This window comes from Burkholderia ambifaria AMMD, assembly GCF_000203915.1.
Lineage (GTDB): Bacteria > Pseudomonadota > Gammaproteobacteria > Burkholderiales > Burkholderiaceae > Burkholderia > Burkholderia ambifaria.
This window is the reverse complement of the sequence record NC_008390.1, coordinates 630,036-745,378: the sequence shown is the minus strand read 5'-3', so window position 1 is coordinate 745,378 and position 115,343 is coordinate 630,036. Positions and strand designations below refer to the sequence as shown.

99 protein-coding genes, 1 other RNA gene and 1 pseudogene (2 of these 101 cut by a window edge) are annotated in these 115,343 nt (G+C 67.9%); 57 read left to right on the top strand and 44 right to left on the bottom strand.

All coding sequences use genetic code 11. The features are described from left to right. Positions 1-127: pseudogene (locus BAMB_RS03355) on the bottom strand (N-acetyltransferase) (its annotated part extends 254 nt beyond the left edge of the window); the annotation flags it as partial. A 122-nt stretch (positions 128-249) separates the two neighbouring features. Here BAMB_RS03355 and BAMB_RS03350 point away from each other — a divergent pair. Further along, positions 250-1,062, top strand: coding sequence for a mechanosensitive ion channel family protein (locus tag BAMB_RS03350; protein WP_011656053.1), 813 nt, complete (start codon positions 250-252; stop codon positions 1,060-1,062). A 69-nt stretch (positions 1,063-1,131) separates the two neighbouring features. On the opposite strand, the gene BAMB_RS03345 is transcribed toward BAMB_RS03350, so the two are convergent. After that, the gene (locus BAMB_RS03345) at positions 1,132-1,815 is read right to left on the bottom strand and encodes a DedA family protein (protein ID WP_041491321.1); all 684 of its coding nucleotides are present in this window, start codon (positions 1,813-1,815) and stop codon (positions 1,132-1,134) included. Between the two features lie 173 nt (positions 1,816-1,988). On the opposite strand from BAMB_RS03345, the gene mutL reads away from it, so the two are divergent. Both mutL and miaA read left to right on the top strand, forming a co-directional pair. Beyond that, positions 1,989-3,974, top strand: a complete 1,986-nt coding sequence (gene mutL / locus BAMB_RS03340) for a DNA mismatch repair endonuclease MutL (protein ID WP_011656051.1) — start codon at positions 1,989-1,991, stop codon at positions 3,972-3,974. After that, on the top strand, positions 3,971-4,945 hold the full coding sequence (gene miaA, locus BAMB_RS03335; protein WP_011656050.1) for a tRNA (adenosine(37)-N6)-dimethylallyltransferase MiaA: 975 nt from the start codon (positions 3,971-3,973) through the stop codon (positions 4,943-4,945). Before mutL ends, miaA begins: the two co-directional genes overlap by 4 nt. A gap of 18 nt (positions 4,946-4,963) precedes the next feature. Here the strand turns inward: miaA and tetR are convergent, their stop codons facing one another. Then, entirely contained in the window at positions 4,964-5,599 is a 636-nt protein-coding gene (gene tetR / locus BAMB_RS03330; protein WP_011656049.1) for a tetracycline resistance transcriptional repressor TetR, read from the bottom strand. Between the two features lie 63 nt (positions 5,600-5,662). On the opposite strand from tetR, the gene tet reads away from it, so the two are divergent. After that, positions 5,663-6,856 (top strand): Tet(A)/Tet(B)/Tet(C) family tetracycline efflux MFS transporter, encoded by a 1,194-nt coding sequence (gene tet / locus BAMB_RS03325; RefSeq protein WP_011656048.1) that lies wholly within the window; start codon positions 5,663-5,665, stop codon positions 6,854-6,856. Positions 6,857-6,895: 39 nt separating this feature from the next. On the opposite strand, the gene BAMB_RS03320 is transcribed toward tet, so the two are convergent. Beyond that, positions 6,896-7,291, bottom strand: coding sequence for a YybH family protein (locus BAMB_RS03320; RefSeq protein WP_011656047.1), 396 nt, complete (start codon positions 7,289-7,291; stop codon positions 6,896-6,898). A 107-nt stretch (positions 7,292-7,398) separates the two neighbouring features. Then, a complete protein-coding gene (purM, locus tag BAMB_RS03315) occupies positions 7,399-8,454 on the bottom strand; it encodes a phosphoribosylformylglycinamidine cyclo-ligase (RefSeq protein WP_006750666.1) in 1,056 nt (351 codons plus the stop codon). A 247-nt stretch (positions 8,455-8,701) separates the two neighbouring features. On the opposite strand from purM, the gene hda reads away from it, so the two are divergent. From hda to panB, 6 genes are read left to right on the top strand one after another with little or no spacing between them, the layout of a single operon-like run. Beyond that, positions 8,702-9,436 carry a DnaA regulatory inactivator Hda gene (gene hda, locus BAMB_RS03310; RefSeq protein ID WP_006760485.1) on the top strand — a complete coding sequence of 245 codons (735 nt, stop codon included), beginning with the start codon at positions 8,702-8,704 and terminating at the stop codon, positions 9,434-9,436. Positions 9,437-9,447: 11 nt separating this feature from the next. Next, positions 9,448-10,125 (top strand): histidinol-phosphatase, encoded by a 678-nt coding sequence (locus tag BAMB_RS03305; RefSeq protein ID WP_011656045.1) that lies wholly within the window; start codon positions 9,448-9,450, stop codon positions 10,123-10,125. A 5-nt stretch (positions 10,126-10,130) separates the two neighbouring features. Then, positions 10,131-11,678, top strand: coding sequence for a polynucleotide adenylyltransferase PcnB (pcnB, locus tag BAMB_RS03300; RefSeq protein ID WP_041491091.1), 1,548 nt, complete (start codon positions 10,131-10,133; stop codon positions 11,676-11,678). A gap of 35 nt (positions 11,679-11,713) precedes the next feature. After that, on the top strand, positions 11,714-12,256 hold the full coding sequence (folK, locus tag BAMB_RS03295) for a 2-amino-4-hydroxy-6-hydroxymethyldihydropteridine diphosphokinase (protein ID WP_011656043.1): 543 nt from the start codon (positions 11,714-11,716) through the stop codon (positions 12,254-12,256). Then, entirely contained in the window at positions 12,253-12,939 is a 687-nt protein-coding gene (locus BAMB_RS03290) for a deoxynucleoside kinase (protein ID WP_011656042.1), read from the top strand. The genes folK and BAMB_RS03290 overlap by 4 nt, the downstream gene beginning before the upstream one ends. A gap of 42 nt (positions 12,940-12,981) precedes the next feature. Next, a complete protein-coding gene (gene panB, locus BAMB_RS03285; RefSeq protein WP_011656041.1) occupies positions 12,982-13,797 on the top strand; it encodes a 3-methyl-2-oxobutanoate hydroxymethyltransferase in 816 nt (271 codons plus the stop codon). A gap of 151 nt (positions 13,798-13,948) precedes the next feature. On the opposite strand, the gene BAMB_RS03280 is transcribed toward panB, so the two are convergent. The 5 genes from BAMB_RS03280 to grpE all read right to left on the bottom strand — a co-directional run bounded on the left by BAMB_RS03280 (position 13,949) and on the right by grpE (position 20,358). Then, positions 13,949-15,868, bottom strand: a complete 1,920-nt coding sequence (locus tag BAMB_RS03280) for an aminodeoxychorismate synthase component I (protein WP_011656040.1) — start codon at positions 15,866-15,868, stop codon at positions 13,949-13,951. Between the two features lie 4 nt (positions 15,869-15,872). Next, on the bottom strand, positions 15,873-17,009 hold the full coding sequence (gene dnaJ / locus BAMB_RS03275; protein WP_011656039.1) for a molecular chaperone DnaJ: 1,137 nt from the start codon (positions 17,007-17,009) through the stop codon (positions 15,873-15,875). Positions 17,010-17,262: 253 nt separating this feature from the next. Further along, complete coding sequence (gene dnaK, locus BAMB_RS03270) at positions 17,263-19,215, bottom strand: molecular chaperone DnaK (RefSeq protein WP_011656038.1); 1,953 nt, start codon at positions 19,213-19,215, stop codon at positions 17,263-17,265. 146 nt (positions 19,216-19,361) lie between these two features. Then, on the bottom strand, positions 19,362-19,802 hold the full coding sequence (locus BAMB_RS03265; protein WP_011656037.1) for a thioredoxin family protein: 441 nt from the start codon (positions 19,800-19,802) through the stop codon (positions 19,362-19,364). Between the two features lie 10 nt (positions 19,803-19,812). Beyond that, positions 19,813-20,358 (bottom strand): nucleotide exchange factor GrpE, encoded by a 546-nt coding sequence (gene grpE, locus BAMB_RS03260; RefSeq protein WP_006752736.1) that lies wholly within the window; start codon positions 20,356-20,358, stop codon positions 19,813-19,815. Positions 20,359-20,711: 353 nt separating this feature from the next. Here grpE and BAMB_RS35140 point away from each other — a divergent pair, with 353 nt between their 5' ends. Next, positions 20,712-20,873 carry a hypothetical protein gene (locus BAMB_RS35140; RefSeq protein WP_006752735.1) on the top strand — a complete coding sequence of 54 codons (162 nt, stop codon included), beginning with the start codon at positions 20,712-20,714 and terminating at the stop codon, positions 20,871-20,873. Here BAMB_RS35140 and BAMB_RS03255 read toward each other — a convergent pair. The 3 genes from BAMB_RS03255 to hrcA form a co-directional block, all read right to left on the bottom strand. Then, a complete protein-coding gene (locus tag BAMB_RS03255) occupies positions 20,845-21,252 on the bottom strand; it encodes an RNA-binding S4 domain-containing protein (RefSeq protein WP_006761205.1) in 408 nt (135 codons plus the stop codon). The two genes, BAMB_RS35140 and BAMB_RS03255, sit on opposite strands and share 29 nt — an antisense overlap. A 95-nt stretch (positions 21,253-21,347) precedes the next feature. Next, complete coding sequence (gene hemH / locus BAMB_RS03250; protein WP_011656034.1) at positions 21,348-22,412, bottom strand: ferrochelatase; 1,065 nt, start codon at positions 22,410-22,412, stop codon at positions 21,348-21,350. 137 nt (positions 22,413-22,549) lie between these two features. Continuing rightward, positions 22,550-23,572, bottom strand: coding sequence for a heat-inducible transcriptional repressor HrcA (hrcA, locus tag BAMB_RS03245; RefSeq protein ID WP_011656033.1), 1,023 nt, complete (start codon positions 23,570-23,572; stop codon positions 22,550-22,552). A 130-nt stretch (positions 23,573-23,702) separates the two neighbouring features. Between hrcA and BAMB_RS03240 the strand changes: the two genes are divergently transcribed. Together BAMB_RS03240 and recN are read left to right on the top strand one after the other, a co-directional pair. Continuing rightward, the gene (locus BAMB_RS03240; RefSeq protein ID WP_006752731.1) at positions 23,703-24,605 is read left to right on the top strand and encodes an NAD kinase; all 903 of its coding nucleotides are present in this window, start codon (positions 23,703-23,705) and stop codon (positions 24,603-24,605) included. Positions 24,606-24,624: 19 nt separating this feature from the next. Next, positions 24,625-26,274 (top strand): DNA repair protein RecN, encoded by a 1,650-nt coding sequence (recN, locus tag BAMB_RS03235; protein WP_011656032.1) that lies wholly within the window; start codon positions 24,625-24,627, stop codon positions 26,272-26,274. 110 nt (positions 26,275-26,384) lie between these two features. Here recN and BAMB_RS03230 read toward each other — a convergent pair whose 3' ends face one another. Both BAMB_RS03230 and glnE read right to left on the bottom strand, forming a co-directional pair. Then, positions 26,385-28,628, bottom strand: a complete 2,244-nt coding sequence (locus BAMB_RS03230; RefSeq protein WP_227739459.1) for a PKD domain-containing protein — start codon at positions 28,626-28,628, stop codon at positions 26,385-26,387. Between the two features lie 154 nt (positions 28,629-28,782). Then, positions 28,783-31,572, bottom strand: coding sequence for a bifunctional [glutamate--ammonia ligase]-adenylyl-L-tyrosine phosphorylase/[glutamate--ammonia-ligase] adenylyltransferase (gene glnE / locus BAMB_RS03225; RefSeq protein WP_041491090.1), 2,790 nt, complete (start codon positions 31,570-31,572; stop codon positions 28,783-28,785). Between the two features lie 228 nt (positions 31,573-31,800). On the opposite strand from glnE, the gene BAMB_RS03220 reads away from it, so the two are divergent. The 6 genes from BAMB_RS03220 (at position 31,801) to BAMB_RS03195 (ending at position 40,734) form a co-directional block, all read left to right on the top strand. Beyond that, positions 31,801-35,997, top strand: coding sequence for a YhdP family phospholipid transporter (locus BAMB_RS03220; protein ID WP_011656029.1), 4,197 nt, complete (start codon positions 31,801-31,803; stop codon positions 35,995-35,997). A gap of 51 nt (positions 35,998-36,048) precedes the next feature. Continuing rightward, positions 36,049-36,876: a carbon-nitrogen hydrolase family protein gene (locus tag BAMB_RS03215; protein WP_011656028.1), complete on the top strand. Its 828-nt coding sequence runs from the start codon at positions 36,049-36,051 to the stop codon at positions 36,874-36,876. 93 nt (positions 36,877-36,969) lie between these two features. Beyond that, positions 36,970-38,436: a metalloprotease TldD gene (tldD, locus tag BAMB_RS03210; RefSeq protein WP_012363145.1), complete on the top strand. Its 1,467-nt coding sequence runs from the start codon at positions 36,970-36,972 to the stop codon at positions 38,434-38,436. 445 nt (positions 38,437-38,881) lie between these two features. Continuing rightward, on the top strand, positions 38,882-39,955 hold the full coding sequence (aroG, locus tag BAMB_RS03205) for a 3-deoxy-7-phosphoheptulonate synthase AroG (protein WP_006752725.1): 1,074 nt from the start codon (positions 38,882-38,884) through the stop codon (positions 39,953-39,955). Positions 39,956-40,078: 123 nt separating this feature from the next. Beyond that, positions 40,079-40,348, top strand: coding sequence for a type II toxin-antitoxin system Phd/YefM family antitoxin (locus BAMB_RS03200; RefSeq protein ID WP_011656025.1), 270 nt, complete (start codon positions 40,079-40,081; stop codon positions 40,346-40,348). Next, positions 40,345-40,734 carry a type II toxin-antitoxin system VapC family toxin gene (locus tag BAMB_RS03195; RefSeq protein WP_011656024.1) on the top strand — a complete coding sequence of 130 codons (390 nt, stop codon included), beginning with the start codon at positions 40,345-40,347 and terminating at the stop codon, positions 40,732-40,734. Before BAMB_RS03200 ends, BAMB_RS03195 begins: the two co-directional genes overlap by 4 nt. Before the next feature lie 78 nt (positions 40,735-40,812). Here BAMB_RS03195 and hmpA read toward each other — a convergent pair whose 3' ends face one another. Next, positions 40,813-42,021, bottom strand: coding sequence for an NO-inducible flavohemoprotein (hmpA, locus tag BAMB_RS03190; protein WP_011656023.1), 1,209 nt, complete (start codon positions 42,019-42,021; stop codon positions 40,813-40,815). Positions 42,022-42,115: 94 nt separating this feature from the next. Beyond that, positions 42,116-42,667, bottom strand: coding sequence for a cob(I)yrinic acid a,c-diamide adenosyltransferase (locus BAMB_RS03185; protein ID WP_011656022.1), 552 nt, complete (start codon positions 42,665-42,667; stop codon positions 42,116-42,118). A 140-nt stretch (positions 42,668-42,807) separates the two neighbouring features. On the opposite strand from BAMB_RS03185, the gene BAMB_RS03180 reads away from it, so the two are divergent. From BAMB_RS03180 to proC, 6 genes are all read left to right on the top strand, one after another. Further along, positions 42,808-44,217 (top strand): FAD-binding oxidoreductase, encoded by a 1,410-nt coding sequence (locus tag BAMB_RS03180; protein ID WP_011656021.1) that lies wholly within the window; start codon positions 42,808-42,810, stop codon positions 44,215-44,217. Positions 44,218-44,254: 37 nt separating this feature from the next. After that, the gene (locus BAMB_RS03175) at positions 44,255-45,748 is read left to right on the top strand and encodes an FAD-linked oxidase C-terminal domain-containing protein (protein WP_011656020.1); all 1,494 of its coding nucleotides are present in this window, start codon (positions 44,255-44,257) and stop codon (positions 45,746-45,748) included. Positions 45,749-45,932: 184 nt separating this feature from the next. Next, positions 45,933-47,021 carry a glycolate oxidase subunit GlcE gene (gene glcE, locus BAMB_RS03170; protein ID WP_011656019.1) on the top strand — a complete coding sequence of 363 codons (1,089 nt, stop codon included), beginning with the start codon at positions 45,933-45,935 and terminating at the stop codon, positions 47,019-47,021. 234 nt (positions 47,022-47,255) lie between these two features. Further along, positions 47,256-48,482, top strand: a complete 1,227-nt coding sequence (gene glcF / locus BAMB_RS03165) for a glycolate oxidase subunit GlcF (protein ID WP_011656018.1) — start codon at positions 47,256-47,258, stop codon at positions 48,480-48,482. 134 nt (positions 48,483-48,616) lie between these two features. Beyond that, the gene (locus BAMB_RS03160) at positions 48,617-49,315 is read left to right on the top strand and encodes a YggS family pyridoxal phosphate-dependent enzyme (protein WP_006754454.1); all 699 of its coding nucleotides are present in this window, start codon (positions 48,617-48,619) and stop codon (positions 49,313-49,315) included. Between the two features lie 50 nt (positions 49,316-49,365). Next, on the top strand, positions 49,366-50,178 hold the full coding sequence (proC, locus tag BAMB_RS03155) for a pyrroline-5-carboxylate reductase (RefSeq protein ID WP_011656016.1): 813 nt from the start codon (positions 49,366-49,368) through the stop codon (positions 50,176-50,178). A gap of 91 nt (positions 50,179-50,269) precedes the next feature. On the opposite strand, the gene ubiA is transcribed toward proC, so the two are convergent. The 6 genes from ubiA to recG all read right to left on the bottom strand — a co-directional run bounded on the left by ubiA (position 50,270) and on the right by recG (position 58,380). Further along, the gene (gene ubiA, locus BAMB_RS03150; RefSeq protein WP_011656015.1) at positions 50,270-51,142 is read right to left on the bottom strand and encodes a 4-hydroxybenzoate octaprenyltransferase; all 873 of its coding nucleotides are present in this window, start codon (positions 51,140-51,142) and stop codon (positions 50,270-50,272) included. Between the two features lie 280 nt (positions 51,143-51,422). Then, entirely contained in the window at positions 51,423-51,911 is a 489-nt protein-coding gene (dpsA, locus tag BAMB_RS03145; protein ID WP_011656014.1) for a non-specific DNA-binding protein DpsA, read from the bottom strand. Positions 51,912-52,028: 117 nt separating this feature from the next. Then, positions 52,029-52,202: a hypothetical protein gene (locus BAMB_RS35135; protein WP_011656013.1), complete on the bottom strand. Its 174-nt coding sequence runs from the start codon at positions 52,200-52,202 to the stop codon at positions 52,029-52,031. A gap of 104 nt (positions 52,203-52,306) precedes the next feature. Then, positions 52,307-54,493 carry a catalase/peroxidase HPI gene (katG, locus tag BAMB_RS03140; protein ID WP_011656012.1) on the bottom strand — a complete coding sequence of 729 codons (2,187 nt, stop codon included), beginning with the start codon at positions 54,491-54,493 and terminating at the stop codon, positions 52,307-52,309. A gap of 433 nt (positions 54,494-54,926) precedes the next feature. Continuing rightward, positions 54,927-55,886 carry a hydrogen peroxide-inducible genes activator gene (locus BAMB_RS03135; RefSeq protein WP_011656011.1) on the bottom strand — a complete coding sequence of 320 codons (960 nt, stop codon included), beginning with the start codon at positions 55,884-55,886 and terminating at the stop codon, positions 54,927-54,929. Between the two features lie 136 nt (positions 55,887-56,022). After that, positions 56,023-58,380: an ATP-dependent DNA helicase RecG gene (recG, locus tag BAMB_RS03130; protein WP_011656010.1), complete on the bottom strand. Its 2,358-nt coding sequence runs from the start codon at positions 58,378-58,380 to the stop codon at positions 56,023-56,025. Between the two features lie 167 nt (positions 58,381-58,547). Between recG and queA the strand changes: the two genes are divergently transcribed. The 5 genes from queA to secF all read left to right on the top strand — a co-directional run bounded on the left by queA (position 58,548) and on the right by secF (position 64,641). Next, the gene (gene queA, locus BAMB_RS03125) at positions 58,548-59,615 is read left to right on the top strand and encodes a tRNA preQ1(34) S-adenosylmethionine ribosyltransferase-isomerase QueA (RefSeq protein ID WP_011656009.1); all 1,068 of its coding nucleotides are present in this window, start codon (positions 58,548-58,550) and stop codon (positions 59,613-59,615) included. A 159-nt stretch (positions 59,616-59,774) separates the two neighbouring features. Beyond that, complete coding sequence (tgt, locus tag BAMB_RS03120) at positions 59,775-60,962, top strand: tRNA guanosine(34) transglycosylase Tgt (protein ID WP_011656008.1); 1,188 nt, start codon at positions 59,775-59,777, stop codon at positions 60,960-60,962. 246 nt (positions 60,963-61,208) lie between these two features. Then, entirely contained in the window at positions 61,209-61,532 is a 324-nt protein-coding gene (gene yajC / locus BAMB_RS03115; RefSeq protein WP_006476868.1) for a preprotein translocase subunit YajC, read from the top strand. Positions 61,533-61,650: 118 nt separating this feature from the next. Then, positions 61,651-63,672 carry a protein translocase subunit SecD gene (gene secD, locus BAMB_RS03110; protein ID WP_011656007.1) on the top strand — a complete coding sequence of 674 codons (2,022 nt, stop codon included), beginning with the start codon at positions 61,651-61,653 and terminating at the stop codon, positions 63,670-63,672. An 18-nt stretch (positions 63,673-63,690) separates the two neighbouring features. Then, entirely contained in the window at positions 63,691-64,641 is a 951-nt protein-coding gene (gene secF, locus BAMB_RS03105; protein ID WP_011656006.1) for a protein translocase subunit SecF, read from the top strand. 98 nt (positions 64,642-64,739) lie between these two features. Here secF and BAMB_RS03100 read toward each other — a convergent pair whose 3' ends face one another. The 4 genes from BAMB_RS03100 to BAMB_RS03085 form a co-directional block, all read right to left on the bottom strand. Continuing rightward, on the bottom strand, positions 64,740-66,017 hold the full coding sequence (locus tag BAMB_RS03100; protein ID WP_011656005.1) for an MFS transporter: 1,278 nt from the start codon (positions 66,015-66,017) through the stop codon (positions 64,740-64,742). Positions 66,018-66,173: 156 nt separating this feature from the next. Next, positions 66,174-66,755, bottom strand: a complete 582-nt coding sequence (locus BAMB_RS03095) for a YceI family protein (RefSeq protein WP_041491319.1) — start codon at positions 66,753-66,755, stop codon at positions 66,174-66,176. Positions 66,756-66,820: 65 nt separating this feature from the next. Then, on the bottom strand, positions 66,821-67,381 hold the full coding sequence (locus tag BAMB_RS03090) for a YceI family protein (RefSeq protein WP_011656003.1): 561 nt from the start codon (positions 67,379-67,381) through the stop codon (positions 66,821-66,823). 8 nt (positions 67,382-67,389) lie between these two features. After that, positions 67,390-67,950: a cytochrome b gene (locus BAMB_RS03085; RefSeq protein WP_011656002.1), complete on the bottom strand. Its 561-nt coding sequence runs from the start codon at positions 67,948-67,950 to the stop codon at positions 67,390-67,392. Between the two features lie 258 nt (positions 67,951-68,208). Between BAMB_RS03085 and BAMB_RS03080 the strand changes: the two genes are divergently transcribed. From BAMB_RS03080 to BAMB_RS03045, 8 genes are all read left to right on the top strand, one after another. Continuing rightward, positions 68,209-68,871 carry a paraquat-inducible protein A gene (locus BAMB_RS03080; RefSeq protein WP_011656001.1) on the top strand — a complete coding sequence of 221 codons (663 nt, stop codon included), beginning with the start codon at positions 68,209-68,211 and terminating at the stop codon, positions 68,869-68,871. Next, on the top strand, positions 68,868-69,497 hold the full coding sequence (locus BAMB_RS03075; protein ID WP_011656000.1) for a paraquat-inducible protein A: 630 nt from the start codon (positions 68,868-68,870) through the stop codon (positions 69,495-69,497). Before BAMB_RS03080 ends, BAMB_RS03075 begins: the two co-directional genes overlap by 4 nt. Continuing rightward, entirely contained in the window at positions 69,490-71,109 is a 1,620-nt protein-coding gene (locus BAMB_RS03070) for a PqiB family protein (protein ID WP_011655999.1), read from the top strand. The genes BAMB_RS03075 and BAMB_RS03070 overlap by 8 nt, the downstream gene beginning before the upstream one ends. Beyond that, positions 71,106-71,834 (top strand): PqiC family protein, encoded by a 729-nt coding sequence (locus tag BAMB_RS03065; RefSeq protein ID WP_011655998.1) that lies wholly within the window; start codon positions 71,106-71,108, stop codon positions 71,832-71,834. The genes BAMB_RS03070 and BAMB_RS03065 overlap by 4 nt, the downstream gene beginning before the upstream one ends. A 501-nt stretch (positions 71,835-72,335) precedes the next feature. Continuing rightward, complete coding sequence (locus BAMB_RS03060; protein ID WP_011655996.1) at positions 72,336-74,459, top strand: site-specific recombinase; 2,124 nt, start codon at positions 72,336-72,338, stop codon at positions 74,457-74,459. A gap of 166 nt (positions 74,460-74,625) precedes the next feature. Beyond that, a complete protein-coding gene (locus BAMB_RS03055) occupies positions 74,626-75,924 on the top strand; it encodes a THUMP domain-containing class I SAM-dependent RNA methyltransferase (protein ID WP_011655995.1) in 1,299 nt (432 codons plus the stop codon). A 295-nt stretch (positions 75,925-76,219) separates the two neighbouring features. After that, positions 76,220-76,630, top strand: coding sequence for a VOC family protein (locus BAMB_RS03050; RefSeq protein ID WP_011655994.1), 411 nt, complete (start codon positions 76,220-76,222; stop codon positions 76,628-76,630). A 73-nt stretch (positions 76,631-76,703) separates the two neighbouring features. Then, the gene (locus tag BAMB_RS03045; RefSeq protein ID WP_006751907.1) at positions 76,704-77,390 is read left to right on the top strand and encodes a helix-turn-helix transcriptional regulator; all 687 of its coding nucleotides are present in this window, start codon (positions 76,704-76,706) and stop codon (positions 77,388-77,390) included. A gap of 82 nt (positions 77,391-77,472) precedes the next feature. Here BAMB_RS03045 and BAMB_RS03040 read toward each other — a convergent pair whose 3' ends face one another. Beyond that, entirely contained in the window at positions 77,473-78,396 is a 924-nt protein-coding gene (locus BAMB_RS03040; protein ID WP_011655993.1) for a carbon-nitrogen hydrolase family protein, read from the bottom strand. A gap of 81 nt (positions 78,397-78,477) precedes the next feature. Here BAMB_RS03040 and BAMB_RS03035 point away from each other — a divergent pair, with 81 nt between their 5' ends. From BAMB_RS03035 to BAMB_RS03015, 4 genes are all read left to right on the top strand, one after another. Next, positions 78,478-79,398, top strand: a complete 921-nt coding sequence (locus BAMB_RS03035) for a LysR family transcriptional regulator (protein WP_011655992.1) — start codon at positions 78,478-78,480, stop codon at positions 79,396-79,398. Positions 79,399-79,831: 433 nt separating this feature from the next. Next, positions 79,832-80,341, top strand: a complete 510-nt coding sequence (locus BAMB_RS03025; protein ID WP_006751904.1) for an NUDIX hydrolase — start codon at positions 79,832-79,834, stop codon at positions 80,339-80,341. Next, a complete protein-coding gene (mnmA, locus tag BAMB_RS03020) occupies positions 80,338-81,492 on the top strand; it encodes a tRNA 2-thiouridine(34) synthase MnmA (protein ID WP_011655990.1) in 1,155 nt (384 codons plus the stop codon). The genes BAMB_RS03025 and mnmA overlap by 4 nt, the downstream gene beginning before the upstream one ends. Before the next feature lie 112 nt (positions 81,493-81,604). Next, positions 81,605-83,224: an FMN-binding glutamate synthase family protein gene (locus BAMB_RS03015; protein WP_011655989.1), complete on the top strand. Its 1,620-nt coding sequence runs from the start codon at positions 81,605-81,607 to the stop codon at positions 83,222-83,224. Between the two features lie 105 nt (positions 83,225-83,329). Here BAMB_RS03015 and BAMB_RS03010 read toward each other — a convergent pair whose 3' ends face one another. Beyond that, positions 83,330-83,944 (bottom strand): glutathione S-transferase family protein, encoded by a 615-nt coding sequence (locus BAMB_RS03010; RefSeq protein WP_011655988.1) that lies wholly within the window; start codon positions 83,942-83,944, stop codon positions 83,330-83,332. A 185-nt stretch (positions 83,945-84,129) separates the two neighbouring features. Between BAMB_RS03010 and BAMB_RS03005 the strand changes: the two genes are divergently transcribed. The 9 genes from BAMB_RS03005 to BAMB_RS02965 all read left to right on the top strand — a co-directional run bounded on the left by BAMB_RS03005 (position 84,130) and on the right by BAMB_RS02965 (position 93,433). Further along, a complete protein-coding gene (locus BAMB_RS03005; RefSeq protein WP_011655987.1) occupies positions 84,130-85,524 on the top strand; it encodes an aminopeptidase P N-terminal domain-containing protein in 1,395 nt (464 codons plus the stop codon). 67 nt (positions 85,525-85,591) lie between these two features. Further along, on the top strand, positions 85,592-86,770 hold the full coding sequence (locus BAMB_RS03000; RefSeq protein WP_011655986.1) for a UbiH/UbiF/VisC/COQ6 family ubiquinone biosynthesis hydroxylase: 1,179 nt from the start codon (positions 85,592-85,594) through the stop codon (positions 86,768-86,770). Between the two features lie 159 nt (positions 86,771-86,929). After that, a complete protein-coding gene (gene dusB / locus BAMB_RS02995; protein ID WP_006751898.1) occupies positions 86,930-87,997 on the top strand; it encodes a tRNA dihydrouridine synthase DusB in 1,068 nt (355 codons plus the stop codon). Next, positions 87,994-88,227, top strand: coding sequence for a Fis family transcriptional regulator (locus BAMB_RS02990; RefSeq protein WP_006476892.1), 234 nt, complete (start codon positions 87,994-87,996; stop codon positions 88,225-88,227). The genes dusB and BAMB_RS02990 overlap by 4 nt, the downstream gene beginning before the upstream one ends. A 45-nt stretch (positions 88,228-88,272) precedes the next feature. Beyond that, a complete protein-coding gene (gene purH, locus BAMB_RS02985; RefSeq protein ID WP_011655985.1) occupies positions 88,273-89,838 on the top strand; it encodes a bifunctional phosphoribosylaminoimidazolecarboxamide formyltransferase/IMP cyclohydrolase in 1,566 nt (521 codons plus the stop codon). 151 nt (positions 89,839-89,989) lie between these two features. Further along, complete coding sequence (gene ruvC, locus BAMB_RS02980; protein ID WP_006751896.1) at positions 89,990-90,541, top strand: crossover junction endodeoxyribonuclease RuvC; 552 nt, start codon at positions 89,990-89,992, stop codon at positions 90,539-90,541. Positions 90,542-90,694: 153 nt separating this feature from the next. Further along, a complete protein-coding gene (gene ruvA / locus BAMB_RS02975; RefSeq protein WP_011655984.1) occupies positions 90,695-91,276 on the top strand; it encodes a Holliday junction branch migration protein RuvA in 582 nt (193 codons plus the stop codon). A gap of 120 nt (positions 91,277-91,396) precedes the next feature. Further along, a complete protein-coding gene (ruvB, locus tag BAMB_RS02970) occupies positions 91,397-92,464 on the top strand; it encodes a Holliday junction branch migration DNA helicase RuvB (RefSeq protein WP_011655983.1) in 1,068 nt (355 codons plus the stop codon). 24 nt (positions 92,465-92,488) lie between these two features. Beyond that, on the top strand, positions 92,489-93,433 hold the full coding sequence (locus BAMB_RS02965; protein ID WP_011655982.1) for an oxygenase MpaB family protein: 945 nt from the start codon (positions 92,489-92,491) through the stop codon (positions 93,431-93,433). Between the two features lie 128 nt (positions 93,434-93,561). On the opposite strand, the gene BAMB_RS02960 is transcribed toward BAMB_RS02965, so the two are convergent. From BAMB_RS02960 to tyrS, 3 genes are read right to left on the bottom strand one after another with little or no spacing between them, the layout of a single operon-like run. Then, on the bottom strand, positions 93,562-94,224 hold the full coding sequence (locus BAMB_RS02960; protein ID WP_011655981.1) for a histidine phosphatase family protein: 663 nt from the start codon (positions 94,222-94,224) through the stop codon (positions 93,562-93,564). Positions 94,225-94,247: 23 nt separating this feature from the next. After that, on the bottom strand, positions 94,248-94,706 hold the full coding sequence (gene dtd, locus BAMB_RS02955) for a D-aminoacyl-tRNA deacylase (RefSeq protein ID WP_011655980.1): 459 nt from the start codon (positions 94,704-94,706) through the stop codon (positions 94,248-94,250). Further along, positions 94,703-95,944: a tyrosine--tRNA ligase gene (gene tyrS / locus BAMB_RS02950; RefSeq protein WP_006751890.1), complete on the bottom strand. Its 1,242-nt coding sequence runs from the start codon at positions 95,942-95,944 to the stop codon at positions 94,703-94,705. Before tyrS ends, dtd begins: the two co-directional genes overlap by 4 nt. A 142-nt stretch (positions 95,945-96,086) precedes the next feature. Here tyrS and BAMB_RS02945 point away from each other — a divergent pair, with 142 nt between their 5' ends. Beyond that, a complete protein-coding gene (locus BAMB_RS02945) occupies positions 96,087-97,235 on the top strand; it encodes an anhydro-N-acetylmuramic acid kinase (protein WP_011655979.1) in 1,149 nt (382 codons plus the stop codon). A gap of 108 nt (positions 97,236-97,343) precedes the next feature. Here the strand turns inward: BAMB_RS02945 and erpA are convergent, their stop codons facing one another. The 3 genes from erpA to rplM form a co-directional block, all read right to left on the bottom strand. Further along, entirely contained in the window at positions 97,344-97,715 is a 372-nt protein-coding gene (gene erpA, locus BAMB_RS02940; protein WP_006751888.1) for an iron-sulfur cluster insertion protein ErpA, read from the bottom strand. A 204-nt stretch (positions 97,716-97,919) separates the two neighbouring features. Next, positions 97,920-98,312, bottom strand: a complete 393-nt coding sequence (gene rpsI, locus BAMB_RS02935; protein WP_006751887.1) for a 30S ribosomal protein S9 — start codon at positions 98,310-98,312, stop codon at positions 97,920-97,922. An 11-nt stretch (positions 98,313-98,323) separates the two neighbouring features. After that, entirely contained in the window at positions 98,324-98,752 is a 429-nt protein-coding gene (gene rplM / locus BAMB_RS02930; RefSeq protein WP_009687896.1) for a 50S ribosomal protein L13, read from the bottom strand. Positions 98,753-99,065: 313 nt separating this feature from the next. Here rplM and BAMB_RS02925 point away from each other — a divergent pair, with 313 nt between their 5' ends. Beyond that, a complete protein-coding gene (locus tag BAMB_RS02925; RefSeq protein WP_011655978.1) occupies positions 99,066-99,371 on the top strand; it encodes a hypothetical protein in 306 nt (101 codons plus the stop codon). Positions 99,372-99,806: 435 nt separating this feature from the next. Then, positions 99,807-100,271 (top strand): OsmC family protein, encoded by a 465-nt coding sequence (locus BAMB_RS02920; RefSeq protein ID WP_072465471.1) that lies wholly within the window; start codon positions 99,807-99,809, stop codon positions 100,269-100,271. A gap of 70 nt (positions 100,272-100,341) precedes the next feature. On the opposite strand, the gene rnpB is transcribed toward BAMB_RS02920, so the two are convergent. Next, an RNA gene (rnpB, locus tag BAMB_RS33060) (RNase P RNA component class A) lies at positions 100,342-100,753 on the bottom strand. Between the two features lie 74 nt (positions 100,754-100,827). Beyond that, complete coding sequence (gene pyrC / locus BAMB_RS02915; protein WP_011655977.1) at positions 100,828-101,892, bottom strand: dihydroorotase; 1,065 nt, start codon at positions 101,890-101,892, stop codon at positions 100,828-100,830. A 202-nt stretch (positions 101,893-102,094) separates the two neighbouring features. Here pyrC and BAMB_RS02910 point away from each other — a divergent pair, with 202 nt between their 5' ends. Further along, positions 102,095-103,012: a class II glutamine amidotransferase gene (locus BAMB_RS02910; protein WP_011655976.1), complete on the top strand. Its 918-nt coding sequence runs from the start codon at positions 102,095-102,097 to the stop codon at positions 103,010-103,012. 217 nt (positions 103,013-103,229) lie between these two features. On the opposite strand, the gene BAMB_RS35130 is transcribed toward BAMB_RS02910, so the two are convergent. After that, entirely contained in the window at positions 103,230-103,613 is a 384-nt protein-coding gene (locus tag BAMB_RS35130) for a hypothetical protein (protein ID WP_127456370.1), read from the bottom strand. A 45-nt stretch (positions 103,614-103,658) separates the two neighbouring features. On the opposite strand from BAMB_RS35130, the gene BAMB_RS02905 reads away from it, so the two are divergent. Then, the gene (locus BAMB_RS02905) at positions 103,659-108,914 is read left to right on the top strand and encodes an autotransporter outer membrane beta-barrel domain-containing protein (RefSeq protein WP_041491088.1); all 5,256 of its coding nucleotides are present in this window, start codon (positions 103,659-103,661) and stop codon (positions 108,912-108,914) included. Between the two features lie 111 nt (positions 108,915-109,025). On the opposite strand, the gene BAMB_RS02900 is transcribed toward BAMB_RS02905, so the two are convergent. The 6 genes from BAMB_RS02900 to BAMB_RS02875 all read right to left on the bottom strand — a co-directional run bounded on the left by BAMB_RS02900 (position 109,026) and on the right by BAMB_RS02875 (position 114,913). Continuing rightward, on the bottom strand, positions 109,026-109,751 hold the full coding sequence (locus BAMB_RS02900) for an amino acid ABC transporter ATP-binding protein (RefSeq protein WP_011655974.1): 726 nt from the start codon (positions 109,749-109,751) through the stop codon (positions 109,026-109,028). Next, positions 109,748-110,425 (bottom strand): glutamate/aspartate ABC transporter permease GltK, encoded by a 678-nt coding sequence (gene gltK, locus BAMB_RS02895; protein WP_011655973.1) that lies wholly within the window; start codon positions 110,423-110,425, stop codon positions 109,748-109,750. The genes BAMB_RS02900 and gltK overlap by 4 nt, the downstream gene beginning before the upstream one ends. Then, the gene (locus BAMB_RS02890; protein WP_011655972.1) at positions 110,425-111,165 is read right to left on the bottom strand and encodes an amino acid ABC transporter permease; all 741 of its coding nucleotides are present in this window, start codon (positions 111,163-111,165) and stop codon (positions 110,425-110,427) included. The genes gltK and BAMB_RS02890 overlap by 1 nt, the downstream gene beginning before the upstream one ends. An 84-nt stretch (positions 111,166-111,249) precedes the next feature. Beyond that, a complete protein-coding gene (locus BAMB_RS02885) occupies positions 111,250-112,143 on the bottom strand; it encodes a glutamate/aspartate ABC transporter substrate-binding protein (RefSeq protein WP_011655971.1) in 894 nt (297 codons plus the stop codon). A 264-nt stretch (positions 112,144-112,407) separates the two neighbouring features. Continuing rightward, the gene (locus BAMB_RS02880; protein WP_011655970.1) at positions 112,408-113,694 is read right to left on the bottom strand and encodes a Glu/Leu/Phe/Val family dehydrogenase; all 1,287 of its coding nucleotides are present in this window, start codon (positions 113,692-113,694) and stop codon (positions 112,408-112,410) included. A gap of 265 nt (positions 113,695-113,959) precedes the next feature. Beyond that, positions 113,960-114,913, bottom strand: a complete 954-nt coding sequence (locus tag BAMB_RS02875; protein ID WP_011655969.1) for a LysR substrate-binding domain-containing protein — start codon at positions 114,911-114,913, stop codon at positions 113,960-113,962. Between the two features lie 313 nt (positions 114,914-115,226). On the opposite strand from BAMB_RS02875, the gene purB reads away from it, so the two are divergent. Beyond that, positions 115,227-115,343 carry the start of an adenylosuccinate lyase gene (gene purB, locus BAMB_RS02870; RefSeq protein WP_011655968.1) on the top strand. The gene runs 1,272 nt beyond the window's last position, so 117 of the gene's 1,389 nt are visible here — the first part of the coding sequence; its start codon is at positions 115,227-115,229; the stop codon falls past the right edge of the window.

The following is a 115,343-nucleotide window of genomic DNA, read 5'->3' as shown; positions in this document are numbered from 1 at the left end:
CGAGGATCTGCGAACGCTTCGTCGCCGGAATTTCCGTCTCGAGCGCCAGTCCGCGCAGCAACTGGCCGATCGTGCGGCGCACGCCGAAGAAGCGTGCAAGGGCCGACACGACGTGAACGTCGTCGAACACGTCGACGAAGCGCTGCAGGTCCGGATGTTCAGCGAAGTTGCCAGAGCAAACCAGCTCGGCTATAAAAGTGCGACCTTTTCCGCGACGAGTATCCCGTCACCTCTCACCCCGGAGCCCCCATGCCGAACCTGGAAACCGCCCAGCAATTCCTGATGACCCGCGGCCTCGACCTCGGCCTGAACCTCCTCGCCGCAGTCGTCTTATGGTTCATCGGCCGTTGGGCGATCCGCCTCGGCACCCGCCTGCTCGGCAAGGTCGTGCGCCGCAGCGGCAAGGTCGACCCGACGCTCACCGACTACCTGACCTCGGTGGTCGGCGTGCTGCTGACGATCCTGCTGATCCTCGCGATCCTGCAGATCTTCGGCGTTCAGACCACGTCGTTCGCCGCACTGCTCGCCGGCCTCGGCCTCGCGATCGGCACCGCCTGGGGCGGCCTGCTCGCCCACTTCGCCGCCGGCGTGTTCATGCAGGTGCTGCGTCCGTTCAAGATCGGCGACGTGATCAGCGCGGGCGGCGTCACGGGCACGGTGAAGGAGCTCGGCCTGTTCGGCACGACGATCATCACCGCCGACAACATCGTGACGATCGTCGGCAACAACAAGATCTTCTCGGACAACATCGCGAATTACAGCGCATCGCCGCATCGCCGCGTCGACCTGACCGCGAAGATCGCCAACAGCGTCGATGCCGTCGACGCGATCAACCGCCTGAAGACGCAGATCCAGGTGATCCCGAACGTGCTGAAGGTGCCGGCGCCGGACGTCGGCGTGCTGCAGTTCACGCCGGAAGGCCCGCTGCTGTTCGTGCGCCCGTCGACGCAGCCGGAGAACTACTGGCAGGTGTACTGCGATACCAACCGCGTGATCCTCGAGACGTTCCGCGACGCGCAATACCCGACGCCCGAAACGCCGCTCGCGCATCGCACCACCTGAACCGCACGGACGAAAAAAAAGCGTGGCAACCGCCACGCTTGTTACTGCGCCGAAGCGAAACGTGCCGGCTCAGCGCCCGCCCGTCTTGCGCGCATCGCCGGAGTGCCGCCCGCGCACCAGCTTCCACAGCGCGCCGAACGCGATCGGCACGATTGCCGCGCCAATCCCCACCAGGACGATCACGTTCAGATACTGGCGGATGAACGGGATATTGCCGAAGAAGTAACCGAGCAGCACCAGCAGCAGCACCCAGACCAGCGCGCCGATCACGTTGAACAGCTGGAAGCGTGCGAAGCTCATCGACGACGCCCCGGCGACGAACGGCGCGAACGTGCGCACGACCGGAATGAAGCGCGCGAGCACGATCGTCTTGCCGCCGTGCTTGTCGTAGAACGAGTGGGTCTTCTCCAGCGCCGCGCGGTCGAGGAAGCGTTCGAGCACCGGGATATGGGTATTGAACACCTTCGGCCCGACCCAGCGGCCGATCACGTAGTTCAAGGTATTGCCGGCAATCGCCGCGACCAGCAGCAGCACGATCAGCACGACGACGTTCATGTCGCCCGTCGCCCCGAACGCACCGCCGATGAACAGCAGCGAATCGCCGGGCAGGAACGGCAGCACGACGAGCCCCGTCTCGCAAAACACGATCAGGAACAACACCAGATACACCCATGCGCCGTACTGCCGGATGAAGTCGCCGAGGAACGCGTCGATATGCAGGACCAGGTTGACGAAATGAAGCAGCGTATCCAAATGCGATTCCTCGAAGGCGAAAAGGCCGTGACGGCCGGAAAAAGCGGAAGCGCCCGCCAGCCAAGGCGGCGCGCGGAACGGAGCCATCATACCGAAACTACCTTAAGGCTCCGTGAAAAAACGTAACCACCGGCGGCGCCGGCAGGCATCCGCCGCCTCGCTATAATTCCGCCATGTCCGAAATCACCGAAACGGCCGCGGGCGCCGCGCCCGCCCCCGCCGCGCGCCCGCTGCGCGCGATCCAGCCCCTGCCCGACCAGCTGATCAGCCAGATCGCCGCCGGCGAGGTCGTCGAACGCCCGGCGTCGGTCGTCAAGGAGCTGCTCGAGAACGCAATGGACGCCGGCGCGACGACGCTGCGCATCGTGCTCGAGGAAGGCGGCGTCAAGCGCATCTCGATTACCGACGACGGCTGCGGGATTCCGCCCGACGAACTGCCGCTCGCGCTGATGCGCCACGCGACCAGCAAGATCCGCTCGCTCGAGGAGCTCGAGGCGGTCGCGACGCTGGGTTTTCGCGGCGAAGCGCTCGCGTCGATCGCGTCGGTCGCCGAGATGTCGATCACGAGCCGCACGGCGGAGGTCGCCCATGCGACGAAGATCGACGCGACCACGGGCGCGCTGTCGCCGGCCGCCGGTGCGGTCGGCACGACGATCGAGGTGCGCGAGCTGTACTTCAACACGCCCGCGCGCCGCAAGTTCCTGAAAAGCGAGCAGACCGAGTTCGGCCACTGCCTCGAAATGATCCGCCGCGCGGCGCTCGCGCGGCCGGACGTCGCGATCTCGGTGCTGCACAACGGCAAGGCCGTCGAGCACTGGAACGCGACCGAACCCGCGCAGCGCGTCGCGAAGATCCTCGGCGACGGCTTCGCCACCGCGCACCTGCCGCTCGACGAGCAGGCGGGGCCGCTGGCCGTCTACGGCTGCGCGGGCCTGCCGACCGCGAGCCGCGGCCGCGCCGACCAGCAATACTTCTTCGTCAACGGCCGCTTCGTGCGCGACAAGTTGCTCACGCACGCGGTGCGCGCGGCGTACGAGGACGTCCTCCACGGCGACCGCTACCCGTCGTACGTGCTGTTCCTCGACCTGCCGCCCGAAGCCGTCGACGTGAACGTGCACCCGTCGAAGATCGAAGTGCGGTTCCGCGATTCGCGCTCGATCCACCAGTACGTGTTCCACGCGGTCCAGCGCGCCCTCGCCCGCCATGCGGGCGCGTCGCCGGAAACCACCGCGGGCGGCCACGCCGCGCAACTGTCGCCGGCGCCGGGCGGCCCCGCGTCGTTCCTGAATACGCCGCTCGGCCTGGGCGCCGCCAGCGGCACGGGCGGCAGCGGCTTCTCGTCGCCGTCGTCATCCTCATCGTCGGCCGGCAACACGTGGATGCGCCAGGCGCGCATGACGCAGGGCACGCTGCCGGTCGCGCAGCCGCTCGCGCTCTACGACGCGCTGTTCGGCCGCAAGGACACGGGCGCCGGCACGCCGGACGGCACGACCGTCATCGCGCACGATTCGGCGAGCGCGCCGACCATGCCGCCGGGCTTCGTCGCGTCGCCGCTCGCGGCCACCGCGCACGACGAGCAGCCGCTCGGCTTCGCGCTCGGCCAGATCCACGGCATCTACGTGCTCGCGCAAAACGCGCACGGCCTCGTGATCGTCGACATGCATGCGGCGCACGAGCGGATCCTGTACGAACAGTTCAAGAACGCGCTCGCCGACCGCACGATCGCCGTGCAGTCGCTGCTGCTGCCGATCTCGATGACGGCGACGCCGGTCGAGATCGGCACGGTCGAGGAAGAGCGCGACACGCTCGAATCGCTCGGCTTCGACCTCGCGGTGCTGTCGCCGACGACGCTCGCGATCCGCGCGGTGCCCGCGCTGCTGAAGGATGCGGACCTGCAGTCGCTCGCGCGCGCGGTGCTCGCCGACCTGCACGCATTCGGCGGCTCGCGCGTGCTCACCGAGCGCCAGCACGAACTGCTCGGCACGCTCGCCTGCCACCACGCGGTGCGCGCGAACCGGCGCCTGACGCTCGACGAGATGAACGCGCTGCTGCGCCAGATGGAAGCGACCGAACGCGCGGACCAGTGCAATCACGGCCGGCCGACCTGGTATCAGCTCACGCTGAACGATCTCGACCGCCTCTTCATGCGCGGCCAATGAGCGCTTCACCGCAGTCCCGTCCGACGACGATCACCTGCCTGCTCGGCCCCACCGCGTCGGGCAAGACGGCCGCCGCGCTGGCGCTGGCCGCGCGCCGGCCGATCGAGATCGTCAGCGTCGATTCGGCGCTCGTCTACCGCGACATGGATATCGGCACCGCGAAGCCGACGCGCGACGAACGCGCGCGCGTGCCGCACCATCTGATCGACATCATCGACCCGGCCGATGCGTATTCGGCGGCCGAATTCCGCGCGGACGCGCTGCGCCTGATCGGCGAGATCGCCGCGCGCGGCCGCACGCCGCTGCTCGCGGGCGGCACGATGCTGTACTACAAGGCGCTGACGCAGGGCCTCAACGACCTGCCGACCGCCGATCCGGCCGTGCGCGCCGAGCTCGACGCCGACGCCGCGCGCGACGGCTGGCCCGCGCTGCATGCGCGGCTCGCGCAGGTCGACCCGGCGACGGCCGCGCGGCTCGCGCCGAACGATTCGCAGCGGATCCAGCGCGCGCTCGAAGTGTTCCTGCTGAGCGGGCAGCCGATGTCGGTGCTGCTCGCCGCGCCGCGGCGCGCGGACGATGAGGCCGCCGCGTACCGTTTCGTGCCGGTCGCGCTCGAACCGTCGGACCGCGCGGTGCTGCACGCGCGCATCGCGCAACGCTTCGACGCGATGCTCGACGCGGGTTTCATCGACGAGGTCGAACGGCTGCGCCGCCGCGAGGATCTGCATCTCGGCCTGCCGTCGATGCGCTGCGTCGGCTACCGGCAGGCATGGGAATTCCTCGACGGCGACACCGACTACCGGACCATGCGCGACAAGGGCATCTTCGCGACGCGCCAGCTGTGCAAACGGCAGATCACCTGGCTGCGCGCGATGCCCGAGCGGATCGTCGTCGACTGTGTCGCGCCGGATGCGACGGCGCTCGCACTCGACACGCTCGAACGCGTGCTGGACGACAGACTGCCGACCTGAGCCGAGCGCGGGCGCGGATCAACCGCCGCGCTGGCGCGCCGCCAGACGCGCACGCGCACCATCAACGATCAACGCAACGCCACGCTCGAACGCTTCGTCGCCGCCACGCTCGCGCAGCGCAGTCCAGCCCTGCGCGAGGAGCGGATGCTCGGCCGTGTCAGGCAGCGTCGTGTCGGTTTCGCGCTCCGCTTCCGCCTGCTCTTCCAGCACCCAACCGACCACGAAGCGGCCGAGCGCATACATCACGTCGACCGCTTCGTCCGGCGCAAAGCCCGCGTCGGCCAGCAACGCCACCTTTCGTTCAATCGAATCGAAATGCAGCGTGCGCGGCCGCGTACCGGCATGCAGGCGCGCGCCGTCGCGATAGGCGAGCAGCGCGCGACGGAAACCGCGCGCATTCTCGAGAAGCCACGCATCCCATGTGTCGCCCGGCCGCGGCAGCGACGCGCCGTGGCGCTCGAGCATGATCGCCTCGGCCATCGCGTCGAGCAGTTCGGCCTTGTTCCGGAAGTGCCAGTACAGCGTCGGCGACTGCACGCCGAGCCGCTCCGCGAGCCGGCGCGTCGACAGCCCGTCGATACCGACCTCGTTCAGCAGATCGAGCGCCGCGCGCATCACCGTGTCGCGCGTCAGCCGCGTACTCGTGTCCTTCATCTCTATCACCGATAGGGAAAACTATGGAATAATCGTCACTCTATCACCGATAGAGTGGTCGCCTTGAATCCATCCCTGATTGCCATCCTCGCCACGGTATTGCTCGACGCGATCGGCGTCGGGATCGTGATGCCGATCCTCCCCGGGCTGCTCCGCGCACTCGCGGGGGCCGGCAGCACCGACACCCACTACGGGATCCTCCTCGCGCTCTACGCGTTCGCCCAGTTCCTGTGCGCGCCGCTGCTCGGCACGCTGAGCGACCGCTTCGGCCGGCGGCCCGTGCTGCTCGCGTCGCTTGCGGGCGCCGCGCTCGACTACTTGCTGATGGCGCTCGCACCGACGCTGGCGTGGCTTTACGTCGGGCGGCTGATCGCCGGCATCACCGGCGCGAACGTCGCGGTCGCAACCGCATACGTGACCGACGTCACGGCCGAACCCGACCGCGCACGGCGCTTCGGCCAGCTCGGCGCGATGATGGGCGTCGGCTTCATAGCGGGCCCGCTGATCGGCGGGTTGTTCGGCGCGCTGCACCTGCGCGCGCCGTTCGTCGCGGCAGCGCTCCTCAATGCGCTGAACCTCGCGCTCGTGTGGCGCGCGCTGCCAGAATCGCGTCCGCGCGCAGCCCGGGAAAGTCGCGGGCTCGCCACGCTCAACCCGTTCGCCGGCATGCGCCGGCTGAGCGGCGCGCCCGCGCTCGGCCCGCTGATCGGCATCTACGTGATCGTCGCGCTGGTGTCGCAGGCGCCCGCGACGCTGTGGATTCTGTACGGCCAGGAGCATTTCGGCTGGTCCACGCCGGTCGCCGGGCTGTCGCTCGCCGGCTACGGCGCGTGCCACGCGCTCGCGCAGGCCTTCGCGATCGGGCCGCTGATCGCACGGCTCGGCGAGCGCCGCGCACTCGCGCTGGGTCTCGCGGGCGACGCGCTCGGGCTGGTGGTGATCGCGTTCGCGACGGCCGCATGGGTGCCGTTCGCGCTGCTGCCGCTGTTCGCCGCGGGCGGCATGACGCTGCCGGCGTTGCAGGCGATGCTCGCGCGTCAGGTCGACGATGCCCGACAGGGCGAACTGCAGGGCACGCTCGCGAGCGTGGCGAGCCTGATCGGCGTCGCCGGGCCGCTTGTTGTCACGACAACCTACGCGGCCACCCGCGGCACGTGGCCGGGGCTCGTATGGGCCGCGGCGGCGCTGCTCTATCTGCTGGTGCCGCCGTTGCTGGCGGGCGCGCGCCCGACGAGCGCCCCGCGGCCGTCCACGTGACCGGCGGCCGGCCGCCCGGAAGCGCTCACGCCACCTCGCTCACTGCGCAGGCGTCACGAGATTCGCGTCGCGCGTGAGCTGCCAGCGGCCATCCGACTTGCGGAAGATCGTCAGCGTATGGCCCGAGCGGCGCACGGTGTCGCCGCCCGGCGGCGTCACGTCGATCTCGATGAAATTGCGCAGGTACGCCCAGTCGCCCATCACGCGCAGTTCGTCGATCCGGTAGCGGCCATCGACCTTCGGCCCGTTGCCGGCCGCCGCGTTCGCGTCGCGCGACGCGGCCGCGAATGCCGCCTTGTCGAACGGCGGCTTGCCGGCCACCATGAAAATCGCGTCGTCGGCGATCAGGTCGAGCACGGTCGCCAGATCGCCGCGCCGGCTCGACACGAACCAGGTTTCCACCAGCTCGCGAATCGCGCGTTCGTCTTCGGTCATCGTCGTTCCTCCTTCGGGGGCGCGCCGACATGCCTGCCCGCGCCAGAAAAAAAGCCGCCCGGATCGACTCCGGGCGGCTTTCGTTGCTGCATCCTGCGTGCGGTGCGTCAGACCACGACCGTCTGCGCCTCGCCTTCGCGGCTCGCACGCACGGTGCCGATCTTCCACACCTGTTCGCCGGCGGCCGTCAGGTCGGCGATCGCCGCGTCGGCATCCGCCGCCGACACGATCACCGCCATGCCGATCCCGCAGTTGAACACGCGATGCATTTCCGCGTCGGCGACGCCGCCGTGCTCCTGCAGCCACTTGAACAGCGGCGGCAGCGGCCATGCGTTCTGGTCGAGCTCGGCGGTGAGGCCTTCGCGCAGCACGCGCGGAATGTTCTCGACGAGGCCGCCACCGGTGATGTGGGCCATGCCCTTCACCGGCAGCTTCTGCATCAGCGCGAGCAGCGGCTTCACGTAGATGCGCGTCGGCGCCATCAGCGTGTCGGCCAGCGAGCGGCCGTGGAAATCGGCCGACAGGTCGGGGTTCGCGCGCTCGATGATCTTGCGCACGAGCGAGAAGCCGTTCGAGTGGATGCCGCTCGATGCGAGGCCGAGCACCACGTCGCCTTCGGCGATCGTGCTGCCGTCGATGATCTTGCTCTTCTCGACCGCGCCGACCGCGAAACCGGCCAGGTCGTATTCGCCGTCCGGGTACATGCCCGGCATTTCGGCCGTCTCGCCGCCGATCAGCGCGCAGCCCGACAGTTCGCAGCCGTGCGCGATGCCCTTGACGACCGTGGCGGCCGTGTCGACGTCGAGCTTGCCGCACGCGAAGTAGTCGAGGAAGAACAGCGGCTCGGCGCCCTGCACGAGGATGTCGTTCACGCTCATCGCGACGAGATCCTGGCCGACGGTGTCGTGTTTGTTCAGATGAAACGCCAGCTTGAGCTTGGTGCCCACGCCGTCGGTGCCCGACACGAGCACGGGCTCCTTGTACTTCTTCGGCACTTCGAACAGCGCGCCGAACCCGCCGATGCCGCCGAGCACGCCGTCGCGCAGGGTTTTCTTCGCAAAAGGCTTGATCTTGTCGATGAGCGCGTCGCCAGCGTCGATGTCGACGCCTGCGTCGCGGTAGGACAGACCCTGAGCGTCGGGAGCGGATTTCGGAGGATTCATGGGGGAATGCGAGAAGGTCGGTAAAATGCGATTTTACCCGAAGCCGGCCCGTTGGCCGGAATTCCCAGCACCGAATCGTCAGGGATTGCATCTTGGTCGACACGTCCCCGTTTTCATCGCTCCGCGAGCCGCGCCGAAACCCGCGTGCCGCCGTGCGTGCGGCCGCGTGTGCAGGCACCGGAGCAGCCCCTCGCGCGTGCCCGGCGTACGGCGCGCGTTTCATCAACCGACCCGCATTGTGACTGTTGTGTCCCGTCAACTGACGCTCGATCTCGGCACGCCGCCGCCCGCCACGTTCGACAACTTCATCATGAATGAAGAGAACGACGAGCTCATCTCGCGGCTTCAGAAGCTCGACCTCGCGCTCGCGGCGGGGCCCGTGCCGGACCGGTCGTTCTACATCTGGGGCGAGCCCGGCAGCGGCCGCACCCACTTGCTGCAGGCGCTCGTGAGCGACGCGTCGTACGGCTACGCGCGCTACCTGACGCCGCAGAGCCCGCTCGGCGCGTTCACGTTCGACCCGCGCATCGGCATCTACGCGATCGACGACTGCGACCGGATGAGCGACACGCAGCAGGTCGCGCTGTTCAACCTATTCAACGAGGTCCGCGCGCACCCGTCGAGCGCGTTCGTCGCGGCCGGTCCCGCGGCGCCGCTCGCGCTCGACGTGCGCGAGGATCTGCGCACGCGCCTCGGCTGGGGGCTCGTGTTCCATCTGTCGCCGCCGTCCGACGCCGGCAAGATCGCCGTGCTGAAGCTCGCGGCCAAGGAGCGCGGGATCGCGCTCACCGACGACATCGCCGCGTACCTGCTGACCCATTTCCGCCGCGACATGCCGAGCCTGATGGCGCTGCTCGACGCGCTCGACCGCTTCTCGCTCGAGCAGAAACGCGCCGTCACGCTGCCCTTGCTGCGCCGGATGCTGGCGCGCCCCGGCGACGACATCGCACCGCCCGGCACAGGCCCCAACCGCTTCGAGTAAAATGCGCATCCATGACTAATCTGGCACTCTTTGACCTCGATCACACGCTGATCCCGACCGATAGCGACCACGAATGGGGTCGCTTCATGGTGAAGCTCGGCATCGTCGACGCGGAAAGCTTCTCGCGTCAGAACGATCAGTTCTTCGCCGACTACAAGGCCGGCAAGCTCGACATCCATGCGTATCTGTGCGCGATGCTCACGCCGCTCGCGAAGTACTCGCGCGCGCAGCTCGCCGAATGGCACGAGCAGTACATGCACGAGGTGATCCGCCCCGCGATGACGCCCGCCGCGCTCGAACTCGTGCGCAAGCACGTCGATGCCGGCGATCTGTGCTGCGTCGTGACGGCGACCAACGAATTCATCACGCGTCCGATCGCGACCGCGTTCGGCGTCGACACGCTGATCGCGTGCGAGGTCGAAACGACCGACGGGCACCCCGACTCGCCGTACACGGGCCGGCCGACCGGCACGCCGAGCTATCGCGAAGGCAAGATCGTGCGCACCGAAGCATGGCTCGCGTCGCTCGGCAAGCACTGGGACGACTTCGAACACAGCTACTTCTACAGCGACTCGCACAACGACATTCCGTTGCTCGAGAAAGTCACCGACCCGATCGCGACCAACCCCGACGACACGCTGCGTGCGCATGCAAGCAACCGCGGCTGGCGCATCCTGGATCTCTTCTGAACGTCGTGATCAAAAAATTCATTCGCAAGCTGCTCGGCCAGGACGATGCCGAACAAACGTCACCCGTCGAGGCGCCCGCCGTCGAAACGGCCCCCGCTCCGCGCCCCGCGAAGGGTAGCCGCGGCAGCGCTGCAAAAAAAACGCGCAGCAATCACGAACCGACCGTCGTGCCGGCCAGCGTGCATCAGATCGATCCATCGCTGATCTCGCGGAACGCGGTGCGCGTGACCGACACGCTGCAGCAGGCGGGTTTTCGCGCGTTCATCGTCGGCGGCGCGGTGCGCGACCTGCTGCTCGGCATCGCGCCGAAGGACTTCGACGTCGCGACCGACGCGACGCCGACCGAGGTGCAGCGCCTGTTCCGCCGTGCGCGCCTGATCGGCCGCCGCTTCCAGATCGTCCATGTGCAGTTCGGCCAGGAATTGATCGAGGTGTCGACGTTCCGCGCCATGGTCGACGCGCCGCCCGAAGCCGCCGCGGCCGAGCCGCCGAAGCGGCTGAAGCGCGACGAACTCGATCGCCGCACGCATGCGGTGGATGCAAGCGGCCGCGTGCTGCGCGACAACGTCTGGGGCGAGCAGCACGAAGACGCCGCGCGCCGCGACTTCACGATCAACGCGATGTACTACGACCCGTCGACGCAGACGGTGCTCGACTACCACGACGGGATGGCCGACATCCGCGCCCGCCTGCTGCGGATGATCGGCGATCCGGCCACGCGCTATCGCGAGGATCCGGTGCGGATGCTGCGCGTGGTGCGCTTCGCGGCGAAGCTCGGCTTCGAGATCGAGACGCACACGCGCGAGCCGATCAACGCGTTGGCCGACCTGATCAACAACGTGCCGGCCGCGCGCCTGTTCGACGAAATGCTGAAGCTGCTGCTGTCGGGCCAGGCGCTCGCATGCCTGCAGCGTCTACGCAAGGAAGGCCTGCACCACGGGCTGCTGCCGCTCCTCGACGTCGTGCTCGAACAGCCGCAGGGCGAGAAGTTCATCACGCTCGCGCTGAACAACACCGACGCGCGCGTGCGCGCCGGCAAGACGGTGTCGCCGGGCTTCCTGTTCGCGACGCTGCTGTGGCACGACATGCGCCAGCGCTTCGAACAATACACGGCCGAAGGCGAAATCCCGGTGCCGGCGCTCCATCGCGCGATGGACGACGTGATCGACATGCAGACCGAGAAGCTCGCGATCCACAAGCGCTACTCGGCCGACATGCGCGAAATCTGGGGGCTGCAGTTGCGCCTCGAAAAACGCTCGGGCCGCAGCGCGATGCGGCTGCTGGAACACCAAAGGTTTAGAGCGGGGTATGATTTCCTCCTGTTACGCTGCGAATCCGGCGAGCTGGAAGCAGCTGTCGGCCAGTGGTGGACGGATTTCATCGAAGGCGACGCAGCCGCTCGTGAGGCACTCCTCACGCAGGGCGGCTCGAAGGAAAAATCGCCCCGCAAGCGGCGCCGCCGCGGTGGTGTGCGAAACCGCAAGCCGGACGAAGGCGCAGCCGAGCAGGCGCCGGACACCGCGGGCGGTACCGCGAGCGGTTCCGACGACTGACGCGCTCGCCGGCGAACGACGTAGGAAGTGATGCCATGACGGTTGCATATATCGGACTGGGGGCGAATCTCGGCGATGCACGCCAGACCCTGAAGGACGCGGTGGTGTGTCTTGCGCAGCAGCGCACCATCTCGATCCTCGGCAAGTCGAGCCTGTATCGCACGGCGCCCTTCGAGGCGGGCGGCGACGATTACTACAACTGCGTCGTCAAGCTCGACACGACGCTGTCGGCCCGGGAGCTGCTCGCGCTCTGCCAGAAGATCGAACATCACTTCGGGCGCGAGCGCCCGTATCGCAACGCGCCGCGCACGCTCGACCTCGACATCCTGCTGTTCGGCACCGACTCGATCGACGAACCCGACCTGATCGTCCCGCATCCGCGCCTCACCGATCGCGCCTTCGCGCTCGTGCCGCTCGTCGAAATCGAGCCGGCGCTCGACATCCCGGCGCGCGGCCGCGCCGATGCGTTCCTCGCCGCCGTCGCCGACCAGCGCGTCGAGAAGGTGCAGACCTGTCAATGCCTGATGCAGAAAGTCCTGGCCGCCGGCGCAGACGCCGACAAGAACCGCTGCCCATGAACCCCACTCCGCTGACCGTCACCGCACCCGACCTGCGCGCCCCCCATCGCTATCTCGTGATCGAAGGCCCGATCGGCGTCGGCAAGACGACGCTCGCGCGTTTGCTCGGCGAGCGCTGGTCGATGCAGGCGCTGCTCGAACGCCCGCAGGACAACCCGTTCCTCGAACGCTTCTACCGCGACACCGCGCGCTACGCGCTGCCCGCGCAGCTGTCGTTCGCGCTGGAGCGCGCGCAGCAGGCGCGCGAACTGATCGGCGCGCTCGACACGGGCCGGCCCGTCGTCGCCGACTACATGCCGCAGAAGAACGACATCTTCGCGCGGCTGAACCTGCCGGAAGACGAATGGCAGCTGTATCGGTCGATCGCGACGCACCTCGATGTGCCGCAGGCGCCCGCGCCCGATCTCGTCGTCTACCTGCAGGCGAGCCCCGAGGTGCTGTTCTCGCGCATCCAGAAGCGCGGGCTGCCGATGGAACTGCAGATCAGCGACGCGTACCTGCGCTCGCTCGTCGACGCATACAACGAATTCTTCTATCACTACGACCGCACGCCGGTACTGACGGTCGCAGCCGAACACCTGAACCCGCAGGATTCCCCCGAAGACCTCGCGCTGCTGATCGAGCGCATCGAGACGATGCGCGGCCGCAAGGAATCTTTCGTCAAGGGCGAGACGACGCGCTGACGCGTCCTCGCCTGTCGTTTTCACCATCGAACCGGATTTCCCATGACCTATCTCCAGGAATCGAGCCGGCCTGCCGTCACGGTGCCGAAGCTGCAGGCAATGCGCGATGCCGGCGAGAAGATCGCGATGCTCACCTGCTACGACGCGAGCTTTGCCGCGCTGCTCGACCGCTCGGGCGTCGACGTGCTGCTGATCGGCGATTCGCTCGGCAACGTACTGCAGGGCCACACGACCACGCTACCCGTGTCGCTCGACGACATCGCGTACCACACCGCCTGTGTCGCGCGTGCGCAGCCGCGCGCACTGATCATCGCCGACCTGCCGTTCGGCACCTACGGCACGCCGGCCGAGGCATTCGCGAGCGCCGTGAAGCTGATGCGCGCCGGTGCGCAGATGATCAAGCTCGAAGGCGGCGAGTGGCTCGCCGAAACGATCCGCTTCCTCGTCGAGCGTGCGGTGCCCGTGTGTGCGCACGTCGGCCTCACGCCGCAGTCGGTGCACGCGTTCGGCGGCTTCAAGGTACAGGGCAAGACCGAGGCCGGCGCCGCGCAACTGCTGCGCGACGCGCGCGCGGTCGAGGATGCCGGTGCGCAACTCGTCGTGCTCGAAGCGGTGCCGACGCTCGTCGCATCCGAAGTCACGCACATGCTCAAGATTCCGACGATCGGCATCGGCGCAGGCACCGATTGCTCGGGCCAGGTGCTCGTGCTGCACGACATGCTCGGCATTTTCCCCGGCAAGCGTCCGCGCTTCGTGAAGGACTTCATGCAGGGCCAGCCAACCATCCAGGCGGCCGTCGAAGCCTATGTGCGCGCGGTGAAGGACAGTTCGTTCCCCGGCCCGGAACATTCGTTCTGACGCGCGGCCGGCGACTCGTTCGCCGGCGTCGTCTCGATGCAAAAAAAGCGCGGCACCCTTTGTGGGGTGCCGCGCTTTTTTGTCTGGACGCCCGGTTGCCGAAGGTGTGCGGCACCGGTCCTTCGGGCACGCTGCCCGAACCCTCAGTGCGTCATGTCAATACCGCGTCGAGCGCGCCACGCAGCGCGTTGGTCAGCAGCAGCGCTTGCGCGCGCGCAAGGTCGTCACGCGTGACGATACGCTCCACCGCGCCGAACGCGCGGTCGTCGAGCAGCACGCCGCGCATCACGCCCGGCAACACGCCACTCGCCAGCGGCGGCGTCACCCACTGGCCGTCGAGCTTCACGAACAGGTTCGAGCGCCCGCCTTCCGTCACCTCGCCGCGCTCGTTGACGAACAGCATGTCGAAGCCGCCGAGCGCTTCCGCCGCCTGCCATGCACGGTCGTATTCCGCACGGCGCGTGGTCTTGTGCAGCAGCAGCGCATCGTCGGTGCGGGTCGGCGCAAAGCCGTGCTCGGACGCCAGCATCACGCCGACCGGCCCCGCAGGCAGCGGCTTCAGCGGCGCGGCCGTGATCTCGACCGCGGCGTCCTTCGCGAGCGCGAGCTTCATCCGGTACGGGCCATCGCCGTCGAGCGCCGCGCAGCGCGCGTCGACCTCGCGACGCAACGCGTCGGCGTCGAGGCGGAAGCCGAACGCATCCGCGCTGCCCTGCAGCCGGGCGAGATGGCGCTCGAGATGCCGGACGCCGTCCGCACGGGTGGCCGCCATGGTTTCGAACAACTGGAAGCCGGGATCGGCGTCGGTCAGGAATCGTGCTTTCAATTCACACTCCGCATATTCGTCGGCGGCCACGCTGTCGAGCACGATGCCCGCGCCGACCCCCATCGTGCCGCGCCGCCGGCCGGCCCGGCGAGCCGCCGCGTCGCGCGCGCCGACCGTTGCGATAGCATCGATACCGACCGCATCGAGCGTGAGCGTCCGGATCGCGACCGACAGGCAGAAATCGCCGCAGCCGGCCATGCCGCCCGGGCCCGCATCGCCTGTCGACTGATCTTCCTTCCGCGCATCGAGCCAGCCGATCGCGCCCGTATAGAGGCCGCGCGGCGTCGACTCTATCGCGTCGATCAGTTCCATCGTCTTGTGCTTCGGCGCACCGGTGATCGATCCGCACGGAAACAGCGCGCGCAGCATCTGCGCGAACGTCGTCCCGTCGCGCCAGCCGGCCTCGACCGTCGACGTCATCTGCCATACCGACGCATACGGCTCGACCGAGAACAGCGCCGGCACCTTGACAGTGCCCGTGCGCGCGATCCGCGACACGTCGTTGCGCAGCAAGTCGACGATCATCACGTTTTCCGCGCGGTTCTTCGGATCGTTCGCGAGGAACGCGGCCGCCGCCGCATCGTCACGCGGATCGGCCGAGCGCGGCGCGGTGCCCTTCATCGGCCGCGCGCGCAGCACGTCGCCGTGCTTCTCGACGAACAGCTCCGGCGAGCACGACACGACCCACGCGCCGCAAGGCAGCGCGATCAGCGCGCCGTAACGCACGGGCTGCCGCGCGCGCAGCCGCCGGTACAGCGCGGTCGGCGTGCCGAACATGTCGAAATTCAGCCGGTACGTATAGTTGATCTGGTACGAGTCGCCCGCGCGCAGTGCTTCGTGCACGGCGGCGATCGCCGCGTCGAACACATCGCGCGACACGCTCTTCGCGACGTGGGCGACGCCCGCGATCGACGGCGCGCCGCCGCCATCCTGCTGCGCGAGCCACGCGTCGACTTCGTCGCGCGACAGGCGCTCGCAGCGCGCATACAGCAAAAAGCGCAGCGGGGCATGGCCCGGCTGCGCTCTTTCCAGATTGCGTCCGAATTCGTAATCGCCGACGACCACCGCATGCAGCCCGTCGCGCAAGTCCTGCGCCACCGCCGCATCGACTTCGTCGAGCCGCGCCGGATCCGTGCAGACGCGTTCGCGCACGAAACCGGAATACAAACGACTCGACCGCGCAACCGCGGTCGAGTCGCAATCGTCCAAGAGCGCGAATGACGCGCTCTCGTTGCCTTCAGTCATGCCGTTACTCGAAGAAGCTCTTCACCCGGTCGAACCAGCTCTTGCTCTGCGGGCTGTGACGCGCACCGCCCTCGGCCAGCGACTTCTCGAACTGCTTGAGCAGGTCGCGCTGCTGGTCGGTCAGCTTCACGGGCGTCTCGACCTGCACGTGTACGTACAGATCGCCCGCGATGCTCGAACGCAAACCCTTGATGCCCTTGCCGCGCAGGCGGAACGTCTTGCCCGACTGCGTGCCTTCCGGCACCGGGAACGACGCGCGGCCGGCCAGCGTCGGCACCTCGATCTCGCCGCCGAGTGCGGCGGTCGTGAACGGGATCGGCATCTGGCAGTGCAGATCGTCGCCGTCGCGCTCGAACACCGAATGCGGCTTGATGTGGATCTCGACGTACAGATCGCCCGGCGGCCCGCCGTTGATGCCGGGCTCGCCGTTGCCGGCCGAGCGGATCCGCATTCCGTCGTCGATGCCGGCCGGAATCTTCACTTCCAGCGTCTTGGTTTCCTTCACCTTGCCCGACCCGTGGCAGTGCACGCACGGTTCCGGGATGTAGGTGCCGGTGCCGTGGCACTTCGGACAGGTCTGCTGGATGCTGAAGAAGCCCTGCGACATGCGCACCGTGCCCTGGCCGTGACAGGTCGGGCAGGTTTCCGGCTTCGTGCCGGGCTTCGCGCCCGAGCCGTGACAGACTTCGCACGACACCCAGCTCGGCACGCGAATCTGCGTGTCGTAGCCGTGCGCGGCCTGCTCGAGCGTGATTTCCATGCTGTAGCGCAGGTCGGCGCCGCGATACACCTGCGGGCCGCCGCGGCCGCCGCGCGCGGCACCGCCCGCGGCCTGGCCGAAGATGTCGCCGAAGATATCGCCGAACGCATCCGCGAAACCGCCGAAACCCTGGCCGCCCGCACCGCCCATGTTCGGATCGACGCCCGCGTGGCCGTACTGGTCGTACGCCGCCCGCTTCTGGCCGTCCGACAGCATTTCATAGGCTTCCTTCGCCTCCTTGAAATGCTCTTCCGCATCCTTGCTGTCCGGATTGCGGTCAGGGTGATACTTCATCGCAAGCTTGCGATATGCCTTCTTGATTTCGTCGTCGCTCGCGTTCTTCGCGACGCCCAGAACCTCGTAGTAATCCCGTTTCGCCATATCGATTCATGTGCCTTCGCGCGTCGCACGCGCGGCGGCTCCTTTCGCCCGCAGTAAAGTCTCTCGACTCGTCTGGCGCTGCGCCGTCCGCGGACGGCTCGCGCAGCACCCGCCAAAAAACAAATGTGCCCGGAGGGCCGCGAAGCCCGCCAGGCGTGGAGTCGATCCGGCCATCCGGAAGGGAAAGACAGACCGCTGTTCAACCGCGCCGCGCGCATATCGCGCGCGGCGTGCGGTGCCATGGCAACCTGGCTTAGTCCTTCTTCACTTCCTTGAACTCGGCGTCGACGACGTCGTCGGCGGCCTGCTGCGCACCACCCGCGTGGGCCGCGCCTTCCGCTGCACCCGCCGCGCCGGCCGCACCGGCCTGCTGCGCCTGCATGTCGGCGTACATCTTTTCACCGAGCTTCTGCGAAACCTGACCGAGTTCCTCGACCTTCGCGTCGATCGCCGCCTTGTCGGCCGACGTATCCTTCAGCGCGTCCTCGAGCGACTTCAGCGCCGCTTCGATCTTTTCCTTCTCGCCCGCGTCCAGCTTGTCGCCGTACTCGGTGAGCGCCTTCTTCGTGCTGTGGACCAGCGCGTCGCCCTGGTTGCGCGAATCAGCCAGCTCGCGCAGCTTGTGGTCTTCCGCTGCGTTCGCTTCCGCGTCCTTGATCATTTGATCGATTTCGGCGTCGGTCAGGCCCGAGTTCGCCTTGATCGTGATCTTGTTTTCCTTGCCGGTCGCCTTGTCCTTCGCGCCGACGTGCAGGATGCCGTTCGCGTCGATGTCGAAGGTCACTTCGATCTGCGGCACGCCGCGCGGCGACGGCGGGATGCCTTCGAGGTTGAACTCGCCGAGCAGCTTGTTGCCTGCCGCCATCTCGCGTTCGCCCTGGAACACCTTGATCGTCACGGCCGACTGGTTGTCGTCCGCCGTCGAATACACCTGTGCGTGCTTCGTCGGGATCGTCGTGTTCTTGCTGATCATCTTCGTCATCACGCCGCCGAGCGTCTCGATACCGAGCGACAGCGGGGTCACGTCGAGCAGCAGCACGTCCTTGCGGTCGCCCGACAGCACCTGGCCCTGGATCGCCGCGCCCACCGCGACGGCTTCGTCCGGGTTCACGTCACGGCGCGGATCCTTGCCGAAGAACTCCTTCACCTTCTCCTGCACCTTCGGCATGCGGGTCTGGCCGCCGACCAGGATCACGTCGTCGATGTCCGACACCTTGACGCCGGCGTCCTTGATCGCGATGCGGCACGGTTCGATCGTGCGCTCGACGAGGTCCTCGACCAGCGCTTCCAGCTTCGCGCGGGTGATCTTCAGGTTCAAGTGCTTCGGACCCGATGCGTCGGCCGTGATGTACGGCAGGTTGATTTCGGTCTGCTGGCTCGACGACAGCTCGATCTTCGCCTTTTCGGCCGCTTCCTTCAGGCGCTGCAGTGCGAGCACGTCCTTCGACAGGTCGACGCCCTGCTCCTTCTTGAACTCGCCGATGATGTAATCGATGATGCGCTGGTCGAAGTCCTCGCCGCCGAGGAACGTGTCGCCGTTGGTCGACAGCACTTCGAACTGCATTTCGCCGTCGACGTCCGCGATCTCGATGATCGACACGTCGAACGTGCCGCCGCCAAGGTCATACACGGCGATCTTGCGGTCGCCCTTCTCGGCCTTGTCGAGGCCGAATGCGAGCGCGGCCGCGGTCGGCTCGTTGATGATCCGCTTGACTTCGAGGCCCGCGATGCGGCCGGCGTCCTTGGTCGCCTGGCGCTGGCTGTCGTTGAAGTACGCCGGCACCGTGATCACGGCTTCCGTGACCGGCTCGCCGAGGTAGTCTTCGGCCGTCTTCTTCATCTTGCGCAGCACTTCCGCCGAAACCTGCGGCGGCGCGAGCTTCTCGCCGTGCGCTTCGACCCATGCGTCGCCGTTGTCGGCCTTGATGATCGCGTACGGCATCAGGCCGATGTCCTTCTGGACTTCCTTCTCCTCGAAGCGGCGGCCGATCAGGCGCTTCACGGCGAACAGCGTGTTCCGCGGGTTGGTCACGGACTGACGCTTGGCCGGCGCGCCGACGAGCACTTCGTTATCGTCCATGTAGGCGATGATCGACGGCGTCGTGCGCGTGCCTTCCGAGTTCTCGATGACCTTGACCTGGTTGCCTTCCATGATGGCGACGCACGAGTTCGTGGTGCCGAGGTCAATACCGATGATCTTTCCCATTTTCCTAATCTCCAGAAATGCTTGTTTGCTGCGCGAAACCCCGCGTTTTTGGGCGGTTTCGCGCGCCTGAATTCAACTCTGTTCCCGAAATGCGTCCGGCCGGCCCGTTTTCAAGACCCGCCCAGCGATGCGGATATTAAATTTTTTCAATCGCCGCCGGTAGCTGGATCGTGCAGGCCGCCGTCGGGCTCCGCGGGCTGCGCGCCGGCCGCGGCGAACTTCGCGCGCGCCGCCGACACCGCCGCCTGGAACTGTGCGAGGCCATGCCAGCCGGTCGCGCGGCCGAGCCGCTTGCCGCGGTGGAAGAAGAACCACGTCGGCACGCCGTGCAGGCCGAAGCGGCGCCCAAGCTCTGGGTATTCGTACACGTTGCAGTGGAACCACTTCAGGCCCAGCGCACGGATCGGGTCCGGCTGGGCGAGCATCGCCTTCTTCGCGATCTCGCAATTGAAGCAGTCGACGCCCCAGAAGAACACCACGGCGAGCGCGTCGCCGGCGCCGGCGACACCGGCGTCGAACGTGTCGGGCGCCAGCGCCTGCATGTCGAACGCGTTGAACGCGGCCGGATCGACGCCGGCGGGAATCATCGCGGCAGCCTTACTTCGGCTGGGCGACCGTGACGAGCGCCGGGCGCAGCACGCGGTCGGCGATCATGTAGCCCTTTTGCAGAACCGTCACGACGGTGTTCGGCTCCTGCTCGGCCGGCACCATCGAAATCGCCTGGTGCTGGTGCGGATCGAACTTCTCGCCAACCGGGTTGATCGCGACGACGCGGCCCTTCTCGAGCGCGCTCGTCAACTGGCGCAGCGTCAGTTCGACGCCTTCGCGCACCTTCGTGATGTCGCCGGACGTGTCGCCGACGGCCGCTTCGAGGCTGTCCAGCACCGGCAGCAGGTGCTCGGCGAAGCTCTCGATCGCAAACTTGTGCGCCTTCGAGACGTCGTCCTGCGCGCGGCGGCGGACGTTCTCCGTCTCGGCCTTCGCCCGGAGATAGCTCTCCTGCAGCTCGGCGACCTTGGCTTGAGCCTCCGCGAGCGCCGCGTCGGCTGCTTCGGCGGCGGGAGCAGCGCCTTGCGCCGCCTGCTTCTCGCTGCCGATGTCATCGGCCGATGGGGTAGCCGGGTTCTCTTGCGTGTTTTCCATGTCGCTGAAAGTCGATTAGAGGTTGAAGCCAAATCGGCAACCGCCGGACCGTATACCCGGCGGCACCGCACATTCATGGTGCAAATAAGGGCGAAAACTGCGACTTCAAGAGGGTTATTCGCCGGCATTCGCCAATGCCGCGAAACAACCGCGCTGCGCGCCGCCCCATTGCGCGCATTTGCCGCCAAACCGGACGAAACGACCGGTAACAACGCTTACCTGACTAGTACTAGCTCGGCTCGAGGGGCTGCACTACACTCCAACTCAAGCGTCGGAAAGCGTGTTTACCCCTAGCTGACCGCCGCCTGACATTCACCTGGCGCCGCATTCAACCGTCCCACGAGGCGAGTACCGTGAAACTGACCTTTGCCATATCGGTGGTCGCGCTGGTACTGATTGCCGGCACCACCACCATCTGCCTGTCCGGAGCCGTCACCGACCGCACGACCGAATACGGAAGCGCGCGGGCGACGTTCGACCAGATGTTCAGCTTCCACCCGAAAATCTGTCGATGATGCGCCGGTCACGCTTGGTCGGCCGGCCGTGCAGTTCCGCCGCCGGCTCCCGATACGTGCGGCGCCGTTCCAGTTCTGCGAGCCGCGCGACGCGCCCGGCTTCCGTTTCCGCGTAGAGCGTCTGCGCGATGCTCGCCGGCCCGCGCACGTCGCAAATTCCCAGCACGGCAATGTGCCAGACGACACCGTCGATCGCAATCTCGACCTCGTCGCCGACGCGCACGTCCTTCGCCGGCTTCACCGCCGCGCCGCCGATCTTCACGTGCCCCTTGTCGACCGCGTCGGACGCGAGCGAGCGCGTCTTGAAGAAGCGGGCCGCCCACAGCCATTTGTCGATGCGCAGCCGCGCGCCGGGTTCCGTCGAAATCTTGTAATTCATGCCAGCCTCCGCCGTGCCGCCCCATCGCGACCGACCGCCCGCTCGAACGGCGAACGCAGTGCGCATAGGGGCTGGGCCGTCATTTCAGTTCACCTTCAGTTCACCATGTCGGGCTGCGCGGCCTTCACCGGCCAGCCCTGCAGATTCTCGGCGACGATCTCGCCGAGCGCGCCGATCCATGCGTGCGCGCCATTCAGGCATGGAATCCGGTGGAACGCCTGGCCGCCGCCCGCGATGAATTCGTCGCGCACCTCCATCCCGATTTCCTCGATCGTCTCCAGGCAATCGGCCGTAAAACCGGGACAGAACACATCTGCTCGTCGCACGCCGGCCGCGCCGAGCTCACGCAGCGTCGGCGCCGTGTACGGCTGCAGCCATTCGGCCTTGCCGAAGCGTGACTGGAACGTCACGCGGCATTCGAGCGTCGACAGCCCGAGCGCGGCCATCAGCAGCGCGCCCGTCTGCTGGCACTGGTCGTGATAGGGGTCGCCCAGGTCGAGCGTGCGTTTCGGCACGCCGTGAAAGCTCAGCACGAGCTTGTCGCCGGCCGCGAAATCGGGCCGGCCGTGCTGCGCCCAGTATTGGCGCACCTGCTCGGCAAGCGCGTGGATATAGGCCGGATGGTCGGCGTACTGCCGCACCGTGCGCACTTCCGGCTGGTTGCGCATCCGCGCGAGCGCGGCGAACGCGGCATCGAATGCCGTCGCGGTGGTGGACGCCGAGTATTGCGGATACATCGGCATCAGCAGCACGCGCTCGACGCCCGCCCGCTTGAACTGCGCGAGCGCCTGCGCAATGTTCGGGCTGCCGTAGCGCATCGCGTAATCGACCGTCACCTGATAGGCGTTCGATGCGAGCAGATGGCGCACGCCCTCGGTCTGCCGCTCGGTGTAGACGCGCAGCGGCGAACCCTCCGGCATCCAGACGGCCGCGTATTTCTTCGCGGACGCGCGGCCGCGCAGCGGCAGGATCAGCGTGCGCAGCAGTACCTGCCAGACGACCTGCGGGATTTCGACGACGCGAGGATCCGACAGGAATTCGGCCAGATAGCGCCGCACCGCGCGCGGCGTCGGGGCGTCGGGCGTGCCGAGATTGATCAGCAGCACGCCGGTACGATGGGCGGCCGCGACGCTCGAAGGCGGCTCAAGATCGAAACGCATGGGCAGGAACGTGCTCGGGGCACGCAGTCGGACGGCTCTCAATTATAGCGGGCCGCCCCGCTCGGGTCGGCTGGCCGTTCGGCCGAATGGCGGCGCGCGCGCCGCCGCGGCACGATGGCGGGACGGTGCCGGTCAGGTTATTGCTGGCTCAGCGTAAGCGACAGCAGGCGCGCGGTGATGTCGACGATCGGGATCACGCGGTTGTAAGCCATGCGGGTCGGGCCGATCACGCCGAGCGTGCCGACGATCTGGCCGTTCACCTCGTAGGGTGCGGTGACGACGCTCATCTCCTCGATCGGCACGAGCGTCGATTCGCCGCCGATGAAGATCTGCACGCCCTGGGCGTGGCTCGACACGTCGAGCAGTTGCAGGAGGCCCGTCTTTTGGTCGAACACGTCGAACAACTTGCGCAGCCGTGCCATGTCGGACGACAGATCCGCCACTTCGAGCAGGTTGCGCTCGCCGGAAATGAGCACGGTGTCCTCGGTATCGGGCACCTCGGTGCTGGCCGTCACGGCCGCATGCATCAGCGTGGTCATGTCGCCGCGCAACTGGTCGATCTCGTCGCGCAGGCGGCGGCGCACCTCGTCGAACGACAGCCCGGCGAAATGCGCGTTGATGTAGTTGGATGCCTCGGTCAGCTGCGACGGCGAATAGTCGCGCGGCGTCGCGAGCATCCGGTTCTGCACGTCGCCCTCGGGCGTGACGATGATCAGCAGGATCCGCTTGTCCGACAGGCGCATGAACTCGATCTGCTTGAACACGTGGCTGCGGCGCGGCGTCAGCACGACGCCCGCGAACTGCGACAGGTTCGACAGCACGCTCGCGGCGGCCGCCACCACCCGCTGCTGCGGTTCGCCGGCCTGGAGCGTGTGCTGCACTTGCCGCGCGACGGCCTCGGCGTCGATCGGCGTCTCGACCGTCAGCATCGTGTCGACGAACAGGCGATAGCCGCGCGGCGTCGGCACGCGGCCGGCCGATGTGTGGGGGCTCGACACAAGGCCGAGCTCCTCCAGGTCGGACATCACGTTGCGGATCGTTGCCGGGCTCAACTCGAGCCCGGAGTAACGGGACAACGTGCGCGATCCGACCGGCTGACCGTCGGCGATATACCGTTCGATCAGGGTTTTCAGGAGGGTTCGTGCGCGAGGATCTAGCATGGTGGAAAATTTTAGCGCAACCGCGCCAGCACGGCGAGTGGCAGCGGCCCCAGTCGCGCGGGCCGGCCGATCCGGCCCCGTCTGCGCACAACCGGTTCTTTTCGTCAACGAGCTATGGTGTAATGCCGGCATGAAAACCGGTAATCAGTTCAACACTGTCGCGCTCGTCGGCCGGAGCAACACGCCCGGCATCGCCGAGCCGCTCACCACGCTGGCCGGCTGCATCGCGAAGCTGGGCTTCGAGGTCGTGTTCGAAGTCGACACCGCTCGCGAGATCGGCATCTCCGGCTATCCGGCGCTCACCCCGGCCGAAATCGGGGCGCGCGCGGACGTGGCGGTCGTGCTCGGCGGCGACGGCACGATGCTCGGCATCGGCCGCCAGCTCGCGCCGTACAAGACCCCGCTGATCGGGATCAACCACGGGCGGCTCGGCTTCATCACCGACATCGCGGCCGCCGACATGCAGGCGCGCGTGCCGGTGATCCTGTCGGGCAAGTTCGAGCGCGAGGAGCGCTCGCTGCTCGAGGCGCGGATCGTGCGCGACGGCGAACCGATCTACCACGCGCTCGCGTTCAACGACGTCGTCGTGAACCGCAGCGGCTTTTCCGGGATGGTCGAGCTGCGCGCGTCGGTCGACGGCCGGTTCATGTACAACCAGCGTTCGGACGGCCTGATCGTCGCCACGCCGACCGGCTCGACCGCGTACGCGCTGTCGTCGGCCGGCCCGATCCTGCACCCGCAACTCCAGGGCATCGTGCTCGTGCCGATCGCGCCGCACGCGCTGTCGAATCGGCCGATCGTGCTGCCCGACGATTCGAAGATCGCGATCCAGATCGTCGGCGGCCGCGACGTCAACGTGAACTTCGACATGCAGTCGTTCACCGCGCTCGAACTGAACGACACGATCGAGGTGCGCCGCTCGAAGCACACGGTGCCGTTCCTGCATCCGGTCGGCTATAGCTACTACGCGACGCTGCGCAAGAAGCTGCACTGGAACGAACACGCATCGAACGAAGACGACACGGCGTCCTGACGCACCACTGCCCGACACCATGCTCCGCCACCTCTCGATTCGCGACTTCGTCATCGTCGCCGCGCTCGATCTCGAATTCGACAGCGGCTTTACCGTCTTTTCCGGCGAAACCGGCGCCGGCAAATCGATCCTGATCGACGCCCTCGCCCTCGCGCTCGGCGAACGCGCCGACGCGAGCGTCGTGCGCGCCGGCTGCGGCCGTGCCGACATCACCGCCGAATTCACGCCGCACGACCGCGTCGCGCGCTGGCTCGACGAGCACGCGTTCGACGCCGAGGACACCGTGATGCTGCGCCGCGTGATCGACGCGAACGGCCGCTCGCGCGCGTTCATCAACGGCACCAGCGCGACGCTCGCGCAGCTGCGCGAGCTCGGCGAGATGCTCGTCGACATCCACGGCCAGCACGCGCACCAGTTGCTGATGCGCCCCGACGCGCAGCGCGAGCTGTTCGACACGCACGCGGGGCTCGTCGCCGATGCCGCGAACGTCGCCCGCGCGTGGCGCGTATGGCGCGACGCGACGCAGGCGATCGACGCCGCGAAGGCGCACGAGCGCGAACTCCAGCTCGAGCGCGAAAAGCTCGCGTGGCAGCTCGCCGAGCTCGACAAGCTCGCGCCGCAACCGGGCGAATGGGACGAAGTCGGCAGCGAGCACAAGCGGCTGTCGCATTCGGCGAACCTGATCGCCGGCGTGCAGGGCGCGCTCAACGCGCTGTCCGAGGCCGACGACGCGATGCTCCCGCAGCTCGGCGCGATCGTGTCGAAGCTGCGTAACCTGGCCGACTACGACACGGCGCTCGGCGATGCGCTCGCGTCGCTCGAACCGGCCGAGATCCAGTTGCAGGAAGCCGTCTATTCGCTGTCGCACTACGCGCAGCGCCTCGATCTCGACCCGGCCCGGCTCGCGCAGGTCGAAGCGCGCCTCGACGCGCTGCACACGACCGCCCGCAAGTTCCGGCTGCCGCCCGGCACGCTGCACGAGGAACATGCGGCACGCCGCGCGCAGCTCGCCGCGCTCGACGCGGCCGCCGATCTCGGCGCGCTCGAAGCCGCGCAGGCGAAGGCATGGGAAACCTATCTCGCCGACGCGAAACACCTGTCGAAGGCACGCACGCAGGCGGCGAAGGCGCTCGGCACGGCCGTCACGGCCGGCATGCAGGAACTGTCGATGGCGGGCGGCAGCTTCGAAGTCGCGCTCGTGCCGCTCGCCGACGGTGGCCCGCATGGGCTCGAGCAGGTCGAATTCCGGGTCGCCGGGCACCCCGGCGTGCCGCTGCGCCCGCTCGCGAAAGTTGCGTCGGGCGGCGAACTCGCACGGATCAGCCTCGCGCTCGCGGTGATCGCGAGCGCGGCAAGCCCGACGCCGACGCTGATTTTCGACGAAGTCGACACGGGGATCGGCGGCGGCGTCGCGGAGGTGGTCGGCCGCCTGCTGCACCAGCTCGGGCGCGACCGCCAGGTGCTGTGCGTGACGCACCTGCCGCAGGTGGCCGCGCGCGGCGACCATCACTATCAGGTCGCGAAAGGCGCCGACGACCGCGGCGGCACCGTGTCGTCGGTCATCCCGCTCGACAAGGCGAGCCGGGTCGAGGAAGTCGCACGGATGCTCGGCGGCCTCGAGATCACCGCGACGACGCGCAAGCACGCGAAGGAAATGCTGGCCGCGTAAGCGCGTACAAGGCCCGCAGCGGGCCGGAACCGGAACGCGGCAACATATCGCTCCGCAGCGCCGCAACTCGCGCCAGCGCGGTCACCCGCGCTGGCGCATCGCGGCTGCGCTTACGTGCTCTTGCACATCGCGTGCATGTTCGCGACGCCCTTCTCGCGCCATGCGCCCCACTCGCCGCCCGTGCCCGGCACATCGCCAAGCACCCACCAGCCGTTGAGCCAGGTCTTGCCGGCATGGCTGACCTCGTGGCACGGTGTCGCGTAGGTCTTCTTCGGATCCCACGCAGCCGCGCCCTCGCCCGCGGACGCACGCACGGTCACGTCGTGGGTCGCGTCGGCCTTGCGGCCCAGTGCGTCGGTCACCACCAGCTTGAACGCATAGCGGCGCTCGTCGGTCGCCTTCGGCGCGGTGAACGTCGCGGTCGCGCCGTTCTGCGTGATCGACACACCGGCCGGCCCGGTCCACGCGTACTTCAACCCCTTGCCCGTCGACGACGCGCCGGACAGCGTGACGGCTGCGCCGCCGTCGACCGACGCCGGCCCGCTGATCGTGGCGCGCGGCGGCGCGACGATCTCCTGCGCCTTCACCGTGACGACGTGGGTCGCCTGCGACGTATAGCCCTTGTCGTTCGCCACGGTCAGCTCGAACGCGTAGTCGCGATCCTGTTCGAGCGTCGGCGCGACAAAACGCAATTCCGCGCCGTTCGGCTGCGCGTCGACGCCGACCGGCACCACCCAGCTGTAGCGCAATGCGTCGCCGGCCGACGACGCGCCCGAGAGCACGACCGCAGTGCCCGCGGCCGCCTGCTGCGGGCCGGTGACCACCGCGTCGGGCATCAGCAGGCCGTCATTCTTCACCTCGACCACGGCGCCGTCCGGCCCGACCGACTTGACGGTGACGATCTTGCCCGACAACGTGTCGTGCAGCGCATGGCCCGGCATCAGCGGCGCGTCCTTCATGCCGTTCGCGCTGCCGGGCGTCGCGTCGACCAGCGTGTTCGTCAGCACGTTGCCGCCATGCGCGACGGTGCGCACGATCACGCCGTTGACGAACGAATCGTCCGCCTTCCAGTCGTCGAAGCCGCGTAGCGGCTGGCGAAACTCGAGCCACAGCGTCGAACCGTCGGCGCGCGCGATACGGTACGCCTTCGCGCCCGGCGCATCGCCCCACAGCGGCGCGAGCCGATAGGTGCCGCTGCCGTTGATCTCGGGCACGTCGGCCTCGCCCAGCCAGCCGGCGAACAGTTGATAGCTCGCCGGATACAAACGCCGACCGCCGCCGCCCATCGTGTCCGACGGATCATCGACCTTGCCAACGCGGCACGCGCCGCCGACCTCGACCGTGCCGCCCGGCGTCGGGCAATCGACGAGCGAACCCGGATGCTTCGCGCCCAGGTTGTGACCGAACTCATGCGACCACATCCAGTAGCCGTGGCCGCTCGCGTTCGACAGAATCCAGTTGCCCGGCGTCGCGGCAAGAGCACTCCAGTTGCAACTGCTCATTTTCGGCAGATCGACGAACAGGTAGTTGAACTTGTCCGGGTTCACGCCGCGCGCGAGCGCCGCGTTGCGCGCGGCCGTGCGGATCGCGCCCGAATCGCACGTGGCGGGCCGGTCGCCGAGATTGACGCCGCCCAGCGTCTGCCCGTGCAGCGTCAGCTTGCCGCGCGACGCGACCTCGAGATAGCGCCGCAGCGACGAATGGTCATCGCCGTCGCCGAACACCGCCTTGCGCACGACCTCGCTGTCGGCAGGCTTCGAGTCGTTGAAGTGCGTCACCATCAGCAGCACGGACTTGTCGCCGAGCAGCGGGCGCTGCGACGGCGCAATCGACACGGCCGACCTCCAGACCGACGACGGCTGGCCGCGCACGTTCTGCATCGCGACGCCGGCGCCGCCGTCGCGCGGGGCCAGCACCTCGGCCGTCCGGCCGGTGTTGATCCGGTACCGGTTGCCGAACACCACCTGGCCGTCGAGGCCGCGATCCGCCCGCCAGTCGCGCATCGTCTGGTCGCCTTCGCCGCACACGCCGACCGCCACACGCCCCATGCCGGTATCGCCCGCGGCCGAATGCAGGCACATCCTGGTGCCGCGCGCGGCGCTCGCGCCGGTGTTGACGATGCGCTGAAAGCCGCCGCGCGGCTCGAAGGTCCAGTCCTGCGCGGCGCCGCCGTCGCACGCGGCGAACACCGCTGCGTTGTCGGCCGGTTGCCAGGCCAGGCACTGATCGTCGCCGCGCGACAGGTTCTTGAGTGATGTGGATGCCGGCTCGGCGGCGCCGGCGGAAGCGGAGAACAGTCCGACGACGGCAGCGGACAGCGCCGTCGTGGCAAAGACAACACGAATCGGTTTCAAGATGGGACGAGCTCGTTGAGGGCGCACGGCGCCGGTTGAACGGAAAGTCCGCATTCTTTCGATGCAGACATTTCCGCTCAAACAATCTCAAACGAATCTCAACGCGGCGAAACCGGCCCCCTCCAGGGCAACCCACGCCACGGCCGAAGGCCCGTCAAACGCCGCCGAACACCCGCGTCCACAGCGCCGTCACGGCCGCCCGCTCGTCGGCCACCAGGGCCGGATCGACCCGCGCCTTCTCCATCCCGTCGAGCCGCAGCTTGTGCTGCAGCTTCCGGTACTTGCGGTACGCCGCGCCGACACGCTCGGCCTCGTCCTCGCTCATCAGCCCGAAGCGCGCGACCTCGCGCAGCAGCGCGATGTTGCCGGTGTTGCGGATCAGCTCGGCATCGCTCGACGCATGCAGCAGCACCCAGTACTGGACGATGAATTCGATGTCGACCATCCCGCCGCGATCGTGCTTCAGGTCGAACAGCCCGGTCTGGTTCGGATGGCCCGCGAACACCTTGCCGCGCATGTCGACGATTTCCTTCGCGAGCACGTCGCCGTCGCGCGGCGTCGTCAGCACCTGCTGGCGGATCGCCTCGAAGTCCATGCCGATCTGCGTGTCGCCCGCGCTGTAGCGCGCGCGCGTGAGCGCCTGGTGCTCCCACACCCACGCGGTGTTCGCCGCATCGCCCTCGCGCAGCTGGTAGCGGCGGAACGCGTCGAGATCGGTCACGAGCAGCCCGGCCTCGCCGTTCGGCCGCAGCCGCAGGTCGATGTCGAACAGCGCGCCCGCGCCGGTCGCGGTCGTGAGCCAGGTAATCAGCCGTCGCGTAAATGTCGTGTAGACATCTGCCGAGCGCTCGTCGGGATCGTCGTACAGGAAGATCAGGTCGAGATCCGATGCGTAGCCGAGCTCCTTGCCGCCGAGCTTGCCGTACGCGATCACCGCGAACTTCGGCACGTCGCGATGGCGCTTCGCGAGCTGCGACCAGACCACTTCGATCGTCACGTCGAGCACCGCGTCGGCGAGCTCGGACAGGCGATCGCTCACGTGCTCGACCGACAGCTGGCCCGCCAGGTCGATCAGCAGGATGCGGAACACCTCCGCGTGCTGCGCATGCCGCAACAGGTCCATCTGCTGCTCGGGGCCGTCGGCCGCCGCGAGACGCGCCCGCAGCGCATCCTTGAACGCGGGCCAGTCGAACGGGCTCGCGATCGCTTCGTCGTCGAGCAGTTCGTCGAGCAGCTGCGGATGGCGGATCAGGTAGCCGCCGCCCCAGCGCGTCGCGCCGAGCACGGACAGCACACGGTCGAGCGCGGCCGGGTACTCGGTCAGGAGCGCGAGATAGACGCCGCGCCGGCTGACCGTCTCGAGCAGGTCGAACAGCCGCACGATGGTTTCGTCGCGGCGCGCGGCGTCGATCCGCGGCGCGGCCTCGAGCGCGCGCTGCGCGACGCTGTCGAAGCGCTGCCGGCTCTTTTCCGGCAGGCCCGCGTAGCGCGACGACTGCCAGATCGCGCGCAGCCGCGCGAGCACGGCCGCCGGATCGGCGAAACCCAGCCCGTCGAGGCGCGCGAGCAGCGCGTCGTCCTCGCCGTCGTCGGCCAGCGCCCCGCTCCAGATCCACGCGGCCGCCGTGTCCTCACCGGCCGCGCAGTGGCCGCCGCTCACCTTGTCCGCGAAAATCTGGTCGAACTGCGCCTCGACGAACGTGCGGTGGCCATCGAGCACCGTCATCAGCGCCGCGTAGTCCGCAAAGCCGAGCGAGGCGGCCAGCGCCGCGCGCTCGTCCGGATCGACCGGCATCGCATGCGTCTGCGCGTCGTCGCGATACTGCAGCCGGTGCTCGAGCGTGCGCAGGAAGTTGTACGCGTCGGTCAGCCGCTCGCGCACGTCCTCGCCGATCAGCCCGCGCGCCTGCGCATGGCGCAGCACCGCGAGCGTCGGCCGCACGCGGAACCCCGCATCCTGGCCGCCGCGGATCAGCTGGAACACCTGCGCGCTGAACTCGATCTCGCGGATCCCGCCGCGCCCGAGCTTGATGTCGTCGGCCTTGTCGGGCCGCATCGACGCGCGGCGCGCGGCTTCGTGCCGAATCTGCTGGTGCAGCGAACGGATCGCGCCGATCACGCCGAAGTCGAGATAGCGGCGGTAGACGAACGGCTTGACGATCGATTCGAGCTGCGACTCGAGCCGCCGCGCCGCGTCGCTGTCGCCTTCCGACACGAGCCGCCCCTTGATCCACGCGTAGCGCTCCCATTCGCGCCCCTGCACGTAGAAATATTCCTCGAGCATCCCGAGGCTGCAGACGAGCGGCCCCGAATCGCCGTTCGGGCGCAGCCGCATGTCGACGCGAAACACGTAGCCGTCGGCCGTGACCTCGGACAGCACGCCGATCAGGCGCCGGCCGAGCCGCGTGAAGTATTCCTGGGTGGACAGCGACGAGCGCGTGCCGCCGGCCGTCTCGCCGTCGTCCTCGTAGACGAAGATCAGGTCGATGTCCGACGACACGTTCAGCTCGCGGCCGCCCAGCTTGCCCATCCCGACGACGCCGAGCACGACGCGCTGGCCGTCGGCGCCGCGCGGCTCGCCGTACATCGCCTCGAGCTCGGCGGACAGCAGCGCGAGCGAGCGCTGCACGGCCGCTTCGGCCAGATGGGTCATCGCGCCCGTCACCTCGGCGACGCTCGCGAGGCCGCGCAGGTCGCGCTCCGCGACCGCGCCGAACACTTCGACACGCAACTGCCGCAGCGCGCGCTTGAGCTGCTCGTCGCTCGGCGCGGCCGTGCCGGCCGGCGCCGCGAGCAGCTCGCTCAGGCGCGCGTCGAGCTGCGCGCGGGACAGCGGCGCGGCGGCCCACGCGGCGATCCGCTCGGACAGCGCGGGACGCGCGGCGGCCGCGCGGGCGATATAGCGGGAGTAGGATGGGCTGATCAGGGCGGAAGCGTCGGTCATCGAAAAGCGGGCCTGGCGGTAAGGCCCGCCGCCGCGGGGCGACGCATGCGCGCCCCGCTGCCGACAGGCTCCTTGGACTCGGCGCGGCATCGCGGCGCGGGTGCGCCGCCGCGAAAACCGCGCGCCGGAAAGCCCGTGCCATGCTGCCCCAACGGCCGCCGGCACGAACCCCTGTGATACATTTCAACGTCAGTCTGCAAAACTACCATATCGCCGCCCTTCCGCCGCATGTCCGACCGTCAGGAATCCGCCGTACCTGCGCCCGAAGCGGGACCTCCGAAGCACGATCATCCTGTCCTGCGTCGCGTGTTCAGGGTGACGCTGGCAGTCGGTATCGGCACCTACTTCGTCGCGTCCGCCTCGTTCCTCGGGCTGCGCTACGTGCTGCTGCCGCGCATCGACGAATTCCGCCCGCGCATCGAGCGCGCGGTGTCCGACAAGCTCCACGCGCAGCTGTCGATCGGCAGACTGTCTCCCCACTGGTCCGGCATGCAGCCGGGCGTCGAAGTCACCAACCTGACGATTCGCGGCCGTGACGGCCGGATCGCGCTGTCGGTCCCGCACGCGACGGCCGCGCTGTCGTGGATGTCGCTGCTGCGGCTGTCGCCCGCGCTGTCGAGCCTGATCGTCGACCACCCCGACCTCGTCGTCGCGCGCGCGGCCGACGGCTCGCTGAGCGTCGCGGGCGTCGGCGTCGCGACCACCCATGGCGGCAACGACACGTTCAGCACGTGGCTGCTGAAGCAGGAAGCGATCGTGCTGCGCAACGGCACGCTGCGCTGGCGCGACGCGCAGCACGACGCACCGGAACTCGCGCTGTCGGGCATTCGCCTCGCGGTGCTCAACCACGGCCGCGTGCACAAGGCCGCGCTGCAGGCGCCCGCGAACGGCACGCTGCTGCTCGGCCCGCTCGATTTCCGCGCGCGCTTCCGGCACAAGCCGCTCCAGCCGATCGGCAAGCCGACGAACTGGACCGGCGACGCGTACCTGTCGACCGGCCCGGTCGACCTGCAGACCCTCGGCCGCTATCTCGACATTCCGCTGACGATCCATGCGGGCCGGATCGACAATGCGATCTGGGCGACCTTCGAGGACGGCCACCTGCGCTCCGCGGGCGGCGACCTGCAAGGCGCCGACGTCGTGCTGCGCGTGCGGCCGACCCAGCCGCGCCTCGACGTGCCGACGGTCGGGTTCGGCTGGGACATGGCGCTGAACGCCGGCCGCGACTACACGCTGCACCTGACGCGCTTCAACGCGGAGCTCGGCCAGCCGCCGCTGCCGGACGGCACGCCGCTCGCGCGCTCGCTCGCGCTGTCGACGCTGACCGCCCGCTACCGCGTACCGGCCGCCGACCAGGGGCAACTGCTGAGCGTCGTCGGCGACCGCGTCGATCTCGGCATCCTCAGCGAGTTCATCCGCGGGCTGCCGCTGCCGGCACGCCTGCGCAACGAGCTGATCAAGCTCGACCCGCGCGGGATGGTGTCGAACTACCACATCGAGGTCGAGCGCGCGAAGCCGGCGCGGCCCGAGCTCGCCGACGAAGAGCGGCGCATGGGCGCCGCGCCGATCGTGCGCTACCGCTTCCTCGGTGATCTGCAGGGCATCAGCGTCGCCGCGCAGGAGCCGCCGCCGGGCTTGTCGCCGCGCGGTCACCCGCGCGCCGGCTGGCCGGGCGTCGAGAATTTGTGGGGTCGCGTCGATGCGAACGAGACCGGCGGCAGCGCGCACTTCGACACGGTCAACGCCGCGGTCACGGTGCCCGGCGAATTCGACCGGCCGCGCCTGACCTTCGACCGGCTGCGCGGCAACGCGAAATGGGTGATCACGCCGGCGCCGGGCGACAAGCACGCGCGCGTCGACGTGACGTTGCCCGACCTGTTCGTCTCGAACCCGGATGCCGAAATCGCGGTGTCGGGCTCGTACACGAACCCCGGCCACGGCCGCGGCTCGCTCGACCTGCGCGCGGATTTCGCGCGCGCGTCGGTGGCGCGCATTCCGCGCTACCTGCCGACCGGGATGTCCGAACGCCTGCGCGCGTATCTCGGCCATGCACTGCAGGACGGCCAGGTGACCAAGGGCGCGTCGATCGTCGCGCGCGGCCCGCTCGAGAAATTCCCGTTCTCACACGAGCCGGATGCCGGCGTGTTCCATATCGTCGCGCCGTTCACCGGCGGGCGCTTCGAGCCGACGCCGTACCCGCCGCGCAAGCTCGCGAACGGCACGCCGAGCGTCTGGCCGGCACTCGACGCGATCGACGGCGTGTTCGAGCTCGCGCAGAACAAGCTGCACTTCGACATCGCCCGCGCGCGCTACAAGCGCGTCGCGCTGACCAAGGTGGCCGGCCGGATCGACGATCTCGGCAACCCGTCGAAGTCTCCGCTCATCATCGACGGCCATGCGCAAGGCCCGCTCGCGGACCTGATTGACTACGCGGACAACAGCTCGCTCGGCACGATGAGCGGGCACATCGGCCAGCGGATCGATGCGCAGGGGCCCGCGTCGCTCGCGCTCAAGATCACGATTCCGCAGCGCGTGCCGCATCCGCATACGCACGTCGAAGGCGCCCTCGCGTTCGGCGGCAACACGCTGTCGACCGACGGCGTGCCGCCGCTGTCCGCGCTGCGCGGCAGCGTGCGATTCAGCGAGGCCGGCGCGTCGCTGCACGACCTGTCGGGGCGCTTCCTCGGCGGCCCGGTGCGCGCGAACGGCAACTTCCAGTCGCATGGCCCGTACGCGGTGAACGTCGACGGCAAGCTCGCGCTCGACGCCACGCGCGGCCTGAACCTGCACGGCACGGCCGCGGCGCTGCTCGAGCACGTGGTCGGCGACGCGCCGTACCACGTCGCCGTGCGCGGCGCGCCGGGCCGCCTGCCGGAGGTCACCGCGCATTCCGACCTGACGGGCGTCGCGCTGAACTTCCCCGCGCCGTTCGCGAAACCGGCCGGCACGCCGATGCCGTTCCGCTTCACGCTGCAGCCGGCCGCCGAGGCCGACGGCAAGCGCCTCGAACATGCCGACCTGACGCTCGGCCCCGTGTCCGCGACCTACCTGCTCGACGCGACGCGCGGCCAGCCGCTGCGCGCGGTGCGCGGCGCGATGGGCATCCACCGGATGCCCGACCTGCCGCAGGACGGCGTGAGCGCCGCCGTCGACGTCGACGAACTGGACGCCGACGCATGGCTCGCGCTGGCCCGCACGCTGCAGCACGACACCCCGCGCGCACCGGAGCCGGCCGCGCCGCGCGTCGACGTCGCGAGCTTCACGCCGAAGCGCTTCGCGCTGCATTTCGGCACGCTGAAGCTGCTCAAGCGCAACTGGGAAAACGTGATCATCGGCGCGTCGCACGTCGACGAGCTGTGGCAGGCGAACATCGCGTCGAATCAGGTCTCGGGCTACCTGTCGTGGGCGCAGGGCGGCGGCCACAACGGCGCGGGCGTGCTGAACGCGCGGCTCGCGAAGCTCGTGATTCCGCAAAGCGCGCAGCACGACCTCGTCGGCCGCGCGATGAACCTGCCGACGCCGACCGACCGGCCGATGCCGTCGGTCGACCTGATCGTCGACCAGGTCGTCGCGCGCGATCACGACATCGGCCGGCTCGTCGTCAATGCGCGCAACATCGACGAGGACGGCGCGCCGGTGTGGCAGCTCGACAAGCTCGAGCTGGCGAACCCGGCCGCGAAGCTGACGGCGACCGGCAACTGGCGCACCTCGCGCCGTGCGCTGGCCCGCGGCGTCGACGAAAACGATGCGCCACGCCGCAGCGTGTTCGACTTCAAGCTCGACATCGGCAACGCGGGCGCGCTGCTCGATCTCGTCGGCCTGCCGCGCACGGTCGCGAACGGCCACGGCACGGTGACCGGCAAGGTCGGCTGGCGCGGCGGCCCGACCGCGGTCGATCTGCCGTCGCTCGGCGGCCAGGTCGCGGTCGATCTCGAGCACGGCCAGATCCTGAAGGTCGATCCGGGTGCCGCGAAACTGCTCGGCGTGCTGAGCCTGCAGAGTCTCGCGCGCTTCCTGACGCTGAATTTCCGCGACGTGGTCGGCAAGGGGCTGCCGTTCGACAAGATCACGGGCACCAGCCGGATCTCGAACGGGATCGCGCGCACCGACGACTTCTCGATGACGACGGCGCCGGCGAACGTGACGGTGCGCGGCGCGGTCGATCTCGGCGCCGAGACGCAGGACCTGCACGCGCACGTCGCGCCGAAGATCGGCGCCGGCACGGCGGCGATCGCGGCCGCGATCATCAACCCGCTGCTCGGCGTCGGCGTGCTGGCCGCGAACTACGCGCTGTCGGAGACGCTGTCACACGCGTTCGCGATCGACTACGCGATCACCGGCTCGTGGGCGCATCCGCACATCGAGCGGGTGCGGGGCGATCAGGGTAAGATGAATCACGGTCCGGCCGATGCGGCGAGCCATTGACGCGCGCAGGGTGCCGGGCCGCACCCTATTTATGACGCAATCGATCCAGCGATGACCGATCACACCCGTTCCGCCACGCCCTTTCGGGTCGCCGCGCTGCAGATGGTGAGCACGCCGGACGTCGCGCGCAATCTCGCCGAAGCCGGCCGCCTGATCGCGGAAGCGGCCGGCGACGGCGCCCAGCTCGTGCTGCTGCCCGAGTATTTCTGCTTCATGGGCCACCGCGACACCGACAAGCTCGCGCTCGCCGAAACCTACCGCGACGGTCCGATCCAGCAGTTTCTCGCGCGGGCCGCGCAGCGTCACGGCGTCTGGCTGATCGGCGGCACGCTGCCGCTGCAGGCGCCCGAACCCGATCGCGTGCTGAACACGACGCTCGTGTTCGATCCGAGCGGCCACGAGGCCGCCCGCTACGACAAGATCCACCTGTTCAACTTCGAGAAAGGCGACGAATCGTTCGACGAGGCGCGCACGATCCGCGCGGGCGAGACGGTCGTCACGTTCGATGCGCCGTTCGGGCGGGTCGGCCTGTCGGTCTGTTACGATCTGCGCTTTCCGGAGCTGTACCGCAGGATGGGCGACTGCGCGCTGATCGTCGTGCCGTCGGCGTTTACGTATACGACGGGTCGCGCGCACTGGGAAATGCTGCTGCGCGCGCGGGCCGTCGAGAACCAGTGCTACGTGCTCGCGGCCGCGCAGGGCGGCAAGCACGAGAACGGCCGGCGCACCTGGGGCCACAGCATGCTGATCGACCCGTGGGGCGAGATCGTCGCGGTCCGCGACGAAGGCGCGAGCGTCGTGACCGGCGCGCTCGATCCGCAGCGGATCGCCGACGTGCGCCAGAGCCTGCCCGCGTGGCGACATCGCGTGCTGGCCTGACCCGCTGAACCGCCCCGGCGCTTGAAACGCCGCCCGGCCAACCCATCTGCCCAGAACGCACCCGACAACTTTTTGAGAACCCTCGATACCCGCATGAACATCATCGAACCCGGCATCCGCAATCTTGCGCTGGCGAAGGACATCCTCCTCACGCCGTACGGCCTCGACGAGAGCCTGCTCACGCGCACGATCGCCGACATCTTCACGCATCGCGTCGACTACGCGGACCTGTACTTCCAGGCGACCCGCAGCGAAGCGTGGAGCCTCGAGGAAGGCATCGTGAAGTCGGGCAGCTTCAGCATCGACCAGGGCGTCGGCGTGCGCGCGGTCGCGGGCGACCGCACCGCGTTCGCTTACTCGGACGACCTGTCGCCGGAAGCCATCGCGCAGGCGGCCGCGGCCACCAAGGCGATCGCGGCGGCCGGCGGCGGCCGCCAGAAGATCCGGGCCGCGACGTCGCTCACGGGCATCTCGGGCCGCGACCTGTACCTGCCGTCCGATCCGCTCGCATCGCTCGACGCCACCGCCAAGGTCAAGCTGCTCGAGCGCATCGAGCAGATGGCGCGCGGGCGCGACCCGCGCGTCACGCAGGTGATGGCGGGCCTCGCCGGCGAATACGATGTCGTGCTGGTCGCGCGCAGCGACGGCGCGCTCGCGGCCGACATCCGCCCGCTCGTGCGCGTGTCGGTCACGGTGATCGCCGAGCAGAACGGCCGCCGCGAGATCGGCTCCGGCGGCGGCGGCGGCCGCTTCGACTACGCGTACTTCACCGACGACGTGCTGTCGCGCTACGTCGACGACGCCGTGCATGCAGCACTCGTGAACCTCGATGCCCGCCCCGCGCCGGCCGGCGCGATGACGGTCGTGCTCGGGCCGGGCTGGCCGGGCGTGCTGCTGCACGAGGCGATCGGCCACGGTCTCGAGGGCGACTTCAACCGCAAGGGCTCGTCGGCGTTCGCCGGCCGCATCGGCGAGCAGGTCGCCGCGAAGGGCGTGACGGTGGTCGACGACGGCACGCTGCCGAACCGCCGCGGCTCGCTGAACATCGACGACGAAGGCAACCCGACGCAGTGCACGACGCTGATCGAGGACGGCATCCTGAAGGGCTACATCCAGGACACGCTGAACGCGCGCCTGATGAAGATGCCCGTCACCGGCAACGCGCGGCGCGAATCGTACGCGGCGCTGCCGATGCCGCGCATGACCAACACGTACATGCTCAACGGCGACAAGGATCCGCAGGAAATCATCGCGTCGGTGAAGAACGGCCTGTACGCGGTGAACTTCGGCGGCGGCCAGGTCGACATCACGAACGGCAAGTTCGTGTTCTCGGCGTCCGAGGCGTACATGATCGAAAACGGCAAGGTCACCTACCCGGTGAAGGGCGCGACGCTGATCGGCAGCGGCCCGGAATCGCTGAAGTACGTGAGCATGATCGGCAACGACATGTCGCTCGACTCGGGCGTCGGCGTGTGCGGCAAGGAAGGCCAGAGCGTGCCGGTCGGCGTCGGCCAGCCGACCCTGCGGATCGACAAGATGACGGTTGGCGGTACGGCATAACCGCATCGCGACGCAGACAATCCGTGCATTTTGACAAAAACGCGCGGATTGTCCGCATTTTTTGACGCCCCGGCTTGCCAGCCGCACGGCGACACGGTATAAATTCCGAATCAACTTTTTTGACGAACCGAATCTCCGTCATGTCCGCCAAGTTTTATTTTTACTTTTTTTGGCATCTCAGACCGCTGGCGGATCGAGAGGGTTGATGGCGCGTGAAGCGCAACCGAAATTCCCGAAAAACCGCCGGCGAACCCGGCGGTTTTTTTTCGCCCTTCGCCAGCCGGTCGCCGCCGCAGCGGTCCCGCGGCCCCGATCGACACCACTGAATTGCCTGAATCGATGAATTTGCCGCACGCGTAGTCATTAGGCGGCGCCCTCAACAGCTTTGCATGGGGCCGGAGCAAGTGCCGAAGCACTCGAGCCGGTCGACACAGGAGAAAACAGCATGCCCCCGCACAACACCGACGACGTCCGCATTCGCGAACTCAAGGAACTGACGCCGCCCGCCCATCTGATCCGCGAATTCGCGTGCTCCGAGGCCGCGTCCGAGCTGATCTACCACTCGCGCCAGTCGATGCACCGCATCCTGCACGGGATGGACGACCGGCTGATCGTCGTGATCGGGCCGTGCTCGATCCACGATACGAAGGCGGCGATCGAGTACGCGGGGCGGCTCGTGAAGGAGCGCGAGCGCTTCAAGGGCGAGCTGGAAATCGTGATGCGCGTGTACTTCGAGAAGCCGCGCACGACGGTCGGCTGGAAGGGGCTCATCAACGATCCGCACCTGGACAACAGCTTCAAGATCAACGAAGGACTGCGCACCGCGCGTGAACTGCTGCTGCAGATCAACGAGATGGGGCTGCCGGCCGCGACCGAATACCTCGACATGATCAGCCCGCAGTACATCGCCGACCTGATCTCGTGGGGCGCGATCGGCGCGCGCACGACCGAGTCGCAGGTGCACCGCGAGCTGGCGTCGGGGCTGTCGTGCCCGGTCGGCTTCAAGAACGGCACCGACGGCAACGTGAAGATCGCGGTCGATGCGATCAAGGCCGCGTCGCAGCCGCATCATTTCCTGTCGGTGACCAAGGGCGGCCACTCGGCGATCGTGTCGACGGCCGGCAACGAGGACTGCCACGTGATCCTGCGCGGCGGCAAGACGCCGAACTACGACGCGGACAGCGTGAACGCCGCATGCGCGGACATCGGCAAGGCCGGCCTCGCCGCGCGCCTGATGATCGACGCGAGCCACGCGAACAGCTCGAAGAAGCACGAGAACCAGATTCCCGTGTGCGCGGACATCGGCCGCCAGGTCGCGGCCGGCGACGAGCGCATCGTTGGCGTGATGATCGAGTCGCACCTCGTCGAAGGGCGTCAGGACCTGAAGGAAGGCTGCCCGCTGACCTACGGCCAGAGCATCACCGATGCGTGCATCGCGTGGGACGACAGCGTGAAGGTGCTCGAAGGCCTCGCGGAATCGGTGAAGGCACGCCGCGTCGCGCGCGGCAGCGGGAACTGACGGACGTGAACTGGTTGAACCGCCATGGCCCGCCTGCCGGCGGCTTGGCCATGCGGTCAGCCTGCGGCCGTCAATTCACCCTGTTAAACTAGCTAATATCATCTAGCTAACCAGGGGGCGGCCATGCCGACCGTCAACATGCACGATGCCAAGTCGCGGCTCTCAAGCCTCGTCGAAGCGATTGAATTGGGGCGCGAGTCCGAAGTCGTGATCGCCCGCAATGGCCATCCCGTTGCCCGAATCGTTCCTTACGCGGCGCCGAAGCGGATCGGCGCCGCCCGTCAGTTGCTTGCCGGGCTGAACATCCCGACAACCGTCGAGGCATTCAATGCCGGCGATGAATCGATCGCTGCCGACTTCGATGCCAGCTCGGATCAAGGGCTTGCACCGTGAAGCTGCTGCTCGATACGCACATCGCGCTCTGGGCGGCTGAAGGCGCGCCGCAACTTTCGGCAACCGCGGCCGCATTGATCGAACATCCCCAAAACACGCTGTACGTCAGCGCCGCGTCGATTTGGGAAATCGCGATCAAATATCGCAAAGGCAATCTGCCCGTCCATCCGAGAGATGCGCGTTCGGCATTTCGGCTTGCAGGTTTTGCGGAGCTGCCGATCAGCAGCGATCACGCCGAGGCAGTCGCCGCGCTGCCGGATTTTCCGGACCATGCCGATCCGTTCGACCGCGTGATGATCGCGCAGGCACTCCATGAAGGCATGCCGCTCGTCAGCGCCGATCCGAAGGTGTGGCGCTACCACTCCACGCTGATGCTGCGTGCCTGACATCGTCATGCACGCGACAAAATCGAAGCCCGGCTCGCGCCGGGCTTTTTTACTGGCCTGAGACCGTCCGTTCGCGCATCACTCGAGCGCACCCGAGCCGAAGATCTCGGTGTTCACACGCTCCGGCGCGACGCCCAGCGCGACGAGCGCATCGCGTTGCGCCTTCATGAACGCGATCGGGCCGCAGATGTAGTAGTCGGCATCCGGCACCAGCGCATGCTGCTTCACGCGCTCCGGCGTCAGGCGCCCTTCGAGGTCGTGATCGACACCGGCACGGTCGTTCGGGCCGACCAGCTCGTACAGCACCGTGCGCTTCACGTTCGCGTGCTCGCGCGCCGCGTCGTTCAGCCAGTCGCGGAACGCGTGCACCGCGCCCGAACGGCACGCGTGGACGAACTGCACTTCGCGCTTGCTGCCTTCGGCGATCAGCGTCGACGCCATCGACATCATCGGCGTGATGCCGACACCGCCCGAGATCAGCACGACCGGCGTCTCGACATCGCGCTTCAGCGAGAAGTCGCCCATCGGCGCGGTCACTTCGACGATCGCGCCCTCTTCCACGCCATCGTGCATCAGCGTCGACACCTTGCCGGCCGGGATCGCTTCCGCCCTGCCCGCCTCGCGCTTCACCGAAATGCGCAGCCACTTGCCGTGCGGCGCATCGGACAGGCTGTACTGGCGCGGCTGGTCGACACCCAGCTCGCCGACGAAGCGCTTCACCGAGATGTACTGGCCCGGCTCGAACTTCGGCGCGTCGCCGCCGTCGGCGGGGGTCAGGTAGAACGACGTGATCTCGTCGCTTTCGCGCACCTTGCGGGCGACCTTGAACGGGCGGAAGCCGCTCCATGCGGCGTTCGCGTACAGGTCGGCCTCGGCGCCGATCATGATCTGCGCGAGCTGGCCGTACGCGACGCGCCAGGCTTCGAGCGTTTCCGCGTCGACCGCGTCGCCGAGCACTTCGACGATCGACGCGAGCAGGTTCTCGCCGACGATCGGGTAATGCTCCGGACGGATATTGAGGCTCGCGTGCTTGTGCGAGATGCGCGACACCGCGCCGCCCAGCGCACCGAGATTGTCGATGTTCGCGGCATACGCGTAGACCGCCTTCGCGAGCGTTTCCGGCTGGCTGCCGGTCTTCTGGTGCGTCTGGTTGAACAGGTTCTTCAGTTCCGGATGACGCGCGAACATGCGCTGATAGAAGTGCTTCGTGATCGTCGCGCCGTGCTCGGCAAGGACAGGGGCGGTGGCCTTCACACGGGCCATCTGGTCAGCGGTGATGTGGGTCATGTGCGTTCTCCGTTAAACATGCACATACGATACATCTTTAAAATTAAAGCGCCCCTCGGACAAATTGTCGCAGTGCGGAAATCGATGCCGCGCGTCAGCGCACGCGCCCGCGCTCCCACAGCACATCCGAGCCGCCGTCCGCGCGGTTCAGCACGCGCGCCAGCACGAACAGCAGATCCGACAGCCGGTTCACGTAACGCCGCGGCGCATCATTGAGCGTGTCGGTGCGCCCGAGCGCGACGATCGAGCGCTCTGCACGGCGGCACACAGTGCGGCACACGTGCGCCAGCGACGCCGCGCGCGAGCCGGCCGGCAGGATGAACTCCTTCAGCGGCGGCAGCGTCGCGTTGTAGTCGGCGAGCCACCGGTCGAGGCGCGCGAGATGCGTGTCGTCGAGCACCCCATGGCCGGGGATGCACAGCTCGCCGCCCAGATCGAACAGGTCGTGCTGGATCGTGACGAGCGCGGTGCGGACGTCGTCCGGAAGCGGCTCGGCGAGCAACACACCGAGCGCCGAGTTCAGCTCGTCGACGTCGCCGATCGCGGCGATGCGCACGTCGTCCTTGCCGATGCGGCGGCCGTCGCCGAGGCCGGTGGTGCCGTCGTCACCCGTGCGCGTGGCGATCTTGCTCAAGCGGTGGCCCATGCGAATGTCCTCTCGTGCGCGGCCGCAGCGCGGCCAGGTGGGGTTGGTACGCGATTATCGCAGCCCGCGGCGAGGGCCGCAGCGGACGTTGCAGCGTAGAATGAACCGAAAGTTCGACAAGCAGCCGTCAGGAGACACGAGTGAATCACCCCGACACGCCGGCCGCCACGCGCCGCCCCCTCCCGCCCGCGATGCTCGATGCGCTGCGCGCCGCCTTCGGCGAGCGCGTGTCGACCGCCGACGCCGTCCGCGCCCATCACGGCCGCGACGAATCGCCGTTCGATCCGCAACTCCCCGACGTCGTCGTGTTCGCCCGCCGCGCGGATGAAGTCCGCGAAGTCGTGTCGCTGTGCGCGCTCTACAGCGTGCCGCTGATTCCGTACGGCGCCGGCTCGTCGCTCGAAGGCCACCTGCTTGCCGTGCGCGGCGGCGTATCGCTCGACCTGTCGGAAATGAACCGCGTGCTGTCGATCAACGCGGAAGACCTGACGGTCACGGTCGAACCGGGCATCACGCGCAAGGCGCTCAACGAAGCGCTGCGCGACACCGGCCTGTTCTTCCCGATCGATCCGGGCGCCGACGCCAGCATCGGCGGGATGACCGCGACCCGCGCGTCCGGCACCAACGCCGTGCGCTACGGGACGATGCGCGAGAACGTGCTCGGCCTGAGTGCCGTGCTCGCCGACGGCCGCGTCGTGAAGACGGGCTCGCGCGCGCGCAAGTCGTCGGCGGGCTACGACCTCACGCGCCTGTTCGTCGGCTCCGAAGGCACGCTCGGCGTGATCACCGAGATCACGCTGCGCCTGCATCCGCTGCCCGAAGCCGTGTCGGCCGCGATCTGCACGTTCCCGTCGATGGGCGACGCGGTGCGCACCGTGATCGAGACGATCCAGATCGGCGTGCCGATCGCGCGCGTCGAATTCGTCGATGCGCTCGCGGTGCGCTCGATCAACCGCCACTCGAACCTGACGCTCGCCGAGGCGCCGACGCTGTTCTTCGAATTCCACGGCACCGAAGCCGGCGTGAAGGAACAGGCCGAGCTCGTGCAGGCGCTCGCGGGCCAGAACAACGGCCAGGGCTTCGAATGGGCTACGCGCCCCGAGGACCGCACGCGCCTCTGGTCCGCGCGCCACAACGCGTACTTCGCGATGCTGCAGTTGAAACCCGGCTGCCGCGCGGTGACGACCGACGTATGCGTGCCGATCTCGCAGCTCGCCGCGTGCGTCGAGGAAACCGAAGTCGACCTGCGTGCGTCGTCGCTGCCCTGCCCGATCGTCGGACACGTCGGCGACGGCAATTTCCACGTCGCGATCCTGATCGATCCCGACAAGCCCGAGGAAATCGACGAAGCCGAGCGCATCAACGACCGGATCGTCGAACGCGCGCTGCGCCTCGGCGGCACCTGCACCGGCGAACACGGCGTCGGGCTGCACAAGATGCGCTTCCTGCCGAAGGAGCACGGCGACAACGCGATCGACGCGATGCGCGCGATCAAGCTCGCGCTCGATCCGCGCAACCTGATGAATCCCGGCAAGATCTTCACGTGCTGACACGGCGGCGCGCCGCCGCGCGGCCGCAGGAGACCCAATGAACGCTTCCGTCGAACTGTCGAGCGCGACCCGCGCGCAGCGCCAGCGCGAAGTCGTGCAGGCGCTGATGGCCGTGCTGCCCACGCACTGCCTGCTGTTCCGCGACGAAGACACCGCGCCGTACGAATGCGACGGCCTGTCCGCGTACCGGCGGCTGCCCCTCGCGGTCGCGCTGCCTGAAACCGAATCGCAGGTGCAGCGGATCGTGCAGATCTGCCGCCGCATGGAAGTGCCGATCGTGCCGCGCGGCGCGGGCACGAGCCTGTCGGGCGGCGCGCTGCCGATCGGCAACGGCGTCGTGCTGTCGCTCGCGCGCTTCACGCGCATCGTCGAGGTCGATCCGTACGCGCGCACGGCCACCGTGCAGCCCGGCGTGCGCAACCTCGCGATTTCGGAAGCCGCCGCGCCTTACGGGCTGTACTACGCACCCGATCCTTCGTCGCAGATCGCGTGCACGATCGGCGGCAACGTCGCGGAAAATTCCGGCGGCGTCCACTGCCTGAAATACGGGCTGACCGTGCACAACGTGATGCGCGTGCGCGCGGTCACGATCGAGGGCGAGATCGTCGAATTCGGCTCGCTCGGCCTCGACACGCCGGGCCTCGACCTGCTCGCGGTGATGATCGGCAGCGAAGGGATGTTCGCGATCGTCACCGAGGTCACGTTGAAGCTGATCCCGAAACCGCAGACCGCGCAGCTCGTGATGGCGAGCTTCGACGATGTCGTGAAGGGCGGCGAGGCGGTCGCCGCGATCATCGCATCGGGCATCATCCCGGCCGGGCTCGAGATGATGGACAAGCCGGCCACCCAGGCCGTCGAGGCGTTCACGCACGCGGGCTACGACCTCGACGCGAAGGCGATCCTGCTGTGCGAATCGGACGGCACGCCGGAGGAAGTCGCGGAGGAAGTCGTGCGCATGACGGCCGTGCTGCGCGAGCATGGCGCGACGCGCATCCAGGTGTCGCGCAACGAAAGCGAGCGGCTGCGCTACTGGTCGGGCCGCAAGAACGCATTTCCGGCCGCCGGACGCATTTCCCCCGATTATTACTGCATGGACGGCACCGTGCCGCGCCGCGCGATCGGCCCGCTGCTCGCGCGCATCGAGCAGCTCGAGACGCAATACGGATTGCGTTGCATCAACGTGTTCCATGCCGGCGACGGCAACATGCATCCGCTGATCCTCTACAACGCGAACGATCCGGACGAGCTGCACCGCGCCGAGCAGTTCGGCGCGGAAATCCTCGAATGCTGCGTGGAATTCGGCGGCAGCGTGACGGGCGAGCACGGCGTCGGCATCGAAAAGCTCAATTCGATGTGCGTTCAGTTCTCGCCGCAGGAGCGCGACGCGTTCTTCGCGGTCAAGCGCGCGTTCGATCCGGCCGGGCTGCTCAATCCCGACAAGGGCATTCCGACCCGCGCGCGCTGCGCGGAATACGGTCGCCAGCACGTGCGCGGGGGGCTGCTGCCGCACCCCGACCTGCCGCGCTTCTGAGCGCCGCGCGGCGGCGCAGCCCGTGCCGACGCGCGGGCCGCGACGTGCCGCCCTGCCCGCGCGCCGGCCATCCGCGCAGCTGGCCTGCCTGCGTTCGTGATACGGGGCTTAGGGATAGTCGCGATGTGGATTCGCGCCACCCCGGTACAATCGACCGGACAACAAGACGAGACGGCAATAGAACATGGAAGAGGACGACATCGTCGCCGGATGGGCCGAGCGCATCCGCGCCGCCAGTGCCGACGGCCGGCCGCTGCGGATTCGCGGCGGCGGCACCAAGGACTGGTACGGCCACGCGCTGGACGGCGAAATACTCGACACGCGCGCGTTGCAGGGCATCGTGTCGTACGACCCGGCCGAACTCGTCGTCACGGTCCGCGCGGGCACGCCGCTCGCGCAGCTTGAAACCGCCCTCACCGAGTGCGGTCAGATGCTGCCGTTCGAGCCGCCGCACTTCGGCCGCACGGCTACCGTCGGCGGCTGTATCGCGGCCGGCCTCGCGGGCCCGCGCCGCGCGACCTGCGGCGCGCCGCGCGATTTCGTGCTCGGCGTCACGCTGATGAACGGGCGCGGCGAGCTGCTGCGCTTCGGCGGGCAGGTCGTGAAGAACGTCGCCGGCTACGACGTGTCGCGGCTGATGGCCGGCTCGCTCGGCACGCTGGGGCTGATGCTCGAGCTGTCGATCAAGGTGCTGCCGGTGCCGGTCGCCGAAGTCACGCTGAAGTTCGAGATGACCGCGACCGACGCGGTGCGCAAGCTCAACGAATGGGGCGGCCATCCGCTGCCCGTCAGCGCGAGCGCGTGGCGCAACGGCACGCTGGTGCTGCGGCTGTCGGGCGCCGAGGCCGCCGTGAAATCGGCGAAGACGCTGCTCGGCGGCGAAGTCGTCGACGCGGTCGAGGCCGAGCGCTTCTGGGCCGGCCTGCGCGAGCATGCCGATCCGTTCTTCAACGGCATCCCGCCCGGCTATGCGCTATGGCGCCTCGCGCTGCCGTCGATCACCGAGCCGATGCACCTGCCCGGCACCCAGCTGATGGAATGGGGCGGCGCGCAGCGCTGGTGGATCACCGACGCCGATGCGCAGACGGTGCGCATGAGCGCGAAGCAGGCCGGCGGCCATGCGACGCTGTTCCGCGCGGGTGACTCGTACGACCGCAGCGCGGGCGTGTTCACGCCGCTGCCCGCGCCGCTGATGAAGATTCACCGCGGGCTGAAGGCTGCGTTCGATCCCGCACGCATCTTCAACCGCGGGCGGCTCTACCCCGAGCTTTAGGGTCTGTTTACCTATGGAACGCACATGCGAATGCCCGAAATCGCTCGTCCCCCAAGGGGACTTCCTTCGGGGCGTATGGCAAGAAGTGAGGAGCGCCGTTTGGCCGAGCCAAACAAGTGGCGACCGACGCCGCCATACGGGCGATTTCGGGCATTCCCGTGGAATGAATTTTTTAATTAGGGGTTGCCGCGAGAACGGCAACGCATGCGCGTTCCATAGGTAAACGGACCCTAAATGCAAACCAACCTCGCCGATTTCATCCGCAACACGCCCGACGGCGACGAGGCCGACGCGATCCTGCGCAAGTGCGTGCATTGCGGCTTCTGCACCGCGACGTGCCCGACCTACCAGTTGCTCGGCGACGAACTCGACGGCCCGCGCGGGCGCATCTACCTGATCAAGCAGATGGTCGAAGGCGCGCCCGTCACGCGCAGCACGCAACAGCACCTCGATCGCTGCCTCACGTGCCGCAGCTGCGAGACTACCTGCCCGTCGGGGGTTCAGTACGGCCGGCTCGTCGAGATCGGCCGCAAGCACGTCGAGGCGCAGGTGCAGCGCCCGGTGCAGCAGCGAATCCTGCGCCGCGTGCTCGCGAGCCTCGTGCCGAACGCGGCGCTGTTCTCGCCGGTCATGCGGCTCGGCCAGCACGTGCGGCCGCTGTTGCCGAAACGGCTGCGCGACAAGGTACCGCCGCGCCAGCGGCTGCTCGAATGGCCGCAGCGCACGCATCCGCGCAAGATGCTGATGCTCGGCGGCTGCGTGCAGCCGTCGATGCTGCCGAACATCAACATCGCGACCGCGCGCGTACTCGACGCACTCGGCGTCGAGACGATCGTCGCGCCCGACGCGGGCTGCTGCGGCGCGATCCGCCTGCACCTGAACTATCACGACGAAGCGCTCGCCGACGCACGCCGCAACATCGACGCGTGGTGGCCGTATATCGAGCAAGGTGCCGAAGCGATCGTCATGAACGCATCGGGCTGCGGCGCGACGGTGCTCGAATATGCGCACCTGCTGCGTGACGATCCGGCCTATGCGGAAAGAGCGCAGCGCATCGTCGCGCTGACGCGCGACATCTCCGACGTGCTGCTCGCGTTCGAGGCCGAGATCGCGACGCTCGCGCGACGCCGCGCGATCCATACCGTCGCGTACCACCCGCCGTGCACGCTGCAGCACGGCCAGCAGTCGCGCGGCAAGGTCGAGCGCCTGCTCGAGACGCTCGGCATCGAGGTGCGGCTGCCGGCCGACAGCCACCTGTGCTGCGGGTCGGCCGGCACCTATTCGCTGACGCAGCCGTCGCTGTCGTACCGGCTGCGCAAGCAGAAGCTGCTGAAGCTGCAGGCACTCGAGCCGCAGATGATCGTGTCCGGCAACGTCGGCTGCATCGCGCACCTGCAGAGCGGCACGCAGATTCCGGTCGCGCACTGGATCCAACTCGTCGAGCATCTGCTGTACGGCTAGCGCGGCGCCGGCCCGGCCGGTCGCGCATGGCATCGCGTCCGTATAATGGGCGCATCGATGCGGCGCGTGCCGTGCCGCATCCGTCGCCGTATCCGCCGTGGTATCCGCTTCTCGTGCCTGCTTCCGTGCCCGTCATGTCCGATTTCGCCGCCCGTCTCGACTCCGTTCACCGCCGCATCGCCGACGCCGCCCGCGCGGCCGGCCGCGATCCCGCCACCGTCTCGCTGCTCGCCGTGTCGAAGACGTTTCCCGCCGACGACGTGCGCGCCGCGCATGCGGCCGGACAACGCGCGTTCGGCGAAAACTACGTGCAGGAATCGATCGACAAGATCGACGCGCTCGCGGATCTGCGCACCGGGCTCGAATGGCATTTCATCGGGCCGCTGCAATCGAACAAGACGCGCCCGGTGGCCGAACGGTTCGACTGGGTCCATTCGGTCGACCGGCTGAAGATCGCGCAGCGCCTCGCCGAACAGCGCCCCGCGCACCTGCCGCCGCTCAACGTGTGCGTGCAGGTGAACATCAGCGGCGAGGCGTCCAAGAGCGGCGTCGCGCCGGCCGACGTGGCCGAGGTCGCGCGCGCGGTCGCCGCGCTGCCGACGCTGCGCCTGCGCGGCCTGATGGCGATTCCCGAACCGGCCGGCGATACCGACGCGCAGCGCGCGCCGCATCGTGCGCTGCGCGCGCTGTTCGATACGCTGCGCGCCGACGGCCTGCCGCTCGACACGTTGTCGATGGGCATGTCCGCCGATCTCGAGGCCGCGGTGCTCGAAGGCGCGACGATCGTGCGCGTCGGCACCGCGCTGTTCGGCGCACGCGACTATTCGCACTGAGCGCCTCCCCTGTTCCGCCTTTCCGTTCACTCTCCTGCTCAATCGACATCATGAAAATCGCATTCATCGGCGGCGGCAACATGGCCGCGGCCCTGATCGGCGGCCTGATCAAGCGCGGCGTCGCCGCTGACGGCCTGTATGCCATCGACGTCAACGAGGACGTCCGCGCGCGCGCCGCGCAGCAATTCGGCATCCGCACCGGCGCGGCCATCGACGCGACGCTCGCCGGCTACGACGCGATCGTGCTGGCGGTGAAACCGCAGGTACTGAAGGACGTCGCGCAGGCGCTCGCCCCACATCTGACGTCGCAGCTCGTGATCAGCATCGCGGCCGGCATCCGCGGCACCGACCTCGCCCGCTGGCTCGGCGACTACGCGCGCGTCGTGCGCACGATGCCGAACACGCCCGCGCTGGTCGGCATGGGCGTGACGGGCCTCGCCGCGCTGCCGGGCGTCGACGCGGCCGGTCGCGAGCTCGCGTCGAACGTGCTCGGCGCGGTCGGCGAGATCGTCTGGTTCGACGACGAAGCGCAGCTCGATGCCGTCACCGCGATCTCGGGCAGCGGCCCGGCCTATGTGTTCTATTTCATCGAAGCGCTGCAGGAAGCCGCGCGCCGCCTCGGCATGAACGACGAACAGGGCCGCGCGCTCGCGGTCGCGACGTTCGCGGGTGCCGCGCAGCTCGCCGCGCAATCGGGCGAACCGGCGAGCGTGCTGCGCGAGCGCGTGACGTCGAAGGGCGGCACGACGGCCGCCGCGCTCGCGTCGTTCGACGCGCAGGGCGTGAAGGAAGCGATCGTGCGCGGCGCGCTGGCCGCCGAGGCACGCGCGAAGGAAATGGGTGACGAGCTCGGCCGCGCGTAAGCGCGGCACGCTCCGCCGGGCTTCCGGCACCGGCAACAAAAAAGCGGCCTCGGCCGCTTTTTAGTTGGCATCGCGGCCGGGCGCGGCCTCTTCAGTTGCCTGCCGTGCCCGCCAGCAGGTAGTGCGCGGCGATCCCCGCGAACAGCACGCCGCCGAGCCAGTTGTTGTGCCGGAACGCCGCGAAGCACGGCATCCGCTCGCGGTCCTTGATCAGCGTGTAGTGATACAGCGCGCAGCCGACCGCCGCGGCCCAGCCGGCCCAATATGCGAGGCCGAAGCCGAGCGTCACGCCGATCCACACATAGATGCCGAGCGTCGCCGCATAGCAGAGCATGACGGCCGCGACGTCGAAGCGGCCGAACGTCAGCGCGGACGTGCGAATGCCGATCTTGATGTCGTCGTCGCGGTCGACCATCGCGTATTCGGTGTCGTACGCGACCGACCAGAAGATGTTCGCGATCAGCATCACCCACGCGAGCATCGGCACCGTGTCCTGCACGGCCGCGAACGCCATCGGGATGCCGAAGCCGAACGCGATGCCGAGATACGCCTGCGGAATCGCGAAGAAACGCTTCATGAACGGATACGAGCCCGCGACGAACAGCGCGACGACCGACAGCTCTTTCGTCAGCGTATTGAGCGGCTGGATCAGCAGGAACGAGATGAAGGCCAGCACCACCGCGATCGCGACGGCTTCCCATGCGCGGATCTTGCCGGACGTCAGCGGCCGGTCGGCCGTGCGCTTCACGTGACGGTCGAAATCGCGGTCGGCATAGTCGTTCATCGCGCAGCCGGCCGAGCGCATCAGCAGCGTGCCGAGCACGAAGATCGCGAGCAGCGGCCAGCGCGGATGGCCGTCCGACGCGATCCACAGTGCGTTGAGCGTCGGCCACAGCAGCAGCAGGCTGCCGATCGGCTTGTCCATCCGGACGAGCCGCAGATACAGGGGAAAGCGGGCAAGCATGGCGAAGCACCGGGAAGATAACCCCGGCATTTTAGAGCCGAGCGGCGGGTCACGTCATGTCGGGCAGGCCCGCGACGGCTGCCGCGACCCGCGCGCCGGCCGCCGGGGCCCGCTGAAGGCGGGCCGGGCAGGCCGCACGTCAATCAAGGGACAGATGCGTGGCAAGCGCGTACCGCGCTGTCGCCGGAATTCCCTCCGATGCGGATAGCAACCCGGCGCCGCTTCGGCGCGGGTCACCCGCTCCCGCCGGCCGCGCGGCGCGCGACCGGCCGCACCGGTCTTACGCGAGCAGCGACCGCAGCATCCACGCGGTCTTTTCATGCGTCTGCAGACGCTGCGTCAGCAGGTCGGCGGTCGGTTCGTCGCTCGCCGCATCGGCGATCGGGAAGATTTCGCGCGCGGTGCGCACGACGGTCTCGTGCCCTTCGACGAGCTGGCGGATCATCTCTTCGGCCGCCGGCACGCCGTTCGCCTCCGGCACCGACGACAGCTTCGCGAAATCGCCGAACGTGCCCGGCGCGACGACGCCGAGCGTGCGAATGCGCTCGGCGACCTGGTCGACCGCGAGCCACAGTTCGTTGTACTGCTCTTCGAACATCAGGTGCAGCGTGTTGAACATCGGGCCCGTGACGTTCCAGTGGAAGTTGTGGGTCTTCAGGTACAGCGAAAACGTATCGGCCAGCAGCCGCGACAGGCCGTCCGCGATTTTCTTGCGGTCCTTGTCGCTGATGCCGATGTTGATTTGCGTGGCGTTACCTTTCTTGGCCATCTTCGGGACTCCTCATTCGAAATGTTGAACCGGCGAAAATGCGGCGAGCAACCGGCATGCCGCCGCGCGGCGTCCGTCGCCACGTGCCAGTCTAGCGCGGCGAGCGAATCGCTGCGCTCAGCCGCCGGCACTCGAGACGATCGGCGCGAGCGCGTGCAGCGCCTGCGCGACCAGCTCGGCCGCACCGCCGACGACGATCGCGAATCCGACGATGTGCCGCGCCAGCCCGGCCGGCGTGCGCAGCTCGGGCGCCGCGAGCGCGGCGCGCATGTTCAGCACGATTTGCGTCATGGTCGTCACTCCTTCGACAAGACCTTGAATCGGAAGAAAAAACGGCCGGTCGTGCGACCGGCCGCTGCACGTTGCAACGTGACTGCGCTAGCGCGTCACGACGTTCACGCGAGGTCGAAACGGTCGAGGTTCATCACCTTGTTCCAGGCCGCGACGAAATCGCGCACGAACTTCTCGTTCGCGTCCGCGCTGCCGTACACCTCGGCCAGCGCGCGCAACTGCGAGTGCGAACCGAAGATCAGGTCGACGCGCGTGCCGGTCCACTTGACCTGGCCCGTCGCACGATCGCGCCCTTCGAACACGTCGTTCGCGGCCGACACCGGCTTCCACTCCGTGCCCATGTCGAGCAGGTTCACGAAGAAGTCGTTCGACAGCGTGCCCGGACGATCGGTGAACACGCCGTGCTTCGCATCGCCGACGTTCGCGCCGAGCACGCGCAGGCCACCGACGAGCACCGTCAGCTCCGGCCCGTTCAGCGTCAGCAGCTGGGCCTTGTCGACCAGCAGCGCCTCGGCCGGCGTCTTGTACGCGCTCTTCAGGTAGTTGCGGAAACCGTCCGCCACCGGCTCGAGCACGGCCATCGCGTCGACGTCCGTCTGCTCCTGCGAAGCGTCCATCCGGCCCGGTGCGAACGGCACCGTCACCGCGACACCGGCGCTCTTCGCGGCCTGTTCGACGCCGGCCGCACCGGCCAGCACGATCAGATCGGCGAGCGACACCTTCTTGCCGCCCGTCTGCGCATCGTTGAACGCCTTGCGCACGCCTTCGAGCGTCTCGAGCACTGCGGCGAGCGCGGCCGGCTGGTTCACTTCCCAGTCCTTCTGCGGCGCCAGGCGGATGCGCGCGCCGTTCGCTCCGCCGCGCTTGTCGGAACCCCGGAACGTCGAGGCCGACGCCCACGCGGTCGACACGAGCTGCGCGACCGACAGGCCCGACGCGAGCACCTTCGCCTTCAGCGCCGCGACGTCCGCATCATCGATCAGCGGGTGATCGACGGCCGGGATCGGGTCCTGCCACAGCAGTTCCTCGGCCGGCACTTCCGGGCCGAGATAGCGCGCACGCGGACCCATGTCGCGGTGCGTGAGCTTGAACCAGGCGCGCGCGAACGCGTCGGCAAACTCGGCCGGGTTCTCGTAGAAGCGGCGCGAGATCTTCTCGTAGGCCGGATCGAAACGCAGCGACAGGTCGGTCGTCAGCATCGTCGGGCGATGCTTCTTCGACGCGTCGAACGCATCCGGAATCACTTCGTCCGCGCCCTTCGCGACCCACTGGTGCGCGCCGGCCGGGCTCTTCGTCAGTTCCCATTCGTAGCTGAACAGGTGCTTGAAGAAGTCGTGGCTCCACTTCGTCGGCGTCGACGTCCACGTGACTTCGAGGCCGCTGGTGATCGCATCGTGGCCCTTGCCCGATGCGTACGCGCTCTTCCAGCCGAGACCCTGCAGCTCGATGCCCGCCGCTTCCGGCTCCGGACCGACGTCCGTCGCGGGGCCCGCGCCGTGCGTCTTGCCGAACGTGTGGCCGCCGGCGATCAGCGCGACCGTCTCTTCGTCGTTCATCGCCATCCGCGCGAACGTGTCGCGGATGTCGCGTGCCGCCGCGACCGGGTCGGGGTTGCCGTCCGGGCCTTCCGGGTTCACGTAGATGAGGCCCATCTGCACGGCCGCGAGCGGGTTCTCGAGATCACGGTCGCCCGAGTAGCGGCTGTTCGGGCCGCCGCTGAGTTCCAGCCAGATCTTTTCCGAACCCCAGTAGACGTCGTCCGGTTCCCACGTGTCGGCACGGCCGCCCGCGTAGCCGAAGGTCTTGAAGCCCATCGATTCGAGCGCGACGTTGCCGGTCAGGATCAGCAGGTCGGCCCACGAGATGTTGCGGCCGTACTTCTGCTTGATCGGCCACAGCAGCCGGCGCGCCTTGTCGAGGTTCGCGTTGTCCGGCCAGCTGTTCAGCGGCGCGAAGCGCTGCTGCCCGCCGCCCGCGCCGCCGCGGCCGTCGGCGATCCGGTACGTGCCGGCGCTGTGCCAGGCCATCCGGACGAACAGGCCGCCGTAGTGGCCGAAGTCTGCCGGCCACCAGTCCTGCGACGTCGTCATCAGCGCCTGCAGGTCGCGCTTCACCGCCGCGAGGTCCAGCTTCTTGAATGCTTGTGCGTAGTCGAAATCCTTGTCCATCGGATCGGACAGCGCCGAGTGCCGGTGCAGGATGTTCAGGTTCAGCTGGTTCGGCCACCAGTCCTTGTTCGACGTGCCGCCGGCCGCCGTGTGGTTGAACGGACATTTCGCTTCGGTCGACATGCTTTTCTCCTTTATTTGCTCGTAAGCCCCCACTTGCCGGGCGCGGTTCGTGGAGCATTGCGGGGGATGAAACGGGAATCTGGGGCACCGGAGCGGCGTGCGGCGGCACTCATCCGCCGTAGACACGATCCGCCAGGTATGCGAACGCAATCGGGCGCAGGCTGCGGGCCGCCACCCGCGCACGATTCAGGACTTCATCGCGCGACGGGATGTTCCGTTGCGCGTGCTGCAATACCGACCGCATCATGACATCCTCCTTTGACGCTTGCATTGACGGTGCGAATCGGGCTGGCGAGCCGACGCCGATCCATGTAGAAGAGTGTATCGATATCTATCGACTTTTGTAATTTAATTAAAATAATCTATGCGATAGGCAAAAATAAACGGGGTCGCAAGCCCCGTTCATCATGCCGTCATGCGTGCCGCAGCGCGCTCAGTTCATCGTCGCCGGCATGTCGAGCTTTGCGACGCCCGGCAGGTCGCACGCGGCGATCGCGTCGCTGATCGCGTCGATCGCCGGCATCCGCGTGAAGCTCTTGCGCCACACCAGCACGACGCGCCGATCGGGCACCGGTTCGTTGAACGGCACGTACGACAGCAGTTCGGCGTCGGGGCCGTTCGCGCGCGGGCCGATCTCGGCGACCGACATCCGCGGCAGCACCGTGATGCCGACCCCGCTCGCGACCATATGGCGAATCGTTTCGAGCGACGAGCCCTCGAAGGTCTTCTGGATGCCGTCGGCTGTTTGCGAGAAGCGCATCAGTTCCGGGCACACGCCGAGCACGTGATCGCGGAAGCAGTGCCCGTTGCCGAGCAGCAGCATGGTTTCCTGCTTGAGATCCTCGGCGTCGATCTCAGCGCGCTTCTCCCACGGATGGCCGGCCGGCAGCGCGACGACGAACGGCTCGTCGTACAGCGGCCGCACCATCAGGCCGGTTTCGGGAAACGGCAGCGCCATGATCGCGGCGTCGATCTCGCCCTGCTTCAGCAGTTCGAGCAGCTTCAGCGTGTAGTTCTCCTGCAGCATCAAAGGCATCTGCGGCACACGCTGGATCATCTGCTTGACGAGCGTCGGCAGCAGGTACGGCCCGATCGTGTAGATCACGCCGAGACGGAACGGGCCGACCAGCGGGTCCTTGCCCTGCTTCGCGATCTCCTTGATCGCGAAGGTCTGCTCGAGCACGCGCTGCGCCTGCGTGACGATCTGGTCGCCGATCGGGGTCACGCTCACTTCGCTCGCGCCGCGCTCGAAAATCTGCACGTTCAGCTCGTCTTCCAGCTTCTTGATCGCCACCGAGAGGGTCGGCTGGCTCACGAAGCAGGCTTCGGCCGCGCGACCGAAATGCCGCTCGCGCGCGACCGCGACGATGTATTTCAGTTCAGTCAGGGTCATTGTGGGTCAATCAGATATATACAGGCGATAGGTTTAATTTATACACCCACTGGGACCGATTCGCCAAGTTTCTCAGTATTGCAATGCGCCGAAGCGCGGCGAATTTCGATTTCCGGTCTAGCCCTCAATACGTCGATCACGCCTTCAGATACTGCTCCCGCGCGCCGAGCCAGCGGGCGAGATGCTGCGTGACGACGTCGGGATACGCGGCGATCAGCCGCGCCGCCGCGTCGCGGGCCGGGTCGATCAGCCAGCCGTCGGTCTCGAGGTTCGCGAAGCGCAGCATCGCCGCGCCCGACTGGCGCGCGCCGAGGAATTCGCCGGGGCCGCGGATCTCGAGGTCGCGCCGCGCGATCTCGAAGCCGTCGGTCGTCTCGCGCATCGTCTTCAGCCGCTCGCGGCCGGTGAGCGACAGCGGGCCCGTGTACAGCAGCACGCACACCGATGCCGCGGTGCCGCGCCCGACCCGGCCGCGCAGCTGGTGCAGTTGCGCGAGGCCGAAGCGCTCCGCGTGCTCGATCACCATAAGCGACGCGTTCGGCACGTCGACGCCGACCTCGATCACGGTCGTCGCGACGAGCAGCTGCACCTCGTTGCGCGTGAAGGCTTCCATCACGGCCGCCTTGTCGGCCGGCGACAGCCTGCCGTGCACGAGCCCGACCTTCAACTCGGGCAGGGCCGCGGCCAGCGTCTCGTAGGTTTCGACGGCCGTCTGCAACTGCAGCGTCTCGCTCTCCTCGATCAGCGGACACACCCAGTACACCTGGCGGCCAGTCAGCGCGGCCTCGCGCACGCGCGCGATCACCTCCTCGCGCCGCGCGTCGCCGACGAGGCGCGTCAGCACCGGCGTGCGGCCCGGAGGCAGCTCGTCGATCGTCGACACCTCGAGATCCGCGTAATACGTCATCGCGAGCGTGCGCGGAATCGGCGTGGCCGACATCATCAGCTGGTGCGGCTGGAAATCGCGCGCGCCGTTGGCCGCATTCGCGGCCTTCGCCCGCAGCGCGAGACGCTGCTCGACGCCGAAGCGGTGCTGCTCGTCGACGATCACGAGGCCGAGCCGCGCGAATTCGACCGTGTCCTGGATGATCGCGTGCGTGCCGATCACGAGCTGCGCGGTGCCGAGCGCCGCGGCCTCGATCGCCGCGCGCTTCTCCTTCGCCTTCAGGCTGCCCGCGAGCCACGCGACCGACACGCCGAGCGGCTCGAGCCACGCGCGCAGCTTGCGGGCGTGCTGCTCAGCGAGGATTTCGGTCGGCGCCATCAGCGCGGCCTGGTAGCCGGCATCGATCGCCTGCGTCGCGGCCAGCGCGGCGACGACCGTCTTGCCGCTGCCGACGTCGCCCTGCAACAGCCGCTGCATCGGATGCGGAAGCGTGAGGTCGTGCGCGATCTCGTCGACGACGCGCGCCTGCGCGCCCGTCAGCGTGAACGGCAGCGCCGCGTAGAGGCGCGTGGTCAGCGCGTCGGCATCGGTCGCGGCGCGACGCGGCATCGCGGGCGCCGTGCGCGTGCGGCGCTCCTCGTGCGCGCGCTTGAGCGACAGCTGCTGCGCGAGCAGCTCCTCGAACTTGATGCGCGTCCACGCCGGATGCGAGCCGTCCATCAGCGCGGCTTCGTCGGAATCGACGCCCGGGTGATGCAGGATCCGCACGGCCTGCGCGAGCGTCGGCACGCCGAGCGGCTTCAGGTAGTCGCGCTCGATCTCGGGCGGCAGCAGCTCGGGCAACGGCGTGCGCTCGACCGCGTTCTCGATCGCCTTGCGCAGATACGCCTGCGACACGCCGGCCGTGCTCGGATAGACGGGCGTGAGCACCTGCGGCAGCGGCGCATCGACTTCGACCACGCGCACGGCCGGATGCACCATCTCCATCCCGAAGAAGCCGCCGCGCACATCGCCGCGCACGCGCAGCCGCTGGCCGACGGCCATCTGCTTGACCTGCGAGCCGTAGAAATTCAGGAAGCGCAGCACGAGCTGCTCGCCGTCGTCGTCCTGGATCTTCACGACGAGCTGGCGGCGCGGCCGGTACGCGACTTCGTTGTCGAACACGACGCCTTCGGTCTGCGCGATGCCGCCCGGCAGCAGTTCGCCGATCGGCGTGAGCGTGGTTTCGTCCTCGTAGCGCATCGGCAGATGCAGCACGAGATCGATCGAGCGCGTGAGGCCGAGCTTCGCGAGCTTGTCGGCGGTCTTCACGGGTTTGTCGGCGGCCGGCTTCTTCTTGCGCTTCGCGCCGGATGCATCGGACGCGCCCGATGCCGCCGCAACGCCCGCCTCGTCGCTGCCGGCGCCCGGTTCGACGTCGGGCGCGGCGGCGGCCGGCTGCGCGAGCCGCCCGTCGGCGCCGCGCTTCGGCCCCGCACGCTTCGGCGCCGCGCGCGCGTCGGAGTCGCGCTCCCCCGCGCTTCGCGCGGGTAACGCGGCATCGTCCGCGTCGAACGGATCGGCGGAATCGGCAACGGCGGCGGAGGAACGGCGTGGTGACACAGGCATCGGATCGTCTGGGTGCTTCGCAAGGCAAGTACAATAGCGGCTTTCACGTCGTCCGAACGAACGACGCCGGCCAGGCCGCGCATCCCGCCATCATAGCGGCTCGCGCGCCCCAATTATGCGTTTCCGCCTTGTCGGCGGCGCCCGCCGGCCGTTTCGAACCAGCCCGCATGTTCACGCTTTCCGATTTCGATTTCAATCTGCCGCCCGAGCTGATTGCGCAAACCGCGCTGCCCGAGCGCACCGCGAGCCGCCTGCTCGAGGTCGACCATACCGTCGAGCCCGCGCGCCTCGTCGACCGCAACTTCGTCGAGCTGCCGTCGTGCATCGCGCCCGGCGACCTGCTCGTGTTCAACGATACCAGGGTGCTGAAGGCGCGTTTCTTCGGCCAGAAGGCCAGCGGCGGCAAGATCGAGGTGCTGATCGAGCGCGTGACCGGCACGCATACGGCGCTCGCGCAGATCCGCGCGAGCAAGTCGCCGGGCACCGGCACGACGCTGCGCCTCGCCGACGCGTTCGACGTGACGGTCGGCGAGCGCGTCGAACCGTTCTTCACGCTGCACTTCCCGCAGCCGTGTCTCACGCTGATCGAGCAGCACGGTCGCCTGCCGCTGCCGCCGTACATCGAGCACGATGCCGACGCGAACGACGAGACGCGCTACCAGACCGTCTACGCGAGCAACCCGGGCGCGGTCGCGGCGCCGACGGCCGGGCTCCATTTCGACCTGCCGCTGCTCGAGCAGCTCGACGCGATGGGCGTCGAGCGCGCGACGCTGACGCTGCACGTGGGCGCCGGCACGTTCCAGCCAGTGCGCGTCGAGAACATCGCCGAGCACCGGATGCACAGCGAGTGGTACGACCTGCCGCAGTCGCTCGTCGACAAGATCGCCGCGACCCGCGCGCGCGGCGGCAACGTGATCGCGGTCGGCACGACGTCGATGCGCGCGCTCGAAGCGGCGGCGCGCAGCGCCGACGAAGCGGGCCGCCCGCTCGCGGCGACGCAGGCCGAGACCGACATCTTCATCACGCCCGGCTACCGCTTCCGGGTCGTCGACCGGCTCGTCACGAACTTCCACCTGCCGAAGTCGACGCTGCTGATGCTGGTGTCCGCGTTCGCGGGCGTCGAGACGATCCGCGCGGCCTACCGGCACGCGATCGACGAACGCTACCGCTTCTTCAGCTACGGCGACGCGATGCTGCTCACGCGGCGCGACACGCCGGAGGCACCGCAAGCGTAAGCGCGACGGGCGCGACGGTCCCGCACCGCTTGACCGTCGCCCTCAGATTTCCCGCTGTGCGCGCCACGCTGGCGCGCACCCGCTTTTCCCGCCGCCGGGCATCCGGTGGCCTGTCCAACATGCGCCGGACTGTTTTCCGGTGGCAAGGAGAATGACGCGATGACCGAAGGTTCATCCCACGATACGCACGCGCCCGTGCAAGAGCGCCCGGCCAACGGGCTCGAATTCGAACTGCTGACGACCGACGGCCATGCACGCCGCGGCCGCGTGAAGCTCAACCACGGCGTGGTCGAGACGCCGATCTTCATGCCGGTCGGCACGTACGGCACCGTGAAGGCGATCCAGCCGCGCGAGCTGCACGAGATCAAGGCCCAGATCATCCTCGGCAACACGTTCCACCTGTGGCTGCGCCCGGGCCTCGACACGATCGATGCGCATGGCGGCCTGCACGGCTTCATGGGCTGGAACAAGCCGATCCTGACCGACTCGGGCGGCTTCCAGGTGTTCTCGCTCGGCGACCTGCGCAAGATCACCGAGGACGGCGTCACGTTCGCGTCGCCGATCAACGGCGACAAGCTGTTCCTGTCGCCGGAAGTGTCGATGCAGATCCAGAAGGTGCTGAACTCCGACATCGTGATGCAGTTCGACGAATGCACGCCGTACGCGACCAACGGCGTGCCGACGACGCACAAGGAAGCGGCCGACTCGATGCGCATGTCGCTGCGCTGGGCGAAGCGCTCGCTCGACGAGTTCGACCGGCTCGGCAACCCGAACGCCCTCTTCGGGATCGTCCAGGGCGGGATGTTCGAGGATCTGCGCGACGAATCGCTCGCGGGGCTGTCCGAGCTCGGCTTCCACGGCCTCGCGATCGGCGGGCTATCGGTCGGCGAGCCGAAGGAAGACATGATGCGCGTGCTGCGGCACGTCGGCCCGAAGCTGCCGGCCAACAAGCCGCACTACCTGATGGGCGTCGGCACGCCGGAAGACCTGGTCGAGGGCGTCGCAAACGGCATCGACATGTTCGACTGCGTGATGCCGACCCGCAACGCGCGCAACGGCTGGCTGTTCACGCGCTTTGGCGACGTGAAGATCCGCAACGCGACGCACAAGAACTCGCTGAAGCCGCTCGATGCGAGCTGCGGCTGCTACACGTGCCAGAACTTCTCGCGCGGCTACCTGCATCACCTGCACCGTGTCGGCGAAATCCTCGGCGCGCAGCTCAACACGATCCACAACCTGCACTACTACCTGCAGCTGATGGGCGAGATCCGCGACGCGATCGAAACCCATACGTTCGACGCGTTCCGGCAGCGCTTCGCGGAGGATCGTGCGAGAGGGGTCGACTGACGCGGCCGGCTGCCCGCGCCGCCGCCCGCACCGCGGCCCGTCACATCGGACGCGTACTAAATAACGCGTTCCAGGTGCCGGTCGCGACCGCGAAACATTACAATTGCCTTTCCAAACAAGTCGCAACGGTGCGGGTTCATGCTTTAACAGCTTGATCCGAAAGCGCATTTGCCGCGCCGTTTGCGCATGGGGCCGGTGGTAGAATAACCGGCTTATTTTTCGATCTTCCCCTACGGAGAGACCAACGTGCCGTTCATTTCCAATGCCTTCGCGCAAGGCGCCGGTGGCGCCGAATCGAGCCTGATGAGCTTCCTGCCGCTCATCCTGATGTTCGCGGTGCTGTACTTCATCATGATCCGTCCGCAGATGAAGCGTCAGAAGGAACACCGCAACATGCTCGCGGCCATGGCGAAGGGCGACGAAGTCGTCACGAGCGGCGGCCTCGTCGGCAAGGTGACGAAGGTCACCGAAGGCTACATCGGCGTCGAAATCGCCGAAGGCACCGAAATCACCGTGCAGAAGGCCGCCGTCACGACCATTCTGCCGAAGGGCACGATCAAGTCGCTGTAAGGCTCGCTGTAAGGCTTTTACCGAGCGTCCGGCTCCCCGCGCCGTGCCCGCCTGAGAGAGCGGGCCGCCGCGGCGCCGGACGCGACGCTTTCACGCCAACCACCCGTTCGGCCCCCTCATGAATCGTTATCCACTCTGGAAATATGTCGTGATGGTCGTGGCGCTCGCCATCGGCTTTCTGTACACATTGCCCAACTTCTTCGGCGAAGCGCCGGCGGTGCAGGTGTCGAGCGGCAAGGCCACGGTCAAGCTCGACTCGACCACGCTGACCCAGGTCGAATCCGCGCTCGCGTCCGCGCAGATCAAGCCGGACGACATCACCTTCGAGAACACGGCGTCCAACGCGAACATCCGCGTGCGCCTGAAGGACACCGATACGCAGCTGCGCGTCAAGGACCTGCTGCAGAAATCGCTGAACGCCGATCCGAACGATCCGCAGTACGTCGTCGCACTGAACCTGCAGAGCGCGTCGCCGCGCTGGCTGACCGCGTTGCACGCGCTGCCGATGTATCTCGGCCTCGACCTGCGCGGCGGTGTCCACTTCCTGCTCCAGGTCGACATGACGGGCGCGCTGACGAAGAAGCTCGACTCCGACGCATCCGACGCACGCGCGCTGCTGCGCGACCGGAACATCCGCGACGGCGGCGTGAGCCGCGTCGACCAGTCCGTCGTCGTCAACTTCAGCGATGCGCAAACGGCCGAAGACGCCCGCAAGGTGCTCGCTGCCTCCGTCACCGAACTGCAATGGGCGACCCAGCCCGGCGGCGGCGGCACGCAGGTCGTCGGCACGTTCACGCCGGCCGTGCAGAAGTCCGTCGAGGACGCCGCGCTCAAGCAGAACCTGACGACGCTCCACAACCGCGTGAACGAACTCGGCGTGTCCGAGCCGATCCTGCAGCAGCAGGGCAGCGACCGTATCGTCGTCGAGTTGCCGGGCGTGCAGGACACCGCGAAGGCGAAGGACATCATCGGCCGCACCGCGACGCTCGAGGCGCGCCTCGCCGATCCGATCAACACGCACCCGAACCCGAACGACCCCGTGCCGCCGGGCGAGGAGCTGTTCACGCAGGGCAACCAGGCGCCTGTGCTGCTGAAGAAGGAAGTGATCTTCACCGGCGACCGCATCATCGATGCGTCGGCCGGCTTCGACGAACACCAGCGTCCGTCGGTCAACATCCGCCTCGACTCGGCGGGCGGCCGCTCGGTGCGCGCGGTGTCGCGCGAGAACATCGGCAAGCCGATGGCGATGGTGCTGTTCGAGAAGGGCAAGGGCGAAGTGCTGACGGTCGCGACGATCCAGTCCGAACTCGGCGACCGCTTCCAGATCACGGGCCAGCCGACGCCGCAGGCAGCGGCCGACCTCGCGCTGCTGCTGCGCGCCGGTTCGCTCGCCGCCCCGATGGACATCATCGAGGAACGCACGATCGGCCCGAGCCTCGGCGCGGACAACATCAAGATGGGCGTCCACTCGGTGATCTGGGGCTTCTGCGCGATCGCCGTGTTCATGATCGCGTACTACATGCTGTTCGGCGTGATTTCGGTGATCGGCCTGTCGGTGAACCTGCTGCTGCTCGTCGCGGTGCTGTCGCTGATGCAGGCGACGCTGACGCTGCCGGGTATCGCGGCAATCGCGCTCGCGCTCGGTATGGCGATCGACTCGAACGTGCTGATCAACGAGCGCGTGCGTGAAGAACTGCGCGCCGGCCAGCCGCCGCAGCTCGCGATCCAGTCCGGCTACGCGCATGCGTGGGCGACGATTCTCGACTCGAACGTCACGACGCTGATCGCCGGCCTCGCGCTGCTCGCGTTCGGCTCGGGCCCGGTTCGCGCGTTCGCGATCGTGCACTGCCTCGGCATCCTGACGTCGATGTTCTCCGCGGTGTTCTTCTCGCGCGGGCTCGTCAACCTCTGGTACGGCGGCCGCAAGAAACTGAAGTCGCTCGCGATCGGCCAGGTGTGGAGGCCGGAAGGCGCCACGGCCGGCGCATCGTTCACCGCGGCCGACGAATCGACCGACACCGCGCGCGCCGCGAAGCTCGCCGCCCCCGCGAAGGGCAACGCATCGCGCGCCGGCAAGCCGCAGCTGCGCAACCGCGCGCAGCAAGGCGTGTCGCCGAAGAAACCGGGCTCGACCCAATAAGGCCCCGGAGACGAAGCCATGGAATTTTTCCGCATCCGTAAAGACATTCCGTTCATGCGGCACGCGCTGGTGTTCAACGTGATCTCGCTGGTCACGTTCCTCGCCGCCGTGTTCTTCCTGTTCCACCGCGGGCTGCACCTGTCCGTCGAATTCACCGGCGGTACGGTGATCGAGGTCCAGTACCAGCAGGCCGCGCAGCTCGAGCCCGTGCGTGCCACGCTCGGCAAGCTCGGCTACGCCGATGCGCAGGTGCAGAACTTCGGCACGTCGCGCAACGTGCTGATCCGCCTGCAGCTGAAGGAAGGCCTCACGTCCGCGCAGCAGAGCGATCAGGTGATGACCGCACTGAAGGCGCAGAGCCCCGACGTGTCGCTGCAGCGCGTCGAGTTCGTCGGCCCGCAGGTCGGCCGCGAGCTCGCGACCGACGGTCTCCTCGCGCTCGCGTGCGTCGTGATCGGCATCGTGATCTACCTGTCGATCCGCTTCGAATGGAAGTACGCGGTCGCCGGCATCATCGCGAACCTGCACGACGTCGTGATCATTCTCGGCTTCTTCGCGTTCTTCCAGTGGGAGTTCTCGCTGGCGGTGCTCGCGGCGATCCTCGCGGTGCTCGGCTATTCGGTCAACGAGTCGGTCGTCATCTTCGACCGGATCCGCGAAACGTTCCGCCGCGAACGCAGGATGAGCGTGTCGGAAGTGATCAACCACGCGATCACGACGACGATGTCGCGCACGATCATCACGCACACGTCGACGGAAATGATGGTGCTGTCGATGTTCTTCTTCGGCGGCCCGACGCTGCACTACTTCGCGCTCGCGCTGACGGTCGGCATCATGTTCGGCATCTACTCGTCGGTGTTCGTCGCGGGCTCGCTCGCGATGTGGCTCGGCATCAAGCGCGAAGACCTGATCAAGGAAAAGAAGGGCGCACACGATCCGGACGATCCGAACGCGGGCGCGCAGGTTTGAGCCCGCGCCGTTTCGGCTGATATACGAAGGCCGGTCCTGTTGGACCGGCCTTTTTTCATGCAAGCGGCGATCGACCCTCCACCCGCGTCACCGCGACTTCACCGGAACCCGAACCGCCGCCGCAGCACGAACAGCGCCGCGAGGCTCAGCACGGCCGCGAACATCAGGTAGAAGCTCGGCGCGGTCTTCATCCCGGTCGCGCGGATCAGCCACGCGATGATGAACGGCCCGAAGCCGCCGAAGATCGTCACCGCGACGTTATACGCGAGCGACATCCCGGTCGTGCGCGTCTGCACCGGAAACACTTCCGACAACAGGCCCGGCAACGCCGCGAAATAGCCGGTCATCAGGAACGCGAGCAGCACCTGCAGCGCGATCAGCGTGCCGAAGCCCGGATGCGCGACTAGGTACGCGAATGCCGGATAGATCAGCACGAGAATGCCGAGCGCCGGCGCGATCATCACGCGCACGCGGCCGTAGCGATCCGACCAGTGGCCGACGAGCGGCGCGAACGCCATCTGGATCACGCCGACGACGAGGATCGCCGCGAACGCGGCCGACGGTGCGAGGCCGAGCTGCTTCACGCCGTAGGTCGGCATGAACAGCACGAGATAGGTCGCGACGGTGCCGAGCACGACCACGCCCATCGCGGCGACGAGCCGCGCCTTGTGCGACGCGAACGTGTCGCGCAACGGGGTCGCGGTGCTTTCGGCCGCGAGGAATTCGGGCGTCTCGTCGACCTTCGAGCGGATGTAGTACGCGACGGGCCCGAGCAGCAGCCCGAAGAAGAACGGAATGCGCCAGCCCCACGCGGCCATCTGCTCGGCCGTGAGCTGCGCGTTCAGCACGGTGCCGAAACCGGCGGCAAGCAGGGTCGTGAGCCCCTGGCTCGCGACCTGCCAGCTCGCGAAGAAGCCGCGCCGGCCCGGCACGTGCTCGGCCAGGAACGCGGTCGCGCTGCCGAATTCGCCGCCCGCCGAGAAACCCTGCATCAGCCGTGCGGCGACGAGGATCAGCGGCGCCGCGACGCCGATCGTCCCGTAGGTCGGCAGCACCGCGATGACGAGCGTGCCGGCCATCATCAGCAGGATCGACAGCGTGAGCGCGCCCTTGCGGCCCGCGCGGTCGGCGTACGCGCCGAGCACGATCGCGCCGAGCGGACGCATGAAGAAGGACACGCCGAACGTGCCGAGCGTGAGCAGCAGCGACACGGTGTCGTTGCCGGCCGGAAAGAACAGCTTCGAGATCGTCACCGCGAAGAAGCCGTAGACGACGAGGTCGAACCACTCGAGCGCGTTGCCGATCGACGCGGCAACCACCGCGCGCCACACGCGCGGCGACGAGGCAATGGAGCTGGACTGCGTGACGGCGTGCATCGGCGATCTCCTTGTCGTTATACGTTCTGTCCGACGCGCCGTTCCCGCGCCGCGAGCTGTGCCGACGATTATAGGCGCGCAAAAAAAACCGCCGCGACCCCGGGAACGGGGCGCGGCGGTGTACACGCAACGCGGCGGCCGGTGCGGCCGGGCGCGTTACTGCTGCTTGACGGCTTCGGCCGTGATCAGCAGCTTCGTCTTCATCTTGAAGCCGTATTGCTTGCCGTAGTCGAGGCCGAAATCGTCGCGGCTGAATTCGCCGATCGCGTCGACGCCGCACACTTCACGCTTGAGCATCGGGTGCGGCATGCACTTGAACGAGTCGATCTTCAGCGTGACCGGCTTGGTGACGCCATGCAGCGTCAGGTTGCCGACCACCGACACGGGCTTGTCGCCGTCGAACTTGATCGTGCCTTTGTAGTTCGCCTGCGGGAACTTGGCGGCGTCGAAGAATTCGCCCGTCTGCAGGTGCTCGTCGAGCTTCGTGCTGCCCGTGTGGATCGACGCGATGTCGGTCGTCACGTCGACCGTACCGGTCTTCGCCGCGCGATCGAGCGTCACGGTGCCGCTCGACTTGTCGAACTTGCCGCGCCAGACCGACAGGCCGCCGAAGTGGTCGGCCTCGAAGCTCGGGTACGTGTGGCTCGGGTCGAACTGGTACGTCGCGGTGTCGGCGAATGCCGAGAACGACAGCGAGGCGGCCAGTGCGCCGGCGGCGATGATCAGATGCTTTTTCAAACTCATTCTCCTGTGAACAGCGCCGCGCCCTCGCGCGGCATTCGGGTAATGCAACAGCGCGCCGCTTACTTCGTGGCGACGAGATGGAACTTGATCTGCACTTCGTCGGCGACGATCGACGTGTCCTTCCACTCGCCGGTGCCGACGTTGAACGCCGAACGCTTGATCGGCAGCACGCCGTCGAAGGTCTGCGTCGCGCCGCTCTGCGTGACCGTGACGGGCACGGTGACGGTCTCGGACTTGCCCTTGATCGTCAGCTTGCCGGTCACGTTGTACTTGTTGCCGCCCGCCGGCGCGATCGCCGACGACGCGAAGGTCGCCTGCGGATACGTCTTCGCGTCGAACCAGTCCTTGCCCGCGACCTGGTCGTTGTACATCTTGTCGCCGAGGTCGAAGCTCGCGACGTCGATCGACATCTGCGCGCTGCCCTGCGCGGCCTTCGCCGGGTCGAACTTCACCTGCGCGGAAAACTTCTTGAATGCGCCTTCGGTCGGCACGTTCATCTGCTTCGACACCGCGGACACCTTGCTCTTCGCGAGATCGACGTCGGCGTGCGCCGCGCCCGACGCGACAAGTGCCGCCGCGGCGAACGCGGTCAGCATGGAGCGGGAGAAAGACACTTTCATGGGATCCTTCATTTGGCAAAGGGAAGCATCCGCGACAGCAGGCCGTCGCGGTCCAACACCTGGTGCTTGAGCGCCGCGAGCACGTGCAGCGAAACGAGCGCAAGCAGAATGTAATTCAAAGACACGTGAAGCGTCTTGAACGTTTCCTTCAACACCGGATCGGGATCGATCAGGCGCGGCAACGGCACGATCCCGAGGTAGACGACCGGGATGTTCGACGCCGAGCTGTACAAGTAGCCGGTCACCGGGATCACCAGCATCAGCACGTACAGCAGGAAGTGCACGCCGTGCGACGCCGCCCGCTGCCATGCCGGCGTATTGCCCGGCAGTGGCGGCGATGCGTGGGTCGCACGCCACAGCACGCGCACGACCGCCAGCGCGAACGCCGTCACGCCGATCCACTTGTGCCACGAGAAATACTTCAGCTTGGTCGGCGTGAAACCGGGGATGTCCGTCATCACCCAGCCGAGCGCGAAGCCGCAGACGATCAGCAGCGCGATCAGCCAGTGCAGCGCGATCGCGGTCTGCGTGTAACGTGCCGGCCGGGCCGGCAGCGAATTCGATGCCATCTTGGTTTCCTCAGTTGAGCGAACGGCCGCGCCGGTAAATTCGTCCGACGCTTGCCACGGCCGCCATGCTACCGCAACCTTTTGTGCTGCGCGGACTCTGAGGACAGGCGCGCCAGCCGGCCGCCATGTTGATGCCATGTTACCGACCGGTCACCCGATAACGGAACGTTGACGCGCCGAAAAGGCCGTTTTGGTAAGATTGGCGCGGCTTCCGGCCCCGTCGGCACACGTTTCCGCCGTCACGCAACCGCCTCCTCCATGCAACGATACGACCTGATTGCCTGCCACGAATGCGACGCACTGTTGCATAAACCGCGCCTGAGCGGTCGCGAAATCGCGCGCTGCCCGCGCTGCGACGCGCTGCTCTACCGCAACAGCACCACGCAGATCGAGCGCATCAGCGCGCTCGCGGTCGCGGCACTGGTCACGTTCATCATCGCGCAAACCTTCCCGATCCTCGAGATGGACCTGAACGGCACGCGCGTGCAGACGACCTTGCTCGGCGCGATCGAGTCGCTGTGGCACCAGGGCATGGAAGTCGTCGGCGTCATGGTGTTCTGCTCGACCGTGCTGTTCCCGCTCGTCGAGATGGCCGCGCTGCTTTACGTGCTGCTGCCGATCCGCCGCGGCGTCGTGCCGCCGGGCCTCAACCTGGTGCTGCGCACGATCCAGCTCGTGCGGCCGTGGGGGATGATCGAGGTACTCATGCTCGGCATCGTCGTGACGATCGTGAAGATGGTGAGCCTCGCGCGCGTCGTGCCCGACGCCGCGCTGTTCGCGTTCGGCGCGCTCACGCTGATGACGGCCGTCGTGCTGATGTTCGACCCGCGCACGCTGTGGGACATCGCCGACGACCTGCGCGCCGGCCGCGCGCCCGGGCGGCCCGACGGCGCCGCGCCGCCGCAAGACCCCCGCCGATGACGGCGCCGAACGCGGCCCGCGAGGGCTACGCCAGCTGTCACGCATGCGGGCTGGTGCAGACGATCGATCATCCGCATGCGCGTTGCGCGCGCTGCGGCAGCAGGCTCCATTTCCGTACACCGGACAGCATCATGCGCACCTGGGCGCTGCTGCTCGCGGCCGCGATCCTCTATATCCCGGCGAACCTGCTGCCGATCATGCGCACGTCGTCGATCGTCGGCTCGCAGGAAGACACGATCATGAGCGGCGTCATCTATTTCTGGACGTCGGGCGACTGGCCGCTCGCCGTCGTCGTGTTCGTCGCCAGCATTCTCGTGCCGATGCTCAAGCTCGGCGTGCTGCTGATCCTCGTGATCAGTTCGCAGCGCCGCACCACGTGGCGGCCGCTGCAGCGCACGCTGCTGTACCGGATCGTCGAGCGGATCGGCCGCTGGTCGATGCTCGACATCTTCGTCGTGACGCTAACCGTCGCGCTCGTCCATTTCCGTTCGCTCGCCGTCATCACGGCCGGCCCCGGCGCACTCGCGTTCGGCTCGGTCGTGATCCTGACGATGCTCGCGTCGATGCAGTTCGATCCCCGTCTGATCTGGGATCCAGTCGAAACCTCAGGGAAACACCATGAATAGTCCGCAAGGCCCGCAGCACGACGCGTCCCGGCCGCCCGACCCGTCGATCTCGACGAAAAGCGGCTGGCTGCCGTCGCTCGTCTGGCTCGTGCCGCTGATCGCCGCGCTGATCGGCATCGGCCTCGTCGTCAAGTCCGTGCGCGAACGCGGCCCGGAAATCTCGATCAGCTTCCACAGCGCGGAAGGCCTCGAGCCGGGCAAGACGCAGGTCAAGTACAAGGACGTCGAGATCGGCATGGTCAAGACGATCAAGCTGTCGAAAGACCTGTCGCGCGTGCTCGTCCAGGTGCAATTGAAGAAGGAAGCCGAGGATTTCGCGGTCAAGGGCTCGCGCTTCTGGATCGTGCGTCCGCGCGTCGGCGCGACCGGCGTGTCGGGGCTCGGCACGCTGCTGTCGGGCGCGTACATCGGCGTCGACGGCGGTCACGGGCAAGATACGCAGACCGACTTCACCGGGCTCGAATCCCCGCCGGCCGTGACCGGCGACCAGAAGGGCACGCAGTACGTGCTGCGCGGCGATTCGCTCGGCTCCGTCGACATCGGCTCGCCCGTCTACTACCGCCGCGTGCAGGTCGGGCAGGTGGTCGGCTTCTCCCTCGACAAGGACGGCACGGGCGTCACCTTCAACGTGTTCGTCAATGCGCCGTACGACCAGTACGTCGGCGTGAACTCGCGCTGGTGGCAGGCGAGCGGCGTCGATCTGCGACTCGATTCGAGCGGCCTCAAGCTGAACACGCAGTCGCTCGCGACGGTGATCCTCGGCGGCATCGCGTTCCAGACGCCGCCGAACCAGGGCACGGGCGCGACCGCGCCGAACAACACGACGTTCCGCCTCGGCTCCGACGAGGGCGACGCGATGCGCGATCCGGACGGCCAGCCGCTGCAGGTCGTGATGAACTTCAACCAGTCGCTGCGCGGGCTCGCCGTGGGCGCGCCGGTCGACTTCCGCGGCATCGTGCTCGGCGAAGTGACGAACATCGGCATCGACTACGATCCGAAGACCAAGAACTTCCTGATGCCGGTCACGATGAACGTGTATCCGGAGCGGCTTGGCCGGCGGTTCCGCGAAACGATCGAGAGCCAGGGCGAACCGGCCCGCCGCGACATCGTCGAGCGCCTCGTCAAGCACGGGCTGCGCGGCCAGCTGCGCACCGGCAACCTGCTGACGAGCCAGCTGTACGTCGCGCTCGACTTCTTCCCGAAAGCGCCGCCCGCGAAAATCGACACCACTCGCCAGCCGCTCGAGCTGCCGACGGTGCCGAACACGCTCGACGAGCTGCAGCTGCAGGTCGCCGACATCGCGAAGAAGCTCGACAAGGTGCCGTTCGACCAGATCGGCGCGAACCTGAACAGCGCGCTGTCGAACGCCGACAAGCTGTTCAAGCAGCTCGACACGCAAATCGCGCCGCAAGCGCGCGACACGCTGTCGGCCGCGCAGCAGACCTTCTCGACCGCCCAGGCGACGCTGCAGCAGGATTCGCCGCTGCAGTCCGACGTGCGCGGCGCGCTGAAGGAACTCACGCGCACGCTGCAATCCCTGAACGCGCTCGCCGACTATCTGGAGCGCCACCCCGAATCGCTGCTCAAGGGCAAGCCAGGAGATCAACAATGACGACACGCGTGAACGGTTTCGCGAGCGGCGCGGCGGCGGCTGTCGCCGTGCTCGCGCTCGCCGCGTGCAGCTCGCCGCCCGCGCGGTTCTACACGCTGAGCCCGGCCGGCGCCACGGCCACCGTGCGCACCGCGCCGGCCAACCCGCCGTTCCTGATCGAGGTGCCGTCCGTCGGCGTGCCCGAACAGGTCGCGAAGAATCAGCTCGTCGTGCAGAAGAATGGCGCGCAGGTCGACGTGCTCGAACAGGAGCGCTGGGCCGCGCCGCCTGCCGACGAGATCCGCCGCGCGCTGTCCGACGATCTCGCCGCGCAGCTCGACACGATCGACGTCGTGAATTCGGCGTACCCGGTCGGCGTGCCCGTCTATCGGATCAGCGTGAACCTGCAGCGCTTCGATTCGTGGCCCGGCAAGCGGGCGGCGATCGATGCGGTGTGGAGCGTGCGCGCGCTCGGCACGCAGGCGGTGATGACGTGCCGCACGAGCGTCGCGGAACCGGTCGGCGATGGCTACGACGCGCTCGTCGCCGGCCACCGGCGCGCGCTCGACGTGATTGCGTCGCAGGCTGCGGCCGGCGTGCGCGCGATGGCCGCGCAGCGCGATGCGACGGCGACGGCCACGCGGACCGCGTCGGCCAAGGCAACGGCCGCCGCGCCCGTGCTGCCCTGCCCGGCCAATCCGACGCCAGGCGGCGACGCGGGCGCGAGCGGTAAGTCCGGCGCGTAAGCGTGCTGCGCGCGGGCCGGCGTCCGGTGGATTCGCACCGGCAACCGGATTCGGCACGCGCCGCCCGATAGCGCTCGTCGGCGGCGACCCGCGCGCACGCCGCCGCGCACGCGCCCCCGCCGCCATCGCCGCGGCAGCCGCCCCCGCGCATCATCCATCGGCCGGACGGCCGCTTTGCACTGTTTGTCAAAATCCGCCGGAACCGGCGCCATGCCATTCGGTCGGCTTGCGTTTTCGCGCCCGATTGACGATCCTACGCACTTTCCGGCTCGCGCCGCCTGTCGTGCGCGCCAGCCGGCGGCGATCCGCACCTGTTCGGTCCGGTCGCCGCGTCTCCCGGGCGCCCGCGCGCGAACCGCGTGCACCGCATCGGGGCAGCCGCATCGCGGGTCGCCGCGTATTTTCCGGCCACCTGACCAGCCTTACCGTTCCCCCGGCGCCGTGCCGTGTTCCCGGCCGGCACCCCGAACCCGCCCGTCCAGGGCTTTCGCTATTCCGTTTATGTTTCGTTCCCTGACGACCCTGATCAAGAAGTGGCGCGCGTCGCGCAGTACGGGCCACCAGCTCGACGCGCTGCTCGCGCATGCCGACGCGGACGCGTCGTACGCCGAGCGCAGCGAATGGCTGATCGAGCTCGCGCACTGGCTGCGCCGCAACGGCGCGGTGCAGCCCGCGCCGGACGCGACGGCCGCGCACGACGCCGACACGCGCACGTATCCGGCACACGCGCGGCTGCGCTACCTGTTCCACGTGCTCGACCGCAATCCCGTGTGGAAATCGCACGCGGCGCGCATCCTGCGCGGGATCCTGCGCGAATGCGACGGCATCTCGCTGCTGTGCGACGCGGGGATGCCGGTGCACTCCGGTTTCTTCGGCGCGCTGTTCGAGCGGATCGACTCGTCGCTGATCCCGCCCGCGCCGAACCGCCGCGAGCTGAGCGCGCTGTTCACGCTGATGTTCCCGGCGCCGGAAGACGCGCAATGGATCGACGCGCTGCCCGACGACCTGCTCGCCCGCCTCGCCGACCTGAATTCGTACGACGTCACCGACGAAGAACGCCACGAGCCCGGCTCGTTCTCGCGCGACCTGCTGGCCGCGCTGCACAACCTGACCTGCCAGATCAGCTCGACCGGCCTGTCGCAGACGGTGCGCAGCCGCCTGTCCGACGACGACGCGCGCAAGCCGCTCGAAACGCAGCCGTTCTACCGCCTCACGCGTGCGATGCTCGCGGTCGAGACCGCGCACGCGGCCGTCGAGGACGGCGGCGATCCGAGCAAGCTGCTGCACGAGGTGAACTACCTGCGCGTGCTGCTCGACGAATGCCGGACCGCGGTCGACGACGTGTTCACGCACTTGTACCGCAACGGCGTGTCGGTCGACATCGTGTTCCAGGTCGAGCGGATGCGCATGCGCATCCTGCGCGCCGAAACGCTGCTCAACGCGTGGATGGCGCGCGACGACCTGCGCGGCATGGCGCGCCTGACGGCCGAGCTCGTCGACGCGAACCAGAACAGCCAGAGCGTGTCGCACCTCGTGCGCAGCAACTTCTCGCTGTTCGCGCGCAAGCTGGTCGAGACCAACGCGGACACCGGCGAGCACTACATCTCGCGCGGCCGCGCCGAATACCTGAAGATGCTGCGGATGGCCGCGGGCGGCGGCCTCGTCACCGTCGTGACCGTGTGCGTGAAGTTCGCGATCACCGGCGCGCACCTGCAGTCGATGCTCGAAGGGCTGCTCGCGGGCATCAACTACGCGGCGAGCTTCATGCTGATGCACTTCCTGCACTTCACGCTCGCGACCAAGCAGCCCGCGATGACCGCGCCGACGCTCGCGCGCGAGCTCGACGAAACCGGTCACGACGAAGGCGTGAAGGCGTTCGTCGCGTCGGTGATCGCGCTGATCCGCACGCAGGCGGCGGCGATCTCCGGCAACGTGCTCGTCGTGCTGCCCGTGTGCCTGCTCGTGCAGCTGTTCGCGAGCCACCTGCTGCACGGCAACCTGATCTCGCCGGAAAAGGCGCACGCCACGCTGCATTCGTTCTCGCTGCTGGGCCCGACGCCGTTCTATGCCGCGCTCACGGGCGTGCTGCTGTGGTCGTCTAGCCTGCTCGCGGGCTGGGCCGACAACTGGTTCGTGCTGCACCGGGTCGGCGACGCGCTCACGTACAACCGCCGGCTGCGGCTCACGCTCGGCGCCTCGGGCGCCGCGAAGCTCGCGCATTTCTGCCGGTCGAACGTCGCGGGCGTGGTCGCGAACGTCGGCCTCGGGCTGATGCTCGGCCTGGTCCCGGCGATCGTCACCGTGTTCCTGTTCCCGTTCGAGGTGCGGCACGTGACGCTGTCGGCCGGCTCGATCGGGATCGCGCTCGGCGTGCTCGGCAAGGACGCGCTGAGTACGCCGGAGCTGTGGTGGGCCTGCGCCGGCGTGCTGAGCATGGCGATCCTCAACGTGCTCGTGAGCTTCGCGCTCGCGTTCACGATGGCCGTGCGCTCGCGCAGCCTGCGCCGCGCCAAGGTGCGCGCGCTGGTCGGCGCGATCGTGCGCACGGTGTTGTCGAAGCCGTCCGCGCTGTTCTGGCCGGCCGGCGCACCGGCCGTGCGGGCCGGCCAGCCGGACTCGCACTGACCGCGCGACGGTAGCGCGGCGCCCCGCCCGGGCGCCGCCGTGCGGGCTGCCCGGCCCGCGGGCGCGGCCGGCGCACGCGCGCCGGTGCCCCGAATCGGACGCAACACCGGCCGCGGCCGCCCGCGCCGCGTACAATGGTGGACTTTTGCACGCCCTCACCCGTCTTATGTCCTCGCCCACCCTGTACGAATTCTTCGCTCCCTGCCCGCGCGGCCTCGAAGCGGTGCTTGCCGCCGAGCTGGCCGAAATCGCCGGCCGCCATCTGGACGGCGCGCCGTTCACCGCGGGCGCGCAGGTGCCGGGCGGCGTTCATTTCCGCGGCGGCTGGGCCGCCGGCATGGCCGCGAACCTCCATTCGCGAATTGCGAGCCGGATCCTGCTGAAGATCGCGCACCGCCCGTACCGTAACGAACAGGACGTCTACGCGCTCGCGCTCGAGCAGCCGTGGGAACGTTGGTTCGCATCGACGCAGACGCTGCGCGTCGACATCACCGCGATCAAGTCGCCGCTGAAGAGCCTCGAATTCGCGACGCTGCGCGTGAAGGACGCGATCTGCGACCGGATGCGCGAGAAGACCGGCTCGCGGCCGAGCATCGACACCGGCGCGCCGGACGTGCGCGTGTTCGCGTTCCTGACGGCCACCGAGTGCACGCTGTACCTCGATACGTCGGGCGAGCCGCTGTTCAAGCGCGGCTGGCGTCTCGACAAGGGCGCGGCGCCGCTGCGCGAGAACCTCGCGGCCGGCATCCTGCGCCTGACGGGCTGGACGCCCGGCACCGCGCTGTACGACCCGATGTGCGGCAGCGGCACGTTCCTCGCGGAAGCCGCGCAGATCGCGCTCGGCGTCGCGCCGGGCGTCGAGCGCCGCTTCGGCTTCGAAAAGCTCAAGCAGTACGACATCACCGCATGGCAGGGCCTGAAGGTCCCGGCGCTCGACGCGAAGCGCGCGGCGCGCGGCAAGCGCGAGGCGCTCGGCGTGTACGGCAGCGACATCTCCGGCGACATGCTCGAGAAGGCGCGCGCGAACCTGGAGCGCGCGGGCGTGCCGTCGGTATGGCTCAAGCAGGTCGACGCGCGCGGCATGACGCCGCCGTGCGACGGCCCGGGCATCATCCTCGCGAACCCGCCGTACGGCGAGCGGATCGAGGTGCGCGGCCGCAGTGCACGCGGCGAGGTACGCGAGACCGGCCGCAACCGCGACAACGACGACGCATTCCGCCGCACCCACACCGACGCGCCGGACAGCGAGTTCTTCAACGCGCTCGGCGATGCGCTCAAGCAGCGCTTCACGGGCTGGCAGGCGTTCCTGCTGACGTCGGACCGGTCGCTGCCGGGCATGCTGCGGCTGCGCGAATCGGCGAAGACGCCGCTGTTCAACGGCGCGCTCGAATGCCGGCTGTTCCGCTTCGACCTGATCGCCGGCAGCGTGAAGGCACGCCCGGCCGCGCCGGAAGGCGACGCCTGACACACGAAGCGGCCGCTGCGGCCGCCTGCTGACACCCTGACGACGCCCGGCATCCGCCGGGCGTTTTTCGTTGCGCGGCGCCGAGGCATGCCGGGCCGCGCCCGCCGCGCTTCGATCCGCCCGTCCCAGACGGCGCCGCCCGGCCGGGACGCCGGCGAAGCTGCCGAAGCCACCTTTCGTCAGCACCGCCACGACTACTGACAGCACGCTGTCAGCAGCCCCCCATCACACTGCAATCCCGGCGCAATGCAAGGCTGGTTTCCATCAACAACCCGAACAACACAAGGAACTCGTCATGACGTCCGCAACTGCAACTGCAACCGCCACCCTCGAACGTGCGATCGCGTGGTTCGACATCCCGTCCCTCGATTTCGACCGGGCGATCCGTTTCTACGAAACCGTGCTGCAAACGACGCTGCAGCGCGAAGTCATCGGCGGCGTGCCGATGGCCATGTTCGATCACGAAGCGTCGAGCACGGGCGGCAGCATCGTGTTCGATCCGCAGCAGATGAAGCCGAGCGCGAACGGCGTGCTCGTGTATCTGAACGCCGGCGAGTCGGTCGTCGCGGCGCTCGAACGTGCGAAACGCGCGGGCGGCGTCGTGCAGGGCTCGGTCGTCGAGTTGCCGAACAACTACGGCTACATCGGCTACCTGATCGATACCGAAGGCAACCGCGTCGGCCTGCACGCGCCGAAATGCCACTGAGCGCGTCCACGATCCTGCCGGCGCGGCGCTATCATCGCGAAGTTCCCGTCGCCGTTGGAGTCGAGGTGCAGCCATGACGCGCCGTGCCGACCGCCTGTTCCAGATCGCCGAGCTGCTGCGCGGGCGGCGTCTCACGACCGCGCAGCAGCTCGCCGACTGGCTGTCGGTGTCGCCGCGCACGGTCTATCGCGACGTGCGCGACCTGCAATTGTCAGGGGTGCCGATCGAAGGCGAAGCCGGCATCGGCTACCGGCTGAACCGCAACGCGAGCCTGCCGCCGCTCACGTTCACGGCCGAGGAACTCGCGGCGCTCGCGGTCGGCGCGCGGATGCTCGAGACCTGGGGCGGCGCACGCTTCGCGGGTGGCGCACGCTCGGCGCTCGCGAAGATCGCGTCGGCGATGCCGGCCGACAAGCGCACGGCGCTCGACCGCCTGCCGGTGTTCGCGCCGTCGTTCCACATCGACGAGACGTTCTGCGCGAAGGTCGACGCGATCCACCAGGCGGTCGACACGCACCACATCGTCAGCTTCGACTACCGCGACCGGCTCGGCGCGCATACGCGGCGCCGCGTGTGGCCGCTCGGGCTCGTCTACTGGGGCGGACGCTGGACGATCGGCGCGTGGTGCGAACTGCGCGGCGACTTCCGCACCTTCGACATCGCGCGCATGGGCGACATCACCGTGCACGAGCAGTTTCCGGACATGGAAGGCCGGCGGATCGCCGACTACATGCGGATCGCGGAAGCGCCGATGCGCTGACGCGCGCGGCGGCAGCCGAATGCCGCCCCGCCAGCCGCGCCGCCCTTCGAGCGCCGGGACGTCGGCGCCCCGGCAACGCCCGTCAGCCTTCGAACACCACCGGCCGCTTCGGCCGCTCGTCGACGTGCAGCGAAAACACGTCGGCGCGCGCATAGTGCCCGACCACGTCGAAGTCGTAGCGCGCCCGCACGAGTTCGTCGGTATCGATGCGCGCGGTGACGAGGCCCGCCTCGCCGATCAGCGGCTCCGTCAGCAGGTCGCCGAGCGGCCCGACGATCACGCTGCCGCCGCGGATCAGCGGCCGCTCGGGATCCCAGCCCGGCACGTCGATGCCCAGCGCGCGCGGCGACGGCTGCACCTGGCACGCGCTCACGACGAAGCAGCGCCCCTCGTGCGCGATGTGGCGCATCGAGCTTTGCCACAGGTCGCGCTCGTCGACGGTCGGCGCGCACCAGATCTGCACGCCTTTCGCATACATCGCGCAGCGCAGCAGCGGCATGTGGTTCTCCCAGCAGATCGCGGCACCCGCGCGGCCCGCGGCCGTGTCGACCACCGGGAGCGTCGAGCCGTCGCCCTGCCCCCAGATCAGCCGCTCGGTGCCGGTCGGCATCAGCTTGCGGTGCTTCGCGACGAGTCCGTCGCGCGGGTCGAAGAACAGCGCCGTGCAGTACAGCGTGCTGCCGCCTCGCTCGATCACGCCGACCACGAGGCTCGCCCCCGTACGCTGCGACAGCGCGGCCAGTTCGTCGGTTTCGGGCCCCGGCACGTCGATCGCATGCGCGGCGTAGCGCGCATACGCGTCGCGGCCTTCGGGCAACCGATAGCCGAGCCGCGTGCCGAAGCTCTCGCCTTTCGGATAGCCGCCGAGCACGGCCTCGGGCAGCACGACGAGCGACGCGCCGCTGTCGCGGATCGCGGTTTCGTAGCCGAGGATCGTGTCGAGCGTGGCGCGCGTGCCGGCGGGCGAGGCGCCGATCTGCAGCGCGGCGATGACTGAGGTGGACATGAAGGCGTCTCCGGGTGAACGAGGTGACGCCATCTTTATCGATATCATTTCATCGATCAAATCGATACAACGATAACTGACATGAATGCGGATGATATCGCCGGGCTCGACCTGAACCTGCTGAAGGTGTTCGAGGCGCTGTACGAGGAAGGCGGCGCGAGCCGCGCGGCGCTGCGGCTCGGCCTCACGCAGTCGGCGGTCAGCGCGGCGCTCGCGCGGCTGCGCGTGATCTACGCCGATCCGCTGTTCGTGCGCACCGGCCGCGGGCTCGCGCCGACGCCGCGCGCGGACGAACTGAAGCCGATCCTGTCCGATGCGCTCGACCGCTGCCGCGAAAGCCTCGCGATCGCGGCCGACGGCGGCGAGCGGGTCGGCCGCACGATCTCGATCGGCTTGTCGGACGACTTCGAGATCGCGCTCGGCCGCGCGCTGATCGACGCGGTCGTGCGGGAAGCCGCAGGCATCCGGCTGATCTTCCGGCAGACGCACAGCGGCATCGCGGGCGACGCGCTGCTGCGGCACGGCGTCGATCTCGCGATCGCGTCGGGCGGGTTCTCGGCCAACGGCCTGAGCCGGCGCGCGGTCGCGACGGGCGGCTACGCGTGCCTGATCGATCCGTCCGGCCGCGCGCGAGCGCCGCGCACGCTCGCGCTCGCCGAGTTCCTGCAGCGCGATCACGGGCTCGTGTCGTCGGGCGGCGTGATCGGGATCGTCGACGAGGCGCTGGCCGCGCTCGGCCACAAGCGGCGCGTCGTGGCCTCGACCACGCACTTCGCGGCGCTGCCGTACCTGCTCGCCGGTTCCGCCGCGGTGGCGACGATTCCGGCGCACGCGGCACGCGCGATCGCGCAGTCGACGTCGCTGCGCGCCCTCGCGTGCCCGGTCGAGCTGCCGCGCTACCCGGTGGAGATCGGCTGGCGCACGAGCACGCAGCGCGACCCGGCGATCGTGCGCGTGCGGGATACGATCGCCGGCTGTGTCGCGGCGATCGTCGCGCCGTGAAAAATGGGGGCGTGATTCGGCGTCTTCGATCCGCTCGATCCGCGCGGTCCGCTCGCTTCGTTCGCTTCGTTCGTCTCGTTCGTCTCGTTCGTCTCGTTCGTCTCGTTCGTCTCGTTCGTCTCGTTCGTCTCGTTCGTCTCGTTCGTCTCGTTCGTCTCGTTCGTCTCGTTCGTCTCGGGTCGTTCGGGTCGTTCGGGTCGTTCGGGTCGTTCGGGTCGTTCGGGTCGTTCGGGTCGTTCGGGTCGTTCGATCCGTTCGGGCCGTTCGATCCGTTCCGGCCGCTCCGGCCGTTCGCCACTAATGGGCGCGCCGCGCCGCCGATCCGCACCACGGCAAATCGGCCGCCCGTAGCGACGACACGAATGACCAGGGTCGGATCCGTCCAACGAAGGGGGCCGGCAGCGTCCGGGCGCAACCGGTAAAATGCCGAACCATGAAACCCGAAATCTGGACCCCGCATGTGACCGTCGCAGCGCTCGTCGAGCGCGCCGGTCGCTTTCTCGTGATCGAGGAAGAAACCTCCACGGGCCTGCGCATCAACCAGCCGGCCGGCCATCTCGAAGCCGGCGAGACGCTCGCCGACGCCGTGATCCGCGAGACGCTCGAGGAAACCGCGCATCCGTTCGTGCCCGACGCGCTCGTCGGCGTCTATCTCGCGCACTACGACCGCCCCGGCACCGCCGGCGCGACCTACCTGCGCTTCACGTTCTGCGGCACGGCCGGCGAGCCGCTGCCGGGCCACGTGCTCGACGACGGCATCGTCCGGACGCTGTGGATGAGCGCCGACGAACTGCGCGCGTGCAGCGAGCGCCACCGCTCGCCGGCGGTAATGCGCTGCGTCGACGACTATCTCGCCGGGCGGCGCATTCCGCTCGATTTCCTGCATACGCATTCGGTCGCGCCGCGTCCGGACGCATTCGACCGCCAGGCGGTAAGCAAATGACCAAGCGCCGTGTAGTAGTGGGCATGTCGGGCGGCGTCGATTCGTCGGTGACCGCGTGGCTGCTGAAGGAACAAGGGTACGACGTGGTCGGCCTGTTCATGAAGAACTGGGAAGACGACGACGACGGCGAATACTGCTCGACGCGCCAGGACTGGATCGACGTCGTGTCGGTTGCTGACCTGATCGGCATCGACGTGGAAGCGGTGAACTTCGCGGCCGAATACAAGGACCGCGTGTTCGCCGAATTCCTGCGCGAATACTCGGCGGGCCGCACGCCGAACCCGGACGTGCTGTGCAACGCCGAGATCAAGTTCAAGGCGTTCCTCGATCACGCAATGTCGCTCGACGCGGAAATGATCGCGACCGGCCACTACGCGCGCGTGCGCGAGCGCGACGGTCGCTTCGAACTGCTGAAGGCGTTCGATCATACGAAAGACCAGTCGTACTTCCTGCACCGGCTGAACCAGGCGCAACTGTCGAAGACGATGTTCCCGCTCGGCGAGATCCCGAAGACGAAGGTGCGCGAGATCGCCGCGCAGATCGGCCTGCCGAACGCGAAGAAGAAGGACTCGACGGGCATCTGCTTCATCGGGGAACGGCCGTTCCGCGACTTCCTGAACCGCTATCTTCCGACGAAACCGGGCCCGATGAAGACGCCGGACGGCAAGGTGATCGGCGAGCACATCGGCCTCGCGTTCTACACGTTCGGCCAGCGCAAGGGCATCGGCCTCGGCGGCAGCAAGGACGGCAGCGGCGAACCGTGGTTCGTCGCCGCGAAGGACATCGCGTCGAACACGCTGTACGTCGTGCAGGGCCACGACCATCCATGGCTGCTGTCCCGCCAGCTCGTCGCCGGCAACGTAAGCTGGGTCGCGGGCGAGCCGCCGGCCGATGGCTTCTCGTGCGGCGCGAAGACGCGCTACCGGCAGGCCGACGCCGCGTGTTCCTTCGGCCGCGCCGACGGCGAGCGCTTCTCGCTCGCGTTCGACGACGCGCAATGGGCGGTGACGCCCGGCCAGTCGGCCGTGCTGTACGACGGCGAGATCTGCCTGGGCGGCGGCATCATCGAGTTCGCGGCCACCGGCCAACCCGGCCAGACGGCGCCGGCACCGGCGGCGGGCCACACCGGCGCGCTGGCCGAAGCACGCTGACATCCATTCGGTTTAGACTTGCGGCACGCCGCGCCCGGCGGAACACGATTCCGCCGCGGCCGGTGCGCCGCCGCGCAGCGTACGCATGGCGGCATTCTCTTACGGAGTCCCCATGCTTTCCAGACGCTACCTCGCGATGTGGTGTGCCGTGCTGTTGCTCGTCGCAGCGGCCGCCCTCGCGTCGATCCACGTGCTTTCCTGGCTGTGGATCATCATCCCCGTCGCCCTCGTCGCACTCGGCCTGTACGACCTGAAACAGGACCGTCACGCGATCCTGCGGAATTACCCGCTGTGGGGCCATTTCCGCTTCCTGTTCGAATTCATCCGCCCCGAGATCCGCCAGTATTTCGTCGAGGACGACACCGACGAGAAACCGTTCTCGCGCGCGCAGCGCAGCCTCGTCTACCAGCGCGCGAAGAATGTCGCCGACAACCGCCCGTACGGCACCGAACTGAACGTGAAGGCCGTCGCGCACGAATGGATCAGCCACTCGCTCGCGCCGACGAAGCTGCCGAACCACGACTTCCGCATCCGGGTCGGCGCAAACCGCGCGCAACCCTACGACATCTCGATCTTCAACATCTCGGCGATGAGCTTCGGCTCGCTGTCCGCGAACGCGATCCGCTCGCTGAACCTTGGCGCGAAGAAAGGCGGTTTCGCGCACGACACCGGTGAAGGCTCGCTGTCGAAGTACCACCGCGAGAACGGCGGCGACATCATCTGGGAAATCGCGTCCGGCTACTTCGGCTGCCGCAGCGACGACGGCACGTTCAACCCGGACAAGTTCGCGAAGCAGGCCGCCGACCCACAGGTCAAGATGATCGAGATCAAGCTGTCGCAGGGCGCGAAGCCCGGCCACGGCGGCGTGCTGCCGGCCGCGAAGATCACGCCCGAGATTGCCGAGACGCGCGGCGTGCCGATGGGCAAGGACTGCATCTCGCCCGCGACGCACTCGGAATTCTCGACGCCGCGCGGGCTGCTCGAATTCGTCGAGCGGCTGCGCACGCTGTCGGGCGGCAAGCCGACCGGCTTCAAGCTGTGCATCGGCCATCCGTGGGAGTTCTTCGGGATCGCGAAGGCGATGATCGAGACGGGCATCGTGCCCGACTTCATCGTCGTCGACGGCGCGGAAGGCGGCACCGGCGCCGCGCCGCTCGAATTCACCGACCATGTCGGCGTGCCGCTGCAGGAAGGGCTGCTGCTGGTGCACAACACGCTCGTCGGGATCGGCGTGCGCGACCGCGTGAAGATCGGCGCGAGCGGCAAGATCATCACCGCGTTCGACATCGCGCGCACGCTCGCGATCGGCGCGGACTGGGTGAACTCGGCGCGCGGCTTCATGTTCGCGGTCGGCTGCATCCAGGCGCAGCATTGCCACACCGACCGCTGCCCGACCGGCGTCGCCACGCAGGACCCGGTGCGCCAGCGCGCCCTCGTCGTGCCGGACAAGGCCGAGCGCGTGTACAACTTCCACCGCAATACGCTGCATGCGCTGCAGGAGCTCGTGCAGGCGGCCGGCCTCGGCCATCCGTCCGAGCTGCGCGCGCATCACATCGTGCAGCGCGTCGCGCCGCACGAGGTCCGGCTGATGTCGCAGCTGCTGAAGTACCTGAAGCCCGGCGCGCTGCTCGACGGCCAGACCTGCGGCTATTCGCTGTACGACAAGTGGTGGCCGATCGCGCGCAGCGATTCGTTCGTGCTCGGCGAAACCGTTTACGCGTCGATCGACTGACGCGTAAGACCTGCGCTCGCCCGTCGCCCGGGCGATCCGCCAAAGAGAAAAGCGCCCCGCGGGGCGCTTTTCTTTTGTCTGCTCGATCTGCCCGCCGGCAGCGGGTCAGGCTGGCGGCAGCGTGTCGGCGAACGTCTGCCGCTGCGACAGCTTCGCGAAATACTTGTCGAGGTTCGGATGGCGCTCGCGCCAGTTGAGCTCGGGCATCCGGAAGTCGAGGTAGCCGAGCGCGCAGCCGAGTGCGATGTCGGCGAGCGTGTAATGATTACCGACGCACCACGTCTTGCCGCCAAGGCCCTGGGACATCGCGACGAGGCCGTCGTCGATCTTGCGCTGCTGGCGCGCGATCCAGCTCGCGCTGCGCTGGGCTTCTTCACGCAGCGTGTGTTCGAGACGGATGGCGACGGCCGCGTCGAGCACGCCGTCGCCCAGCGCTTCCCAGCAACGCACTTCGACACGCTCGCGCCCCGACGGCGGAATCAGCTTGCCGACCGGCGACAGCGTATCGACGTATTCGCAGATCACGCGGGAATCGAACACCGCGGCACCATCTTCCATCACGAGACACGGGACCTTGCCGAGCGGATTCGATGCATGAATGTTCGTCTCCGGCGCCCACACGTTCTCGAGCTCCAGCTTGTAGTCGATCTTCTTTTCAGCAAGCACGATCCGCGCCTTGCGGACGAACGGGCTGCTGAGCGAACCGATTAATTTCATCATCTGCCTTTTTAAGGGAACCGCCGAGAGTATACGTTGTCGTCGATCATAACCGGCTGGCGCGGCCGGGTAGAAAATCGCCCGTCCGGCCTGTGGATGGTTTGCAACAGCCGTCGCCGAGCCCCGTCCGGCGGCGCTTGCGGCCACTGCCCTCACGCGCCGCGCCCGGCGGCGCTACAATCGCACGAATGAATGCGCCCCTCGATACCGCCATCGCCGTCGACGTCTACCGCCAGCGCCGTGAACGCGTGCTTGCCGCACTGCGCGCCGCGGGCGGCGGCGTCGCCATCGTCCCCACCGCGCCGGAAATGCTGCGCAACCGCGATACGGCCTTTCCGTACCGGCATGACAGCTACTTCCATTACCTGACGGGCTTCACCGAGCCGGACGCCGTGCTCGTGCTGAACGCGGCCAGGCACGGCGCGCCGGAATCGATCCTGTTCTGCCGCGCGAAGAACGCCGACCGCGAGATCTGGGAAGGTTTCCATTACGGGCCCGAGGCCGCGCGCGATGCGTTCGGTTTCGACACGGCCTATGCGGTCGACGTGATCGACACCGAAATGCCGCGGCTGCTCGCCGATGCGGGCACCGTGCACTACCGGTTCGGCGCATCGGCCGAGTTCGACCGCCAGCTCGCCGGCTGGATCGATGCGGTGCGCGCGCAGGCGCGCGCCGGTGTCGCCGCGCCGGACGCGATGCTCGACCTCACGCCGCTGCTCGACGACATGCGGCTCGTGAAGGACGAACATGAGCTCGCGATCATGATGCGCGCCGCGCACATCTCCGCGCTCGCGCATCGCCGCGCGATGCAGGCGTGCCGCCCGGGCATCCGCGAATACGAACTCGAGGCCGAGCTGCTTTATACGTTCCGCAAGCACGGCGCGCAGGCGCCCGCGTACGGCTCGATCGTCGCGGCCGGCGCGAACGCGTGCGTGCTGCACTACCCGGCCGGCAACGCGGCCGCGCAGGACGGCGACCTGATCCTGATCGATGCCGCGTGCGAACTCGACGGCTACGCGTCGGACATCACGCGCACGTTCCCGGCCAACGGGCGCTTCTCGCCCGCGCAGCGCACGCTGTACGACATCGTGCTCGCCGCGCAGCAGGCCGCGATCGACGCGACGCGCGCCGGCGTGCCGTTCGAGGCGCCGCACGACGCAGCCGTGCGCGTGCTCGCGCAGGGGCTGCTCGATACCGGCATCATCCCGAAGACCCGTTTCGCGAGCGTCGACGACGTGATCGCCGAGCGCGCGTACGCACGCTTCTACATGCACCGCACCGGCCACTGGATCGGCATGGACGTGCACGATTGCGGCGACTACCGCGAGCGGCTCGCCGAGCGCGACGCCAACGGCGCGCTGCCGTGGCGCACGCTGAAACCCGGCATGACGCTCACCGTCGAGCCGGGCCTGTACGTGCGGGCCGCCGACGACGTGCCGTCCGAATACTGGAACATCGGCATCCGCATCGAAGACGACGCGATCGTGCGCGAGCACGGTTGCGAGCTGATCACGCGCGACGTGCCGGTGGCGGCCGCCGAGATCGAGGCGCTGATGCGCGCGGGTGCGGCGCACGCCGCCTGAGCGTGCCGCAGGCTGCCATCGATCTCGCCGACCCGCCGTTGACCGTTACCCCGTTTCACGAACACTGATGACGACCGCTTCCTCCCCGGCCACGCCGGACCACGACCTTGCCATCGTCGGCGCGGGCCCCGTCGGGCTCGCGCTCGCCGGCTGGCTCGCACGACGCAGCGCGACGCAGCACGCGTCGATCGCGCTGATCGACGCGCGCGAGCCGGCCGCGAGCGCGAACGATCCGCGCGCGATCGCCGTGTCGCACGGCAGCCGCGTGCTGCTCGACACGCTCGCGTGGCCGGCCGACGCGACGCCGATCGAACACATCCACGTGTCGCAGCGCGGCCATTTCGGCCGCACGCTGATCGACCGGGACGAGCACGACCTCGCCGCGCTCGGCTACGTGGTGCGCTACGGCTCGATCGTGCAGGCGCTCGCGCAGGCGGTACGCGGCACGCGCGTCGACTGGCTTACTTCGACCACCGCGCGCGCGCCGCAACAGGACGCCGACGGCGTCACGCTGACGCTCGACGGCCCGCAAGGCCAGCGCACGCTGCGCGCGCGCATCGTCATCAACGCGGAAGGCGGGCTGTTCCACGAACAGCAGGCTGAGACCGGCAAGCATCGCCGGGACTACGGTCAGACCGCGATCGTCGGCACGGTCACCGTCTCGGCGCCGCGCCCGAACGTCGCGTGGGAACGCTTCACGCACGAAGGCCCGCTAGCGCTGCTGCCGCTTGGCGGCGCCGACTATTCGCTCGTGTGGTGCTGCATGCCCGACGAAGCAGCCCGCCGCGCCGCCCTCCCCGACGCCGAGTTCCTGCGCGAACTCGGCGCCGCGTTCGGCGAACGCATGGGCCAGTTCGTCGCGATCGCCGCGCGCGCATCGTTCCCGCTCGGGCTGACCGCGGCGCAGACGCTCGTCAACGGCCGCATCGCGATCGTCGGCAATGCCGCGCAAACGCTGCATCCGGTCGCCGGCCAGGGCCTCAACCTCGGGCTGCGCGATGCGCACACGCTCGTCGACTCGCTGTCCACGCAAGGCTTCGAAGCAACCGCACTCGCGACCTTCAACGCGCGGCGCGCGCTCGACCGGCGCTTCACGATCGGCGCGACCGACACGCTCGCGCGCCTGTTCACGGTCGAGGCAGGCCCCCTTCCGCTGCTGCGCGGCGCGGCGCTCACCGCGCTCGAATTCGTGCCGCCGCTGAAGAAGGCGATCGCGCGCCAGATGATGTTCGGCCAGCGCAACTGACGCGCGGCGCATCGCGCTTGAGTTGCGCACGTCGGTTGCGCGCAGCCGGAGCACGCAAACCGGGTCAAATCGGCGGGCCATGGGAATACGGTAAAATGCGCATTTTCCCTCCGCCTTTTTTGCCCGCGACGCCCGGCGCTCGCGGGCGGTGCCATTGCGATGCCCGTTATCGGCTCTCACGTTTTGCGTAACAACCTGTTCGTCGCGCCGATGGCCGGCGTGACGGATCGTCCGTTCCGCCAGCTGTGCAAGCGGCTGGGGGCCGGGTACGCCGTGTCCGAGATGGTCGCGTCCAATGCGCAGCTGTGGAAAAGCGCGAAGACGATGCGGCGGGCGAACCACGAAGGCGAAGTCGAGCCGATCGCGGTGCAGATCGCCGGCGCCGATCCCGCGATGATGGCCGAAGCGGCCCGCTACAACGTCGACAACGGCGCGCAGATCATCGACATCAACATGGGCTGCCCGGCGAAGAAGGTCTGCAACGTCGCGGCCGGCTCCGCGCTGCTGCAGAACGAGCCGCTCGTGCAGCGGATCGTCGAGGCCGTGGTCGCGGCGGTGGGCACCGGGCCGGATGCGGTGCCCGTCACGCTGAAGATCCGCACCGGCTGGGATCGCGAGCACAAGAACGCGATCACGGTCGCGCGCCTCGCCGAAGCGGCCGGCATCTCGATGCTGACCGTGCACGGCCGCACGCGTGCCGACCTCTACCGCGGCGACGCCGAATACGACACCATCGCGGCCGTGAAGGCGGCCGTGCGCATCCCGGTCGTCGCGAACGGCGACATCACGTCGCCGGCGAAAGCGAAGGCCGTGCTCGACGCAACCGGCGCCGACGCACTGATGATCGGTCGCGCCGCGCAAGGCCGGCCGTGGCTGTTCCGTGAAATCGATCATTTCCTGCAAACCGGCGAGCTGCTGCCCCCGCCGCGGATCGACGAGATCCAGCACGTGATGAACGAACACCTGGAAGACCACTACGCGTTCTACGGTGAATTCACGGGAGTCCGTACTGCGCGCAAGCACATCGGCTGGTACACTCGCGGCCTTTCCGGTGCCAACGGGTTCCGGCACAGGATGAACACGCTCGATTCCACCCGCGAGCAGCTCGCCGCCGTCAATGCATTCTTCGAGGCGCAAAAAGCGCTGTCGGACCACCTCGTCTACGTCGATGACGAAGAGGAAAACGGCCAGGGCGAGTCGGACGACCATAACCAGTTAGCAGCATGAGCAAGCACAACATCGAACAATGTGTCCGCGAGAGCCTGGACGTGTATTTCCGGGATCTAGACGGCTCCAATCCGCACGACGTCTATGAAATGGTGATGTCCTGCGTCGAAAAGCCGATGCTCGAGGTCGTGCTCGTACAGGCCGGCGGCAACCAGTCGCTCGCCGCGGAGTACCTCGGCATCAATCGCAATACGCTGCGCAAGAAGCTGCAGCAGCACGGCCTGCTGTAGGCCGGCCGTCCCGTCCCCGTTTCCCTGGCTATTGGTGGTTCCATCATGATCAAGCAAGCGCTCATTTCCGTTTCCGACAAGACCGGCATCGTCGACTTCGCGAAGTCGCTGTCCGACCTCGGCGTCAAGCTGCTGTCGACCGGCGGCACCGCGAAACTCCTCGCCGACGCGGGCCTGCCCGTTACCGAAGTGGCTGATTACACGGGCTTTCCGGAAATGCTCGATGGGCGCGTGAAAACGCTCCACCCGAAGGTGCACGGCGGCATCCTCGCCCGCCGCGACCTGCCCGAGCACATGCAGGCGCTGGAGCAGCACGACATCCCGACGATCGACCTGCTGGTCGTGAACCTGTATCCGTTCGTCGCGACGATCGCGAAGGACGACTGCACGCTCGCCGACGCGATCGAGAACATCGACATCGGCGGCCCGACAATGCTGCGCTCGGCCGCGAAGAACCACCGCGACGTGACGGTCGTCGTCGATCCGGCCGACTACGCGGTCGTGCTCGACGAAATGAAGGCGAACGGCAACGCGATCGGCTACGCGACCAACTTCCGCCTCGCGACGAAGGTGTTCGCGCACACCGCGCAGTACGACGGCGCGATCACAAACTACCTGACGAGCCTGACCGACGAGCTGCAGCACGCGTCGCGCAGCGCGTACCCGGCGACGCTGAACATGGCGTTCGACAAGGTGCAGGACCTGCGCTACGGCGAGAACCCGCATCAGAGCGCCGCGTTCTACCGCGACCTCGCGGCGCCGGCTGGCGCACTGGCGAACTACCGCCAGCTGCAGGGCAAGGAGCTGTCGTACAACAACATCGCGGATTCGGACGCGGCGTGGGAATGCGTGAAGACGTTCGACGTGCCGGCCTGCGTGATCATCAAGCATGCGAACCCGTGCGGCGTCGCGGTCGGCAACGACTCGGCCGACGCATACGCGAAGGCATTCCAGACCGACCCGACGTCGGCGTTCGGCGGCATCATCGCGTTCAACCGCGAAGTCGACGAGGCGGCCGCGCAGGCGGTGGCGAAGCAGTTCGTCGAAGTGCTGATCGCGCCGTCGTTCTCGGACGCCGCGAAGCAGGTGTTCGCCGCGAAGCAGAACGTGCGTCTGCTCGAGATCGCGTTGGGCGACGGCCATAACGCCTTCGACCTGAAGCGCGTGGGCGGCGGCCTGCTCGTGCAGTCGCTCGATTCGAAGAACGTGCAGCCGAGCGAGCTGCGCGTCGTCACGAAGCGTCAGCCGAGCGCGAAGGAAATGGACGACCTGCTGTTCGCATGGCGCGTCGCGAAGTATGTGAAGTCGAACGCGATCGTGTTCTGCGGCAACGGCATGACGCTCGGCGTCGGCGCAGGCCAGATGAGCCGCGTCGATTCCGCGCGCATCGCGAGCATCAAGGCGCAGAACGCAGGCCTCACTCTTGCCGGCTCGGCCGTCGCGTCGGATGCGTTCTTCCCGTTCCGCGATGGCCTCGACGTCGTCGTGGCGGCAGGCGCGACCTGCGTGATCCAGCCGGGCGGCTCGATGCGCGACGACGAAGTGATCGCGGCAGCCGACGAGCACGGCATCGCGATGATCCTGACGGGCGTGCGTCACTTCCGTCACTGATCGCACGCGGCCCGCGCGGCCGCCGCATGCAAACCCGGCGGCATTGCACCCGCCGGGTTTTTTATTGCGCGCCGCCGGCGCACGCGACAATGCGGCCGGCGCCACGCACCATTCGTTGTAGTATCGCTGCATCTGGTTTTTCTCCTCACTCATGCGAATTCTCGGCATCGACCCCGGCCTGCGCGTCACGGGCTTCGGCGTCATCGACGTCAGCGGCCACCGGCTCGCCTATGTCGCAAGCGGCGTGATCCGCACGCCGACGGCCGACCTGGCCACGCGGCTCGGCACGATCTTCCAGGGCGTATCGACGCTCGTGCGCGAACACGCGCCCGACCAGGCCGCGATCGAGCAGGTGTTCGTCAACGTGAACCCGCAGTCGACGCTGCTGCTCGGCCAGGCGCGCGGCGCCGCGATCTGCGGGCTCGTCTCCGGCGGCCTGCCGGTCGCCGAATACACCGCGCTGCAACTGAAGCAGGCCGTCGTCGGCTACGGGCGCGCGACCAAGTCGCAGATGCAGGAGATGGTCACGCGGCTGCTCAACCTCACCGGCCAGCCCGGCAGCGACGCGGCCGACGCGCTCGGGATGGCGATCTGCCATGCGCACAGCGGCAGTACGCTCGGCACCATCGGTGCGATCGGCGGCCTCGCGCCGGCGCTCGCGAAAAAGGGGCTGCGCGTGCGGCGCGGCCGGCTCGTCGGCTGACGCGACGGCCCGCAATCGCCCAATCGCCCGATGCGGCGCGCAGCCACGCGCGGCCCGCACCCGTGGTGCATCGCCCCGACTTGACGGCCCACCCATCGGCATCGCGCCGCACCTGCGCTACACTCGCGCTTTCCTCCTCGCATCCCGCCATCCATGATCGGTCGCATCGCCGGCATCCTGCTCGAAAAGAACCCGCCTCACCTGCTCGTCGACTGCAACGGCGTCGGCTATGAAATCGACGTGCCGATGAGCACCTTCTACAACCTGCCGCAAACGGGCGAGCGCGTCGTGCTGCTCACGCAGCAGATCGTGCGCGAGGACGCGCACCTGCTGTACGGCTTCCTGACGCCGCAGGAGCGCACGACCTTCCGCGAACTGCTGAAGATCACGGGCATCGGCGCGCGCATGGCGCTCGCGGTGCTTTCGGGCATGAGCGTGCAGGAGCTCGCGCAGGCGGTGACGATGCAGGACGCCGCGCGCCTCACGCGCCTGCCCGGCATCGGCAAGAAGACCGCCGAGCGCCTGCTGCTCGAGCTGAAGGGCAAGCTCGGCGCGGACCTCGGTGCGCTCGCCGGCGCCGCATCGCAGTCCGATCACGCGGCCGACATCCTCAACGCGCTCGTCGCGCTCGGCTATTCCGAAAAGGAAGGCCTTGCCGCGATCAAGAACGTGCCGGCCGGCACCGGCGTGTCCGAAGGCATCAAGCTCGCGCTCAAGGCACTGTCGAAGGTGTAACGGCGGCCCGGGCAGGCGCCCGAACCGGCTGTCGGAACCAGTGTCGCGCCGCCGTGCGGCGCGCGCCAGTCGGCCGTTCGGCCAGTTCGACCGCGTGGCGGTGCGCGGTACAATGGCCGCATGATTGAAACCGACAAACTCGCCGCCGAGCGGATCATCGCCGCCACGCCCACCTCGTCGCACGAGGAGGTGTTCGAACGCGCGCTGCGGCCGCGCCAGCTCGACGACTACGTCGGCCAGGAAAAGGTGCGCGGCCAGCTCGAGATCTTCATCGAGGCCGCGAAGCGCCGCTCCGAGCCGCTCGACCACGTGCTGCTGTTCGGGCCGCCGGGTCTCGGCAAGACCACCCTCGCTCACATCATCGCGCGCGAGATGGGCGTGAACCTGCGCCAGACGTCGGGCCCCGTACTCGAGCGCGCGGGTGACCTCGCCGCGCTGCTGACCAACCTCGAAGCAAACGACGTGCTGTTCATCGACGAGATCCACCGGCTGTCGCCGGTCGTCGAGGAAATCCTGTATCCGGCGCTGGAGGACTACCAGATCGACATCATGATCGGCGAAGGGCCGGCCGCGCGCAGCGTGAAGCTCGACCTGCAGCCGTTCACGCTGGTCGGCGCGACCACGCGCGCGGGGATGCTGACCAACCCGTTGCGCGATCGCTTCGGGATCGTCGCGCGTCTCGAGTTCTACGATGCCGACCAGCTGGCGCGCATCGTGCGGCGCTCGGCGTCGCTGCTGAACGCGCACATCGATCCGAGCGGCGCGCTGGAGATCGCGAAGCGCTCGCGCGGCACGCCGCGGATCGCGAACCGGCTGCTGCGCCGCGTGCGCGACTTCGCGGAAGTGAAGGCTGACGGCCAGATCACCGCGGCCGTCGCCGACGCCGCGCTCGCGATGCTCGACGTCGACCCGGTCGGCTTCGACCTGATGGACCGCAAGCTGCTCGAGGCGATCCTGCACAAGTTCGACGGCGGCCCGGTCGGCATCGACAACCTCGCGGCGGCGATCGGCGAGGAACGCGACACGATCGAGGACGTCCTCGAGCCGTACCTGATTCAGCAGGGCTTCCTGCAGCGCACGCCGCGCGGGCGCGTCGCGACGCTGCTCACGTATCGCCATTTCGGACTCTCCGCTCCCGATGCAGGCAACGCCGAACGCGGGATGTGGGACACCCCCGCCGGAAAGTAGCCGGCCGCCCGCGCCAAGCCAGCCATGACCACGCCGCCCAGCCCTCACCCCGTACCCAGCCCGCGCTGGGCCGAGCCGATCCGCAAGCGGCTCGTGGCCGGCGTCACGCACCTGACGGCAGGCGGCGGCGGTCCGTCTCTCGATCTGTCGTCGCCGCCCGGGGATCCGGGGCTGTTCGGCCCCGACGCCATCTGCTGGCGCGTGCATGCCGATTTCACGTCGATGATGACGGGCGGCATCGCCGCGCTGCTGCTGCAGGCGCTTCATCCGCTCGCGCTCGCGGGCGTCTGGGATCACTCGTCGTTTCGCACCGACATCCTCGGTCGCTTGCGGCGCACCGCCACGTTCATCACGGGCACGACGTTCGGCAGCCGCGCGGATGCACTCGCGCTGATCGAGCGCGTGAAAGCGATCCACGCGCGCATATCGGGCACCGCGCCCGACGGCCGGCCGTACCGGGCCGACGATCCGGCGTTGCTGACCTGGGTGCATGTCGCGGAAGTATCGAGCTTCCTCGCCGCGCATCTGCGCTATGTGAATCCGTCCTTGCCGGGCGAGTTGCAGGACGGCTACTACGCTGAAACGGCATTGGTCGCCGAGCTGCTCGGCGCCCGCGACGTTCCTCGTTCGCGGGTCGAGGTGGCGGCCTATCTCGCTCGCATGCAGCCCGAGCTCGCGGCCGGGCCGCGCACCTTCGAAGTGATGGACATCCTGCTGAACGTGCCGGTCGCGACGCCCGCGCTGCGGCCGGCCGCGTCGCTGATCATGCATGCGGGTATCGACCTGCTGCCGCCGTGGGCGCAACGCATGCTCGGTGTATCGACGTTCGCGCCGCTGCGACGTGCGGTGGTCCGGCCCGGGGTCCGGGCGGTCGCCCCCGTGCTGCGCTGGGCGCTCGTCAACGGCGCGTCGAAACGCGCACGCCGCCGCGCAGCCGCGCCACCGCCCGACGGCAATCCGCCCGCCTGACGATCCTTCGGATCATTTCGATTTGCTGGGAAATACGGGTGACAAGCTGACGCGCTTGCCCTAGCGCACGCTCGTACGAAGCGCCCCCGGCCCATCAGGCCAGGTCAGGCCGGGGCGATACGACCTGATCAGAGCACCTTGCGATACCCGTCGTCGTCGCTCGCGGCGTCCAGATGCGACACGTCGGCCCATTGCACGACCTGCGCGCGGCCATCGACGTAATCGACGACGTTGATGCTCGTGTTGAGCAGTTGATAGCTGCGCGGTGCCGACAACTCGAGACCGTTTGCAAAGCGGTACACGCAGTCGAGTACGCCGCCGTGCGCGACGCAAGCGATCCGGCCGCCCGGATGCGCCGCGACGATCGGCTCGAGCGCATGCAGCACACGGTGATAGAACTCCCTCTGCGACTCGCCGCCGTCGGGCGCGAAGCCTGGGTCGCGGGTCTGCCACGCGGCGTAGGCGTCCGGAAACAGCGTCTCGATCTCGGTGCTGTCATGCCCCTGGAACACGCCGTACGCGCGTTCCCGCAGCCCTTCGCGCAACTGCAGCGACAGCCCGAGCGCATCGGCAAAGGGTTGCGCGGTCTGCTGCGCGCGCATCAGGTCGCTCGAATAGATCGCGTCGATCCGCTGCCCTTCGCGCGCTTCCCGCGCGAGCCGGACGGCCAGCCGCCGCGCCTGCGCGAGCCCCGTTTCGGCCAGCGGAATGTCGATATGGCCCTGGATGCGCTTGATGCGGTTCCAGGCCGTTTCGCCATGGCGAATGAACAGAATCTGCGTGGTGGCCATCGCGGCGCGTCTCCGGGAAAGTGTCAGGGCCGCACTTGCAGCCAGAACGTCACGGGGCCGTCGTTGACGAGCGACACCTGCATGTCGGCGCCGAACTCGCCCGTCTCGACGACCGGATGGCGCTCGCGCGCGGCCGCGACGAAATAGTCGAACAGGCGCGCGCCTTCGTCGGGCGGCGCGGCCGGCGTGAAGCTCGGCCGCAGCCCGCTGTTGGTATCGGCCGCGAGCGTGAACTGCGACACGAGCAGCAGGCCGCCAGCGCCACCGGCGCCATCGATGTTCGACACCGGCAGGTTCATCTTGCCGGCCGCGTCGCTGAACACACGATAGCCGAGCAGCTTCGCGAGGAGCTTGTCGGCCGCGGCCTCGTTGTCGCCGCGCTCCGCGCAGACGAGCGCGAGCAGGCCCGCGCCGATCTCGCCCGTCGTGCGGTCGCCGACGCGCACGTCGGCACGCTTCACGCGCTGGATCAGCGCGATCATGCGCTCAGCGTGACGCGCGCGAAGCGGCGCTTGCCGACCTGGACGACGAACTCGCCGGCCTCGACCTTCAGGCCCTTGTCGGACACGGTCGCACCGTCGATCTTCACGCCGCCCTGCTCGATGTTGCGCAGCGCTTCGCTCGTCGACGGCACGAGGCCGGCCTGCTTCAGCAACTGGCCGATCGCGAGCGGCGCGCCCGCGAGCGTGACCGACGGGATGTCGTCCGGCACGCCGCCCTTCGCGCGGTGGTTGAAGTCGTCGAGCGCACGCTCGGCGTCGGCCTGCGAGTGGAAGCGCGCGACGATTTCCTGCGCGAGCAGCACCTTGAAGTCGCGCGGGTTGCGGCCGCCTTCGGCGTCGCGCTTGAAGCCGGCGATCTCGTCGAGGCTGCGGAACGACAGCAGTTCGAAGTAACGCCACATCAGCGTGTCCGAGATGCTCATCAGCTTGCCGAACATGTCGGTCGGCTTCTCGCTGATGCCGACGTAGTTGCCCTTCGACTTCGACATCTTCTCGACGCCGTCGAGGCCTTCGAGCAGCGGCATCGTCAGGATGCACTGCTGTTCCTGGCCGTACTGCTTCTGCAGTTCGCGGCCGACCAGCAGGTTGAACTTCTGGTCGGTGCCGCCGAGCTCGAGATCGGCGTTCAGCGCGACCGAGTCGTAGCCCTGCATCAGCGGGTACAGGAATTCGTGGATCGAGATCGGCACGCCGCCCTGGAAACGCTTCGTGAAGTCCTCGCGCTCGAGGATCCGCGCGACCGTGTAGCGCGACGCGAGCTTGATCATCCCGTCCGCGCCGAGCGGCATCGACCATTCGCTGTTGTAGCGGATCTCGGTCTTTTCGCGGTCGAGCACGAGCGCGGCCTGTTCGAAATAGGTCTTCGCGTTCGATTCGATCTGTTCGCGCGTGAGCGGCGGACGCGTCGCGTTGCGGCCCGACGGATCGCCGATCAGCGACGTGAAATCGCCGATCAGGAAGATCACGGTATGACCGAGGTCCTGCAGCTGACGCATCTTGTTCAGCACGACCGTATGGCCGATGTGGATGTCGGGCGCGGTCGGGTCGAGGCCGAGCTTGATGCGCAGCGGCGTGCCGGTGGCCGCGCTGCGCGCGAGCTTCTGCGCGAACTCTTCCTCGATCAGCAGTTCGTCGACGCCGCGCTTCGTGACGGCGAGCGCATGACGGACTTCGTCGGTGATCGGGAAAACAGGCTTGGAACTGGGTTCGGTGCTCATCGGTGCCGGGAAGAATGTCGCAAAGACAGGGATTTTCCCATAACTTGCGCGTGCATCGCTTAACGATGCGTCAGGTTGCGCGGATAATCGGGCGCAAGGCGCGTGGCACCGGCCCGCGCCGCTCGATCCAGGAGAACCCAACGTGCCGCAACGACATCCGCAACCTGCCCATCCGGCCGACGGCATCTACTTCGGGCTGATGTCGGGAACCAGCATGGACGGCGTCGACGGCGTCGCCGTGCGTTTCGAAACCGGCCACGCACCGGTCGTGCTCGCGGAAGCGTTCGTCGGCTTCGCGCAATCGCTGCGCGACGCGCTGTTCGCGCTGCAGCAGCCGGGTGACGACGAAATCGACCGGGAATCGCTCGCGGCGAACGCGCTGGTCGCGCGCTACGCGGTGTGCTGCCATGAATTGCAGCGCACCGCCGGGCTGTCGCGCGACGAGATTCGCGCGATCGGCGTGCACGGCCAGACGGTGCGTCATCGCCCGGAGCGCGGCTATACGCGGCAGCTCAACAACCCGGCGCTGCTCGCCGAGCTGACTCAGGTAGACGTGATCGCCGATTTCCGCAGCCGCGATGTGGCCGCCGGCGGCCACGGCGCGCCGCTCGCGCCGGCGTTCCATGCGACGGTGTTCGGCGCGCCCGGTGAGACGCGGGTCGTCTGCAATCTCGGCGGGATCAGCAACATCACGATCCTGCCCGGCGAAGGCGGCGACGTGCGCGGCTTCGACTGCGGCCCCGCGAATGCGCTGCTCGACGAATGGGCGACCCGCCATCTCGGCAAGCCGTACGACGACGGCGGCAAGTTCGCCGCGCGCGGCACCGTGCATGCGCCGCTGCTCGACGCACTGCTCGACGAGCCCTATTTTGCAGCGGCACCGCCGAAAAGCACCGGCCGCGACCTGTTCAATCCCGGGTGGCTCGACGCGAAGCTCGCCGCGTTCGTGCAGGTTGCGCCGCAGGACGTGCAGGCAACCCTCACGGCGCTCACTGCCGTGTCGGTCGCCCGCGAGGTCGCCACGCATGCATCGGGCTGCAAGGCCCTTTTCGTATGCGGCGGCGGCGCACGCAACCCGGTGCTGCTCGACGCGCTCAGGCACGCGCTGCACGAGGCCGGCGTGCTGGCCTCGGTCGATACGACCGCCGCGCTCGGCGTGCCGCCGCAACAGGTCGAGGCGCTCGCCTTCGCGTGGCTCGCGTACCGTTTCACGGGGCGCGAGCCCGGCAACCTCGCGACGGTGACCGGCGCGGCCGGCAACCGCGTGCTCGGCGCACTTTATCCGCGCTGACGCGATGCCCGCCGCGCGGCGGGCGCTGCATCGCAGACGGGAATGAAAAAAACGGGGCATGAATCCCCGTTTTTCATATCGGCGAACCGGCGCGGATCTGCCGGATGCTCAGACCGAGAACGACGAGCCGCACCCGCAGGTGGTCGTGGCGTTCGGGTTCTTGATCACGAACTGGGCGCCATTGAGGTCGTCCTTGTAGTCGATCTCGGCGCCGACCAGGTACTGGTAGCTCATCGAATCGATCAGGAGCTGGACGCCGTTCTTGTTCATCACGGTGTCGTCCTCGTTGACTTCCTCGTCGAACGTGAAGCCATACTGGAAGCCCGAGCAGCCGCCACCCTGCACGAACACGCGCAGCTTCAGGTCGGGATTGCCCTCTTCGTCGATCAGTTGCTTGACCTTGTCGGCCGCGGCGTCGGTGAAGACGAACGGTACCGGCATTTCGGCCGTCGTTGCTGCGGATTCGGTAACAGCGTTCATGCGAACTCTCCAAAAAGCTTTAGCCGCTATTGTAGGGCCGATCAGAAGATCGTGCTGATGTCCATGAAATCAATAGGTTCTTGTTGATTTCAATCGCGTGGCCCCGCGGGTGGCCGTCGCGCGGGCATAAAAAAACCGCCAGCGCGAAAGCTGGCGGTTTTTTCGGCGGACGCCGCCCGAAAGCGGCGAGGCCATGAAGCGGAATTAACGCTTCGAGAACTGCTTTGCGCGACGTGCCTTGCGCAGACCAACCTTCTTACGCTCGACTTCACGTGCATCGCGCGTGACGAAGCCTGCGGTCGACAGCGACGGCTTCAGCGTCGCATCGTAGTCGATCAGTGCACGGGTGATGCCGTGGCGCACTGCGCCTGCCTGACCCGTTTCACCGCCGCCCGTGACGTTCACCTTGATGTCGAACGTCTGGCCGTGGTTCGTGAGTTCCAGCGGTTGACGCACGATCATCAGCGACGTTTCGCGCGAGAAGTAGTCAGCGATGGGCTTGCCGTTGACGATGATGTCGCCCTTGCCAGCCTTGATGAAGACACGTGCGACAGCGCTCTTGCGGCGGCCCGTACCGTAGTTCCAGTTACCGATCATATGGGCTCCCCTTAGATCTCGAGCGCCTTCGGCTGTTGCGCCGAATGCGGATGCGTGGCTTCAGCGTAGACCTTCAGCTTCTTGATCATTGCGTAGCCGAGCGGGCCCTTCGGCAGCATGCCCTTGACCGCTTTCTCGAGCGCGCGGCCCGGGAAGCGTTCTTGCATCTTGCCGAACGTCGTTTCATAGATACCGCCCGGGTAGCCCGAGTGACGGTAGTACTTCTTGTCGAGAGTCTTGTTGCCCGTGACCTTCAACTTGCTCGCGTTGATGATGATGATGAAATCACCAGTGTCGACGTGCGGGGTGAACTCAGGCTTGTGCTTGCCGCGCAGACGGCGTGCCACTTCGCTGGCAACACGGCCGAGAACCTTATCCGTCGCGTCAATCACGTACCATTCGCGCGTCACCTCATGGGCTTTTGCGGAAAACGTCTTCATGATCGATCCAAAAAAAATGCTTTGCCCGATGTGTTCTTCCTGCTTGTCTGTGTGCGCTTCGAGGCGCGGTGCAGGCTCTCCCTGTTTCTTTTTCCGTGGGCATGAATGCGGAAAAGCCCTGAATTATAAAGGAAATACGGCAACGCGGTCAAAGGGAATCCACGTCCCGCACCGGCCGCGCCCGAAATGAGCCAGAATTCGGTCGTGCCCCGACACACCAGGCGAACCGAGCGCCCGGGGAGGCACCCATCGACGCGCGGCACCAGACCTTGCCGCGCCCGATCGGCCGACCACGGAAAAACGACCAACAAGCATGATGAAACAACGACTTACGCCTATTCTCGCGGCCGGATGGCTGGCCGCCGTCGCGCCCGCCATCGCGGCCCCGGCCGGCTGCGAAGCCAAGCTCGACGCACTCGACGCGCGCATCGCGGAGGCCCGCGGCGCCCATGCCGAAGATCGCGTGGCCCGCCTGCGCGCGGTACGCGCGCGCGTGCAGCACTTCTGCGCGCGCGGTCACAGCGATGCCTCAGGCGCCCCCGCGCCGGCGCCTGCTGCCCGTGCCGCGGAGTCGCCCCCCGACGCGGCGTCGCGGCCGGCCGCACGGCAGCCCGCGTAATCACCACCCGTAACGGATGTCGGAGCGCGCAAACTGCGCGCTGCTCATTGCATGGGACGAAAAAAAGCCCGAACGGCTGGTTCGGGCTTAATCCACCTCAGGAGGAGGGTGGAGGAGACATGCGGAGATTGTCGCACCGCGACAACCAATGAGGCTCATTATACGAATGGGGCGTCGACTTCACAAGAAAATTCGCATTAAGAAATCTGAAACCACAATGTGGGATGAACGCCATTTCGCGAGTCAAATCGGGTTTTCTCTTTAAAATCAATAGATTGGTTAGCGAGCGCACGCGCAGAAGCCCATCGAAGCTAGAGTAAAACCCCTAAAACCCTCAGGGAAATCGGTGCCCCGCACCCCACTGGCCGCCGCACGCCCCGGCCCGCCCTTTCGCGTCGTGCAGCGCATCAGCCGACCATTGCCCGGCGGGCTACAATGCCGGATCGAATCCGAATCAGGCAACGCTGGAGTGCAAGCATGGAATGCAAAGTAAGCTGGATGGGTCAGGACGGCATGGCGTTTTCCGCCCAGACCGGAAGCGGGCATCTCGTCGCGATGGACGGTGCGCCGGAAGGCGGCGGCCATAACCTCGCGCCGCGCCCGATGGAAATGGTGCTGGTCGGCACCGGCGGCTGCACCGCATACGACGTCGTGCTGATCCTGAAGAAGAGCCGCCAGGAAGTCACCGGCTGCTCGGTCACGCTGAAGGCCGAACGCGCGAGCGAAGATCCGAAGGTGTTCACGAAGGTCCACTTCCACTTCACCGTCACGGGCCGCAACCTGAACCCGGCCACGGTCGAGCGCGCGATCAACCTGTCGCACGACAAGTACTGCTCCGCGTCGATCATGATCGCGAAGACGGCCGAACTCACGCATTCGTTCGACATCGTCGCGGACTGAACGAACGGCAGCCACGCGTGAAAAAAAGGGCCGGCGCTCCTGGTGGAGCGCCGGCCCTTTCGCATTCGAACGGCAAAGCAGGCCGATAAGCCGGATTCTGTGCACGCTGCACGCCGAAGCGCGCAGCGCGTGGCAGCCATTCCTCTAGGCGCGCCATTGCTGACGCGCTCAAGCTTCCTACCCGCAGACGAGACGGGGGCCCCGTCCTGCATCCGAAAATGCGCGCCTGCCTACTTGGAATTGCTCCGGGTGGAGGTTACCGTGCCGGCGAACGTCGCCGTCGCCGCGGTGCGCTCTTACCGCACCGTTTCACCCTTACCTGATCCCGGCTTGCGCCGGGCCATCGGCGGTTTGCTTTCTGTTGCCCTGTTCCGCGTGTCGCCACGGATGGCCGTTAGCCATCACCCTGCCCTGTGGAGTCCGGACTTTCCTCGCCCCCGCCAGCCCGAAGGCGGCGAGGCCGCGACTGCCTGGCCTACTTTGCGACGCGCATTCTAGCACCGCGCGCCGCCGGCCGTCTGGCCGGCCTCACATGGCGGTGCGCCGGCCGCCCCGGTCACGCGAACTTCCAGCCGATCGCCTCGCCGGCGCGCAGCGGCACGACCGGCGTATCGCCCGCGAACACCTCGCGCGGCAATTCCCAGGTCTCGCGACGCAGCGTGACGGTTTCGGTGCTGTGCGGCAGCCCGTAGAAATCCGCGCCGAAGCGGCTCGCGAAATTTTCCAGCTTGTCGAGCGCGCCGGCCTGGTCGAACGCTTCCGCATACAGCTCGAGCGCGTGCAGCGCCGTGTAGCAGCCCGCGCAGCCGCACGCGGTTTCCTTCGCACCGCGCGCGTGCGGCGCGCTGTCGGTACCGAGGAAGAAGCGCGGGTTGCCCGACGTCGCGGCCTCGACGAGCGCGACGCGATGCGTTTCACGCTTCAGCACCGGCAGGCAGTAGTAATGCGGGCGAATCCCGCCGACGAACAGCGCGTTGCGGCTGTAAAGCATGTGCTGCGGGGTGATCGTCGCGCCGAGCAGGCCCGGCGCCGCGTCGGCGTCGCGCACGTAGTCGGCCGCGTCCTTCGTCGTGATGTGTTCGAACACGACCTTCAGGCCCGGGAAATCGCGGCGCAGCGGCGTCATCACGCGATCGATGAACACCTTCTCGCGATCGAACATGTCGACCGACGGATCGGTCACCTCGCCGTGCACGAGCAGCGGCATGCCGGTTTCCTGCATGACCTCGAGCGCCTTCGCGCACTTCGCGAGATCGCTGACGCCGTGGTCGGAGTTCGTCGTCGCGCCGGCCGGATACAGCTTCACGCCATGCACGAAGCCGCTGTCGCGCGCGCGGCGGATTTCGTCGGGCGCCGTGTTGTCGGTCAGGTACAGCGTCATCAACGGCTCGAACGACATCCCGGCCGGCAGCGCGGCCAGGATCCGCTCGCGATAGGCCTGCGCGTGCGCGGTGGTCGTGACGGGCGGCTTCAGGTTCGGCATGACGATCGCGCGGGCGAACTGGCGCGCGGTATGCGGCAGCACTGCGGCCAGCATGTCGCCGTCGCGCAGGTGCAGGTGCAGGTCGTCGGGACGGGCGAGCGTGAGCGTCGCCGGAGAGGAAGCGTTCGAGGCAGTCATAGAGGCGTCGTGAGGAACGGGCTGGCCATCTGCGGGGCCGGAACGCACGTGCGCGGACCGACTGACGGCAAACCGCAACACGAGGCCTTCGGCCGGCGGAATCCGCTTTTTACCGCTCAAGGCTCGGTGATATGCTAGAAACCACATTGTACCGGGGTTCCCCCGGTTGGTTACCCCGCTTCCGCCCCCGCCCCCAAGTAAAATGTGCCAACTCCTAGGAATGAACTGCGCCGCGCCGACGGACGTCACATTCTCCTTCACAGGTTTCGCGGCCCGGGGCGGCCTCACCGATCACCATGCCGACGGCTGGGGAATCGCGTTCTTCGAGGACAAGGCCTGTCGCCTCTTCATCGACCAGCAGGCCTCGGCCACGTCGCCGCTCGCCGAAATGGTGAAGCGCTACCCGATCAAGTCCAAGAACACGATCGCCCACATCCGCAAGGCCACGCAGGGTCACATCCTGCTCGAGAACAGCCACCCGTTCATGCGCGAGCTGTGGGGGCGGCACTGGATCTTCGCGCATAACGGCGATCTGCAGGACTACGAACCCGACCTCGACGGCAGCGTCTACCATCCGGTCGGCACGACCGACAGCGAGAAGGCGTTCTGCGTGCTGATGCAGGGGCTGCGCGAAGCGTTCCCCGGCGCGCAGCCGCCGTTGCCGGAGCTGTTCGAGCGCGTCGGTGAGCTGACGCGCGGCATTACCGATCACGGCGTGTTCAACTTTCTGATGTCGAACGGCCAGGCGCTCTTCGCGCACTGCTCGACGCGGCTGCACTACCTCGTGCGGCGCTGGCCGTTCTCGACCGCGCACCTGGTCGACGAAGACCTGTCGATCGACTTCGCGAAATACACGACGCCCGAGGATCGCGTCGCGGTGATCGCCACCCAGCCGCTGACCGACAACGAAATCTGGACGTCGTTCGAACCGGGCGAGCTGATCATGTTCCAGTGCGGCGACGTCGCCGCGCGGATGCAGATTCCGGTGCCCGAGCGCGTGCTCGAGAAGCTGCGCAACCCGGCGCTCGATGCATCGGCGTCCGCGCCGTGCGGCGGTGTGATTCGCGAAGCGCTGGCGGCCGGCGCCCCGGACGACGGCGACGACGCGATCGATTTCTGAGCCACGCGCGCACCTGCTTCCCTTGTCGCCACGCGACGGCGTGATCGCCGGTCACGTCGGCTTGGCATGACCGATTATCCGCGCCCGAATCCGGGCCGCGCACTCTCGCGGAAAATCACCCCGCTTTTCCATTCGCGCTCTGGCTTTCGTTTCATCCGAACCACATTTGCGCGTATCGAACCGGCTTCGCGCAACATTCACTTGATTTTATTAACGTTCAAGCGAAAATAATACATCCGCGAAACAAATAAATATCCGTACTCACAATTACATAATCCGGAAGCCCCATTTTATCGCGGCAATTTTCCGCGAACAGTGCGGCAGGCCACCGACGCACGGCATAAACATGCGGCCCCTTAAAATCCACCAAACCCTTACCCCACAAGGCTTTCAGTTCGACTAACCACACAACCAAAAAATACCGAATGAAATCGGCATTATCGCCACATTCGTTATTTTTTTGATAATCGACCGCCAACTCCATTAGTAGACTCGCCCCATCCCCGGTGTAACGGATCACGATTGGCGCGACATCCGCAATGCGGCAACGGCCGCCGCACGCCCATTCGAGCCATTTTCCCGCCGTGGAATGCGCTTTCACCGCACCGCGGTGGACACCACTTCAAAAAAGAGAGAGGGGCTTGTCGTGAATCACTCATTTCGATCGATATGGAGCGAAGCCGCCGGCTGCTGGGTGGCGGTCGCGGAAACGGCCCGGGCGCGCGGCAAGCGTTCGGGCGGCGAATCGGGCGCAAGCCGCCGTGCCGGCCGCATGGCGGCCCGTCGCTCGCCGCTGCGTGTCGCCGCGCTCGGCGCCGCGCTGGCCGCGCTGTCGGCCGGCTCCGCGTACGCCTCGACGTGCGGCGACGGCTCCGCGGTCGCGAGCGGCGGCACCTGCGCGCTCGGCAGCTACAGCCCGACCGTGAATGACAACCTGGCCGGCGCCACGACCGTGTCGGGCGGCGACACGGTCGGCGTGACGGGTGCATGGACGAGCGCCGGCGGCGACCCCGGCTATACGCTCACGCCGATCGGCAATACGTCGATCGTGTCGGGCAACCCGAACCAGCCGCTGCTGTCGCTCGGCGGCAAGACGCAGAGCGTCAGCACGCCCGACTCGATCACGGGTACCCATACGTCGATCGCCACCTACGACTCGTCCGCGTTCGCCGCGTCGACGGCCGGCGCGACCAACGTGCCCGTCTACCAGGACGTGAACGGCAACCAGTACGTGAACCTTCGACTCGGCACCGTCGACAACACCGGCGGCACGCTGAACGTGTCGATCGGCAATCCGGCGAACGCGCCCGACGCGGCCGGCAACGCGATCTCGATCGCGCCGAAGCAGACCGACCTGACCTTCGCGGACGGCACCGGCTCGGCAAAAAGCGTCGTCAACTGGAATTCGCGCAACCAGATCTGGCTCGGCACCGGCGACTATCTCGCGAGCGGCGGCGCCGTCGGCCAGGTCCAGCTCGACGTGCCGACCTATGCGGGCACCTTCACCGCGTTCGACGGCAGCACGTGGACCGTGAGCGACGCCGCGTCGCTCGCCGCGTACAACGATTTCCTCGCGCGCGCCGTGCGCAGCGGCGCGCTCGGCACGCAAGCCGCGTACGACACCGCGTTCGGCCAGGCCGTCACCTTCACGCAGGAAACCTTCCAGTACGCGAACAACGTGTCGGCCGGCGACAAGAACACGCTGCCGATCGACCATCTGTCGGTGATGCACGGCACGGGCGCGAACGCGACGCTGCAGATCGGCAAGGACGGCCAGATCGACTTCCGCGGCACCAACACGATCGAATCGAGTTCGGCCGTCCTCGCGGAAAACGGCGCGCACTTCGTCAACGACGGCCGCCTGTCCGGCGACTTCACGCTGGTGCGCCTGCTCAGCGGCGCGAGCGGCGTCAACAACGGCGTGATCTCGGCCGGCTACGCGTCCGGCGACAACGTCGACACGAGCAGCAGCACGCCGCCCGACAACTTCGGGTTCCACGCGTACACCGAGGGCAACGGCGTGTATGCAAGCGGCACGGGCACGACGTTCGTGAACAACGGCGTGATGAACGTCGGCGCCTGGACGCTCGACGGCAACCGCCCCGACCTGCAGAACTACGCGGTGGCCGTGACGGGCGGCGCGAACGCGTCGAACGCCGGCACGATCAACGTGGGTGTCAACGCGACGACGCTCGACAGCCAGGTGATCGGCGGCTTCGCGGCCGGCGGCACCTTCACGAACGACGCCGGCGGCACGATCCAGCTCGGCCGTGCGGCCCAGTACGCACCGGGGGCAGCGGCGAACGACGTCGCGCTGTCCGCGCGCGCGTACGGGATCCTGCTCGGCGCGTCGGGCACGGCCAGCAACCTCGGCTCGATCGTGATCGGCTCGCAGACGCAGAACGGCGCGGGGATGGCGAGCGTCGGCTCGTCGTCCGGCACGCTGCGCAACGCAGGCTCGATCGTCGTGAACGGCGCGGCGCCCGGCACGCCGCTCGCGAACGTCGGCATGCTCGCGGCCAACACGGCCGCGACCGTGACCAACACGGGCACGATCACGCTGAACGGCGTGAACGGGATCGGCATCATGGTGGTCGGCACCTCGACGGCCACGGCCGCGACGTCGACCGGCACGATCAACGTGGCCGGCTGGCTCGATCCGGCATCGGACACGCGCAACTACGGCGTGTGGGCAGAAGGATCGCGCGCGCAGGCCACGGTCGACGGCGCGCTCAACCTGACGGGCAACGGCGCGATCGGCGTCCATGCGCGCTCGGGCGCGACCATCGACGTCGGCGCGAACGCGGTGCCCCGCTTCATGTCGGGCACGAACCAGATCGGCTTCTATGCGTATGGCGCGGGCGCGAGGATCAACGTCGCCGCGCAGCACCTGAGCGTCGATACCGACGATTCGACGCTGTTCCGGATCGCGGGCGGCGCGGCCTATACGGGCGCGTCGGCCGCCGGCACGCTGACGACGGACGTGACCGGCCAGCGTGCGCGCGGCGTGCTCGCGACCGGCGCCGGCACGACGCTGTCGACCGGCAACGCCACCTACAACGTCAACGGCGCGAACGGCATCGCGGTGGCGGTCGAAGGTGGCGCGCAGGGCTCGATCGACGCCGCCGCAACGATCAATCTGAACGCGGCCGGCGCGATCGCCGGTGTCGTCGACGGCCAGGCGCACGACCTCGCCGGCGCGAATGCCGGCGCGCCGGTCACGACGACGCTGGCCAACGCTGCCGCGGTCGCCTCGTCGAGCGCGGGCGTGACGGGTTTCGTCGCCCGTAACCTCGGCACGCTCGAGAACCGCGGCTCGGTGCTGCTGACCGGCGCCGGCTCGACGGGCGTCGTGATCGGCGCGCTCGGCACGGTGAACAACGCATCGGCGATCCGCGTGTCGAACGGCACCGGCGCGCTCGTGCAGGGCGCGTCGGCGACGCTCGCCAACTCGGGCACGATCGAGGCCGACGACGGCGTCGCGGGCGTGCACCTGACCGGCGCGGGCGCGTCGGTCGCGCTGTCCGGCGCGGGCACGGTCATCGCCAACGGCAGCGCCGACGGCGTGCGGGTCGATGCGAGCGTCGCGGACGGCGGGATCGCGGCCGGCCCGACGTCGATCGCGGTGGGCGGCGCCGGCAAGGGCATCGACAACCTCGGCACGAACACGACGATCGCGCTGTCGGGCACCCAGATCGGCACGACCGGCAACGGCGCCGACGGGCTCTCGTCGACGGGCGCCGGCGCGCGCATCGCGACCGATGCGGCGACCGTCGTGCGCACCGCCGGCGACAACGCACGCGGCCTCGTCGTGGCGGGCGCGGATTCGACGCTCGCGGCCAACGGCACGACGGTCGCGACGACGGGCGCCGGCGCGCACGCGATCGTCGCGGGCAGCGGCGCGAGCGCGTGGCTGTCGGGCGCGAAGGTTTCCACGGCGGGTGCGGCGGCCGACGGCCTCGTCGCGCAGAACGGCGGCCGCATCGGCGACACGGGGTCGTCGATCGCGAGCGCGGCCGGCAGCGGCGCGAACGTCGACAGCGGCGGCGTGCTCGCACTGACCGGCACGACGCTCAAGGGCGCGACCGCCGGCGTGCTGAGCACCGACACGCTCGCGACCGGCGCGACGAGCGCGGTGCTGGTCGACGGCGGCAGCGTCGCGTCCGTCGCCGGGCCGGCATTCGCCGCACGCGGCGGTACGGTCGACATCGCGGTGCGCAACGGCACCGTCGTGACGGCCGGCAACGGCACGCTGCTGGACCTCGCGAACGGCAGCACGGCGACCTTCAACGCATCGGCGGTCAACCTGAGCGGCGACATCGTGTCGGACGCGTCTAGCAACGGCAACGTGTTCCTGGCGAACGGCACGACGCTGACCGGCAAGATCGACCCGGTCGCGCTGACCGTCGACGGCACGAGCACGTGGCGCATGACCGGCAGCTCCGTGCTGAGCAGCCTGAACAATGCGGGCCTCGTTGCATTCGCCGCACCGTCCGGCGCGCCGACGGCGGCAGGCAGCTACCGGACGCTGACCACCGGCAGCTACGTCGGCTACGGCGGCACGATCGCGCTGAACACCTACCTCGGCGCGGATGCGTCGCCGACCGACCGGCTGATCGTGAACGGCGGCACCGCGAGCGGCACGACGGGGCTGAAGATCGCGAACACGGCCGGCACCGGCGCGCAGACGACCGGCGACGGAATTCCGGTGGTCGTCACGGCCAACGGCGGCACGACCGCCGCGTCGGCGTTCCATCTCGCGGGGCCGGTGCAGGCCGGCGCATACGAATACCGGCTCTATCGCGGCGGACAGAGCGACGCGAACGGCTGGTACCTGCGCTCGCAACTCGACCCGACGGATCCTGACGATGCGATTCATCCGTCCGGCAACGGGAACGGGAACGCCAATGGCAACGGCAACGGCGGCAATCTCGCGTATCGCCCGGGCGTCGCGGGCTATGCGATGACGCCGCTGCTGAACGCCGACTACGGTTTCTCGACGCTCGGCAAGCTGCACGAACGCGTCGGCGACATCTACAACCTCGAGAAGCAGGCGCCGGGCAACCGCGACGGCGTGTGGGGCCGCATCGGCGGACAGAGCCTCGACGCGAACGCGGGCCGCTTCGCGGCCGACGAGCGCACGTTCTTCGCGCAGTTCGGCAAGGACTGGACGCTCGAGCAGGCTGCGGCCGGCGGAAGCACGCACGCGGGCGTGACGGCGAGCATCGGCGTCGCGAACGCGAGCTTCGACGACATCGCGCGTGCCGATACGCCGGGCCTGTCGACGTCGACGGGCTCGGTCGAGATGCACGCGCAGAGCGTCGGCGGCTACTGGACGCGCTACTTGGCCGATGGCACCTACTTCGACAGCGTCGGCCAGGTCACGCACTACGGCAACCGCTATCGCGACAGCTACGGCAACGACGCATCGCAGAACGGCTTCGGCATCGCGCTGTCGCAGGAAGTCGGCAAGCCGTTCGGGATCGGCGGCACGCCGATCGCGGTCGAGCCGCAGGCGCAGCTGATGTACCAGTACCTGAAACTGAACGGGTTCAACGACAACGTGTCGGCCGTATCGGGCACGACGACGAACGCGTTGCGCGGGCGCGTCGGCGTGCGGATCTTCCGGCCGAACCTCGATGCGAACGCGGGCGGCGGCGCCGCGACGCCGTACTTCACGGCCGACGTGCTGCACGACTTCCTGTCGCCGGGCCAGACGGTGGTCGGCGGCACGCCGTTCGCGACGCACCTGGGCCGCACGTGGTACGAGCTGGGCCTGGGCGTGACCGCGGGCTTCGGCAAGTCGGGCGAGCTGTACGCGAACGTGAAATATGCGCGCAACCTCGGTGGCGATTACCGGCGCGGCGTCACCGGGCAGGTCGGTTACCGCTACAGCTGGTAACGCGCGACGCGGGCCCGTCCGTCGGTCCGCAGCCGACGAAAAAAAACCGCCCGGCGTTCGGCCGGGCGGTTTTCCGCATTCGCGCACACGAAGCGCGCGATGCACGAACGCTCAGTGCAGGATTTTCGCGAGGAAGTCCTTCGCGCGATCCGACCGCGGATTCGAGAAGAAATCGTCCTTGCGGTCGTCCTCGACGATTGCGCCCTTGTCCATGAAGATCACGCGATGGGCGACCTTCTTCGCGAAGCCCATTTCGTGCGTGACGACCATCATCGTCATCCCTTCCTGCGCGAGCTCGACCATCACGTCGAGCACTTCGTTGATCATCTCCGGATCGAGCGCGGACGTCGGTTCGTCGAACAGCATCGCGATCGGGTCCATCGACAGCGCACGCGCGATCGCGACCCGCTGCTGCTGGCCGCCCGACAGTTGCCCCGGAAACTTGTGCGCATGCGCCTTCAGGCCGACGCGATCGAGCAGCTTCATGCCCTTGTCGTTCGCTTCGTCCTTGCCGCGGCCGAGCACCTTGATCTGCGCGAGCGTCAGGTTCTCGGTGATCGACAGGTGCGGGAACAGCTCGAAATGCTGGAACACCATCCCGACCTTCGAGCGCAGCTTCGACAGGTTCGTCTTGCGGTCGCCGACCGACTGGCCGTTCACGAGAATCTCGCCCTGCTGAAACGGCTCGAGGCCGTTGACGGTCTTGATCAGCGTCGACTTGCCCGAGCCCGACGGACCGCACACGACGACCACTTCGCCCTTGTTCACCTCGGTCGTGCAATCGGTGAGGACCTGAAACTGGCCGTACCACTTCGAAACGTTCTTGATGGAAATCATCTTGTGACCTTTTTCTGGAGACCTTTGACGAGGGCAGACGCCACCGAGCAAATCACGAAATAGCATGCACCCGCGAACAGGACCATCTCGACGGTCGTACCGTCGCGATCGCCGACGTTGGCGGCCGTGCGGAAGAAGTCCGCGAGGCTGATCACGTACACGAGCGACGTATCCTGGAACAGGACGATCGCCTGCGTGAGCAGCAGCGGCACCATCGCGCGGAACGCCTGCGGCAGGATCACGAGGCGCATCGCGTGCGCGTAGTTCATGCCGAGCGCGAACGCGGCGTTCATCTGCCCGCGCGGCACCGCCTGGATGCCGGCACGGATGATCTCGGAATAATACGCGGCTTCGAACAGCGAGAACGCGACCATCGCCGACGCAAGCCGGATGTCGATCGTCGGCGACAGCCCCAGCACGCCCTGCAGCACCTGCGGCACGATCAGGAAGAACCACAGCAGCACCATCACGAGTGGGATCGAGCGGAACACCGTCACGTACGCTTTCGCGAACCACGCGAGCGGCTTCACGCCGGACAGCCGCATCAGCGCCAGCAGCGTGCCCCAGACGATGCCGACGACGATCGCGATCAGCGTGATCTTGAACGTGACGATCGCGCCGGACCACAGCGTCGGCATCGCGCCGGGAATACTACTCCAGTCGAACTGATGCATCACTTGCCTCCGATGTAGCCGGGCAGCCGCGTGCGGCCTTCGATCCAGCGCATGAACGACATCACGACGAGGTTGATGACCACGTACGCGAGCGTCACCGCGATGAACGACTCGTAGGTCTGCGCGGTGTAGTCGACGAGCTGGCGCGCCTGCGCGGACAGGTCGAGCAGGCCGATCGTCGACGCGACGGCGGAGTTCTTGAAGATGTTCAGGAACTCGGACGTGAGCGGCGGCACGATGATCCGGTACGCAACCGGCAGCAGCACGTAGCGGTACGTCTGCCATTGCGTGAAGCCCATCGCGAGGCCGGCCGCGCGCTGGCCCGTCGGCAGTGCGTTGATGCCCGAGCGCACCTGTTCGCACACGCGCGCACCGGTAAACAGGCCGAGACAGACGATCGACGCGGTGAAGAACTGCGTGGTCGGCGGCAGTTGCTTGATCCAGGTGCCCACCGACGCGGGCAGCAGCTCGGGCACGACGAGGTACCAGATGAAGAACTGCACGATCAGCGGGACGTTCCGGAAGATCGACACATAGATTGTGCCGATCGCGGACAGCCATTTGTTCGGCACCGTGCGCAGCACGCCGAACAGCGAACCGACGATCAGCGCGATGACCCAGGCGACGAGCGACACTTCGATCGTCACCCAGAAGCCCGACATCAGCCATCCGAAATAAGTCGTCGGCTCGCCGGTCGAGACGGGGCTCAGGAAGATGCCCCAGTTCCAGTGGTAAGACATAGGCAAGACTCCAGCAAAAAGAAACGGAAGAAGCATGGCCTCTTCCGTTTCAGTAGCGTCATTACTGCGTCAACGTCCGTGTGGTCAGTCGAGCGCCTTGTCGTTCGGGTTCGCGTACAGCTTCTTCATCGAATCGGACAGCGGGAAGTTCAGGTTCAGCCCCTTCGGCGGAATCGGGCTCTCGAACCACTTCGCGTAGATCTTCGCGGCTTCGCCCGACTTCTCGACTTGCGAGATCGCGTCGTCGACCACCTTCTTGAAGTCGGTATCGCCCTTGCGCATCATGCAGCCGTAAGCCTCTTCCGACTGCGGCGTGCCGACGATCACCCACTCGCCCGGCTGCTTGGCCTTCGCGCGCTCGCCCGCGAGCAGCGCGTCGTCCATCATGAACGCGACCGCGCGGCCCGACTCGAGCGTGTTGAACGAGTCGCCGTGATCCTTCGCGCTGATGATGTTCATGCCGAGCTGCTTGTCGTTGTTCATCTTGCGCAGCAGGCGCTCGGACGTCGTGCCGGCGGTGGTCACGACCGTCTTGCCCTTCAGGTCGGCGAAGTCCTTCACGCCCGAATCCTTCTTCGTCATCAGGCGCGTGCCGATCACGAAGATCGTGTCGGAGAACGCGGCTTGCTGCTGACGCTCGGTGTTGTTGGTCGTCGAGCCGCACTCGATGTCGACCGTGCCGTTCTGCACGAGCGGGATGCGGTTCTGCGACGTGACCGGGATGTTCTTGACCTGCAGGTTCGGCAGGTTCAGCTTCTTCTTCACCGCGTCCACGACCTTCATCTGGAATTCGCGCGAATAGCCGACGACCTGCTGGTTCTGGTCATAGTAGGAGAACGGGATCGACGATTCGCGGTGCCCCAGCGCGATCACGCCCGTGTCCTTGATCTTCTTCAGCGTGCCGGTCTCCTGTGCATGCGCGCCGCTCGCGAACGCGCACAGCGCCGCGACCATCAGGACTGCCTTGTGGTATTTCATTTTGGTCATCTCCTTTGCTAAAACCCGCGCCAGTGTATCAAAGTAATATTTTTGAAAGAACTGGTTGTTTACCGCACTACGAATCGCCCTGTACGAAGCCTTCCTCCCGGCTTCGGGCGCGCTTGTGACGCATGAATGCACGCGCGGGCGGTGCCGGATTCGGCACCGCCCGCGAGGGATCATGCACGCAATCGGTGGATTGCGTCACGCTGTGATCGTAGTCAACCGATCGCCGATCGGCAATGGCCGATCGGCGACGCCCGATCAGGGGTACAGGCCGCGCATTTCGCGCGCCATCAGGATGCGCTTGCACGCGACGATGAACGCCGCCGTACGCACCGACACCTTGTGCTCTTCCGAAACCGCCCACACGCCGGCGAACGCTTCGCGCATCACGCGCTCGAGACGGTGGTTGATCTCGTCTTCCGTCCAGAAGAAGCTCGAGAAGTCCTGCACCCACTCGAAGTACGACACGGTCACGCCGCCCGCGTTCGCGATCACGTCCGGGATCACGAGCACGCCGTTCGCGCTCAGGATGTCGTCGGCCGCCGTCGTCGTCGGGCCGTTCGCGCCTTCGACGATGATCTTCGTGCGGATCTTCGATGCGTTCTTCTCGGTGATCTGGTTTTCCAGTGCCGCCGGGATCAGGATGTCGGTCTCGACCGTCCAGAACTCGTCGTTCGGCATCGGTTCGGCGCCTTCGAAGCCCGCGACGCCGCCCGTGCGTGCCACGTGGTCGAGCAGCTTGTTCGAATCGAGGCCGGCCGGCCGGTAGATCGTGCCCGTGTGATCCTGCACCACGATCACCTTCGCACCCGCTTCCTGGAACAGCTTCGCCGCGATGCCGCCGACGTTGCCGAAGCCCTGCACCGCGATGCGCGCGCCTTCGATTTCCAGGCCCTTCTTCTTCGCCGCTTCGCAGCCGACGACGAACACGCCGCGGCCCGTCGCTTCCTTGCGGCCGAGCGAACCGCCGAGCGAGATCGGCTTGCCGGTCACGACGCCGGTCGACGTCTGGCCCTGGTTCATCGAGTAGGTATCCATCATCCACGCCATCACCTGTTCGTTGGTGTTGACGTCCGGCGCCGGAATGTCGGTGTTCGGTCCGATGATGATGCCGATTTCGCTGGTGTAGCGGCGCGTCACGCGCTCGAGCTCACCGCGCGAGAGCTTGCGCGGGTCGACGCGGATGCCGCCCTTCGCGCCGCCGTACGGCACGTTCACGGCCGCGTTCTTCACCGACATCCATGCCGACAGCGCCATCACTTCCGACAGCGTCACGTCCTGGTGGTAACGCACACCGCCCTTGCCCGGACCGCGCGACACGTTGTGCTGCACGCGATAGCCTTCGAAGTGCGCGACGGTGCCGTTGTCGAGCTCGATGGGGCAGTCGACGATCAGGATGCGCTTCGGACGCTTCAGCGTTTCGAGCCAGCGCGACAGCGAACCGAGGTACGGTGCGACGCGATCGACCTGCTGAAGGTAGTTGCCCCACGGGCCGAGATCGTCGGCGTGCAGGTAGGACGGGATGGACTGCAGTTGCGAAGACATGGATGCTCCAACGTTCAACGGATTGCGCACATTGTCGAAAAACCCATTTTTTTTATCCAATGCCGTTTGCTTATTCGATTATGCGTTTCTTGCATGATCGGGATTTTTCGCAAATCCATGGTCGATTTGCGCAAGAACGCCCGCGATCGGTCGTGCATCGCGCTGCGCGAAAATCGTTGGTGCAATATGCGGGACGCTCGCCGGACAGCTGTCCGACAGGCGCGGCAAGCTCGTCGTCAGGCGCGCGCGGCCGTGCTCGGTTCCATCATTCGGCCGTGTCGCGTAGTTCGTCGCGCACGACTTCCCACAACGCGCGCACCAGTTTCTGGCGCGGATCGTCGCCCTGCAGCGCGAGCTTGTCGCAGTACAGGCGAATCTCCATCGTCAGCGTGTACGGATGCGTGCCGCCGCGCGCGGAACGGTCGAGCCGGATCAGCCGGCCGCCGGCCACCGCGTCCTCGACCGCGCTGTGCGGCAGGAACGCGACGCCGTGGCCCGCGAGCGCCATCGCCTTCAGCCCTTCGGCCATGTCGGTTTCGTACACGCGATCGAGGAACAGCCGCGTCGGTGCGTTCGCAACGATGACTTCGGTCATCCGGCCGAGATACGCGTTCGGCGTATACGACAGGTACGGCACGCGCGCATCGGCCGTGCCCGGCAGCGTGTAGCGCGGCCGGCCGGCGCGGCCCGGCGCCGAGAACGCGCTGATCGGCTCGCTGCCGAGGATCAGCATGTCGTAGCGCGCCGGGTCGAGCGCGACCGGGTGGCTCGGGTGGTGGTAGCCCATCACGAGATCGCAGCCGCCCTCGACGAGCGACAGCACGGCATCGTGCACGTTCAGCGCGCGCAGCCGCGTGTGGACCTGCCCCATCTTCGCCTCGATCCGCTGCAGCCAGCGCGGGAAATACGTGAGCGACAGCGTGTGCGGCACCGCGAACTCGATCGTCGGCACCGGCGCGCCGACGTGGCCGCGCAGCAGCGTGCGCGCCTCGTGCGCCTGCGACAGCATCGTCAGCGCCTGCTCGTAGAAGATCTGGCCGGCCTGCGTGAGCCGCGTCGGATAGACCGAACGGTCGATCAGTTCGGTCGCGAGCCAGGCTTCCAGCGCCTGGATGCGCCGCGAGAACGCGGGCTGCGACACGTGCCGCAGTTCGGCGGACCGGCTAAAGCTGCGCGTTTCCGCGAGCGAGACGAAGTCTTCGAGCCATTTCAGTTCCATGCAGGCGGGCGCGGCGGGCGGCGGTCGGGATGAAGCCTGCATTCTACCGGCGGGCGGGTGTGGGTCGGCGGTGGGGTCGACGGTGGGGTCGACGGCGGGGCCGGCGGGCGGCGGCGGTGTGACAGGCGGACCCGGCGAGCCGGCCCAGGTGCCCGCCGCCAGGCCGGATGCGCGACGGCCGGCCGCTGGGTGCACGCCGATCGCCCGCAGCAGGGCCGGCCGGACCGGTTCGGCCGGAATCGACCCGCGCCAATGGTAAAATGCCGGATTCTCCTCCCCCTCGTTCGCCCCGGCTCCAAGGCCCAGCCCGATCATGTCCGACACTCGTCCCGATACGCTTTTCGCCCTCACCGCGCTCTCGCCCATCGACGGCCGCTACGCCAGCAAGACCGAAGCGCTGCGCGACTGGCTCTCCGAAGCCGCCTTCATG

Coding starts and splice junctions, on each gene's coding strand:
- BAMB_RS03350 (WP_011656053.1), top strand. CDS start 250: ATGCCGAACCTGGAAACCGCCCAGCAATTCCTGATGACCCGCGGCCTC.
- mutL (WP_011656051.1), top strand. CDS start 1,989: ATGTCCGAAATCACCGAAACGGCCGCGGGCGCCGCGCCCGCCCCCGCC.
- miaA (WP_011656050.1), top strand. CDS start 3,971: ATGAGCGCTTCACCGCAGTCCCGTCCGACGACGATCACCTGCCTGCTC.
- tetR (WP_011656049.1), bottom strand. CDS start 5,599: ATGAAGGACACGAGTACGCGGCTGACGCGCGACACGGTGATGCGCGCG.
- BAMB_RS03320 (WP_011656047.1), bottom strand. CDS start 7,291: ATGACCGAAGACGAACGCGCGATTCGCGAGCTGGTGGAAACCTGGTTC.
- purM (WP_006750666.1), bottom strand. CDS start 8,454: ATGAATCCTCCGAAATCCGCTCCCGACGCTCAGGGTCTGTCCTACCGC.
- BAMB_RS03305 (WP_011656045.1), top strand. CDS start 9,448: ATGACTAATCTGGCACTCTTTGACCTCGATCACACGCTGATCCCGACC.
- folK (WP_011656043.1), top strand. CDS start 11,714: ATGACGGTTGCATATATCGGACTGGGGGCGAATCTCGGCGATGCACGC.
- BAMB_RS03290 (WP_011656042.1), top strand. CDS start 12,253: ATGAACCCCACTCCGCTGACCGTCACCGCACCCGACCTGCGCGCCCCC.
- panB (WP_011656041.1), top strand. CDS start 12,982: ATGACCTATCTCCAGGAATCGAGCCGGCCTGCCGTCACGGTGCCGAAG.
- BAMB_RS03280 (WP_011656040.1), bottom strand. CDS start 15,868: ATGACTGAAGGCAACGAGAGCGCGTCATTCGCGCTCTTGGACGATTGC.
- dnaJ (WP_011656039.1), bottom strand. CDS start 17,009: ATGGCGAAACGGGATTACTACGAGGTTCTGGGCGTCGCGAAGAACGCG.
- dnaK (WP_011656038.1), bottom strand. CDS start 19,215: ATGGGAAAGATCATCGGTATTGACCTCGGCACCACGAACTCGTGCGTC.
- BAMB_RS03265 (WP_011656037.1), bottom strand. CDS start 19,802: ATGATTCCCGCCGGCGTCGATCCGGCCGCGTTCAACGCGTTCGACATG.
- grpE (WP_006752736.1), bottom strand. CDS start 20,358: ATGGAAAACACGCAAGAGAACCCGGCTACCCCATCGGCCGATGACATC.
- BAMB_RS03255 (WP_006761205.1), bottom strand. CDS start 21,252: ATGAATTACAAGATTTCGACGGAACCCGGCGCGCGGCTGCGCATCGAC.
- hemH (WP_011656034.1), bottom strand. CDS start 22,412: ATGCGTTTCGATCTTGAGCCGCCTTCGAGCGTCGCGGCCGCCCATCGT.
- hrcA (WP_011656033.1), bottom strand. CDS start 23,572: ATGCTAGATCCTCGCGCACGAACCCTCCTGAAAACCCTGATCGAACGG.
- BAMB_RS03240 (WP_006752731.1), top strand. CDS start 23,703: ATGAAAACCGGTAATCAGTTCAACACTGTCGCGCTCGTCGGCCGGAGC.
- recN (WP_011656032.1), top strand. CDS start 24,625: ATGCTCCGCCACCTCTCGATTCGCGACTTCGTCATCGTCGCCGCGCTC.
- glnE (WP_041491090.1), bottom strand. CDS start 31,572: ATGACCGACGCTTCCGCCCTGATCAGCCCATCCTACTCCCGCTATATC.
- BAMB_RS03220 (WP_011656029.1), top strand. CDS start 31,801: ATGTCCGACCGTCAGGAATCCGCCGTACCTGCGCCCGAAGCGGGACCT.
- BAMB_RS03215 (WP_011656028.1), top strand. CDS start 36,049: ATGACCGATCACACCCGTTCCGCCACGCCCTTTCGGGTCGCCGCGCTG.
- tldD (WP_012363145.1), top strand. CDS start 36,970: ATGAACATCATCGAACCCGGCATCCGCAATCTTGCGCTGGCGAAGGAC.
- aroG (WP_006752725.1), top strand. CDS start 38,882: ATGCCCCCGCACAACACCGACGACGTCCGCATTCGCGAACTCAAGGAA.
- BAMB_RS03200 (WP_011656025.1), top strand. CDS start 40,079: ATGCCGACCGTCAACATGCACGATGCCAAGTCGCGGCTCTCAAGCCTC.
- hmpA (WP_011656023.1), bottom strand. CDS start 42,021: ATGACCCACATCACCGCTGACCAGATGGCCCGTGTGAAGGCCACCGCC.
- BAMB_RS03185 (WP_011656022.1), bottom strand. CDS start 42,667: ATGGGCCACCGCTTGAGCAAGATCGCCACGCGCACGGGTGACGACGGC.
- BAMB_RS03175 (WP_011656020.1), top strand. CDS start 44,255: ATGAACGCTTCCGTCGAACTGTCGAGCGCGACCCGCGCGCAGCGCCAG.
- glcE (WP_011656019.1), top strand. CDS start 45,933: ATGGAAGAGGACGACATCGTCGCCGGATGGGCCGAGCGCATCCGCGCC.
- glcF (WP_011656018.1), top strand. CDS start 47,256: ATGCAAACCAACCTCGCCGATTTCATCCGCAACACGCCCGACGGCGAC.
- BAMB_RS03160 (WP_006754454.1), top strand. CDS start 48,617: ATGTCCGATTTCGCCGCCCGTCTCGACTCCGTTCACCGCCGCATCGCC.
- proC (WP_011656016.1), top strand. CDS start 49,366: ATGAAAATCGCATTCATCGGCGGCGGCAACATGGCCGCGGCCCTGATC.
- ubiA (WP_011656015.1), bottom strand. CDS start 51,142: ATGCTTGCCCGCTTTCCCCTGTATCTGCGGCTCGTCCGGATGGACAAG.
- dpsA (WP_011656014.1), bottom strand. CDS start 51,911: ATGGCCAAGAAAGGTAACGCCACGCAAATCAACATCGGCATCAGCGAC.
- BAMB_RS35135 (WP_011656013.1), bottom strand. CDS start 52,202: ATGACGCAAATCGTGCTGAACATGCGCGCCGCGCTCGCGGCGCCCGAG.
- katG (WP_011656012.1), bottom strand. CDS start 54,493: ATGTCGACCGAAGCGAAATGTCCGTTCAACCACACGGCGGCCGGCGGC.
- BAMB_RS03135 (WP_011656011.1), bottom strand. CDS start 55,886: ATGACCCTGACTGAACTGAAATACATCGTCGCGGTCGCGCGCGAGCGG.
- recG (WP_011656010.1), bottom strand. CDS start 58,380: ATGCCTGTGTCACCACGCCGTTCCTCCGCCGCCGTTGCCGATTCCGCC.
- queA (WP_011656009.1), top strand. CDS start 58,548: ATGTTCACGCTTTCCGATTTCGATTTCAATCTGCCGCCCGAGCTGATT.
- tgt (WP_011656008.1), top strand. CDS start 59,775: ATGACCGAAGGTTCATCCCACGATACGCACGCGCCCGTGCAAGAGCGC.
- secD (WP_011656007.1), top strand. CDS start 61,651: ATGAATCGTTATCCACTCTGGAAATATGTCGTGATGGTCGTGGCGCTC.
- secF (WP_011656006.1), top strand. CDS start 63,691: ATGGAATTTTTCCGCATCCGTAAAGACATTCCGTTCATGCGGCACGCG.
- BAMB_RS03100 (WP_011656005.1), bottom strand. CDS start 66,017: ATGCACGCCGTCACGCAGTCCAGCTCCATTGCCTCGTCGCCGCGCGTG.
- BAMB_RS03090 (WP_011656003.1), bottom strand. CDS start 67,381: ATGAAAGTGTCTTTCTCCCGCTCCATGCTGACCGCGTTCGCCGCGGCG.
- BAMB_RS03085 (WP_011656002.1), bottom strand. CDS start 67,950: ATGGCATCGAATTCGCTGCCGGCCCGGCCGGCACGTTACACGCAGACC.
- BAMB_RS03080 (WP_011656001.1), top strand. CDS start 68,209: ATGCAACGATACGACCTGATTGCCTGCCACGAATGCGACGCACTGTTG.
- BAMB_RS03075 (WP_011656000.1), top strand. CDS start 68,868: ATGACGGCGCCGAACGCGGCCCGCGAGGGCTACGCCAGCTGTCACGCA.
- BAMB_RS03070 (WP_011655999.1), top strand. CDS start 69,490: ATGAATAGTCCGCAAGGCCCGCAGCACGACGCGTCCCGGCCGCCCGAC.
- BAMB_RS03065 (WP_011655998.1), top strand. CDS start 71,106: ATGACGACACGCGTGAACGGTTTCGCGAGCGGCGCGGCGGCGGCTGTC.
- BAMB_RS03060 (WP_011655996.1), top strand. CDS start 72,336: ATGTTTCGTTCCCTGACGACCCTGATCAAGAAGTGGCGCGCGTCGCGC.
- BAMB_RS03055 (WP_011655995.1), top strand. CDS start 74,626: ATGTCCTCGCCCACCCTGTACGAATTCTTCGCTCCCTGCCCGCGCGGC.
- BAMB_RS03050 (WP_011655994.1), top strand. CDS start 76,220: ATGACGTCCGCAACTGCAACTGCAACCGCCACCCTCGAACGTGCGATC.
- BAMB_RS03045 (WP_006751907.1), top strand. CDS start 76,704: ATGACGCGCCGTGCCGACCGCCTGTTCCAGATCGCCGAGCTGCTGCGC.
- BAMB_RS03040 (WP_011655993.1), bottom strand. CDS start 78,396: ATGTCCACCTCAGTCATCGCCGCGCTGCAGATCGGCGCCTCGCCCGCC.
- BAMB_RS03035 (WP_011655992.1), top strand. CDS start 78,478: ATGAATGCGGATGATATCGCCGGGCTCGACCTGAACCTGCTGAAGGTG.
- BAMB_RS03025 (WP_006751904.1), top strand. CDS start 79,832: ATGAAACCCGAAATCTGGACCCCGCATGTGACCGTCGCAGCGCTCGTC.
- mnmA (WP_011655990.1), top strand. CDS start 80,338: ATGACCAAGCGCCGTGTAGTAGTGGGCATGTCGGGCGGCGTCGATTCG.
- BAMB_RS03015 (WP_011655989.1), top strand. CDS start 81,605: ATGCTTTCCAGACGCTACCTCGCGATGTGGTGTGCCGTGCTGTTGCTC.
- BAMB_RS03010 (WP_011655988.1), bottom strand. CDS start 83,944: ATGATGAAATTAATCGGTTCGCTCAGCAGCCCGTTCGTCCGCAAGGCG.
- BAMB_RS03005 (WP_011655987.1), top strand. CDS start 84,130: ATGAATGCGCCCCTCGATACCGCCATCGCCGTCGACGTCTACCGCCAG.
- BAMB_RS03000 (WP_011655986.1), top strand. CDS start 85,592: ATGACGACCGCTTCCTCCCCGGCCACGCCGGACCACGACCTTGCCATC.
- dusB (WP_006751898.1), top strand. CDS start 86,930: ATGCCCGTTATCGGCTCTCACGTTTTGCGTAACAACCTGTTCGTCGCG.
- BAMB_RS02990 (WP_006476892.1), top strand. CDS start 87,994: ATGAGCAAGCACAACATCGAACAATGTGTCCGCGAGAGCCTGGACGTG.
- purH (WP_011655985.1), top strand. CDS start 88,273: ATGATCAAGCAAGCGCTCATTTCCGTTTCCGACAAGACCGGCATCGTC.
- ruvC (WP_006751896.1), top strand. CDS start 89,990: ATGCGAATTCTCGGCATCGACCCCGGCCTGCGCGTCACGGGCTTCGGC.
- ruvA (WP_011655984.1), top strand. CDS start 90,695: ATGATCGGTCGCATCGCCGGCATCCTGCTCGAAAAGAACCCGCCTCAC.
- ruvB (WP_011655983.1), top strand. CDS start 91,397: ATGATTGAAACCGACAAACTCGCCGCCGAGCGGATCATCGCCGCCACG.
- BAMB_RS02965 (WP_011655982.1), top strand. CDS start 92,489: ATGACCACGCCGCCCAGCCCTCACCCCGTACCCAGCCCGCGCTGGGCC.
- BAMB_RS02960 (WP_011655981.1), bottom strand. CDS start 94,224: ATGGCCACCACGCAGATTCTGTTCATTCGCCATGGCGAAACGGCCTGG.
- dtd (WP_011655980.1), bottom strand. CDS start 94,706: ATGATCGCGCTGATCCAGCGCGTGAAGCGTGCCGACGTGCGCGTCGGC.
- tyrS (WP_006751890.1), bottom strand. CDS start 95,944: ATGAGCACCGAACCCAGTTCCAAGCCTGTTTTCCCGATCACCGACGAA.
- erpA (WP_006751888.1), bottom strand. CDS start 97,715: ATGAACGCTGTTACCGAATCCGCAGCAACGACGGCCGAAATGCCGGTA.
- rpsI (WP_006751887.1), bottom strand. CDS start 98,312: ATGATCGGTAACTGGAACTACGGTACGGGCCGCCGCAAGAGCGCTGTC.
- rplM (WP_009687896.1), bottom strand. CDS start 98,752: ATGAAGACGTTTTCCGCAAAAGCCCATGAGGTGACGCGCGAATGGTAC.
- BAMB_RS02925 (WP_011655978.1), top strand. CDS start 99,066: ATGATGAAACAACGACTTACGCCTATTCTCGCGGCCGGATGGCTGGCC.
- BAMB_RS02920 (WP_072465471.1), top strand. CDS start 99,807: ATGCCGGATCGAATCCGAATCAGGCAACGCTGGAGTGCAAGCATGGAA.
- pyrC (WP_011655977.1), bottom strand. CDS start 101,892: ATGACTGCCTCGAACGCTTCCTCTCCGGCGACGCTCACGCTCGCCCGT.
- BAMB_RS02910 (WP_011655976.1), top strand. CDS start 102,095: ATGTGCCAACTCCTAGGAATGAACTGCGCCGCGCCGACGGACGTCACA.
- BAMB_RS02900 (WP_011655974.1), bottom strand. CDS start 109,751: ATGATTTCCATCAAGAACGTTTCGAAGTGGTACGGCCAGTTTCAGGTC.
- gltK (WP_011655973.1), bottom strand. CDS start 110,425: ATGCATCAGTTCGACTGGAGTAGTATTCCCGGCGCGATGCCGACGCTG.
- BAMB_RS02890 (WP_011655972.1), bottom strand. CDS start 111,165: ATGTCTTACCACTGGAACTGGGGCATCTTCCTGAGCCCCGTCTCGACC.
- BAMB_RS02885 (WP_011655971.1), bottom strand. CDS start 112,143: ATGAAATACCACAAGGCAGTCCTGATGGTCGCGGCGCTGTGCGCGTTC.
- BAMB_RS02880 (WP_011655970.1), bottom strand. CDS start 113,694: ATGTCTTCGCAACTGCAGTCCATCCCGTCCTACCTGCACGCCGACGAT.
- BAMB_RS02875 (WP_011655969.1), bottom strand. CDS start 114,913: ATGGAACTGAAATGGCTCGAAGACTTCGTCTCGCTCGCGGAAACGCGC.